90 protein-coding genes and 3 pseudogenes (1 of these 93 only partly in view) are annotated in these 115343 nt (G+C 73.3%); 50 read left to right on the forward strand and 43 right to left on the reverse strand.

The features are described from left to right. Window positions 1-291: 291 nt before the first annotated feature. Together AB0E02_RS14470 and treZ are read right to left on the reverse strand one after the other, a co-directional pair. The gene (locus tag AB0E02_RS14470; protein ID WP_362138847.1) at window positions 292-2100 is read right to left on the reverse strand and encodes a PucR family transcriptional regulator; all 1809 of its coding nucleotides are present in this window, start codon (window positions 2098-2100) and stop codon (window positions 292-294) included. A 103-nt stretch (window positions 2101-2203) separates the two neighbouring features. After that, on the reverse strand, window positions 2204-3988 hold the full coding sequence (gene treZ, locus AB0E02_RS14475) for a malto-oligosyltrehalose trehalohydrolase (RefSeq protein WP_362138849.1): 1785 nt from the start codon (window positions 3986-3988) through the stop codon (window positions 2204-2206). Window positions 3989-4222: 234 nt separating this feature from the next. Between treZ and AB0E02_RS14480 the strand changes: the two genes are divergently transcribed. Beyond that, window positions 4223-4768 carry a DUF1707 and FHA domain-containing protein gene (locus tag AB0E02_RS14480; RefSeq protein ID WP_030412518.1) on the forward strand — a complete coding sequence of 182 codons (546 nt, stop codon included), beginning with the start codon at window positions 4223-4225 and terminating at the stop codon, window positions 4766-4768. Here AB0E02_RS14480 and otr(A) read toward each other — a convergent pair. Further along, the gene (gene otr(A) / locus AB0E02_RS14485; RefSeq protein WP_362138852.1) at window positions 4747-6675 is read right to left on the reverse strand and encodes a tetracycline resistance ribosomal protection protein Otr(A); all 1929 of its coding nucleotides are present in this window, start codon (window positions 6673-6675) and stop codon (window positions 4747-4749) included. The two genes, AB0E02_RS14480 and otr(A), sit on opposite strands and share 22 nt — an antisense overlap. A 184-nt stretch (window positions 6676-6859) precedes the next feature. After that, complete coding sequence (gene lpdA / locus AB0E02_RS14490; RefSeq protein ID WP_362138854.1) at window positions 6860-8299, reverse strand: dihydrolipoyl dehydrogenase; 1440 nt, start codon at window positions 8297-8299, stop codon at window positions 6860-6862. A gap of 141 nt (window positions 8300-8440) precedes the next feature. On the opposite strand from lpdA, the gene AB0E02_RS14495 reads away from it, so the two are divergent. Next, window positions 8441-9337, forward strand: a complete 897-nt coding sequence (locus AB0E02_RS14495; protein WP_362138856.1) for a LysR family transcriptional regulator — start codon at window positions 8441-8443, stop codon at window positions 9335-9337. A 42-nt stretch (window positions 9338-9379) separates the two neighbouring features. Here the strand turns inward: AB0E02_RS14495 and treY are convergent, their stop codons facing one another. Next, complete coding sequence (treY, locus tag AB0E02_RS14500) at window positions 9380-11956, reverse strand: malto-oligosyltrehalose synthase (RefSeq protein WP_362138858.1); 2577 nt, start codon at window positions 11954-11956, stop codon at window positions 9380-9382. A gap of 150 nt (window positions 11957-12106) precedes the next feature. Between treY and AB0E02_RS14505 the strand changes: the two genes are divergently transcribed. Next, window positions 12107-13357 (forward strand): MFS transporter, encoded by a 1251-nt coding sequence (locus AB0E02_RS14505; protein WP_362138860.1) that lies wholly within the window; start codon window positions 12107-12109, stop codon window positions 13355-13357. Here AB0E02_RS14505 and glgX read toward each other — a convergent pair. Continuing rightward, a complete protein-coding gene (gene glgX, locus AB0E02_RS14510) occupies window positions 13317-15524 on the reverse strand; it encodes a glycogen debranching protein GlgX (RefSeq protein WP_362138862.1) in 2208 nt (735 codons plus the stop codon). The two genes, AB0E02_RS14505 and glgX, sit on opposite strands and share 41 nt — an antisense overlap. Before the next feature lie 239 nt (window positions 15525-15763). Between glgX and AB0E02_RS14515 the strand changes: the two genes are divergently transcribed. The 4 genes from AB0E02_RS14515 to AB0E02_RS14530 all read left to right on the forward strand — a co-directional run bounded on the left by AB0E02_RS14515 (window position 15764) and on the right by AB0E02_RS14530 (window position 22611). After that, window positions 15764-16573: a Tat pathway signal sequence domain protein gene (locus AB0E02_RS14515; RefSeq protein ID WP_362138864.1), complete on the forward strand. Its 810-nt coding sequence runs from the start codon at window positions 15764-15766 to the stop codon at window positions 16571-16573. 36 nt (window positions 16574-16609) lie between these two features. Continuing rightward, window positions 16610-17947, forward strand: coding sequence for a copper amine oxidase (locus tag AB0E02_RS14520; protein ID WP_362138866.1), 1338 nt, complete (start codon window positions 16610-16612; stop codon window positions 17945-17947). 100 nt (window positions 17948-18047) lie between these two features. Beyond that, a complete protein-coding gene (locus tag AB0E02_RS14525) occupies window positions 18048-19298 on the forward strand; it encodes an SAV2148 family HEPN domain-containing protein (RefSeq protein ID WP_201807310.1) in 1251 nt (416 codons plus the stop codon). A 22-nt stretch (window positions 19299-19320) separates the two neighbouring features. Beyond that, window positions 19321-22611: a BTAD domain-containing putative transcriptional regulator gene (locus tag AB0E02_RS14530; RefSeq protein ID WP_362138870.1), complete on the forward strand. Its 3291-nt coding sequence runs from the start codon at window positions 19321-19323 to the stop codon at window positions 22609-22611. On the opposite strand, the gene AB0E02_RS14535 is transcribed toward AB0E02_RS14530, so the two are convergent. Beyond that, window positions 22557-23378: an SDR family NAD(P)-dependent oxidoreductase gene (locus AB0E02_RS14535; RefSeq protein WP_362138872.1), complete on the reverse strand. Its 822-nt coding sequence runs from the start codon at window positions 23376-23378 to the stop codon at window positions 22557-22559. The two genes, AB0E02_RS14530 and AB0E02_RS14535, sit on opposite strands and share 55 nt — an antisense overlap. Before the next feature lie 233 nt (window positions 23379-23611). Here AB0E02_RS14535 and AB0E02_RS14540 point away from each other — a divergent pair, with 233 nt between their 5' ends. After that, entirely contained in the window at window positions 23612-24331 is a 720-nt protein-coding gene (locus AB0E02_RS14540) for an exonuclease domain-containing protein (RefSeq protein ID WP_362138874.1), read from the forward strand. Between the two features lie 64 nt (window positions 24332-24395). Here the strand turns inward: AB0E02_RS14540 and AB0E02_RS14545 are convergent, their stop codons facing one another. Further along, window positions 24396-25286: an aminoglycoside phosphotransferase family protein gene (locus AB0E02_RS14545; protein ID WP_362138876.1), complete on the reverse strand. Its 891-nt coding sequence runs from the start codon at window positions 25284-25286 to the stop codon at window positions 24396-24398. Window positions 25287-25468: 182 nt separating this feature from the next. Here AB0E02_RS14545 and AB0E02_RS14550 point away from each other — a divergent pair, with 182 nt between their 5' ends. The 8 genes from AB0E02_RS14550 to AB0E02_RS14585 all read left to right on the forward strand — a co-directional run bounded on the left by AB0E02_RS14550 (window position 25469) and on the right by AB0E02_RS14585 (window position 33744). Continuing rightward, window positions 25469-26413, forward strand: coding sequence for a sugar ABC transporter permease (locus AB0E02_RS14550; protein ID WP_362138878.1), 945 nt, complete (start codon window positions 25469-25471; stop codon window positions 26411-26413). Further along, window positions 26410-27249 carry a carbohydrate ABC transporter permease gene (locus AB0E02_RS14555; protein WP_362138880.1) on the forward strand — a complete coding sequence of 280 codons (840 nt, stop codon included), beginning with the start codon at window positions 26410-26412 and terminating at the stop codon, window positions 27247-27249. Before AB0E02_RS14550 ends, AB0E02_RS14555 begins: the two co-directional genes overlap by 4 nt. Further along, a complete protein-coding gene (locus AB0E02_RS14560; RefSeq protein ID WP_362138882.1) occupies window positions 27249-28577 on the forward strand; it encodes an extracellular solute-binding protein in 1329 nt (442 codons plus the stop codon). The genes AB0E02_RS14555 and AB0E02_RS14560 overlap by 1 nt, the downstream gene beginning before the upstream one ends. Before the next feature lie 321 nt (window positions 28578-28898). After that, a complete protein-coding gene (locus AB0E02_RS14565) occupies window positions 28899-30107 on the forward strand; it encodes a S8 family peptidase (protein WP_362138884.1) in 1209 nt (402 codons plus the stop codon). Window positions 30108-30260: 153 nt separating this feature from the next. Further along, entirely contained in the window at window positions 30261-30887 is a 627-nt protein-coding gene (locus AB0E02_RS14570) for a TetR/AcrR family transcriptional regulator (protein ID WP_362138887.1), read from the forward strand. Continuing rightward, window positions 30884-32470: an MFS transporter gene (locus AB0E02_RS14575; protein WP_362138889.1), complete on the forward strand. Its 1587-nt coding sequence runs from the start codon at window positions 30884-30886 to the stop codon at window positions 32468-32470. The genes AB0E02_RS14570 and AB0E02_RS14575 overlap by 4 nt, the downstream gene beginning before the upstream one ends. A gap of 67 nt (window positions 32471-32537) precedes the next feature. Next, window positions 32538-32678, forward strand: coding sequence for a hypothetical protein (locus tag AB0E02_RS14580; protein WP_158744977.1), 141 nt, complete (start codon window positions 32538-32540; stop codon window positions 32676-32678). Further along, the gene (locus AB0E02_RS14585) at window positions 32644-33744 is read left to right on the forward strand and encodes a glycosyltransferase family 2 protein (RefSeq protein WP_362138892.1); all 1101 of its coding nucleotides are present in this window, start codon (window positions 32644-32646) and stop codon (window positions 33742-33744) included. Before AB0E02_RS14580 ends, AB0E02_RS14585 begins: the two co-directional genes overlap by 35 nt. Before the next feature lie 170 nt (window positions 33745-33914). Here the strand turns inward: AB0E02_RS14585 and AB0E02_RS14590 are convergent, their stop codons facing one another. Then, a complete protein-coding gene (locus AB0E02_RS14590; protein ID WP_362138894.1) occupies window positions 33915-34946 on the reverse strand; it encodes a LacI family DNA-binding transcriptional regulator in 1032 nt (343 codons plus the stop codon). A gap of 326 nt (window positions 34947-35272) precedes the next feature. On the opposite strand from AB0E02_RS14590, the gene AB0E02_RS14595 reads away from it, so the two are divergent. Next, window positions 35273-35548 carry a hypothetical protein gene (locus AB0E02_RS14595; protein ID WP_362138896.1) on the forward strand — a complete coding sequence of 92 codons (276 nt, stop codon included), beginning with the start codon at window positions 35273-35275 and terminating at the stop codon, window positions 35546-35548. Window positions 35549-35680: 132 nt separating this feature from the next. Then, entirely contained in the window at window positions 35681-37363 is a 1683-nt protein-coding gene (locus tag AB0E02_RS14600; RefSeq protein ID WP_362138898.1) for an alpha-amylase family glycosyl hydrolase, read from the forward strand. A 31-nt stretch (window positions 37364-37394) separates the two neighbouring features. Here AB0E02_RS14600 and AB0E02_RS14605 read toward each other — a convergent pair whose 3' ends face one another. From AB0E02_RS14605 to AB0E02_RS14670, 14 genes are all read right to left on the reverse strand, one after another. Next, window positions 37395-38165, reverse strand: a complete 771-nt coding sequence (locus AB0E02_RS14605) for a sirohydrochlorin chelatase (protein ID WP_362138900.1) — start codon at window positions 38163-38165, stop codon at window positions 37395-37397. 4 nt (window positions 38166-38169) lie between these two features. Continuing rightward, window positions 38170-39117: an ABC transporter permease gene (locus AB0E02_RS14610; RefSeq protein ID WP_362138902.1), complete on the reverse strand. Its 948-nt coding sequence runs from the start codon at window positions 39115-39117 to the stop codon at window positions 38170-38172. After that, the gene (locus AB0E02_RS14615; RefSeq protein ID WP_362138904.1) at window positions 39104-39910 is read right to left on the reverse strand and encodes an ABC transporter ATP-binding protein; all 807 of its coding nucleotides are present in this window, start codon (window positions 39908-39910) and stop codon (window positions 39104-39106) included. The genes AB0E02_RS14610 and AB0E02_RS14615 overlap by 14 nt, the downstream gene beginning before the upstream one ends. Window positions 39911-39946: 36 nt before the next feature. Then, window positions 39947-41056, reverse strand: coding sequence for an aliphatic sulfonate ABC transporter substrate-binding protein (locus AB0E02_RS14620; RefSeq protein WP_362138907.1), 1110 nt, complete (start codon window positions 41054-41056; stop codon window positions 39947-39949). A gap of 213 nt (window positions 41057-41269) precedes the next feature. Continuing rightward, window positions 41270-42625 (reverse strand): GTP-binding protein, encoded by a 1356-nt coding sequence (locus AB0E02_RS14625; RefSeq protein WP_362138910.1) that lies wholly within the window; start codon window positions 42623-42625, stop codon window positions 41270-41272. A 2-nt stretch (window positions 42626-42627) separates the two neighbouring features. Further along, window positions 42628-43578: a sulfate adenylyltransferase subunit CysD gene (cysD, locus tag AB0E02_RS14630; protein ID WP_362138912.1), complete on the reverse strand. Its 951-nt coding sequence runs from the start codon at window positions 43576-43578 to the stop codon at window positions 42628-42630. Window positions 43579-43669: 91 nt separating this feature from the next. Then, the gene (gene cysC / locus AB0E02_RS14635) at window positions 43670-44203 is read right to left on the reverse strand and encodes an adenylyl-sulfate kinase (protein WP_362138914.1); all 534 of its coding nucleotides are present in this window, start codon (window positions 44201-44203) and stop codon (window positions 43670-43672) included. Between the two features lie 20 nt (window positions 44204-44223). Then, a complete protein-coding gene (locus tag AB0E02_RS14640; protein ID WP_362138916.1) occupies window positions 44224-44916 on the reverse strand; it encodes a phosphoadenylyl-sulfate reductase in 693 nt (230 codons plus the stop codon). Then, window positions 44913-45098: a hypothetical protein gene (locus tag AB0E02_RS14645; RefSeq protein ID WP_362138918.1), complete on the reverse strand. Its 186-nt coding sequence runs from the start codon at window positions 45096-45098 to the stop codon at window positions 44913-44915. Before AB0E02_RS14645 ends, AB0E02_RS14640 begins: the two co-directional genes overlap by 4 nt. Beyond that, window positions 45095-46792 carry a nitrite/sulfite reductase gene (locus tag AB0E02_RS14650; RefSeq protein WP_362138920.1) on the reverse strand — a complete coding sequence of 566 codons (1698 nt, stop codon included), beginning with the start codon at window positions 46790-46792 and terminating at the stop codon, window positions 45095-45097. The genes AB0E02_RS14645 and AB0E02_RS14650 overlap by 4 nt, the downstream gene beginning before the upstream one ends. A 215-nt stretch (window positions 46793-47007) precedes the next feature. Continuing rightward, window positions 47008-47091: a putative leader peptide gene (locus AB0E02_RS14655; protein ID WP_350257049.1), complete on the reverse strand. Its 84-nt coding sequence runs from the start codon at window positions 47089-47091 to the stop codon at window positions 47008-47010. Window positions 47092-47183: 92 nt separating this feature from the next. Next, window positions 47184-47789, reverse strand: a complete 606-nt coding sequence (locus tag AB0E02_RS14660) for a GNAT family N-acetyltransferase (RefSeq protein WP_362138922.1) — start codon at window positions 47787-47789, stop codon at window positions 47184-47186. Window positions 47790-48014: 225 nt separating this feature from the next. Next, window positions 48015-48680: a class F sortase gene (locus tag AB0E02_RS14665; protein ID WP_362138924.1), complete on the reverse strand. Its 666-nt coding sequence runs from the start codon at window positions 48678-48680 to the stop codon at window positions 48015-48017. A gap of 323 nt (window positions 48681-49003) precedes the next feature. Next, window positions 49004-50302: a GAF domain-containing protein gene (locus AB0E02_RS14670; RefSeq protein ID WP_362138926.1), complete on the reverse strand. Its 1299-nt coding sequence runs from the start codon at window positions 50300-50302 to the stop codon at window positions 49004-49006. Window positions 50303-50642: 340 nt separating this feature from the next. Here AB0E02_RS14670 and AB0E02_RS14675 point away from each other — a divergent pair, with 340 nt between their 5' ends. After that, window positions 50643-51068, forward strand: a complete 426-nt coding sequence (locus tag AB0E02_RS14675; protein WP_362138929.1) for a hypothetical protein — start codon at window positions 50643-50645, stop codon at window positions 51066-51068. A 584-nt stretch (window positions 51069-51652) separates the two neighbouring features. Here AB0E02_RS14675 and AB0E02_RS14680 read toward each other — a convergent pair. Then, window positions 51653-53296: an acyl-CoA dehydrogenase family protein gene (locus AB0E02_RS14680; RefSeq protein ID WP_362138931.1), complete on the reverse strand. Its 1644-nt coding sequence runs from the start codon at window positions 53294-53296 to the stop codon at window positions 51653-51655. A gap of 17 nt (window positions 53297-53313) precedes the next feature. Here AB0E02_RS14680 and AB0E02_RS14685 point away from each other — a divergent pair, with 17 nt between their 5' ends. Together AB0E02_RS14685 and AB0E02_RS14690 are read left to right on the forward strand one after the other, a co-directional pair. Next, window positions 53314-54372, forward strand: coding sequence for a YihY/virulence factor BrkB family protein (locus AB0E02_RS14685; RefSeq protein ID WP_362138933.1), 1059 nt, complete (start codon window positions 53314-53316; stop codon window positions 54370-54372). A 187-nt stretch (window positions 54373-54559) separates the two neighbouring features. Beyond that, window positions 54560-55906 carry an aromatic acid/H+ symport family MFS transporter gene (locus AB0E02_RS14690; RefSeq protein WP_362139056.1) on the forward strand — a complete coding sequence of 449 codons (1347 nt, stop codon included), beginning with the start codon at window positions 54560-54562 and terminating at the stop codon, window positions 55904-55906. 235 nt (window positions 55907-56141) lie between these two features. Here AB0E02_RS14690 and AB0E02_RS14695 read toward each other — a convergent pair whose 3' ends face one another. After that, entirely contained in the window at window positions 56142-57854 is a 1713-nt protein-coding gene (locus tag AB0E02_RS14695; protein ID WP_362138935.1) for an IclR family transcriptional regulator C-terminal domain-containing protein, read from the reverse strand. A 249-nt stretch (window positions 57855-58103) separates the two neighbouring features. Between AB0E02_RS14695 and AB0E02_RS14700 the strand changes: the two are divergent. From AB0E02_RS14700 to AB0E02_RS14735, 8 genes and pseudogenes are all read left to right on the forward strand, one after another. Continuing rightward, a pseudogene (locus AB0E02_RS14700) lies at window positions 58104-58892 on the forward strand (CoA-transferase); the annotation flags it as partial. A gap of 177 nt (window positions 58893-59069) precedes the next feature. Then, window positions 59070-59861: a CoA-transferase gene (locus tag AB0E02_RS14705; RefSeq protein ID WP_362139058.1), complete on the forward strand. Its 792-nt coding sequence runs from the start codon at window positions 59070-59072 to the stop codon at window positions 59859-59861. After that, on the forward strand, window positions 59858-61087 hold the full coding sequence (locus AB0E02_RS14710) for a thiolase family protein (RefSeq protein ID WP_362138937.1): 1230 nt from the start codon (window positions 59858-59860) through the stop codon (window positions 61085-61087). Before AB0E02_RS14705 ends, AB0E02_RS14710 begins: the two co-directional genes overlap by 4 nt. Window positions 61088-61527: 440 nt before the next feature. Next, entirely contained in the window at window positions 61528-62409 is an 882-nt protein-coding gene (pcaH, locus tag AB0E02_RS14715) for a protocatechuate 3,4-dioxygenase subunit beta (protein ID WP_362138940.1), read from the forward strand. Beyond that, window positions 62409-63122, forward strand: coding sequence for a protocatechuate 3,4-dioxygenase subunit alpha (pcaG, locus tag AB0E02_RS14720; RefSeq protein ID WP_362138942.1), 714 nt, complete (start codon window positions 62409-62411; stop codon window positions 63120-63122). Before pcaH ends, pcaG begins: the two co-directional genes overlap by 1 nt. A gap of 106 nt (window positions 63123-63228) precedes the next feature. Beyond that, on the forward strand, window positions 63229-64653 hold the full coding sequence (gene pcaB, locus AB0E02_RS14725; protein ID WP_362139060.1) for a 3-carboxy-cis,cis-muconate cycloisomerase: 1425 nt from the start codon (window positions 63229-63231) through the stop codon (window positions 64651-64653). After that, window positions 64650-65486, forward strand: a complete 837-nt coding sequence (gene pcaD / locus AB0E02_RS14730) for a 3-oxoadipate enol-lactonase (RefSeq protein ID WP_362138944.1) — start codon at window positions 64650-64652, stop codon at window positions 65484-65486. Before pcaB ends, pcaD begins: the two co-directional genes overlap by 4 nt. Beyond that, on the forward strand, window positions 65483-66721 hold the full coding sequence (locus AB0E02_RS14735; RefSeq protein WP_362138946.1) for a 4-hydroxybenzoate 3-monooxygenase: 1239 nt from the start codon (window positions 65483-65485) through the stop codon (window positions 66719-66721). Before pcaD ends, AB0E02_RS14735 begins: the two co-directional genes overlap by 4 nt. On the opposite strand, the gene AB0E02_RS14740 is transcribed toward AB0E02_RS14735, so the two are convergent. Then, entirely contained in the window at window positions 66670-67707 is a 1038-nt protein-coding gene (locus AB0E02_RS14740) for a PP2C family protein-serine/threonine phosphatase (RefSeq protein WP_362139062.1), read from the reverse strand. The two genes, AB0E02_RS14735 and AB0E02_RS14740, sit on opposite strands and share 52 nt — an antisense overlap. A gap of 346 nt (window positions 67708-68053) precedes the next feature. Between AB0E02_RS14740 and AB0E02_RS14745 the strand changes: the two are divergent. The 4 genes and pseudogenes from AB0E02_RS14745 to AB0E02_RS14760 form a co-directional block, all read left to right on the forward strand. Continuing rightward, window positions 68054-69082, forward strand: a pseudogene (locus AB0E02_RS14745) (NAD-dependent epimerase/dehydratase family protein); the annotation flags it as partial. Between the two features lie 9 nt (window positions 69083-69091). Further along, a complete protein-coding gene (locus AB0E02_RS14750; RefSeq protein WP_362139064.1) occupies window positions 69092-69835 on the forward strand; it encodes a glycosyltransferase family 2 protein in 744 nt (247 codons plus the stop codon). Beyond that, window positions 69832-70503 carry a TIGR04282 family arsenosugar biosynthesis glycosyltransferase gene (locus AB0E02_RS14755; RefSeq protein ID WP_362138948.1) on the forward strand — a complete coding sequence of 224 codons (672 nt, stop codon included), beginning with the start codon at window positions 69832-69834 and terminating at the stop codon, window positions 70501-70503. Before AB0E02_RS14750 ends, AB0E02_RS14755 begins: the two co-directional genes overlap by 4 nt. Beyond that, window positions 70500-71231, forward strand: a complete 732-nt coding sequence (locus tag AB0E02_RS14760) for a methyltransferase domain-containing protein (protein ID WP_362138950.1) — start codon at window positions 70500-70502, stop codon at window positions 71229-71231. The genes AB0E02_RS14755 and AB0E02_RS14760 overlap by 4 nt, the downstream gene beginning before the upstream one ends. Here the strand turns inward: AB0E02_RS14760 and AB0E02_RS14765 are convergent. Further along, window positions 71156-71713 (reverse strand): hypothetical protein, encoded by a 558-nt coding sequence (locus AB0E02_RS14765; RefSeq protein ID WP_362139066.1) that lies wholly within the window; start codon window positions 71711-71713, stop codon window positions 71156-71158. The two genes, AB0E02_RS14760 and AB0E02_RS14765, sit on opposite strands and share 76 nt — an antisense overlap. Window positions 71714-71733: 20 nt before the next feature. Further along, window positions 71734-72984 carry a molybdopterin-dependent oxidoreductase gene (locus AB0E02_RS14770; protein ID WP_362138952.1) on the reverse strand — a complete coding sequence of 417 codons (1251 nt, stop codon included), beginning with the start codon at window positions 72982-72984 and terminating at the stop codon, window positions 71734-71736. A gap of 114 nt (window positions 72985-73098) precedes the next feature. Between AB0E02_RS14770 and AB0E02_RS14775 the strand changes: the two genes are divergently transcribed. Further along, window positions 73099-74571 carry a hypothetical protein gene (locus AB0E02_RS14775; RefSeq protein WP_362138954.1) on the forward strand — a complete coding sequence of 491 codons (1473 nt, stop codon included), beginning with the start codon at window positions 73099-73101 and terminating at the stop codon, window positions 74569-74571. 545 nt (window positions 74572-75116) lie between these two features. Here the strand turns inward: AB0E02_RS14775 and AB0E02_RS14780 are convergent. Then, window positions 75117-75368, reverse strand: a complete 252-nt coding sequence (locus tag AB0E02_RS14780; protein ID WP_030413200.1) for a hypothetical protein — start codon at window positions 75366-75368, stop codon at window positions 75117-75119. Between the two features lie 222 nt (window positions 75369-75590). On the opposite strand from AB0E02_RS14780, the gene AB0E02_RS14785 reads away from it, so the two are divergent. After that, window positions 75591-76202, forward strand: coding sequence for a MarR family transcriptional regulator (locus AB0E02_RS14785; protein WP_362138956.1), 612 nt, complete (start codon window positions 75591-75593; stop codon window positions 76200-76202). Between the two features lie 558 nt (window positions 76203-76760). Here AB0E02_RS14785 and AB0E02_RS14790 read toward each other — a convergent pair. Further along, window positions 76761-77960 (reverse strand): serine hydrolase domain-containing protein, encoded by a 1200-nt coding sequence (locus AB0E02_RS14790; protein ID WP_362138958.1) that lies wholly within the window; start codon window positions 77958-77960, stop codon window positions 76761-76763. A 560-nt stretch (window positions 77961-78520) separates the two neighbouring features. Here AB0E02_RS14790 and AB0E02_RS14795 point away from each other — a divergent pair. Further along, a complete protein-coding gene (locus AB0E02_RS14795) occupies window positions 78521-79159 on the forward strand; it encodes an isochorismatase family protein (RefSeq protein WP_362139069.1) in 639 nt (212 codons plus the stop codon). 442 nt (window positions 79160-79601) lie between these two features. On the opposite strand, the gene AB0E02_RS14800 is transcribed toward AB0E02_RS14795, so the two are convergent. After that, on the reverse strand, window positions 79602-80420 hold the full coding sequence (locus AB0E02_RS14800) for a lipase family protein (RefSeq protein ID WP_362138960.1): 819 nt from the start codon (window positions 80418-80420) through the stop codon (window positions 79602-79604). A 386-nt stretch (window positions 80421-80806) separates the two neighbouring features. Between AB0E02_RS14800 and AB0E02_RS14805 the strand changes: the two genes are divergently transcribed. The 7 genes from AB0E02_RS14805 to AB0E02_RS14835 all read left to right on the forward strand — a co-directional run bounded on the left by AB0E02_RS14805 (window position 80807) and on the right by AB0E02_RS14835 (window position 90424). Continuing rightward, the gene (locus tag AB0E02_RS14805) at window positions 80807-81193 is read left to right on the forward strand and encodes a hypothetical protein (RefSeq protein ID WP_030413195.1); all 387 of its coding nucleotides are present in this window, start codon (window positions 80807-80809) and stop codon (window positions 81191-81193) included. A 562-nt stretch (window positions 81194-81755) separates the two neighbouring features. Next, a complete protein-coding gene (locus AB0E02_RS14810; RefSeq protein WP_362138964.1) occupies window positions 81756-82430 on the forward strand; it encodes a 2Fe-2S iron-sulfur cluster-binding protein in 675 nt (224 codons plus the stop codon). After that, a complete protein-coding gene (locus AB0E02_RS14815) occupies window positions 82427-83422 on the forward strand; it encodes a xanthine dehydrogenase family protein subunit M (RefSeq protein ID WP_362138967.1) in 996 nt (331 codons plus the stop codon). The genes AB0E02_RS14810 and AB0E02_RS14815 overlap by 4 nt, the downstream gene beginning before the upstream one ends. A 55-nt stretch (window positions 83423-83477) precedes the next feature. Next, window positions 83478-85595, forward strand: coding sequence for a xanthine dehydrogenase family protein molybdopterin-binding subunit (locus tag AB0E02_RS14820; RefSeq protein ID WP_362138969.1), 2118 nt, complete (start codon window positions 83478-83480; stop codon window positions 85593-85595). 177 nt (window positions 85596-85772) lie between these two features. Then, window positions 85773-86273 carry an ATP-binding protein gene (locus AB0E02_RS14825; protein WP_362138971.1) on the forward strand — a complete coding sequence of 167 codons (501 nt, stop codon included), beginning with the start codon at window positions 85773-85775 and terminating at the stop codon, window positions 86271-86273. An 862-nt stretch (window positions 86274-87135) separates the two neighbouring features. After that, entirely contained in the window at window positions 87136-89193 is a 2058-nt protein-coding gene (locus AB0E02_RS14830) for a phosphocholine-specific phospholipase C (protein WP_362138973.1), read from the forward strand. Between the two features lie 172 nt (window positions 89194-89365). After that, the gene (locus AB0E02_RS14835; protein ID WP_362138975.1) at window positions 89366-90424 is read left to right on the forward strand and encodes an aldo/keto reductase; all 1059 of its coding nucleotides are present in this window, start codon (window positions 89366-89368) and stop codon (window positions 90422-90424) included. 70 nt (window positions 90425-90494) lie between these two features. On the opposite strand, the gene AB0E02_RS14840 is transcribed toward AB0E02_RS14835, so the two are convergent. Then, complete coding sequence (locus AB0E02_RS14840; protein ID WP_362138977.1) at window positions 90495-91676, reverse strand: Ig-like domain-containing protein; 1182 nt, start codon at window positions 91674-91676, stop codon at window positions 90495-90497. A 181-nt stretch (window positions 91677-91857) separates the two neighbouring features. After that, window positions 91858-92928 (reverse strand): DUF6777 domain-containing protein, encoded by a 1071-nt coding sequence (locus tag AB0E02_RS14845; protein WP_362138979.1) that lies wholly within the window; start codon window positions 92926-92928, stop codon window positions 91858-91860. Window positions 92929-93422: 494 nt separating this feature from the next. Between AB0E02_RS14845 and AB0E02_RS14850 the strand changes: the two genes are divergently transcribed. Together AB0E02_RS14850 and AB0E02_RS14855 are read left to right on the forward strand one after the other, a co-directional pair. Beyond that, a complete protein-coding gene (locus tag AB0E02_RS14850) occupies window positions 93423-94775 on the forward strand; it encodes a streptophobe family protein (protein WP_362138981.1) in 1353 nt (450 codons plus the stop codon). Between the two features lie 68 nt (window positions 94776-94843). Next, window positions 94844-95554, forward strand: a pseudogene (locus AB0E02_RS14855) (transposase). Between the two features lie 115 nt (window positions 95555-95669). Here AB0E02_RS14855 and AB0E02_RS14860 read toward each other — a convergent pair. The 5 genes from AB0E02_RS14860 to AB0E02_RS14880 all read right to left on the reverse strand — a co-directional run bounded on the left by AB0E02_RS14860 (window position 95670) and on the right by AB0E02_RS14880 (window position 101966). Then, window positions 95670-97712 (reverse strand): PA14 domain-containing protein, encoded by a 2043-nt coding sequence (locus AB0E02_RS14860; protein WP_362138983.1) that lies wholly within the window; start codon window positions 97710-97712, stop codon window positions 95670-95672. 94 nt (window positions 97713-97806) lie between these two features. Continuing rightward, the gene (locus AB0E02_RS14865; protein WP_362138985.1) at window positions 97807-97947 is read right to left on the reverse strand and encodes a hypothetical protein; all 141 of its coding nucleotides are present in this window, start codon (window positions 97945-97947) and stop codon (window positions 97807-97809) included. A gap of 41 nt (window positions 97948-97988) precedes the next feature. Beyond that, window positions 97989-98984: a serine/threonine-protein kinase gene (locus tag AB0E02_RS14870; protein WP_362139071.1), complete on the reverse strand. Its 996-nt coding sequence runs from the start codon at window positions 98982-98984 to the stop codon at window positions 97989-97991. A 56-nt stretch (window positions 98985-99040) separates the two neighbouring features. After that, window positions 99041-99598: a hypothetical protein gene (locus tag AB0E02_RS14875; protein WP_362138987.1), complete on the reverse strand. Its 558-nt coding sequence runs from the start codon at window positions 99596-99598 to the stop codon at window positions 99041-99043. A 16-nt stretch (window positions 99599-99614) separates the two neighbouring features. Further along, window positions 99615-101966 (reverse strand): FHA domain-containing protein, encoded by a 2352-nt coding sequence (locus AB0E02_RS14880; protein ID WP_362138989.1) that lies wholly within the window; start codon window positions 101964-101966, stop codon window positions 99615-99617. Between the two features lie 452 nt (window positions 101967-102418). Here AB0E02_RS14880 and AB0E02_RS14885 point away from each other — a divergent pair, with 452 nt between their 5' ends. After that, window positions 102419-104077 carry a solute carrier family 23 protein gene (locus AB0E02_RS14885; protein ID WP_362138991.1) on the forward strand — a complete coding sequence of 553 codons (1659 nt, stop codon included), beginning with the start codon at window positions 102419-102421 and terminating at the stop codon, window positions 104075-104077. 72 nt (window positions 104078-104149) lie between these two features. Here AB0E02_RS14885 and AB0E02_RS14890 read toward each other — a convergent pair whose 3' ends face one another. Further along, window positions 104150-104875: a transcriptional regulator gene (locus tag AB0E02_RS14890; RefSeq protein ID WP_362138993.1), complete on the reverse strand. Its 726-nt coding sequence runs from the start codon at window positions 104873-104875 to the stop codon at window positions 104150-104152. Between the two features lie 655 nt (window positions 104876-105530). On the opposite strand from AB0E02_RS14890, the gene AB0E02_RS14895 reads away from it, so the two are divergent. Beyond that, window positions 105531-107900: a glycosyltransferase gene (locus AB0E02_RS14895; RefSeq protein ID WP_362138995.1), complete on the forward strand. Its 2370-nt coding sequence runs from the start codon at window positions 105531-105533 to the stop codon at window positions 107898-107900. After that, on the forward strand, window positions 107897-109090 hold the full coding sequence (locus tag AB0E02_RS14900) for an acyltransferase (protein ID WP_362138997.1): 1194 nt from the start codon (window positions 107897-107899) through the stop codon (window positions 109088-109090). Before AB0E02_RS14895 ends, AB0E02_RS14900 begins: the two co-directional genes overlap by 4 nt. Here the strand turns inward: AB0E02_RS14900 and AB0E02_RS14905 are convergent. Next, entirely contained in the window at window positions 109063-109872 is an 810-nt protein-coding gene (locus AB0E02_RS14905) for a TetR/AcrR family transcriptional regulator (protein ID WP_362138999.1), read from the reverse strand. The genes AB0E02_RS14900 and AB0E02_RS14905 overlap by 28 nt on opposite strands. Window positions 109873-110046: 174 nt before the next feature. Between AB0E02_RS14905 and AB0E02_RS14910 the strand changes: the two genes are divergently transcribed. Further along, window positions 110047-110268 carry a hypothetical protein gene (locus tag AB0E02_RS14910; RefSeq protein WP_362139001.1) on the forward strand — a complete coding sequence of 74 codons (222 nt, stop codon included), beginning with the start codon at window positions 110047-110049 and terminating at the stop codon, window positions 110266-110268. A 75-nt stretch (window positions 110269-110343) separates the two neighbouring features. Here AB0E02_RS14910 and AB0E02_RS14915 read toward each other — a convergent pair whose 3' ends face one another. Then, complete coding sequence (locus tag AB0E02_RS14915; protein WP_362139003.1) at window positions 110344-112326, reverse strand: amino acid transporter; 1983 nt, start codon at window positions 112324-112326, stop codon at window positions 110344-110346. A 244-nt stretch (window positions 112327-112570) separates the two neighbouring features. Between AB0E02_RS14915 and AB0E02_RS14920 the strand changes: the two genes are divergently transcribed. Continuing rightward, window positions 112571-113038, forward strand: a complete 468-nt coding sequence (locus AB0E02_RS14920) for a DUF4118 domain-containing protein (protein ID WP_362139005.1) — start codon at window positions 112571-112573, stop codon at window positions 113036-113038. 54 nt (window positions 113039-113092) lie between these two features. Here the strand turns inward: AB0E02_RS14920 and AB0E02_RS14925 are convergent, their stop codons facing one another. Both AB0E02_RS14925 and AB0E02_RS14930 read right to left on the reverse strand, forming a co-directional pair. Next, window positions 113093-113599, reverse strand: a complete 507-nt coding sequence (locus AB0E02_RS14925; protein ID WP_362139007.1) for a hypothetical protein — start codon at window positions 113597-113599, stop codon at window positions 113093-113095. 135 nt (window positions 113600-113734) lie between these two features. Beyond that, window positions 113735-115343: the 3' portion of a SpoIIE family protein phosphatase gene (locus tag AB0E02_RS14930; RefSeq protein ID WP_362139010.1), read on the reverse strand. Its footprint extends 1256 nt past the window's final position; 1609 of the gene's 2865 nt are visible here — the last part of the coding sequence; its start codon lies off the right edge, out of view — the gene reads right to left on this strand; the stop codon is at window positions 113735-113737.

Here is a 115343-nt window from a genome sequence, read left to right on the forward strand (position 1 = left end):
CCGGGCCCCAGGGTCGGGGGCTCGGGGTGCCGGGTGTCGGGTGCCGAGGGGCAGGCGGTGCGTCACCGGGCCGGGCGTGCCAGTGGTCCGGGTGCGGTGGTGGTCCGGCCGGTGGGCCCGGGGGCGGACGGTGTGTCACTGGTCCGGGCCCCAGGGTCGGGGGCTCGGGGTGCCGGGTGTCGGGTGCCGAGGGGCAGGCGGTGCGTCACCGGGCCGGGCGTGCCAGTGGTCCGGGTGCGGCGGTGGTCCGGCCGGTGGGCCCGGGGGAGGCACCGCCCCTTCTCCCTCGCGTTACGGCTCCGGCTGTGTCGGTGGAGGGGTGGCGGCCGTGGGTCGGCCGGCAGTCCCTGGGGTCGGCGTGCCGCCGCGGCGGATGCGGGTGGCCAGCCACAGGTCGAAGCGGTCGTCCGGGTCGTCCAGTCGGCGGCCCGTCAGATCCATGGCCTTGTCGAGGCGGTTGCGGACGGTGTGCCGGTGCACGCCGAGCCGGCGGCTGGTGGCGTCCCAGGCGCCGCCGGTCTCCAGCCAGGCCGCCAGGGTGGCGATCAGCTCCTCGCCGTGGTCGGCGAGGTCGAGCGGGCCGAGCACGGTGTCGGCGTAGCCCTGCAGTGTGTGGCGGTCGCCGAGGTCGAGCAGCAGTCGGCTGGCCTGGCTCTGCCGGGCCTCGGCCGGCTCGCCCGACGCCCGGCTGACGGCCAGTAGACCGGCCGCCTGCCGCAGCGACACCCGTACCGCCTCCGGTGCGGTGACCGGCCCGATGCCGGCCGGTCGGCCCGGCGCGAAGCGGGCCAGTACGTCCCGGATGTCCAGGTCTTCGCCGACCACCGCCTCGACCACCGGGCTGGACGGCCCGCCGGGTGTGCGGTCCGGTGCACCGGCCGGAGTGCCGCCGGTGGGGCCGCCCGCGGTGCCGTTGGTGGTGCCGCCCGGGGTACCGCCCACGACCCGGACCAGTCCGCCGGGCATCGCCAGGGCGAGGTCGGCGGCCATATCCTGCGCGGCGGACTCGGCGGAATCGGCGGAATCGGCGGTGAACCCGTCGGTGGGTTCGGGGGCGGACGGACCGGAACCGGCTCTCGTTGACCGCGTGCGCGCATCGTGCCCTGCCCGGGTGCGGGCAGCGTCCCCTGCCCGCGTGCGCGCGTCGTCCCCGCTCACCGCCTCCACCACCACGCCGCGCACCCGCTCGGTCGTCAGCCCCACCGAGTGCAGCATGTCCCGGGCCCGGCCGGGTGCCGGATGCTCCTCGGCCAGCAGCTCCGACAGCAGCGCCGACCGGCGGCGGCGCTCCGGCTCGTCGCGCAGGTGGCGGCGCTCCAGCTCCAGTGAGAGGAGCGAGACCAGACCGGGGACCACCGACCGGGCGGCGTCGTCCGGGCGGCCGGTGAGCAGCAACAGGCCGCGCAGCCGCCGCGCGCCCAACGGCTGCACCTCCAACTGCTGCCCGCCGGCCGTACTGGACGCGCTGCCGCGCAGCCCGCGCGCGGCGACCCGGTCGAGCAGATCGCGGGCCTGGGCCAGTGGGGTGCGCGGCTCCCGTTCACCCGCTGCCAGCAGCCGCCCGAGCGGGTCGAGCACCGCCGCGCCGACACCGGTCGCGGCCGTCCATTCCGCCAGCATCGGCCGCAGCCCGCTGCCGGCGGCCGCCGCGGTCAGCCGCCGCTGGGTGGCGAATGCCCGGTGCAGCGCCGCGCGCTGCTCGGTGGCCCGGGCGTCGAAGACCGCCTTGGTGACCGCGATGAACGGCACCTCGTCCGGCACCGTCAGCAGCGGCAGCCCGGCCTCCTCGGCCGCGGTCACCAGCGGCTCCGGCGCCTCCTGGTACGGCAGTCCCTGCCCCAGCCCGAGCGCCAGGCAGGCCGCCCCGCCCTCGGCGACATCCCGGACGTACGCCCGGCAGGCGGCCGGCTCCATGGGCAGCAGCAGGCCGATGGTCATCAGCAGTTCGCCGCCCTGGAGCCATTTGCCGGGCGACAGCAGGTCCGAGACGGTCGCGGCCTCGACCGTGCGGGCCAGCAGGTGCGGCGGCACCTCGTAGGTGACCGAGAGACGGAGGTCGGGCCGGGCCAGCAGGTCCGAGAGATGCAGCGGCACAGACATAGTGTCCACCACATCGTCATCGGATGGACGATCGGGCGAGCGAGGCTCGGCGGTGTGGCGCACCGGCGGGCCCGCGGACGCCCACCGCCCCGCCCGAACCGCCTCACGGCCCCAGTACCACCACCGACTCCGGAGGCAGCCGGAGGATGCCGTCCGCCCCCGAGAGCCGGGCCGTCGGCCAGCCCGCCAGGGCCGTAAGGGCCGGCCGGCGGTCGCCGGTCCCGGCCGGGAGCGGGACCGCGGCCGTCGTCTCCGGGGAGAGGTTGACCGCCACCCGTAGGGGGCCGCGGCACAGCAGTAGCCAGCGTGCCTTCTCGTCGAAGCGGACCGAGGTGTGCCGAGGGTCCGGGTCGGTCAGGGCGGGCAGTTCGCGACGGAGCGCCAGCAGCGTGCGGTACCAGGCCAGCAGGGCCGCGTGCGGGGCCACGGCCGGCTCGGACCAGTCCAGTACGCAGCGGTCACGGGTGGCCGGGTCCTGCGGGTCGGGCCACTCGGCGCGCTCGCCCGCCCAGGCGTGCTCGGCGAACTCCCGCCGCCGGCCGGCCCGTACCGCCTCCGCCAGCTCGGGATCGGTGTGGTCGGTGAAGTACTGCCAGGGTGTGCGCGCCCCCCACTCCTCGCCCATGAACAGCATCGGGGTGAACGGCGCGCACAGCACCAGCGCGCCGGCGCAGGCCAGCAGGCCGGGGGAGAGGCCGGCGGCGAGCCGGTCGCCGAGCGCCCGGTTGCCGATCTGGTCGTGCGTCTGGGCGTAGGCCAGCAGCCGGTACGCCGGGGTCTTCCGCAGGTCCAGCGGTGCGCCGTGCGGCCGGCCGCGGAAGCTGGAGTACGTACCGTCGTGGAAGAACCCGCCGGTCAGGGTCTTGGCGAGGGCGGCGAGCGGGGCCCGTGCGAAGTCCGCGTAGTAGCCCTGGGACTCACCGGTGAGCGCGGTGTGCAGGGCGTGGTGGAAGTCGTCGTTCCACTGGGCGTGCAGGCCCTGGCCGCCGCTGGTGCGCGGCGCGGTGGTGCGCGGATCGTTCAGATCGGACTCGGCGATCAGGAACAGCGGGCGGTGCAGCCGGCCGGCCAGCGCGTCCACCGCGGCGGACAGCTGGGCCAGGAAGTGCGGGCTCCGGTCGTCGTGCAGCGCGTGCACGGCGTCCAGCCGCAACCCGTCGAGCCGGTAGTCGCGCAGCCAGGACAGTGCGCTCCCGAGGAAGTAGGCGCGGACCTCGTCGGAACCGGGGGCGTCGAGGTTGACGGCCGCGCCCCACGGCGTGTGGTGGGTGTCGGTGAAGTACGGGCCGAATTCCGGGAGATGGTTGCCGGACGGGCCGAGGTGGTTGTGCACCACGTCGAGGACCACACCCAGGCCCAGGCCGTGCGCCGCGTCCACGAACCGCTTCAGCCCCTCGGGCCCGCCGTACGGCTCGTGCACCGCCCAGGGCGCGACCCCGTCGTAACCCCACCCGTGGGTGCCCGGGAACGGACAGACCGGCATCAGTTCGATGTGGGTGATGCCCAGGTCGGCCAGGTGCCGCAGGCGCGCGGCGGCGGCGTCGAAGGTGCCCTCCGGGGTGTACGTCCCGATGTGCAGCTCGTACAGGACCGCGCCGGGCAGCGGGCGGCCGGACCACGGATGGCGCCAGCCGAACCGGTCGTGCTCGACGACCGCGGCCGGGCCGCCGGGGCCCTCCGGCAGCCGGACGGCCCGGGGGTCGGGCAGCGCCGGCCCGTCGTCGAGCCGGAACGCGTAACGGTCGCCGTCGCGGGCCGGCGCCTCGGTGCGCCACCAGCCCGCGCGGACGTCGTCCGGCGCCATCGGAATCTCCGGTTCCGTGGCCCGCTCGCCCGCCCATCGGAGAGTCACCCGCCCGGCGCGCGGCGCCCACACCTCGAACAGCACGGCCGTCCTCCTTCGTTCGCACCCGGTCCGGACGACCCAAGCACGCCGGCGCGCCGCCCGACAGCCCGACGTGGCGGCACGGGCCGACATCGCGCCAATGCGCGCGTCCGTTCCGGCGAGGTGACGGGCCGTTGGCGGGCCGTTCGACGGGCCGTCCGGCACCGCCCGGGGCCGGCCGGTGCCGCGTACCCACCTCGCCTGGACAGCGGCTCGCGCGAGCCCGACAATCACGGCATGACTTCGCTGGAGTTCCCCGCGCGTCCGGCGCGGCCGTCGGACGCCGACCGGGAACGCGCCCTTGACCTGCTGCGGGACGGCGCGGCGCAGGGGCGGCTGTCCCAGGACACCTTCCTGCGGCGGCTGGAACTCGTGCTCACCGCCCAGGAGAACGCCGAACTCGACCTGCTCACCGCCGACTTGGCGAGCCGCGGCAAGGTCCAGGGCACCCTGCTGCGGGCGGTCGGCCGGGTCTCGGCGTTCCACCTCCGGGTGCGCCGGGCCTGGCGGATGGAGCGGCTGCCCAAGCTGCTGCTGCCCGAACCGAGCCCCCTCCCGCTGGTCATAGGGCGGGCACCGGGCGTCGGCCTGCGACTCAACCACGAGACGGTCTCCCGCGCGCACGCCGAGCTGCGCAGCGCCGGCAAGGGCTGGCTGCTGCGCGACCTCGGCTCCACCAACGGCACCTGCGTCAACGGCCGCCGGGTGGTCGGCGAGGTCCCGGTCGGCCCCGGCGACCACATCACCTTCGGCCACGTGGACTACGTCCTCACGGAGCGCTGAACCCCCGCCTCCGGGAGGTCGGAGCGCACCGGACGGTCCCCCGACGGGCTGGACGTCCACAGCCCCTCACCGTGCGTCAGTCCGGGCAACTCCCGCTGGGCCTGCGGCACATGACGCGCCGCGAGGGCCCCGCTGATCAGCCAGGACCGTCGGCCGCCGGTGGTCCGGTCGAGCTCCGCACCGAGCGCCGCGAGCCGGGCGGTCACCGGTGCCAGCGCGTCCACCGGAACCTCCGCCTCGAAGGCGTGGTACGGCTCGTAGACCCGGGTGCCGGCCCGGTCGAGCGCCCGCAGCAGGACGCCCGGGGTCACCGCCCGGAAGTCCCCGGCCGTGCTCAACGGCCCGATGAACCCGGACCGGGTCAGCACGACCCGGCAGTCCGTCACCGCCAGGCCGCGCGGACCGTTGCGCAGGGTGGCCAGCACGGTTTCCTCGACGGCCTGGTGGAAACCGTGCGGCAGGGCGCCCAGTTCGGTCTCGTAGGTGAAGACCGGACCGGAGCCGCGGGCGCCCGGCTCGACCCGCAGCCCGACCGTGGCCCACGGCCCGGTGTGCCCGCGCCGGGCGATCTCCACCAGCGCCTCGCCGACCCCGCAGGGCCGTTCCACGCACACCACCCGACTCGGTGCGAAGTCGGCCTCGATGTCGTACTCCTGACGCAGCGTCGCCGCCAGGACCTCCTTCTGCACCTCGCCGTGCAGCAGCACCGACGTCGCGCCGTCCGGCGCCGGGCGGACCGCCAGCAGTGGATCCTGGTCGGCCAGCGTCAGCAGCGCGGCGCGCAGGGCGGCGGCGCGCTCCGGGTCACGGGCGTGCACCACGGATTCGAGGGTGGGGGAGGGGAAGTGGGCGGGGCCGTCCGGGGTATCGCCGGACGGGCCCAGCCGGTCGCCGGTGCGGACGCCGGGCAGCCCGCGGACCACCGCGATGTTGCCGGCGGTCAGCGGCCCGTCGTCCCCGGGCGGCCGCCCGACGACGTCCAGCGCGGTGATCCGGCCGGTGAGCGGGTCGCCGCCGGCGCGGTGCAGCTCGACCCGCTGCCGGGCCCGCAGCTCGCCCGCGAACAACCTGAGGTACGCGGTCCGTTCGCCCTGCGGTGGCTGGTGCACGGCGAAGACCGTGCCGCGCGGCGGACCGCCCGGCGCCACCGGGGCCGGCGGGATCAGCCGGACCATGCCGTCGACCAGCGCCCGGACGCCCTGACCGACGAGGGCCGAGCCGAAGAACAGCGGATGCAGCGAACCGTCGGCCGTCCGGGCGGACAGCGCCGCCCGCAGCTGCTCCGCGTCCGGCGGCGTGCCCTCGACGAGCCGGGCCAGCACCGACTCGTCCACCTCCGCCACGGACTCCGCGATCCGCTCGCGCGCCTCCGGATCCGCCGGTGCGTACGGCACCGCGCGGGCCTGCGGGGTGCCGAGACCGGTCACGGACGTCAGGGGCACGACGGCCGGGGTCAGCAGCCGGCGGATGTCGGCCACCAGCTCCGCACCGCGGGCGCCGGGCCGGTCGATCTTGTTGACGAAGAGCAGGGTGGGCATGCGCAGCCGCCGCAGCGTCCGCATCAGCACCCGGGTCCTGGCCTGGACGCCCTCCACCGCGGACAGCAGCAGCACGGCGCCGTCGAGCACGCCGAGGGCCCGTTCGACCTCGGCGATGAAGTCCGAGTGGCCGGGGGTGTCGATCAGATTGACCTGGACGTCGCCGACGGTGAAGGAAGCGACGGCCGAGCGGATCGTGATGCCGCGCTGCCGCTCCAGCTCGCCGGTGTCGGTCCGGGTGTCACCGGCGTCCACACTGCCGAGCCGGTCGATGACGCCGGTGTCGAACAGCAGCCGCTCGGTGAGGCTGGTCTTACCCGCGTCGACGTGGGCGAGAATCCCGATGTTCAGGGTGTGCGAAAGGTGCATGGAAGGGGGCGTCCTCGAAGACAGTCGTCCGGATGGGGCGATGAGTCGTTCCGAGGAATCCGCGCATTCCGTTGCTCCTGTTCAGACATCCCTGTGTACCGGGCCATGGTGACAGCCGTGCGCCGGACCGCAACCGAATTAAACGGACGGCCCGGCGCACGGGGCCGGTGCTCGGTGCCGGTGCTCAGTGCTGGTGCAGCCCCCGTCCCGCCAGCGTCAGGAAGGTCTCACCGACCGCCTCCGACAGCGTTGGATGGGCGTGTACGAGCTGCGCCACATCGGACGGTTCGGCGTCCCAGGCCACGATCAGCTGGCTCTCCGCGATCATCTCCGAGACCTGCGGGCCCACCAGATGCACGCCCAGCACCGCCCCGGTGGCCGCACCCGCCGCCCCCTCGGCCGCCGCGATCACCTTCACCAGGCCGCCCTTGCCGTGCACCATGCCCTTCGCGGTCGCGGTCAACGGCAGGGTGTTGGCCTGGACCGCCAGTCCCCGGGCGCGCGCCTCCTCCTCCGTGAGGCCGACCGAGGCGGTCTGCGGCGAGGAGTACGTCACCCGCGGCACCGTCGCGTAGTCCACCGGACGGGACGGCACCCCCGCCAGCGTCTCGGCCACCAACAGCCCCTCGGCGAACGAGGCATGGGCCAGCCCCAGCGACGGCGGCGGCAGCAGGTCCCCCACCACATGGATGCCCGGCACCGCGGTCTCCAGCCGCGACCAGTCCGCCGGCACCACGTACCCCCGCTCGTCGGTGGCCAGTCCCGCCGCCTCCAGCCCCAGCCCGTCGGTCACCGGCACCCGCCCCACCGCCACCAGCAGCCGCTCCGCCTCGACCACCACCTCCTCGCCCTTGGAGGTCCGTACGGTCGCCCGGACCCCGTCCGGAAGGAGCTCGGTGCCGACGAGCATGGAGCCCGTCCGGACCGCGATACCGCGCTTCTTCAGGCCGCGCGCCAGATGGCGGCCCACATCGGCGTCCTCCAACGGCAGCAGCCGCTCGGCCGCCTCGACGAGTGTGACCTCGGCCCCCATGGACCGGTGGAACGAGGCGTACTCGACCCCGATCGCGCCCCCGCCCAGCACCAGCACCGACCCCGGAAGCTCCGCCGCGAACAGCGCATCATCGCTGGTCACGACGGTCCGCCCGTCCGCCGCCAGCCCCGGCAGCAGCCGCGGCCGGGACCCGGTGGCCAGCACGATGCCACGCCCGGCCGTGAACTCCCCGGCGCCCTCCACATGCGCCGTACGCGGCCCGGTCAGCCGCGCCGTCCCCCGCAGTACCCGCACCCCCGCGGTCCGCAGATGCCCCTCCACGCCCTGGTGGTTGCGCGTCACGATGCCGTCCCTGGTGGCCACCAGCGCCGGCCAGTCCAGCGCGTCCACACTGGCCTTGACGCCCCATCGCTCCCGGGCCTCCGCGATCCCGTCCACCAGCTCGGCGGCGTGCAGCATCGCCTTGCTGGGGATGCAACCGCGGTGCAGACAGGTGCCGCCGATCAGATCCCGCTCGGCCAGCACCACCCGCAGCCCCAGAGCGGCGGCCCGCAGCGCGGTGCTGTACCCGCCGGTGCCGCCGCCGATCACGATGACGTCGGGTGTGGTGAATCGATCCCTCTCACTCATGGGCCCAGCCTCCGCCCACCTGCACTCATGAGTCCAAGGCAATGTTTTTATGGAGCTGATGAGGAACCGTCATACCGGTGTGGCGGGAGCAACGGTGAGCAACCACCACGGCGCCGCAGACACCCACGTGGGAGGCCGGCCATGAGCCTGCGGCAGATGGAATACCTCGTGGCCGTGGTGGAAGAGGAGTCCTTCACCCGCGCCGCCGAGGCCCTGCACGTCACCCAGTCCGCCCTCTCCCACCAGATCAAGGCACTGGAACGGGAGGTCGGCGGCCCGCTGCTGGAGCGGATGCCGCGCGGCGTACGGCTGACCGCGATGGGCCGGGCCTACTTCCCGCACGCCGAACTCGCCGTGCGCAGCGCCCGGCAGGCCCGGCGCGCCGCACTGGCCGCGGGCGGCGCCCGGACCGGAGAACTCCACATCGCCACGGTGCATGCGCACGCCCTCGGAGTGCTGCCGGAGGTCTGCGCCCGCTGGGCCCGGTCCAGGCCCGGCGTACGCCTGGTGCTGCACGAATACGCCACCACCGGTGAGCTGGAGGAACAGATGGCGCGCGGGGTGGCCGACATGGCGCTGGGGCCCCGCCCCAAGGACTGGCCGGGGCCGGTCAGCGTGGTCGGAAGCGAGCGCATGGTGCTCGTGGTCCCGCACGGCGATCCGCTCGCCGCCCGGGCCTCGGTGCGGCTGGCGGACCTCGCGGACCGGCCCTGGGTGCGCTGCAGCCTGGAGCCGGTGGTCGACGGCCGGCGCTGGCTGGACGTGGAGTGCGAACGGGTCGGCTTCACCCCGCGCACCGCGGTCCGCACCCAGCACACCTCGACCGCCGTCCGGATGGCCTCGGCGGGCGTCGGGGTGCTGCTCACCGCGGCCCATGAACTGACCGGCCTGGACTGCGCGTCGGTGCCCACCGACCCACCGTGGCGCCGCGAGATCACGGTCTTCTCCCGCGTCCAACTGACCGGCGCAGCCGCGCAGTTCACCGACCTCCTGCGCACGACCGGCCCCGCGGCCGCCGACCTGGCGGACGCCCCCTGAACCGGACGACGGCCCGCCCCGAAGGAGGACGCCGCCGGCCCGTCACTCCCGTACGAACAACGCCACCGGCGACCGGGACAGCAGCTCGCTCAGCCCCACCACCTCGCCGCCCGGCAGTTCCCGCCCGGTTCCGCCGGTCAGCGCATCGCGCCAGGGGCCGCCCGGCGGCATCCGCAGCCCGGTGTCCCACCAGCCGCCGGTCTCCACCAGGCGCAGCGAGTGCCGGGTCACCACCGTCAGCACCCGCCCGGTACGGCAGAAGGCGACACAGTGCTCGGCCGCCGGCCCCTCCGCGTACACCGGGGTGTACGAGCCGGCCGCGCCGAACCACTCCGGATGCGCCCGCCGCAGCCGCAGCGCCGCGACGGTCAACCGCAGCTTCTCCCCGGCCAGATCGAGCGGCGCGCTCCCGCCCGGCCCACCGTCCCGTCTGCCCTCCGCCCCGCCGTCCAGTTCGGCGAGCAGCTCGGGGCGGAAGGCGGCGGGCCGCCGGTTGTCCGGGTCGACCAGTGCGGCGTAGGTGAGTTCGGTCCCCTGATAGAGGTCCGGGACGCCCGGCATCGTCAGATGCAGCAGCGCCGCCCCCAGGACGTTGGCGCGGATGTACGGCGCGAGCTGCGCCGCCAGCGCGGCCAGCGGCGCGGCCGTCACTCCGCACGGCCCGGTCCGTACGAACTCCGTCACCGCCTCCTCGTACGCCGCGTTCGGCTCCGTCCACGAGGTGCGCAGTCCGGCCTCCCGCACGGCCTTGAGGACCGCGGGCGCCACCCTTCCCCAGCTCTCGCCGGGTGAGGGCCCGGTGGCCGCGGGCCCGTCGGTGGTGGCGCCCAGGCCGAAGGCGGTCTGCCAGGCCAGCCAGGAGACCATCGGATCGGCCGGCCCGGCAGCGGGCAGCAACGCCGTCCCGGCGCCGCACACCGCGTCCTCTCCGATCCCGGCCAGCACGTCCCGCCACCGGTCCGGGCACTCCGACAGCACCGCGATCCGCGCCCGGACGTCGGCGCTGCGCTTGGTGTCGTGCGTGGAGAGCACCGTGCCGGTCGCCGGCCAGTCCCGCTGGATGCGGGCGCCGTACGCATGGAACGCCTCCGGGCCGAGCGCGGGCTCACCGGGGTCGCCGCCCACCTCACAGGCCGACAGCAGCACCGGATAGCGGTAGAAGGCGGTGTCCTCCACGGACTTGGCGTGCAGCGCGGACGCCGTCTGGGCGAAACGGGCGGCGAAGTCGGCCCGGTCGAGACGGTCGGTCCGGTCGGGACCGTCGGCAGGATCCGGAGTCTCGCTGAGCGCCGCTTCACCGTCCGCGCCGACCCCCAGCGCGAGATCGTGGATCAGGTCCACCGCCCGGGCCTCCTCGGGCACCCGGAACGCGGTGCGTGCCCCGGCCGCCGCCCGGCCCAGCATCGCCGCGTCCTGCGCCGCCCGCGTGGCGTCGCCGGCGTACGGCCGGTAGACCGGCAGCCGGACGAGCAGTTCGCGCAGCGCCTGCCGCAACGCCCACGGCGCATGGTCGCCCGGCCGCGGATCGCGCGCACTGATCCGGGCCGCGGTGCGCACCAGCCGCTCCACCTCGGCGGCCAGGTCATGGCTGACCACCTCGTAGGCGGCCCGGCGCACCGTCTCCTCCCAGTCGCCGCCCTCGTCGGCCAGCGGCGTGACGAAGTCCCGGTAGTGGGAGAAGAGCCGCCCGGCGCCCTGTGGGCAGACGAACAGCCCGTCGATGTGGCGCAGCGCGTCATAGCCGGTGGTGCCCGCGCAGGCCCAGCTGCCGGGCAGCCGCTCCTCGCCCGTGAGGATCTTCTCGACGACCGTCCAGCGCCCGCCGGTGGCCGCACGCAGCCGCGCCAGATAGCCAACGGGGTCGGCCAGCCCGTCCGGGTGGTCGATGCGCAGCCCGTCGATGACGCCCTCGCGGATCAGCCGCAGCACCGTCGCGTGCGTCGCCTCGAAGACCGCCGGCTCCTCGACGCGCACCGCGATGAGGTCCGAAATGGTGAAGAAACGGCGGTAGTTCAGCTCGCTGCGGGCCAGCCGCCACCAGGCGAGGCGGTACCACTGCGCCTCCAGCAGGTGCGCCAGCGGCAGTTCCTCGGTACCGGGGCGCAGCGGGAAGACCTTGTCGTGGTAGCACAGCACCCCGTCCTCCGGATCGACGCGGAGGTGCCGTGCCTCGTCGCCGATCCGCCCGCCCAGCACCGGCAGCAGCAGCCGGCCGTCGTGCCCGCCGTCCCAGTCGACGTCGAACCAGCGGGCGTACGGGGACGCCGGGCCGTCCCGCAGGACCTCCCACAGCGGCGTGTTCAGAACCGTCCGCCCCGGCACCGCCATGTGGTTCGGCACGATGTCGACGACCAGCCCGAGGCCGTGCGCCCGGGCCGTCGCCGCCAGGGACCGCAGGCCCGGCTCGCCGCCGAGTTCGGCCCGCACCTGCGTGTGGTCGACGACGTCGTACCCGTGCGTGGACCCCGGCACCGCCTCCAGCACCGGCGACAGGTGCAGATGGGAGACGCCCAGCGCGGCCAGATGGGGGACCACCCGCTCGGCGGCCGAGAACGGGAAGTCCGGCTGGAGCTGCAGCCGGTAGGTGGCGGTCGGCGACAAACTGGAAGGCTGCGTCATGGGAACACCCGTACCCCGCCGACGGCCCGTTCTGTCATCGCTGCGCGGCATTGGCGTCGTCGTTTCCTCCAACCCCGTGCGCCGGGACGGCAGGCCGCTTCGTACGTCCCGTGCGTACGGCGCGCAGCCCCCGGCGGATAGCGTCGGGCGATGACCGCCGTCACCGCCTACCGCCGGGTGATCGCCCTGAGCGGGCCGCTGCTGCCCCTGGTGTCCTTCCTCGGCCGGCTCCCGACCGCCATGTGCCAGCTCGGCAGCCTTCTGCTGGTGGCCGACACCAGCGGCTCACTGGCCACCGCGGGCCTCGTGGGCGGGGCCCTGGCGGCGGGTCAGACGGCCGGCGGGCCGCTGCTCGGCCGGCTCGCCGACCGGCACGGCCAGCGTCCGGTGGTGCTGGCCGCCTGCTGGTGCGACGCGCTCGCCGTGGCGGCCCTGGTTGCCGCCGCCCTGGCCCGGTCCGGGACCCTGCCGCTGGTGCTGCTCGCGCTGCTGGCCGGGGCCGCCGTGCCGCAGATCGGCCCGCTCGCCCGCACCCGGCTGGTCGCACTGGCCCGCCGGGCCCGGGCCGACGACCGCACGGTCACCACCGCGCTGTCCTTCGAGGGCACCCTGGACGAGGTGTCGTTCGTGCTCGGCCCGGCCCTGGTGGGACTGTCCGCCACCCTCGCCCGCCCGGCCGTCGCACTCGCCCTGGCCGCGGTGCTGCTGGCCGTCTGCGGTTCGGCGTTCGCGCTGCACCCGACGGCGGCCGTGGTCCGGCCCGCCGGACGGCAACCGGCCGCCGCCGCACCGGCCCGCGCCCGAACGCCCCGGGCGGTCCACGGGATGCGCGCTTCGATGGCGTTGCAAGGCGTCCTCTTCGGTGCCTGCCAGGCCGGCATCACCGCCCTCACCGACCGTCTGAACCAGCCCGGCCAGGCCGGGCTGGTCTATGCCGCGATGGGTGTGATGAGCGCCGCCGCCGGGCTGTCGCTGGCGCTGGTCCCCGCCCGGATCGGGCTGCCGGCGCGCTGGCGGACGGCCGCCGCGGCACTGATCGTGCTGTCCGTGCCGCTGTTGTGGGTACGGACGCTGGGGGCGCTCTATCTGGTCGTCGTGGTGCTCGGCGCGGCTATCGCCCCGCATCTGATCACCGTCTTCGGGCTGACCGAACGCCTGGTGCCGGCCACCCGGCTGGCCGAGGCGATGGCCTTCCTCACCAGCGCGGTGGTCGGCGGCCAGGCGCTCTCCCTGGCCGCCTCCGGCCGGCTCGCCGAGGCGTACGGCCCGGCCGCCGCCTTCGCGGTGGCCGTCTGCGCCGCCGTACTGATCCTCGGCATCGCCCTTGCCACCCGGGGCCCGGCCCCGGCGCCCGCGGCCGCTACGCGGGCCGCTGCAGCACCAGCATGCTCCGGTCGGTGAGCGTCAACCGGTCGCCCGCCTTGACCTTCGCACCCCCGCCGTCCGCCACCGACCGCGGCCGGTCGGTGTCCACCACGACCTGCCACTGCCGGCCGAGGTGCTCCGGAACCGTGAACTCCTTCTCCTGGTCGTGGGCGTTGAACATCAGCAGGAACGAGTCGTCGGTGACCGGCTCCCCGCGGGGCCCCGGCTCCGAGATCGAGCTGCCGTTGAGGAAGACCGTCAGGGACTTGGCGTGCGCCGACTGCCAGTCCCGCGGCCCCATCTCCCGGCCGCCCGCGGTGCACCAGGCGATGTCCGACAGCTCGTCGTGGGTGCCCTCGATCGGATGACCCTGGAAGAACCGCCGGCGCCGGAAGACCGGGTGGTCGCGCCGCAGCCACACCATCTGCCGGACGAACTCCAGCAGCTCCAGCTGTTCCTCGTCACCCCACTCCGCGGCCGCCGCCTCCGCCGTCTCGTCCTCGTCCTCCTCGTCCTCCTCGTCCGTCGCGTAGGTGTCCTCCTCCGGGCCCGCGGGCTCCGGCCAGTGCACCCACGACAGCTCGTTGTCCTGGCAGTACGCGTTGTTGTTGCCGCCCTGGCTGCGGCCGAACTCGTCCCCGTGGCTGAGCATCGGCACGCCCTGCGACAACATCAGCGTGGCGATGAAGTTCCGCATCTGCCGGGCCCGCAGCCGCCGCACCCCGGGGTCGTCGGACGGCCCCTCGGCACCGCAGTTCCAGGACCGGTTGTAGCGCTCACCGTCGCGGTTGTCCTCGCCGTTGGCCTGGTTGTGCTTGTCGTTGTACGAGACCAGATCGCGCAGGGTGAAGCCGTCGTGGCAGGTCACGAAGTTGACCGAGGCCAGCGGGCGGCGCCCGTCCTCCTGATAGAGGTCCGACGAGCCCGTCAGCCGGGACCCGAACTCCGCGAGGGTCCGGGGCTCGCCCCGCCACAGGTCCCGCACGGTGTCGCGGTACTTCCCGTTCCACTCGGTCCACAGCGGCGGGAAGTTCCCCACCTGATAGCCGCCCTCGCCGACGTCCCAGGGCTCGGCGATCAGCTTCACCTGGCTGACGACCGGGTCCTGGTGCACCAGGTCGAAGAACGACGACAGCCGGTCCACCTCGTGGAACTGGCGCGCCAGCGTCGCCGCCAGATCGAAGCGGAAGCCGTCCACCCGCATCTCCTGCACCCAGTAGCGCAGTGAGTCCATGACCAGCTGGAGCACGTGCGGACTGCGCATCAGCAGGGAATTCCCGGTGCCGGTGGTGTCCATGTAGTACTGCCGGTCGTCACAGAGCCGGTAGTACGAGGCGTTGTCCAGCCCCCGGAACGACAGCGTCGGCCCCAGATGGCTGCCCTCGGCCGTGTGGTTGTAGACCACGTCGAGGATCACCTCGATACCGGCCTGGTGCAGCGCCCGCACCGCCGTCTTGAACTCCAGCACCTGCTGCCCCCGGTCGCCCCAGGAGGCGTAGGCGTTGTGCGGTGCGAAGAAACCGATGGTGTTGTAGCCCCAGTAGTTCGTCAGCCCGGCGTCCACCAGCCGGTGGTCCTGGACGAACTGGTGCACCGGCATCAGCTCCAGGGCGGTCACCCCGAGCTTCGTCAGGTGCTCGATGATCGCCGGATGCGCCAGCGCGGCATAGGTGCCGCGCAGCTCCTCGGGGAGCTCCGGGTGGCACATCGTCAGGCCCTTCACATGGGCCTCGTAGAGCACGGTCTCGTGGTACGCGGTGCGCGGCGGACGGTCGTCGCCCCAGTCGAAGTACGGATTGACCACCACGGAGGCCATGGTGTGCGGCGCCGAGTCCAGGTCGTTGCGGACCTCGGGCCGCCCGAAGTGGTAGCCGTAGACCGCCTCGTCCCAGTCGATCACCCCGCTCATCGCCCGGGCGTACGGGTCGAGCAGCAGTTTCGCGGAGTTGCAGCGGTTCCCCCGCTGCGGTTCGTAGGGACCGTGCACCCGGAATCCGTAGCGCTGTCCCGGCATCACCCCCGGAAGATAGGCGTGCCGCACAAAGGCGTCACTCTCACGCAGCTCGACGGCGGTCTCCGAGCCGTCGTCGTGCAGCAGACACAGTTCGATGCGGTTCGCGGCTTCGGAGAACACCGCGAAGTTGGTGCCCGCCCCGTCATAGGTGGCACCCAGCGGATACATCTGTCCCGGCCAGACCTGCATGCGTAGACTCTTCCACTTTCTCGTCGGGCGCTGCGGCGACTCCACGACACACGTCCGCGGACCGAGGGGAATTCCTTCCCCAACTTGTCGCAACTTGTCCCTCACAGAGGGATTTTCGCGAGATTCCCGCTGAATGGTGGCAACCCGTCGGGATGTCGGATCGTCCTAATGGTCGTCCTACTGGAGGACCCACGGGGGACCGCGACCGCATGTCACGGATGTGACAGCAGGGGGGAACCGTGCACCGACTGCTGCACCGCCACCTCGGGAAGGCCCTCGCCGGCGCCGCCCTGGCGCTGACCGGCACCGCCGTCATGGCCGCCGTCACCCTGCCGGCCGGCGCCGGCGCCACCGGCACGACGGACGCCCGGCCGGCCGGGGCCGGCGCCCCGGCCCCGGGACGCGGTCCCGGCGCGCCGCCGCCGGGCGTCGTCGAGCCGGCCGGCACCCAGGGCGAACGCGGCCGGGGACGCGATCCGCTCACCGACGACGAGCTCCGGCGGGCCCGGGACCTGGCGCAGCCGCGCGCCCTGCGCAACGCCGCCAGGAACGTCACCGGCCGCCCGGGGCCCGAGCCGCTCCTCACCGATCTGGCCGAACGCCGTCCCGCTGAGGCCGGCCTGGCCGACCCGCCGCGCCGGGCCCTGGTCTCGTTCTACGACTACGCGACCGACGGCTACGTCACCACCACGGTCAATCTGACCACCGCCACGGTGGAGGCCACCGACACCCAGCACGGCGTCCAGCCGCCGCCCAGCCACGCCGAGGCGGTCGAGGCGGCCCGGCTGCTGATCGCCGACCCGCTCGGCGCCGGACTGCGACAGGACTACCGCCACGCCACCGGCCACGACCTCACCGGACCCGACCCGCTCGCGGTCACCGGCTTCGTCTACCGCGGCCGCGCCGAGGGCGACGCCCCGGGCGCCCTGGCCGCCTGCGGACCGCACCGCTGCGTCCGCCTCTTCACCAAGGTCGAGAACGGCCCGTGGATCGACACCCGCCGCCTCGTGATCGACCTCAGCGCCCGCACCGTCGCCCGCCTCGGCTGACCGCCGCCACTCCCTCCCCTCCCCGGAGCCGCCACCATGCCCGGAAGGCACCCCACCGGCGCCCGCATCCGCCGGCGCACCACCGCGCTCGCCGCCGCCCCTTTACTGCTCGCCGCGACCGCCCTGCTGACCGCCCCGGCCGTCCAGGCGGCCCCCGAAGCCCGCGAAGACCCCGGAACGCGCGCCGCCGCCCCACCCTGCTCCGCCGCGTTCCGTATCTCCCGGACGCTGGACGGCGGCACCACCTGGCGGATGTGCTGGCACTACGAGGGCAACGCCGGCCTGGTCCTGGACGACGTCTCGTACCGGCCCAAGGGCGAACCCCGCCCGGTCAAGGTGCTCACCAGCGCCCGCCTCGGCCAGATCCACGTCCCCTACGACGACGGCAGGAACGAGTACGACGACCTCACCGGCCAGGGCTTCGCCCAGGGCCTGCAGAAACTCACGCCCGCCGAGTGCCCCGGCGGCACCATCAAGACCGTCAAGGTGCCCGGCGCCTACGACCCCGCCCACCCGAATGTCAGCGGCCTGTGCACCACCACCCGCGCCCGCGGCCACGCCTACCGCATGGGCCCCTACCCCGGCGAGCAGGCCCCGACCTACCAGCTCCAGGGCCAGGACCTGCTGGTCTACACCGTCAACAAGGTCGGCTGGTACGAGTACCTCACCGAATGGCGGTTCGCCGGCGACGGCACCATGACGTTCCAGGTCGGCGCCACCGGCACCGTCTCACCCGGTGACTACGACGCCGGCGACGGCCGCGGCATGCCGCTCGGCAAGGGCGCCAAGGACTACGCCACCAGCCACAGCCACAACGTCTTCTGGCGCCTCGACTTCGGCCTGGACGGATCCTCCGCCAACAAGGTCGAGCAGTTCGATTCGGCCACCACCACTCGCCCCGGCGGCAACACGCCCACCATCCGCACCACCCGTACCCCCGTCACCCGGGAACTCGCCGGCGACGCCGGACCGCTGTGCTGGTGGCGGGTGGTCAGCCCCAACGGCCGCAACAAGGACGGCCATCCGCGCTCGTACGAGATCGTGCCGGGCCACACCAGCAAGTACACCGGCCGCGGTTACACCCGGCACGACGTCTATTTCACGGACTACAACACCTGCGAGCGGTTCGCCAGCAACAACCTTGCCAACTGCGGTACACGCGCCGGGCGGAGCGTGGACACCTGGGTCAACGGTCAGCCGCTGAAACACCCCATCGCGTGGGTCAACATCGGGTTCCACCACATCGCCAGGGACGAGGACCAGGAGCCGATGCCCGTCCACTGGCAGGGCTTCCAGCTGGTCCCGCGCGACGTCACGGCTATGAATCCGCTCACTCCGCCCGCCCTCGCCGGTCACAACGGGCACTATGGATAAGGGGAGTTGGTAGACGACTCGACCCATCCTGCTGCACCGCCTCCCGCACCGCAGTAGTCTGCCTTGATCGTTGGCACGGGGGTTCGGAAGGCGGTGGCAGGTGAGCGGCGGGCTGGAGTTGCCCCCTGGTGACGAGAGTCATGAGGGGCATGACGGCGGCTCCGTCGACGCACCGCCCGGCGCGGTGTCCCTGGCACGTCCGCTGGAGATCGGGGCGGAACTGGACTGGGGCGCCGAGGCGTGGAGCGAGGTGCGCACCCGTGCCCGCCGGGCCGGGCGTGCCTACATCTGGCTGAATCTCGTCGAGCAGCGGCTGCGGGCCGTGGTGGCGGCCGTGCTGCGGCCCATCTACGAGCCGGTGCACGGCGACGAATGGGTGATCGCCGCGGCCGGCCCCGCCGGTCAGGAATGGGTGCAGCGGGCGGTCGCGGTCCGCGAGGTCAGCCGCCGCAAGGGCTACCTCCTCGACCCCGCGGACGACAACATCGTCAGCTTCCTGACGCTGCCGCAACTCCGCGAACTGATGGTCCAGCACTGGCCCTGCTTCGAGCCGTACTTCGACGACCGCCGGGAGGTCGAACTGGCCCTCGACGAGCTGGAGGTCGCCCGCAACATCGTCTCCCGCAACCGCGCGCTGTCCGAGACCGTGCTCGCCCAGGCCGAACGCGCCTCCGCCCGGCTGCTCGACATACTCGGCTCCGGTGCCGGCACCCGTATTTCCGGGCGACTGCCCATCGACGCCGTCGAGGACCTCGTCGGGGACCGCTACGCCGACGTCATCGGCGTCCACCCCGACCGGGTCCGCCTCCAGCGCCAGCTGCCGGCCGAGGACCTCTTCGGCGGTGCCCGCCGGCTCGACGCGGTCGGCATCGGGCTCAACCTCCTCGTCCAGAACTACTCCGGCCGCCGCCTGGTCCGGCTCGCCGAATCCGGCTGCCGGGTCCGGCTGCTCTTCCTCAACCCGGCCAGCAGCGCGGTCCGCCGCCGGGAGCGGGAAATCGGCCTGAAGAAGGGCGAGATGAGCCGCTCCATCGAGATGAACATCCTGCACATGCGGCGGGTGCGCGCCCGGCTGCGCGACCCCGGCGCCTTCGAGATCCAGGTCTTCGACGAGACCCCGCGGTTCACCGCCTACCTCGTCGACGGCGACGGGGCCGACGGCCTGGCCGTCGTCCAGCCGTACCTGCGCAAGAGCCGCGGCATGGAATCCCCGGTCTTCGTCCTGCGCGGCGGCTCCCGGGACATCGTCCGGCAGGACGCCCGGGACGGACGCGACGGCGACCACGGGCTGTTCGAGACCTACCGGGAGGAGTTCGAGGGCATCTGGGCGGACTCGCGGCCGGTTTCCTGACGCACCTCGTACGGTTGTGCGTATGCAGTTCCGCGTACTGGCCCCCCTGGACGTGCGGTCCACCGACGGCCGCCCCGCCCCCGTCCCGGAGAAGAAGGTACGGGCCCTGCTCGCCGCCCTCCTGGCGCACCACGGCCGTCCGGTGTCCGCCGACCGGCTCATCGAGCACCTTTGGGGCCCGCGGCCGCCCGCCCACCCCACCGCGTCCCTCCAGAGCAAGGTCTCCCAGCTCCGCCGCGCCCTGGACACCGCCGAACCCGGCGCCCGCACCCTGGTGGCCACCGCCCCGCCCGGCTACCGCCTGGACATCACCGCCGACGCCCTCGACGCCGGCCGCTTCACCGCGCTCACCACCCGCGCCCGGACCGCCCGCTCCGCGGCGGAACGGGCCGGGCTGCTCGCCGAGGCGCTGGACCTGTGGCAGGGCCCGGCGTTCGCCGGCTTCGCGGACGACGACCTGATCCGCCCGGTGGCCGAGAGCCTGGAAGAGCAGCGGCTGACCGCCCTGGAGGAGCACGCCGCGGCCCGGCTGCACCTGGGCGAGCACACCGCACTCACCGGCGAACTGGCCCCCCTCGTGGCCCGGCACCCGCTGCGGGAACGGCTGCGCGCGCTCCAGCTGACCGCCCTGTACCGGTCCGGCCGGCAGAGCGAGGCGCTGGCCGCGTACGACGAGATCCGCACCCGGCTGGCCGAGGAACTGGGCGTCGATCCCGGCGCCGAACTGACCGCGGTGCACCAGACGATCCTGCGCCAAGAACCCTGGCAGCCCCGGCCCGTGGCCACCACAGCGCCGGCGCACACCCCGGGCGCGCAGCCGCCCCGGCACCCCCGCCCCCGCACCAATCTCCCCACCCCGCTCACCGAACTCCTCGGCCGCGAGGACGCGGTACGCCAGGTCGGGCAGGCCCTGGCGGCCCACCGGCTGGTGACGCTCACCGGCCCCGGCGGGGTGGGCAAGACCCGCCTCGCGCTGGAGACCGCCGGCCGGCCGGCCGACGACTTCCCCGACGGCAGCTGGCTGGTGGAGCTGGCCGCCCTCGGCCGCCCGGACGAACCGGACCGTGACCGCCGCGCCAAGTGCACCGCCGCCGAGGTGGCCGAGGCGGTGCTGGCCGTGCTCGGCGTCCAGGAGGGCGCGGCGGCCGGACCGGTGGCCGAACGCCTGGTCGCGGCCGTCCGCGGCAAACGCCTCCTGCTGGTCCTGGACAACTGCGAGCACCTGGTCGACGCGGCCGCCGAGGTCACCGCCGAACTGCTGGCCGCCGCCCCGTCGTTGCGCATCCTGGTCACCGGCCAGGAACCGCTGGGGCTGGCGGGCGAGCGGATCCACCCCGTACCGCCGCTGGCCCCGGACGGCGCGATCGCCCTGTTCGCGGCCCGTGCGGCCGCCGCCGACCCCGGCTTCGTCCTGGACGCCGACAGCGCCCCCGCGGTCGCCGAGATCTGCCGCCGGCTGGACGGCATCCCGCTCGCCCTGGAGCTCGCCGCCACCCGCGTCCGCGCCCTGGGCGTACGGGAGTTGAGCGCCCGGCTCGACGACCGGTTCCGGCTGCCGGCCGCCGCCCGGCGCGGCGCCCCGCGCCGCCAGCAGACCCTGCGCGCCATGATCGACTGGAGCTGGGAGCTGCTGCCCGGCCCCGAACGCACCGTGCTGCGCCGGCTGGCCGTCCACGCCGACGGCTGCACCCTGCAGGCCGCCGAAACGGTCTGCGCGGGCGACGGCATCGCCCGCGAGGACGTGCCGGAGCTGCTGGCCCGGCTCGTGGACCGCTCGCTGGTGACGGTCGCCCGGACGCCGTACGGGACCCGCTACCGGCTTCTGGAGACCGTCGCCGCGTACTGCCTGGAACGGCTCCGGGAGGCCGGCGAGCTGGCCGCGACACGCCGCCGGCACCAGCTCCACTACACCGAACTGGCCGAGCGCGCCGCCCCGTTGCTGTACGGGGCGGCCCAGCGGGAGTGGCTGGAGCGGCTCGACCAGGAGACCGCGAACCTGCGCGCCGCCCTGGACGGCGCGGTCGTGGACGACGCCGCGGACCGGGCGCTCCGGCTGGTGAACGCCCTGGCCTGGTACTGGTTCCTGCGCGGCCGGCTCGCGGAGGCGGGCCGCTCGCTGGACGCGGCGCTGACCGCGTCCGCAGGGGCGCACCCGGACGTCCCGGAGGGCCGGCGGCTGCGGGCGGCCGCCTGGCAGGTCGGCATGGCCTCACTGGCGGGCGGGGACGCCGACCCGGTGACCCGGGCGGCCGCCGTCCTGCGTCGCTACGAGTCCCACGACGACCCGGCCGAACGGGCCTGGGCCCAGTGGTTCCTCGGCTACGCCCAAGTGGGCCTCGGCGACCCCGGCGTGGCGGCGGACCGGATGGCGCGGGCGCTGACCGCGTTCCGGGCGCTCGGCGACCGCTGGGGCACCGCGGCGGCGCTGAGCAGCCGCGCCCAGGGCACCGGCGGCGAGGACCTGCCCGCCCGCCGCCGCGCCGCCGAGGAGAGCGCCGCGCTCTTCGCCGAACTGGGCGACCGCTGGGGCCAGTTGCACGCCACCGACGCCCTGGCCGCGATCGCCGAGATCGCCGGCGACTACGGCCGCGCGGCCCGGCTCCACCAGGAGGGACTGCGCAGCGCCGAGGAACTGGGCCTGCGGATCCAGGTCTCGTACAAGCTCTCCGGGCTCGGCCGGATCGCGCTGCTGACCGGCGACCTGGCGGCCGCCCGGGACCACCACGAGCGGGCGCTGCGGCTGGCCGCCGAACAGTCCCACCGGCGCGGCGAGATGTTCGCCGAGTGCGGACTCGCCCTCGGCGCCAGGAGGGAGGGCCGGCTCGACGAGGCCGAGGCGCATCTGCTGCCCTGGCTGGAGTGGTGCCGCGGCCGGGAGGGCGATCCGGGAACCGCGTTCGTCCTGGCCGAACTGGGCTTCATCGCCGAACTCCGCGGGGACGCCGCCACCGCCCGCGAGCGTCATCTCGACGGGTTCGCCGCGGCCCGCGCCACCGGCGACCCCCGGGCGGTCGCGCTGGCCCTGGAGGGCCTGGCCGGTGCCCGGACGCTGACCGGCCACCTCGCCTCCGCGGCCCGACTGCTCGGCGCGGCGGACGCCCTGCGCAGCGCCGCCGGCGCACCCCGGCCGGCCGCGGAACGCACGGACGTGACCCGCAGCACGACCACCGCGCGCCGCGGGTTGGGCGCGGTGGCCTTCGACACGGCGTACGCGCGCGGGGCGAAGACGACCCCGGAGGAACTGGTGGCGGAGGACCGCTACGAAGTCCCGGTGATCCCGCCGTCCACCCGCAGCTCGATCCCGTTGACGTAATCGGCGCGCGGGCTCGCCAGATAGGCGACCGCGGCGGCGATGTCCTCCGGGCGCCCCAGCCGCCCGGTCGGGTTCGCGGCGTACGCGGCGACGACGTCCGCCTCGTCGACGGCACCCACCGACTCCACGGCCGCCGCGGTGCCGTTCCCCTCGTCCGTCGTGTCCGCCGCCCGTTCCTCGAACATCCGGTACATCGACGGGCTGACGATCACCCCGGGACTCACACAGTTCGCGGTGACCCCCGTCCCGGCGAGGTGTCGGGCCAGGCTCGTGGTCATGTTCACCACGGCGGCCTTGGCGGCGGAGTACGTCACCATGTTGGGCAGCGGCGTCCGCACGGCCCGGCTGCCGATGGTGATGACCCGGCCCCAGCCGTGCGCGCGCAAGGACGGCAGCAGCGTCTGGCTGACCCGCACCGTGGGCAGCACGTTCCCCTCGAAGGCGGCCCGCCAGTCGGACGCCCGGGAGCTCTCCCAGTCGTGCTCGGCGAACGGCCCGGCGTTGTTGACGAGGATCTGGACGCCGAAGTCCCGGGCGGTCAGGGCGATCTGCTCCGCCACGCCCGGTTCCGTCAGATCCCCGAGCACCACTTCCGTCCGCACGCCGCGCGCCGCGACCCGTTCGGCGACGGCCGCGGCGGCCCCCGCGTTGCGGCCGTGGACGAGGACCTCGCACCCCTCGTCCGCCAGCGTCTCGGCGATCGTCGCCCCGATCCCCGAACTGCTGCCCGTCACCAGCGCCCCGTGTCCTGCCAGCCGTAGGTCCATGCGGCCAGCCTAGGGGGACGCCGCCCCGATCGTGCCGGGCTCGCGGTTCTGCGCGCGGGGCCCGGTCCGGTGCGTGACGACGGGCGGCCGGTCGATTGTCAGTGGTGCGTGGGAGAGTGGCGGAGCAACGGGGGAAGTACCACCGAAGGAGACCGCATGAGCGAGCGTGGCGAGCTCGGCACGGCAAGGAGCGTGCCGGGCGCGTGCCGGGCCGGGCGAAGTGAGGTACCGGCATGAGCTGGCATCAGGAGCTGCTGGTCGGCTTCGATCTGGAGACCACGGGCACGGACGTCGAGCAGGACCGCATCGTCACCGCAGCCCTGATCCGGCTGGAGGGGGACGGCCGGGCGGTCGGGAAGCAGACCTGGCTGCTCGATCCGGGCGTGCCGATACCCGAGGAAGCAGCGGCCATTCACGGCATTTCGACCGCATATGTCCAGCTGCACGGCCGACCGCCCGCGACCGCGATAGAGGAGATCACCGAGGCGCTGGCCGAGGCCCTGCGCGCGGACATCCCCCTGGTGGTGATGAACGCCCGCTACGACCTCTCCCTCCTGGACCGCGAGTGCCGGCGCCACGGCATACGGACCCTGACCGAGCGGCTCGGGCGCGCACCCGCGCCGGTCATCGACCCGCTGGTGCTCGACAAGCACGTGGACCGCTACCGCAAGGGACGCCGCGCGTTGCAGGCGCTGTGCGGTCACTACGGCGTCCGGCTGGAGGGGGCACACGAGGCGGGCGCCGACGCCGCCGCCGCGGCCGGGGTCGCCCGGCGCATCGGCGAGCGGTATCCGGCCGTCGCCCTGCCGTCGCCGCGTGCGCTGCACGCCCTGCAGGAACAGGCGGCCGCCGAGCAGGCCGCCTCCTTCCAGGCGTACTTGCGCCGCAGCGACCCGGAGGCGACGGTCGAGCCGGCCTGGCCGCTGATCCCGTATCAGGCGACGAGGGTCTGATCCGCCGGCCGCCGGGCCGGGGCAGCGGCAGGCGCAGGAGCCGGCCGGTCGCCGCGACGCCGGGTCAGAAGGGGTACCACCGCACCGTCGCGTCCTTCTCGCGCAAGGAGGCGATCCGGCGCCGGAATTCCTTCAGCGCCGCCGGGTTTCCGGGCGCGTGCTGGGACACCCAGGCGCAGCTCGCGGTCTCCCGCGATCCGCGCAGCACGGCGCAGCCCTCCCAGTCCCGTACGTCCCAGCCGTAGACGGACACGAAGGTGTCGTAGGCGTCCGCGGCCAGGCCGTAACGGTCCCGGCTGAGCGCCATCACGACCAGGTCGTGCTCCCGCAGGTCGAAGGAGAAGGTCTCCAGATCGACGAGCACCGGCCCGTCGGGCCCGACATGCACATTGCGGGTCAGCGCGTCACCGTGGATCGGCCCGCGCGGCAGATGCGGCTCCAGCGCCGTGGCGGCCGCCGCGAAGGCGTCCCGGCGCCCGCGCAGATACTCCGCGTCCGGCGCCGATACGGCGTCACCCGCCAGCCGCAGCCAGCGCTCGACACCGCCGAGCAGTTCGCGGCGGGGGAGCGCGAAGGGCGGCTCCGGCAGCGCGTGGACGAGCTTGAGCAGCGCGGCGAGGTCCTCGGGACCGGCCGGCCGGACGGCCTCCGGCAGCCGCCGCCAGTACGTCACGGGATGCCCGTCGACGAGCGTGGCCACCGGCTCCGCGGCCCGCACGGCCGGCACGCCCTCGGCGGCCAGCCACTGCGCCACGGCCAGTTCCCGCTCGGCGCGTGCCAGGAGGTCGGCGCTGCGGCCCACCCGTACGACCGGACCGCGCCCGCCGAGCGCGAAGACGGCGTTCTCACCGAGCGCGAGCAGTCGGGCGTCGGCCGCCGCCTCCGGTCGTCCGGCCGCGGCGAGTACGTCCCGGGCACGCGCCTCGGTGAAGGCGGCCGGGCTCGGTTCGGTCATGGTGCTGCCTCCTGCGATACGTACCGGCCCTCAGTGTCGCAGGTGCACCCGGGGCCCCGGGATGGGGAGAGCCTGCACGGAATCCGGCCGGGACCTTGACGACGGCAGCCGGTCTCACGACGATGACGGCGGCCGGTGGGGAGCGGCCACCGGGGGACGGGACGGGGACGGGGGGCCGAACGATGGCAGCAGCGCCGACCGCGGTGGCGCGGCGGTCCACCACGGCGGGCCCCGGCCGCGCCGGCCGGCCCCGGCGCGACCACGGCGTCTGGTTCCTCGTACTGCCCGCGCTGCTCCCGATCCTGGGCCTGAGCGTCGGACCGCTGCTGTACGGCATCGGCCTGTCGTTCACCGACGCCCAGTCCGGCCGGACCCGGGCCACCGGCTTCGTCGGACTGCTGAACTTCTCCGACCTGCTGCACGACTCGCTGTTCTGGGACTCCTTCCGGATCGGCCTGATCTGGGCGTTCGGCGTCACCGTCCCGCAGTTCCTGCTCGCCCTCGGCCTCGCCCTGCTGCTCAACCTCGACCTCCGGCTACGCTGGCTGGCCCGGGCGCTGGCGATCATTCCGTGGGCGATGCCCGAGGTCGTCGTCGGCATCATGTGGCGGCTGGTCTACCACCCCGACGCCGGTGTGCTGAACGAGACCCTGCGCGGTCTCGGCCTGTCCGGTGCCGAGGGACGGGACTGGCTCAGCGGCCTGGCCACCGCGCTGCCCGCGGTGCTGGTCGTCGGGGTCTGGGCCGGGATGCCCCAGACCACCGTCACGCTGCTGGCCGGTCTGCAGAACGTGCCGCCCGAACTGCACGAGGCCGCGGCCCTCGACGGCGCGGGCGCCTGGCGCCGCTTCCGCACCGTCACCTGGCCCGCCCTCAAACCGGTCGCCCTCGCCGTCACCGCCCTCAACTTCATCTGGAACTTCAACTCCTTCGCCCTGGTCTTCGTGCTGACCGACGGCGGCCCCGGTGGCCGCACAAGACTGCCGATGCTCTTCGCGTACGAAGAGGCCTTCCGCTACGGGCAGTTCGGGTACGCCGCCGCGATGGGCCTGGCGATGGTCGCGGTGATCTCCGTCCTGCTGGCCTTCTATCTGGCCGGCCGGCTGAAGGGGGACGAGGACCGATGACCGCATTTGGCCGCGCCGCCACCCGCACCGGCCAGTACGCCGCGCTCCTCGGCTACCTCGCCTTCCTCGCGTTCCCCTTCCTCTGGCTGGTCTCCACCGCCGTCAAGCCGCCCCGCGAGCTGGCCGCCGCCCACCCCACCTGGATCCCCGCGGCACCCACGCTGGAGAACTTCCGGCACGCCTTCGACCAGCAGCCACTGCTGGCCGCCGCGGGCAACAGCCTGCTGGCCGCGGCGGCCTCCGCAGTGCTCGCCGTCGTGCTGGCGACCCCGATGGCGTACGTCCTGGCCCGTCACCGCACCCGCCTCGCCCGGGCGGCCACCGGCTGGGTCGTCGTCAGCCAGGCGTTCCCCCTGGTGCTGATGATCATCCCGCTGTTCCTGATCCTCAAGGGACTCCAGCTGGTCGACTCCCGGACCGGGCTGATCCTGGTCTACGTGGTCTGGGCGTTGCCGTTCGCGCTGTGGATGCTCACCGGTTACGTCCGGGCCGTCCCCCGCGAACTGGAGGAGGCGGCGGCCGTCGACGGCGCCGGCCGGCTCCGTACGCTGCTGTCCGTCACCGGGCCCCTGCTGGCCCCGGGCATCGTCGCCACCGCACTGTTCGCCTTCCTCACCGCCTGGAACGAGTTCTTCTTCGCCCTGGTCCTGCTCAAGTCGCCGGAAAAACAGACGCTTCCGGTGGTGCTGACCCACTTCCTCGGGGCGGAGGGCGTCGCCGACCTCGGGCCACTGGCCGCCGCCGCACTGCTCGCCACCCTCCCCGGCCTGCTGCTCTTCGCCGCCATCCAGCGCCGGATCACCGGTGGCATGCTCGCCGGGGCGGTGAAGAGCTGATGCCCGCCACCCGCACGCCGGCGCGGCCGGCCCGATGGAGCCGCCGGGGCCTGCTGACGGCTGCCGCCGCACTGCCCGCCGCGGCCCTGCTCCCGGGCTGCTCAGCCGAGCGCCCGCGGCGCGGCTCCGGGGGCCGGATCACCCTGCGCTTCCAGTCGCTGGCCTGGCAGCAGGACTCCGTCAAGGCCAACAGGCAGCTGGTCGCCGAGTGGAACAGCCGGCACCCCACCGTCCAGGTGAGTTACGTCCAGGGCGCCTGGCCGACCGTCCACGACCAGCTGCTGACCTCTTTCGAGGGCGGCGAGGCACCGGACATCATCCATGACGCCTCCGACGACCTCGCTGACTTCGCCTACGGTGGCGACCTGGCCGACCTCACCTCCCTCCTGCCGGCCCGCCTCAAGGCGGACATCCCCGGCCACAGCTGGGAGACCGCCACCTTCGACGGCCGTATCCACGGCGTCCCGTTCCTCCAGGAACCACGGGTGCTGGTGGCCAACCGCGCGAAACTGCACCGCTCCGGTGTCCGCGTCCCCACCCCGGAGGAGCCCTGGACCTGGGAGGAGTTCGCGGAGGTGGCCCGGCGACTGACCCGTGGCACCGACCACGGGGTGGCCTGGCCGCTGAAGGAACCGGTCTCGGCCACCCTCAACCTCTCGCTGTCCACCGGCGGCCGGGTCTTCCACCGCCGCCCGGACGGCCGGGTCCAGGTCCGCTTCGACGCCGTCGACCAGGTGGTCCCGCGGCTCATCCACGACCAGGTGAACGTCGACCGCACCGCCGCCCGTACGACGCTGGGCATGGGCGGGTCCGACACCCTCCCCGGCTTCTTCGCCGGGCGCTACGCGATGGTGCCGCTCGGCTTCTCCTACCGCCAGCAGATCGCCCAGCAGGCGCCCAAGGGCTTCGACTGGACGGTGCTGCCGGCCCCCGCGGGAGCGACACCGGAGCAGGGCGTGAGTCCGCAGACCCTGTCGATCGCCGCGGACTGCCCGTACAAGGAGGAGGCGATGGCGTTCATCGACTTCTTCCTCCGGCCGCCGAACATGGTCCGGCTGGCCCTGGGGGACTGGCTGTTGCCGACGGGCCAGGAAGCGCTACGGAACCCGGCGCTCCGGGTGCGGCGGTACGACTGGGCGACCGGCACCGCGCTCGCCGGAACCCTGCGTTCCGCCCCGGCCCAGTCCGTCCGCGGCTACCCGGAGTGGAAGGACAAGATCGCCACTCCGGGCCTGCAGGAGTACTACAGCGGCGCGATCGACCTCGATACCCTCCGCAAACGGCTGATCAGGGACGGCAATCTGGTCCTGGCGCGGTACCAGCGCTGAAGAACGACCCCGAAGTCGCCTTCTCATCAACGGAGTTGTGGCGACGGTCGGGCACACAGCAATCGCGGCCTGTTTCCCTCCATTACACGAACGTAAACGGAGTTGAGTCGCCTTGCTTCAAGTCGGCCGCTTGCTTTGAGCAGTTCTGGGCGCTTTTGCATTTTTTCAAGGTTGTTGCCTATCTCACACGACGGGGTCTCCCTTGAATTGGACCCATCAATCAGACAGGGTTTCGAGTCAGCCCGACGCAGATCTTCCTGCGTCCAGGGGCTGTTGGCGCAACGCTTTCCCCCCACACCACGAACGAGGAGAACCCTCGCAATGGCTCACAAGCGTTCCAGCAAGAAGCGGCTCGTCACGGCGATAGCCGCCGCGGTGGCCGCGACTGGTATCGCCACCGTTACCGCGGTGACCGCGGGCGCCTCGCCCGCCCCCGCCGAAGGCAAGATCTACGGCGCCCAGGCCAAGGGCGCTGTCAACGGCAGCTACATCGTCATGCTGAAGAAGTCGGTCCGTACGGCCGAGAGCGGCGATCTCGCTTCCAAGTACGGCGGCAAGGTGAAGCGCACCTTCTCCTCCGCCATCGACGGCTTCTCGGCCAACGGTCTGAGCGCCGAGGAGGCCAAGCGCCTCGCCGCCGACCCGGCCGTCGACAAGGTCGTCCAGAACAAGAAGTTCCACATCGACGCCACCCAGGACAACCCGCCGTCGTGGGGCCTGGACCGCATCGACCAGGCGGACACCCAGGGCGACAAGAAGTACAACTACCCCGACAGCGCCGGTGAGGGCGTCACCGCGTATGTCATCGACACCGGCGTCCACATCAGCCACAAGGACTTCGGCGGCCGCGCGTCGTACGGCTTCAACGCCATCGACGGCAGCGTCAAGGCCGAGGACGACAACGGCCACGGCACCCACGTCTCCGGCACCATCGCCGGTGAGGCGCACGGTGTCGCCAAGAAGGCCAAGATCGTGGCCGTCAAGGTGCTGGACGGCCAGGGCTCCGGCACCACCGAGCAGGTCGTCGCCGGCATCGACTGGGTCACCAAGAACCACAAGGGTCCGTCGGTCGCCAACATGTCCCTGGGCGGCGGCGTGGACGAGGCGCTCGACGCGGCCGTGAAGAAGTCCATCGACTCCGGTGTCACCTTCGGTGTCGCGGCGGGCAACGAGTCCAGCGACGCGGGCCAGAGCTCCCCGGCGCGCGTCAAGGAAGCCATCACGGTGGCCTCCAGCACCAACAAGGACGAGCAGTCCGACTTCTCCAACTTCGGCAGCGTGGTGGACATTTACGCGCCCGGTTCCGACATCACGTCGGACTGGAACAGCGGCGATGACGCCACCAAGACCATCTCGGGTACGTCGATGGCGACCCCGCACGTGGTCGGTGCCGCCGCGGTCTACCTGGCGGGCCACAAGGACGCCAAGCCCGCCGACGTCGAGAAGGCGCTGACCGACGGCGCCACCGCCGACAAGATCACCAACCCGGGTCAGGGAACGCCCAACAAGCTGCTGAAGGTCGTCGAGTAGGACCTCGACTCCCGTTCTCCACGCCGGCCGTCGCGCTCGCCCCCACGGGGCGCGGCGGCCGGCGTCGTCGTGTCTGCCGTTCCCTCGGAGTGTGTGGTCTCCCTTCACCCCGGCATGTAGACACTGTCTACCCACGCCTGGTAGACAGTGTCTATGTCTACGTCTACGTCCAGACCTGCGAACTCCGCGAACGAGGAACCCGCCCAGGACGCGGGTCTGCGCGCCCGTCTGGTCGAGGTCGGTGTCGAGCTGGTGGCCAGGGAGGGCGTGCAAGCGCTGTCACTGCGGGAAATCGCCCGCCGGGCAGGGGTTTCGCACGGCGCCCCGCGCCGCTACTTCCCCACGCACCTCGATCTGCTCTCCGCGATCGCCCGCCGGGGCTTCGCCGACCTGGCCGCCCGGACCGCCGAGGTGCTCGACGGCAACGACGCGTCTCCCCGCGCCCGGCTCACCTCGCTCGCCCGGACCTACCTCGACTTCGCCCTGGCCGAACGCGGCATGTATGAGCTGATGTTCCGTCACGACCTGCTGGAGAGCAACCGGCTCGGCCTACGGGACACCAGCCTCCCGCTCTTCCAGGTGCTCGTGGACCTGATCGCCCGGATACGGCCGTCCACGGACCCGCCGCCCTCGGTGGTCGCGGGCGCCCTGTGGGGAAACCTGCACGGCGTCGCCCAGTTGTGGGGATGGGGCAGCCTCCCGCTCGCCACCGGCTCCGACGACATCGAACCGCTGCTGCGCGCCACCCTCGACGCGCACCTCGGACCGGAGGCCCGATGACCACCGCCCCGCGCTCCTCACGGGGCCCCGCTGCCGATGACCACTCCTCGATGGAGCGCGGCGACGCTGACCGCTCCTCACGGGGCCGCCGTGAGGCCGACCCCGGAAGCCATCCGCCCGCCGCCTCATCTCGCCACCGCCCGCCCCGCGGCTCCTCGCTCTCCGGCCGCCACCGCCGTCTGATCCTCACCGGGAGCATCACCGGAGCGGTGATCGTCGCACTGGACGGCACCGTACTGACCATCGTCCAGCCGGCCCTCCAACGGGACCTGCGTGCCTCGTTCGTACAGGTCCAGTGGACCAGCACCGGTTACCTCATCGCCGTGGCCGCCCTGCTCGTCCTCGCCGGCCGGCTCGGCGACCGCTACGGCCACCAACGCATCTTCGCCCTCGGCATTCTGGGCTTCGGCGCCGCGTCCGCGGGGATCGGACTGGCACCCGGCATCGGCTGGGTGATCGCGCTGCGGATCGCGCAAGGTGTCTGCGGCGCGCTGCTGCAACCGGCCACCCTGGGCATGCTGCGCGCCACGTATCCACCGGACCGGCTCGCCATGCCCCTGGCCCTCCGTACCAGCGCCATCGGTCTCGCCGCCGCGGCCGGCCCGGTGCTCGGCGGGGCACTCTCCGCCCAGTTCGGCTGGCGCGCCGTCTTCTTCCTCAACGTGCCGCCCGCGCTGGCCGTCGGCGTACTGGCCCTCGCCACCCGCATGCCGACGCGACCGCACCCCCACGAGACCCCCGACGCCACGCGCCCACCCGCATCACCCCCGCCGGCCCGCTCCCCGCTCGACCTCCCCGGAGCCGCCCTCCTCTCCCTCGCCCTCCTTTGCCTGGTCCACACCCTCGTGGTGCTCCCGGAATCCGGCTGGACCGTGGTCACCCTGTTCACCACCGGGGCGGGAGCGGTCGCCTGCGGCGCCTTCGTCCGCCACGAACGCCGCACCGCGAGCCCCCTCATCCCGCCCACGGTCCTCACCTCACGCGCCGTGGCCTCCGCGCTCTCCGTCCTGCTGTGCGCTTCCGCCGGGCTGTTCGGCACGCTCTTCGTCGGCTCGTACTTCCTGCAGAACGTCCTCGCACTCGACCCGCTCCAGAGCGGTCTGCGCGTACTGCCCCTGGCCGTCATGATGGTGCTGAGCGCGCCTGCCTCGGCCGTACTCCAGCGCCGCTACGGCCCCCGCCGGACAACCCTCACGGCCATGACCCTCCTCTCCGCCGGCGTCCTGCTCCTCTCCCAACTCACGCCCGGATCCGGTGCGTTGACGATCAGCGGCGGTTTCGCCCTGCTGGGCGCGGGATTCGGCACGGTGATGGTCACCGCGACGGCGGTCATCGTGCGCCATGTCCCCGTGGCTCACGCAGGAGTGGCCGGCGGACTCCAGCAGACCGCGATGAACATCGGCCCGACGCTGGGGGTCGCCTTCGCGACCATGCTGACCGCCCTCACCTCCGCGATGAGCACCACGCTCCTCGCCCTGGCCGCCGTTGCCGCCACCGGCGCCCTGGCGGCCTGCGGACTACCCCTCCGCAACGGCACGAACGAAGCCGAGCAGGAGGCGGCATCCCCAATCCGCCCGAGCTGAAAGCAAGTTATCCACAGGAGGAACCCTCCGGAACCGGAACTCGCTCCCTCCGACTACCGTCGGTGACATGCACGGAGGACTGCCGTTCATCGGCATCAGCACCATCGTCTACGGCGTCATCGGTCTGACCGGCGTCGTCATCACCGCGATCCGCACCAAGGGGGGAGCCCGTCATGCGCACCATCACCGCCATCGTTCCTGCTCATAACGAGGAGGAGGGCCTGCCGGCCACACTGGAGTCACTCGCCCGGCAAACGGTCCCGCCCGACCGCGTCCTGGTCGTGGACGACGCCTCCACGGACCGCACGGGCGAGGTGGCGGCATCACACGGCGTCACGGTCTTACGCCCGCCCCGCAACCTCGGCAGCAAGGCCAAAGCCCAGAACTACGCCCTTCCGCACTGCACCACCGACCTCGTCCTGGCCGTTGACGCGGACACCGTCCTCGCCAAGGACTACATCGAAACCGTTCTGCCCGCCTTCGACGACCCCACCGTCTCGGTCGCGGCCGGCACGGTCCGCACCCGCCACACCCGCACACTCTGGGAACGCGGACGGTCCACGGAATACCTCTTCGGCTTCCACTGGCACCGCCCCATCCAGGCCCGCGCCAACAGCCCCATGGTCTGCTCGGGTTGCTGCTCGGTCTTCCGCCGCGACGACCTCATGACCTTCGGCGGCTTCCCCGAACGCACCATCGTCGAGGACATGGATTACACCTGGTCCCAGCAGATCGCCGGCAGACGCGCGGTCTATGTCTCCGACGCCGTCGCCCTCGCCGCCGACCCCGAGAACCTCACCTACCTCCGCAAACAGGTCTGGCGCTGGATGGCGGGCTTCTGTCAGAACGTCCGTCTCCACCTGGGGAGTCTGATCCGCCACAAACCCCTGCTGGCCCTCTGGGTGCTCCTCGCGCTCCTGGAGATCGTCACCGCACCGTTCTGGTGGGCGACCCCCTTCGTGGCCGCCGCGACCACCGGCCGGCCGCTCGCCGTCACCTTCGCCTGGTGGGCCGGAGCCGAGCTGCTCCTGACCGCGCCACCCCTGATCTACGCCGCCCACCGCCGCAAACTCCCGCTCGCCGGCGTCCTGTTGAACCTCCCCTGCGTCTACGCCACCAAGACCGTCAACCTCGTCTACGCCTGGAAGGCCCTCCTCGTCGAGCTCGTCCTGGTACCCCTCCACCTGGCCCGCGGCCTCACGGTGTACGAAAAGGGCCGAGCCGACACCCCGACGGGCCGAACGGTACGAACGGCCCCCGCCGGGGCGGCGTAGCGACGGCAGACGGAGGCGTCGGAGATCTGCGCTGGGCGGAGGCGTCGGACATCTGCATCGGCGGAGGTGCTGGCGTCTGCGCCGGCGGCGGCGCTGTTGCCTCTGCACCGGCGGCGGCGCCTCGCCCTGCTTCACACTTTCTGCTGCTCTCTAGCTCCCGCTGTTGACTTCTACGCTCCCGCCGGCGGCGGCGCCGTGGTACGGCGGGGGACGAGTTCGGTGGGGAGGACGATGTGGCGTGGGGCGTCGCCGTCGGTGTCGTCGATGACCGAGCGGGTGAGGCGGACGGCGGTGCGACCGAGTTCGGCGGCGGACTGGGCGAGGGTGGTCAGGCCCATGAGGGCGGACATGACGTGGTCGTCGAAGCCCATGACGGAAACCCGGCCGGGGACCGGGATGTTGGCCTCCCGGAGGGCGGCCAGGAGCCGGAAGGCCAGGTCGTCGGTTTCGGCGAAGAGTGCGGTCGGCGGGACCTGCAGACTCAGCAGCCGGCCCACCGCGGCGGCCATACCACTGCCCTTCCAGTCGGACACGCTCATGACGAGGTCGTCGTCGTGCTCGATGCCCGCCTCGGCGAGGGCGCGCAGATGCCCGGCGAGTCGGTTCTTGCTGCTCCAGGCGAAGCCCGTCCGGTCGGCGGTCTGGAGGAAGGCGATCCGCCGGTGCCCGAGGTTGAGCAGATGGCGGGTGCCGCGCAGCGCGGCCTCCTCGTCGTCCACATAGACGCTGGGCCGGCCGGGGGCGTGCTGGCTGACGAAGACCAGCGGCATGCCCAGGTCGTCGAGGCGGGCGCGTTCGGCGGGGGAGAGCGCGAAGCTCACCACGAGGAGGGCGTCGGCGTTGCGGCGGGCGGGCAACCGGTCGAAGAAATCGGCGCGTTCCTGGACGTCGGTCACGCTGTAGACCAACAGGTCGAGGCCGGCGTCGCGCAGGGCGGGGGCCATACCGGACAGCGTGGCGCTCAGGAACCACGACTCCAGGTGGGGCATCAGGACGGCCACCCGGCCGGTGCGGCCGGTGACGAGGCTGGAGGCGCTGCGGGTGATGGCGAAGGAGAGCTCGCGGGCGGCCGCCTCCACCCGGGCCCGGGTGGTCTCCGACACGGTCGGCAGGCCGCGCAGGGTGCGCGAGACGGTCGACACCGAAACCCCCGCCCGATGGGCCACATCGGCCATCGTGGCCTCGCTGCGAGCTGAGGACATGCCGGGACGCTAGCACAGACGGGTGATGACAGCGTTGGCAGGGGAGACCGCTTGCGGAATCTCTGGACCACTGCCCGTTGACCTGACCACGAGCCCACTTCTAGCCTGCAAGCGCTGTCATGAAGCATGCAGGCAGCCGAGACGTGAGGAGCACTCATGACCTTGCGCCGCAGAAGCCTGCGCGCCGACGGCCTTGCCGGGGCCGGGCTCACCAGCGGCTGCGCGGGCAAGCCCTTGGACACATTGCTGACCCAGGCCGCCCACGTCCCGCGTACCCCGGTCATTCGCGCCTCAAGGTCTCCGAACTCCCCGCCCGGAACGGGACGGTGGTGGCCGACCTGAACCTCCGGCCCCTCCAGCGCCGCTGTCCGAATCTCCGCATCTCCGCATCTCCGGGCGGGATCTTCACCTTCACCGCGACCTGGTCGGAGTTCCTGCCGGCGCTGATGGAGTTCCTGCTGGCGTTGACGTTCCACAGTGAGGACGGATACCGCACGGTTCCGGTCGGAATCGCGCTTTTCGCCGGACGGTGCACCGTCCCCTACGGGACGCTGTCCGCGGGGCCGTGGCGGCCGCCCTGCCCATCTCCGTCCTGGTCGTGATCGATCTTCCGCCGCTCGATCGCCTCGGGCATGACCTCAGCGGCGGTCGGGGGATGACAGCGCCGCCAGGGGCGCCGCCCCTTCCCGCCCGCCGACCACCCGGTGACACACCCGCTACCGAAAGGCAGCCACGTGACCGCACAGCACCTCGGCCCGGACCCCACAACGGCCGGCCGCAGCAGCCGCGACTGGTGGCGGCAGGCCGTCGTCTACCAGGTGTACCCGCGAAGCTTCGCCGACTCCGACGGCGACGGCATCGGCGACCTCCCCGGTGTGACCTCCCGGCTCGGCCACCTCGCCGACCTCGGGGTGGACGCCGTCTGGCTGAGCCCCTTCTACCCCTCCGAACTGGCAGACGGCGGCTATGACGTGGCCGACTACCGCGACGTCGATCCGCGGCTGGGCACCCTCGACGACTTCGACGCGTTGGTCACCGAGGCGCACCGTCTCGGCCTCAAGGTGATGGTCGACATCGTGCCCAACCACTCCTCCGACCAGCACGTCTGGTTCCAGGAGGCGCTGCGGGCCGGCCCGGGGTCCGCCGCGCGGGAGCGCTACGTCTTCCGCGAGGGCAAGGGCGCACACGGCGCGGAGCCGCCCACCGACTGGCTCTCCTGCTTCGGCGGCCCCGCCTGGACCCGGCTCCCCGACGGCTGGTGGTACCTCCACCTCTTCGCCCCGCAGCAGCCCGACTTCAACTGGGACAACCCCGAGGTCCGCGCGGAGTTCCGGAAGACCCTGCGCTTCTGGTCGGACCGCGGCGTGGACGGCTTCCGGGTCGACGTGGCGCACGGCCTCGCCAAGGACCTGGCGGCGCCGCTCCGCGACATCGGCACCGTCGAGAGCTACCAACCGGACGACCTGCCCGAGGACGGCAGCCACCCCTTCTGGGACCGCGACGAGGTGCACGAGATCTTCCGCGACTGGCGCACGGTCTTCGACGAGTACGACCCGCCGCGGATCGCGGTCGCCGAGGCCTGGGTGCGCAACTCCCGGCGCACCGCCTACGCCACCCCGCAGGAGCTGGGCCAGGCGTTCAACTTCGACTTCCTCAGGGCGTCGCTGCACGCCGGGGAGCTCCGTTCCTCCATCGACACCGCGCTCGCCGACGCCCGGGCGGCCGGCGCCACCGCGACCTGGGTGCTCTCCAATCACGACGTGATCCGGCACGCCTCCCGGCACGGCCTGCCGGACGGCTGCGACGAGGAGGCCTGGCTGCTCTCCGACGGCCAACGGCCGGTGGTGGACCGGGAGTTCGGTCTGCGCCGGGCGCTCGCCGCGACCCTGCTGATGCTGGCGCTGCCCGGCGGCGGCTACGTCTACCAGGGCGAGGAACTGGGCCTGCCCGAGGTCGCCGACCTCCCCCGCGAGGCCCTGCGGGACCCGGTGTGGACCCGCAGCCGCGGCCGGTCGAAGGGCAGGGACGGCTGCCGGGTGCCGCTGCCCTGGCGGCGCGGGGGAAGCTCGTACGGCTTCGGCAGCGGCGGGTCCTGGCTGCCGCAGCCGCCGGGCTGGGGCGAGCTGTCCGTCGAGGCCCAGCAGGGCGATCCGGCCGCGCCCCTGGAGCTCTACCGCGCCGCGCTGCGGATCCGCCGCGGACTGCTCGCCGACGAGGCACTGGAGTGGATCGGCGGCCCGGAAGCGATGGCCGGCGGACTGCTGCACTTCCGCCGCTCCGGCGGCTGGGAGTGCGTGGCCAACCTCTCGGACGCCGTCCGACCGCTGCCCGAGGGGCAACTGCTGCTGTCCTCCGCGCCGCTGAGTGGCGACCGGCTGCCGCCGTGGACGACGGCCTGGGTACGGACGGCCGGCTGAGCCCCGGTGCCGGACCGGTGGCCCGCGCCCCTCAGGCGATCAGGGACGACAGGTCGCCGCGGGCCCGGGCCACCAGCGACTGGTCGTAGCGCCGCAGCAGCAGCCGGGCCAGCTCGGGGGCGTCGCCGAGGACCGGCGCGAGGACGTCGGCCCGGGCCTCCCGGGCGCCGGCCGCGATCCGGTCCGGGAGGAAGCCGGGGGCGATGACGTAGGGGGCGACGGCCACCCGCGCCACGCCCTCGGCCCGCAGGGCCCGTACGGCCTCGGCCGTACGGGGCAGAGATGCGGAGGCGAACGCAGGTCGCACGGCACACCAACCAGTGGTGCGCCGCCACTCCCGCGCGATTTCAGCGATCACTGCGATCGCCTCCGGGTCTGAGGAGCCCGCCGAGGCCAGCACGACCCCGGTCGAGCGACGGTCCCCGGGCCGCAGCCCGGCCTCCGCCAGCCGGCGCTCCAGCGCGGCGGTCAGGAGGGTGGACGGGCCGAGCACCTCGGCCTGGCGGATCGTCAGCCGCGGCAGCCGGGCCGCCGCCTCGCGCAGCACCGCCGGGATGTCGGACTTCGCGTGGAACGCCCGGGTCAGCAGCAGCGGCAGCGCCAGGACCTCCCGCTCTCCCTCGGCCGCCAGCCGCTCCAGCACCCGGGGGACCCGGGGTGCGTTGAAGTCCAGATGGCCGACCTCGACACGCAGCCCGGGCCGCAGCGACCGGACGCGCGCGCAGAGCGCGGCGACGGTCGCCGCGTGCCGTGGGTCGCGGCTGCCGTGGGCGACGACGAGGAGAGTGGGACGTGCGCTCATGGGATCAGTTCTTGACCAGGAGACCGCGGCTGCGCAGCACCCGCCGCTCGATCGGCGCGAAGATCAGCAGCTCGATGCCGATGCCGACGACGAGGATGAGGAAGATCGCCGCGAGCACCCAGGACATGTCCTGCAGCTCCCGGCCCTGCTCCAGCAACTGGCCCAGACCGGTGCCCAGATCGGGCGCGTTGACGATCAGCTCGGCGGCCATCAGGGAACGCCAGGAGAACGCCCAGCCCTGCTTCAGGCCCGCCAGGTAGCCCGGCAGCGCGGCCGGCAGCAGCACATGCCGCACCCCGGCCAGACCCGTCGCGCCGATGGTGCGGCCCGCGCGCAGGTAGAGCGGTGAGATCTGGTCGACGCCGGACACCAGGCCGTTGGCGATGGACGGGACGGCGCCGAGCAGCACCACCGCGTAGATCGTGGCGTCGCTCAGCCCGAACCAGATGATCGCGGCCGGCACCCAGGCCACCGACGGCAGCGACTGCAGACCGCTCAGGATCGGCCCGATCGCGGCCCGTACGGCCTTGACCTGGGCGACGATCAGCCCGAGCACCGTACCGATGGCGACCGAGGCCACGAAGCCCAGCGCACCGCGCGAGACGCTGGTCCACACGAAGCCCAGCAGGGTGCCCTCCAGCCACTTCTGCCGGAGCGAGCGGGCGACGTCGACGGGACTGGGCAGCAGGTAGTGCGGCTTGAGCTGGAAGTGGTAGGCGAGCTGCCACAGCCCCAGCACGACGACGATCGCGACGATCGGCGGGACCGCCTTCGACACGGCGGTCCGCAGCCAGGGCTGCCGGTGCACGACGGTGGATTCCAGGGCGTCGAGCCCGGCCTCCAGACCGGCGAGGTCCGCGGCGTCACCGCCCTTCGCGGCGTTGCCGGAGGCGGCCGGGTCGTCGTCGGTCCGGGTGGTCGTGGCCCCGGCCCGGGTCTCAGTGCTGGCCATGGCGGCGGATCTCCCCACGCAGCTGTTCGGTGATCTCGATGGACAGGTCGGCGACCGCGGCGTCCTCGATGCGCCGCGGCTGCGGGATGTCCACCTGCCACTCGCGGGCCACCCGGCCCGGACGGGAGGACAACAGGACCACCCGCTCGGCCAGCCGCACCGCCTCGCGGACGTTGTGTGTGACGAACAGGACCGACAGCTGCGTCTCCTGCCAGATGCGGGTCAGCTCGTCGTGCAGCACGTCCCGGGTGATCGCGTCCAGCGCGGCGAACGGCTCGTCCATCAGCAGCAGTTGGCTGTCCTGGGCGAGCGCCCGGGCCATCGCCACCCGCTGGCGCATGCCGCCGGACAGCTCGTGCACCCGCTTGCCGTAGGCGCCCTTGAGGCGGACGAGTTCGAGCAGCCGCTCGGCCTCGTCCCGGCGCTCGGCCCGCGGCACCCCGCGCAGCCGCAGCGCCAGTTCGATGTTGCGGCCCGCGGTCAGCCACGGGAACAGCGCGTGTTCCTGGAACATCAGGGCCGGCCGGCCGCCCGGCGTCTCGATGCGGCCGGCGGACGGCGCGTCCAGACCGGCCACGAGGTTGAGCAGGGTGGACTTGCCGCAGCCGGACGCCCCCAGGAGGCAGACGAACTCGCCGGGTGCCACCTCGATGTCGATGTCGTCCAGCACGTGCTGCTGGGCGCCCGGGCGGCCGAACGACTTCGAAACGTGATCGATGCGAGCCGCGTACGGCACGGTGGTGCCCGTGTCCGCCGTGGCGGGCTGCTGCTTGGTGAGCGTGGTGGTCGTCATCGGTGTCACCTCCTGGGGGAGTGCGGAGCTACGGGCTTACTTGGTGCCGAGACCGGCGTCGTCGACCGGCTGCTTGCCCTCGGACTTGAGGACCTTGTTCAGCAGCGTGAGGTCGTAGATGCCCGTCAGGTCCGGCTTCTTCAGCAGGCCCGCCTTCACGGCGTGGTCGGCCTCCTCCTGGAGGGTGGCGGCCAGCGGGTCGTCGGTGATGTCGATGTTCTTGAAGGCCGGGTCGAGGACGTCGGCCGGCAGCGCCTTACCGGCCACGTCCGGCTCGGCGAGCTTGGCGTTGAGGGCCTTCTTCGCCTCGTCCGGGTGCGACCGGATCCAGGCGTTGGTCTTCACCGAGGCGCGCAGTACCGCCTCCACGGCCTTCGGGTGCTCCTTGAGGAACTTCTGCGTGACGATCATGTTCGTGATGACGAACTTGCCGTCCTTCCACAGCTTCTTCTCGTCCAGGATGGTCTTGCCGCCCGCCGCGACGAGCTTGGAGGCGGTGGGCTCGGGCACCCAGGCACCGTCGATGGAACCCTGCTCGAAGACGGTCGGCGTCACCTTGTTGTCGGTGCGCTGGACGGTGACATCGCCCTTGCCCGTGGTGGCGTCGACCTTGTAGCCCTTGTCCGAGAGGAAGTTGAGCAGCGCCACGTCCTGGGTGTTGCCCAGCTGCGGGGTGGCGATCTTCTTGCCCTTGAGGTCGTCCAGCCCCTTGACCTTCTTGGGGTTGACGACGAGCGAGACACCGCCGGACGCCGAACCGGAGATGATCTTCAGGCTCTTGCCGTGCGACTTGGCGTAGCCGTTGATGGCGGGGGAGGGGCCGATCCAGCCGATGTCGATCGCGCCCGAGTTGAGCGCCTCGATCTCGGCGGGGCCCGCGTTGAAGAGGGAGGTCTTCACCTCGGTGCCGCCCAGTTCCTTCTGGAACCGGCCGTTCTGGAGGCCGATCAGCGGGGTGGCGTGGGTGGTGTTGCCGAAGAAGCCGAGCTTGATCTGGTCGAGCCCGTCGGTCTTGGGCCCCTTGGGGGCGACCTGGGCGGAGGTGTCCTTCTTGGCCTCGGAGCCGTAGCCGCAGGCGCCCAGCGCGCCGATCAGCACGGGGACGGAGACGGCGGCCGCCAGCAGGCGGTGTCGAACGGCAGACACGGAGGTGGTTCCTCTCGGAGGGCCGGGAGACTACGCGCCCTCTAGGGCGCGCCCGGCGGAGCAGTGGATCTTCGGAAGGGGGGCGTGGGGGGTACGGAGTCGAGCATCGTCAGCACACACATCGGCCGACTCCGCCCTGTCCGCTGCCCATGGCGCCGCTGCCGATGCGGCCGCCCTCCTTGGCGAAGGTCGAGAACACGTCGTTCAGCATGCTCAGACGTCCCATCCGTCGTCGTCCGTCCCCTCGGCCGGCGCCGCCTCGGCGGCCGCCTCCGCGAACGCGGTGCCCGCCATGCCCGCGGTCAGCGTCGTGCCGTCCGCCGGGTCGATCAGCAGGAACGAGCCGGTGCGCCGGGAGTCCGCGTACGCGTCCAGGGCCAGCGGCTCGGCCGTCCGGACCACCACCCGGCCGATGTCGTTGGCGGCCAGCTCTCCGGGCGCCGGGTGCTGCGAGAGGTCGTCCAGGGTCAGCCGGGACGGGATGTCCTTGACGATCGCCTTGACGGTGCGGGTGGTGTGCTTGAGCAGCACCCGCTGTCCGACGGTCAGCGGACGGTCCGCCACATGGCACACGGTCGCCTCGATGTCCTGCGTGACGGCCGGCGCGGCCGCCGTCGGGGCGATCAGATCACCGCGCGAGACGTCGATGTCGTCGGCGAGCCGGACGGTCACCGACTGCGGCGCCCAGGCGACGTCCACGGCCTCCCCGAGCGCGTCGATCCCCTCGATGGTGCTGGTACGGCCCGAGGGCAGCACCGTCACCGCATCGCCGACGCGCAGCACACCGGCGGCGATCTGGCCCGCGTAGCCGCGGTAGTCGGGGTGCTCGGCGGTCTGCGGCCGGATCACGTACTGGACCGGGAAGCGGGCCGGGTCGTCCGACGGATCGGCGACCACCGGCACGGTCTCCAGGTGCTCCAGCACCGTCGGGCCGCCGTACCAGTCCATGTTGGCCGACGGGGACACGACGTTGTCACCGGCCAGCGCGGAGATCGGGATCGCGGTGATCTCCGGGACGCCCAGCGAGCCCGCGTAGGTCGTGAACTCCGCGGCGATCGCGGCGAAGACGGACTCCTCGTAGCCGACCAGGTCCATCTTGTTGACGGCCAGGACGACGTGCGGGACGCGCAGCAGGGCGGCGACCGCGGCGTGCCGGCGGGTCTGCTCGACCACGCCGTTGCGGGCGTCGACCAGCACCACGGCCAGCTCGGCGGTCGAGGCGCCGGTGACCATGTTGCGGGTGTACTGCACGTGCCCCGGGGTGTCCGCCAGGATGAACCGGCGGCGCGGCGTGGCGAAGTAGCGGTAGGCGACGTCGATGGTGATGCCCTGCTCGCGCTCGGCACGCAGCCCGTCGGTCAGCAGCGCCAGGTCCGGCGTCTCCTGCCCGCGGCCCAGCGAGGCCCGCTCGACGGCCTCCAGCTGGTCGGCCAGCACCGACTTGGAGTCGTGCAGCAGCCGGCCCACCAGCGTGGACTTGCCGTCGTCGACGGAACCGGCGGTGGCGAAGCGCAGCAACGAGGTGGCGCCGGCGTCCACGACGCCGTCAACGGCATTGGTGGTGCTCATGGTTAGAAGTACCCCTCGCGCTTGCGGTCCTCCATGGCGGCCTCGGACATCTTGTCGTCGGCCCTCGTCGCGCCCCGCTCGGTCAGCCGGGAGGCGGCGATCTCGGCGATCACCTTCTCGATGGTGTCGGCGTCGGAATCGACCGCGCCGGTGCAGGACATGTCGCCGACGGTGCGGTAGCGCACCAGACGGGTCTCGACCGTCTCGCCGTCCTTCGGGCCGCCCCACTCGCCCGGCGCCAGCCACATGCCGCTGCGGGCGAAGACCTCGCGCTCGTGGGCGTAGTAGATGGCGGGCAGTTCGATCTTCTCGCGGGCGATGTACTGCCAGACGTCCAGCTCGGTCCAGTTGGACAGCGGGAAGACCCGGACGTGCTCACCGGGCGAGTGCCGGCCGTTGTACAGCTGCCACAGCTCCGGGCGCTGCCGGCGCGGGTCCCAGCCGCCGAACTCGTCGCGCAGCGAGAACACCCGCTCCTTGGCGCGCGCCTTCTCCTCGTCCCGGCGGCCGCCGCCGAAGACCGCGTCGAAGCGGTTCTTCTCGATGGCGTCCAGCAGCGGCACGGTCTGCAGCGGGTTACGGGTGCCGTCCGGGCGCTCGCGCAGCTCACCGCGGTCGATGAAGTCCTGCACGGAGGCGACGTGCAGCCGCAGCCCGTGCTGCTCGACCGTGCGGTCGCGGTAGTCGAGGACCTCGGGGAAGTTGTGCCCGGTGTCGACGTGCAGCAGCGAGAACGGCACCGCGGCCGGCGCGAACGCCTTCAGCGCCAGGTGCAGCATGACGATGGAGTCCTTGCCGCCGGAGAACAGGATCACCGGCCGCTCGAACTCGCCCGCCACCTCGCGGAAGATGTGCACCGCCTCGGACTCCAGCGCGTCCAGGTGCGACAGCGCGTACGGGGAGTCGCCCTCGTGCCCCGGGCCGGTCTCGGTGATGGAAGCAGCCGTGGTCACGCTGCACCTCTTTCGTTCGCTTCTCCGCCCGCGCGGCGCAGCGGTGCGGCCATCGTTGTTGTCTGCGGGCCGGCGGCCGCGCGCGCGTCGCTCACAGGAGTCCCCTTTCGGTGAGCAGCTCGTACAGCGCCGCGGCGGACTCCTGCACGGTCTGGGTGTGCGACTCGATGCGCAGATCGGGCGATCCGGGAGCCTCGTACGGGTCGTCCACGCCGGTCAGCCCGGAGATCTCGCCGGCCGCCTGCTTGGCGTACAGGCCCTTCACATCGCGCTCGGAGCACACCTCGACCGGGGTCGCCACGTGCACCTCCAGATACGCGGTGCCCTCGGTCTGGTGGCGCTTGCGCACCGCCTCGCGGCTGTCCGCGTAGGGCGCGATCACCGGCACCAGCGCCTTGACGCCGTTGCTGGCCAGCAGTTCGGCGACGAAGCCGATCCGCTGGACGTTGGTGTGCCGGTCCTCGCGGGTGAAGCCGAGGCCCGCGGAGAGGAACTCGCGGATCTCGTCGCCGTCGAGCACCTCGACGCGGTGGCCCTCGCCGCGCAGCTTCCCGGCCAGCTCGCGCGCAATGGTCGTCTTGCCCGCGCTCGGCAGACCGGTCAGCCAGATCGTGGCGCCCGTCATGGATATCTCCTGATGCGTCGTCATCCGTGCAGCCCGCACTCGGTCTTGTTGCTCCCGGCCCAGCGGCCGGCCCTGGCGTCCTCGCCCGCCAGCACCCGCCGGGTGCAGGGCGCGCAGCCGACGGAGGCGTAGCCGTCCATCAGCAGCGGGTTGGTGAGCACCCCGTGCTCGGCCACGTACGCGTCCACGTCGGCCTGCGTCCAGCGGGCGATGGGCGAGACCTTCACCTTCTGCCGCTTGGCGTCCCAGCCGACGACGGGGGTGTTCGCCCGGGTCGGCGACTCGTCCCGGCGCAGCCCGGTCGCCCAGGCGTCGTACCCGGTCAGGCCCTCTTCGAGCGGCTTGACCTTGCGCAGGGCGCAGCACAGGTCGGGGTCGCGGTCGTGCAGCTTCGGCCCGTACTCGGCGTCCTGCTCGGCCACCGTCTGACGGGGCGTCAGGGTGATGAGGTTGACGTCCATCACCTCGGCGACCGCGTCGCGGGTCCCGATCGTCTCGGGGAAGTGGTAGCCGGTGTCCAGGAAGACCACGTCCACGCCCGGAAAGGCCCGCGAGGCCAGGTGCGCGACGACCGCGTCCTCCATCGAGGAGGTGACGCAGAAGCGCGGACCGAAGGTCTCGGCGGCCCAGGTGAGGATCTCCAGGGCGGACGCGTCCTCCAGGTCGCGGCCCGCCTGCTCGGCGAGCTGCTGGAGATCGGTAGCGGTGGTCACGACGTACCTCCGTCAGTGGCAGGGGAGTTGGCGGACGTCCCGGGGGCCAGCAGCCCCAGGAACGACAGCCGGAACGCACGGCTGCAGGACCGGCATTCCCACGTGCCGTGGCCCTCTTCCGAAGGCCGCAGGTCCTCGTCCCCGCAGTAGGGGCAGTAGAAGGGCGCGGCTCGCTCGCTCACTTCAGCGCACCCTCTTCCGCCCGGGCGGCCCAGGTGGCGAAGCGCTCGCCGTCCTCGCGCTGCTCCTGGAAGTTGCGCAGCACCCGCTCGACGTAGTCGGGGAGTTCGTCGGCGGTGACCTTCAGGCCGCGGACCTTGCGGCCGAAGCCGGCCTCCAGGCCCAGTGCGCCGCCCAGGTGCACCTGGTAGCCCTCGACCTGGTTGCCGTCGTCGTCCAGGACCAGCTGGCCCTTGAGGCCGATGTCCGCGGTCTGGATGCGGGCGCAGGCGTTGGGGCAGCCGTTGAGGTTGATGGTCAGCGGCTCGTCGAAGTCCGGGAGGCGGCGCTCCAGTTCGTCGATCAGGGACGCGCCGCGGCCCTTGGTCTCCACGATCGCCAGCTTGCAGAACTCGATGCCGGTGCAGGCCATCGTGCCGCGGCGGAACGGCGAGGGCGTGACCTGGAAGTCCAGCGCCTCCAGGCCCGCGACCAGCGCGTCGACCTGGTCCTCCGCGACGTCGAGGATGATCATCTTCTGCTCGACGGTGGTGCGCAGGCGGTCCGAGCCGTGCGCGGCGGCGAGTTCGGCGATCTTGGTGAGGGTGGTGCCGTCGACCCGGCCGACGCGCGGGGCGAAGCCCACGTAGAAGCGGCCGTCCTGCTGCCGGTGCACGCCGACGTGGTCGCGCCACCTCTGGACGGGCTCCTCGGGCGCCGGGCCGTCGACCAGCTTCCGGTTCAGGTACTCGTCCTCCAGCACCTGGCGGAACTTCTCGATGCCCCAGTCGGCGACCAGGAACTTCAGCCGGGCGCGGTTGCGCAGCCGGCGGTAGCCGTAGTCGCGGAAGATCCCGACGACGCCGGCCCAGACGTCCGCGACCTCGTCCAGCGGGACCCAGGTGCCCAGCCGCTGGGCGAGCTTGGGGTTGGTGGACAGCCCGCCGCCGACCCACAGGTCGAAGCCCGGACCGTGCTCGGGGTGGACGACGCCGACGAACGCCACGTCGTTGATCTCGTGGACCACGTCCTGGACCGGCGAGCCGGAGATCGCGGTCTTGAACTTGCGCGGCAGGTTGGAGAACTCCTTGCTGCCGATGTAGCGCTCGTGGATCTCCTCCACGGCCGGGGTGCCGTCGATGATCTCGTCCTCGGCGATACCGGCCACCGGGGAGCCGATGATCACGCGCGGGCAGTCGCCGCACGCCTCGGTCGTGGACAGCCCGACGCCCTCCAGCTTCTCCCAGATGGCCGGAACGTCCTCGATCCGGATCCAGTGCAGCTGGATGTTCTGCCGGTCGGTGATGTCCGCGGTGCCGCGGGCGTACTGCTCGGAGACCTCGCCGATGGCCCGGAGCTGGGCCACCGTCAGCCGGCCGCCGTCGACCCGGACCCGCAGCATGAAGTACCTGTCGTCCAGCTCCTCCGGCTCCAGGATCGCGGTCTTGCCGCCGTCGATCCCGGGCTTGCGCTGGGTGTAGAGGCCCCACCAACGCATGCGCCCGCGCAGGTCGTTGGGGTCGATCGAGTCGAAACCGGCCTTGGAGTAGATCGTCTCAATGCGTGTCCGCACATTGAGACCGTCGTCGTCCTTCTTGAACTGCTCGTTTCCGTTGAGCGGCGTGAAATGACCTACGGCCCACTGGCCCTCGCCGCGGTGGCGTCCGGCCTTGCGGCGGGTCGAAGCGGCTGCGGGTCGGTCGGGGGAGGCGGCCATGGGTGTACGTCCTTCTGGGCGGGCTCAGGGGATCGGGACCGGCGCCGGAGGCCCGTGCCGACCTGCGCAGACACACCGAAGCGCGGCGCGTGGACAACGCGTCGGCGACAGCTGCGGGTCAAAGGGGGTTCCGGCGCGTCCGCGACGATGGGGACGGCGGGTGATCGGTGGTGCCGGGTGCTGTCCAGGGCCATGGGCCCTGGCTGGAAACAGCCTCAGCCCGCCCGACAAATGGCGCTGGACATGCGGCCGAGGTCGACGTGCCGCCGACTCACCAAGGCAATTCCAGCTCTGGACATGACGGAAGCGTGGCACGCCGCTCTCCGGCCAGTCCACCGCTATCCATGATGTGGACAACCCTGTCCCGCTTGATGAGACAGGGTGACGTCGATCACTTCCCGGCGGTCGATTGCGGCGGCGAGGTGAGCGGTCCGGCGCCCGGCCAGGGGCCCGGTGTCGGCACGTCGGGCTCCTCGGTCACCGTGGTGTCGTAGACCCGGAAGCCGCGGCGTTCGTAGTTGGCCATCGCGTGCTCACCGTCCTTGCTGCAGGTGTGCACCCAGACCCGGCGCGTCGACGGCCGGCCCGGCCACCGTTCGGCCAGGTCCCAGGCCCGCTCGATGCCGTACGTCAGCAGATGGCCGCCGATCCGGCGGCCCCGGAAGGCCGGTATCAGCCCGAAGTAGGCGATCTCCACGGAGGCGTCCGGCCCCGCGGCCAGCTCGATGAATCCCGCGGGCGTCCCGCGCTCGTACGCCACCCAGGTCTCGGTCCCCGGCCGCCCCAGGTACTCCGCCCACTGCGCGTACGACCACGGCAGCCGGTCGGTCCAGGTGACGTCCCCGCCCACCGCCGTGTAGAGGAAGCGACTGAACTCGGGCGAAGGCACCTCGGCCCGGGCGATCCGGACACCCTGCCCGGCCGGCGGCTCCTGCCCGCGGGACAGGTCGGCGCGCGAGGTCTGTTCGAGGTACCAGGTGGTGACCGAGATGCTCATGCGGCCAATACATCACATCGGGACGCGGGGGAGCGGGGCCGGGCGGGGCAGGGTGAGGCCGGGCGAGCTGGGCGGGGCCGGGCGTGCGGCGGAAGGAAGGCTTCCGGCGTTCCGCATGATGAGACGGTGGTTCGCATCGTGGGGCATCCCGGCCCGCGCGGCCCGGGCAGCCGGTGCGGCTCGTACGGCTTCCCGCGGGCACCTCGCGCCCGGCCCCGTACGTCCTCACACGCTCCCGGTCATCCTGGCGAAGACCACCACATTGCCCGTGTACCCGGACCCCGCCGCGTACGGACCCCCGCAGGTCAGCACGCGCAGCTCGGGGCGACCGGTGCCGCCGTAGACCTTACGGGCGGGGAAGTCGCGCTTGTCGAAGACCTGGACGCCGTAGACCTCGAAGACCGCGGTCCGCCCGTCCTCGCGGATCACCCGGATCGTGCTGCCCTTCGCCAGGCGGCCCAGCCCGTAGAAGACCGCGGGGCCACTGTGGGTGTCGACGTGCCCGACGAGGACGGCGGTGCCCCGCTCCCCCGGAGAGGGCGCGTCCGCGTACCAGCCCGCCAGATTGGGGTTCCCTCCCGGCGGGGCCTCGATCCAGCCGTCCTTGTCCAGGCCCAGCGGCAGCACCGGCGCGGACACCGCGAGCGACGGGATGTCGACCTCGGCCGGGGCCGAACGGGGCAGTGGCGCGGCCGCGGGGCCGGCCGCGCCACCGGGCACCACCGAGGTGGCGGTCCCCGGCTGCGGCGGCCCGTCCGGATCGTTCGACAGCCCCTGCCGCAGCATCCCGAACCCCACCAGACCGGCCAGCGCGAGCATGCCCCACCGCGGCCGGCGCGCGACCGCGACGGCCTCCGCGGGCGCCGCCTCCGGCGGATCCGTCGGGCTCATCGCTCACCTCCCGCACACCGCGGCCACCACCTTCATGGCCCGGTCGGCACGCTAGGCCGTGCCCGCCCCGGCGGCGACACCGGACGTCCGAACGGGTGCCGACCCGGGGCCGGACCCGGTCACGCACCGGGCCGGTCCCCGCCCGGTCACGTACCGGCCCGGCCCCGCGCGGGCATGCCGAGTCCTGGCTCTGGACAGGACGCGCCGAGCTCCGCCCCGGCCCGGTCGCGCCGAGTCCCGGGTCGTTCGGTCGCAACGGACTCGCCGTTCCGCATCCCTAAGCGGCGGAATCTGCCTCCGGTGCTTCCCGCCGCGCCGCCGGCTCAGGACGGGGGCCGCCCGCGCCGGGCCGCCGCTACCGCCGGAGCCAGCGAGTGCGGCAGCAGCCGCCCGGGCCGTGCCGGGAGCCGCAGTTCCACCTCCACCCCGTCGGCGAAGCGGTACGGCCGGTGCGCCAGCACGCTCCCCAGATGGCGGCGCAGCCGGGACAGCTCGGCGCGCACCGTCACCGTACGCCCGGCGTCGCCGAAGAGGTCCTGGGCGAGTTCGGCAGCGGTGCGCCCCTGCGGCTGCGCGGCCAGCACGAAGAGCAGCTCGGCATGGCGCGGCGACAGCTCGTGCGACCAGCTGCCGGCCGGCCCGCTGACCGTGACCGTCGAGCCGTCCCGCCGGCTGACGTCCAGGACGACCCGGCTCGGCACCGGCTCCCGCTCCGCCCGCCCCACCCGGATCAACCAGCCGCCCGGAAGCGGTTCCAGGGCACACATGCCGTAGCGCGGCAACCACAACGGCCCGGCCGCGGGCGCCTTCGGCAGCGCCAACCGGTCCGGCGGTGTCAGCCCCGTGACGGCCACGACCCAGCCGTTCGGATCGACCACCAGTGCCTGCCCGCCGAGCCGCGCCAGCACCGGCGCCGCGCTCGACCGCAGCCGTTCCAGGGACCGGTGGTGACGGGTGCGCAGCTCACCCTCGGCGAGCCGGGCGACCGCGGACACCAGCGAGAGCGTGGTGGGGTGGAACGACTGCGCCGGTCCGCTGACGTCCACGGTGCCCAGCAGCCGCCCGTCCCGCGGGTCGTGCAGCGGCGCCGCGGCACAGGTCCACTGGTGGTGGCTGCGCACGAAGTGCTCGGCGGAGTGCACCAGCACCGGGCGGCGGGCCACCAGGGCGGTGCCGATGGCGTTGGTGCCGACGACCTGCTCCGTCCAGTCGGCGCCCTTGTCGAAGCCGAGCCGGTCGGCCATCCGCCGTACCGGAGCGCTGCCCTCCCGCCACAGGACCCGGCCCTCGGCGTCGGTGACGACCATGATCTGCTGTGCCGCGTCGGCGGCCGCCAGCAGCCCCTCGTTCAGCACCGGCAGCACCGCCGCCAGCTGCGACTTCTGCCGCCGGTACTCCAACTCGGCGACCGGTAGCGGCTGTTGGGCCGGATCGGCGTCCGGGTCGACACCGGAGTCCAGCGCCCGGCGCCACGAAGCGCCGATCACCGCACGGGGGGCGTCGGCCGGGCCGCCGGGCGCCCCGCCGGCGAGCGCGGCCTCGCGGACGGTGGCGATCCGGCGGGCGGTGGCACGGACTTCCTGGGCCGACCAGATGGCGCTGTCGATCGTGCTGTCGCTCACGCTGCTCTCCGTTGTGCACTGTCCCTGGGGGCGTCCCTCGATCATGCCGGGCTCACGGGTTCACGGTCGGCCCGACCGGGAGGTCCCCCCGGTCCGTGCGCCCATGGTGCCGTCATCGGCCCGCCATGGAGGCGCCATTGCCCACATCGGCTCCCGGGAAGTGCAACGCCCTGCAACCGTTGTGGCGTATGACGGGGAAACGGGACTCTGGCCCGAGCGGCCGATGGCATCTCGCCACCGCGGATTCGCCGGTCACCCGTCGGAGAACCCGCCGGTTGTCGCCGGGAAGTCCATCGGCCGCTGCGCGACGTCGGGACGGTACGGGGGAGGGGGCTCCACGGTGGCCGCTGCTCCGCGCGTCGTGGTGATCGGAGCGGGTGAGGGGGTACGAAGGGCACGGGCCGCCCGGCTGGCCGGCCACTACGCGATCCCCCTGCTGCCCGCGGTCGACATCTTGATAAAGCGTCAGTTGCTGCCTGAAGACGGCTATGTGATCGACAGCCCGCCGCAACTGCTCGACCGGGTGGCCGGCGTCGGCGGTCTGCTGCCCGTACTGGCCTTCGTCGACCTGGTGGTGCTGCTGCCCGGGGCGGGATCGAGCGGTACGGAGGAGACTTCCCGCGTGCTGCGCTTCTACGACGCGCGCGGGGTGCTGCTGACCGTGGGGGCGGACACCCCCGACGACGAGATCATCCTGGTCATCGACGCGGCACTGCGTGGGCGCGGCGACCCGGAAGGCCCGCCCGGGACACCCTGGCGGCCCTGAGACGGGGGAGCGGTGCCGAGTCGGCGCGGCACCGCTCCCCGACCGGCGCGGCGGCGGCTACCCCCTGTCCCCGTCCCTTCGCGAGGCCACGGCCCGAAGCGACGGGGAGCCGCCGCCGCGTCGAGCCTCCGCGAGCGGGGCCGGCGCGGCGTCAAATTCCCTGGCCGGGAATCTTCCGCGCGGGGAATCTTCCGCGCGGGGAATCTTCCGCGCGGGGAACCTCCCACGCGGGAACCTCCCACGCGGGAATCTTCCTGGCCGGGAACCTCCCACACGGGGAACATCCCTCCCCGGGAACCTCCCACGCTGGGAATCTTCCTGGCCGGGAATCTCCCACGCCGGGAACCTCCCTCCTCGGGACATCCCTCCCCGGGAATATCCCTCGCCGCCGCCTCGTTGTGGCCCCGCAGGGGGCCTTCGTGTCCCCTACGGGATCCGTTCGACCGTCCCCTACGGGATCCGTTCGACCGCCCCCTACGGGATCCGTTCGACCGCCCCCTTAAGGGCAGCGGGCCGGGTCCTCGGCAACTCGGCGCCGTCGGCCGTTGTTGCCCTCGGCAACGGGGCACCGACCGCCGTCGTCCTCAGCAGTCCAGCACCGGCCGGGACCGGTTCACCACCGTTGCCAGGTCCAGGGTGTGGGGCAGGGTGCCGAAGGCCGCGCCGGCGTCGCCGCCCAGGCGGGAGGCGCAGAAGGCGTCCGCGACCGCGGGGGGCGCGTGGCGTACCAGCAGTGAGCCCTGCAGCACCAGCGCCATCCGCTCCACCAGGCGCCGGGCGCGGGCCTCGATGCCCTCCAGGTCGGCGAGTTCGGTGAGCATCCCCTTGATGGCCCGGTCCAGCCGGTGGTCCGCGCCGCGCGCCGTACCGATCTCGGTCAAGTAGGCGTCCAGCGTGCCGGGTTCGCGGCGCAGGGCGCGCAGCACGTCGAGTGCCTGGATGTTCCCCGAACCCTCCCAGATCGAGTTCAGCGGCGCCTCGCGCAGCAGCCGCGGCAGTCCCGACTCCTCGACGTAGCCGTTGCCGCCCAGGCACTCCAGCGCCTCGGCCACCACCGGCGTGCAGCGCTTGGTCACCCAGTACTTCGCCGCCGGGACCGCCAGCCGCAGCAGCTGCCGGTCCTGTTCGGTGCCGCCGTCGTACGCCGCCGCCAGCCGCAGCGCGAGGGTGGTCGCCGCCTCCGACTCCAGCGCCAGATCGGCCAGGACGTTGCGCATCAGCGGCTGGTCGGTCAGCCGGCGGCCGAACGCCTCGCGGTACGCGGTGTGGTGCAGCGCCTGGGCCACCGCCTGCCGCATCACCGCCGCCGACGCGCTGACGCAGTCCAGCCGGGTCGCCGCGACCATCTCGATGATCGTCGCCACCCCGCGGCCCTCCTCGCCGACCCGGCGCGCCCACGTCCGCCCGTCGAACTCGACCTCCGCGGAGGCGTTCGACCGGTTGCCGAGCTTGTCCTTGAGCCGCTGGATGCGGAAGGAGTTGCGGGTGCCGTCCGGCAGCACCCGCGGCAGCAGGAAGCAGGTCAAACCCCCCGGTGCCTGGGCCAGCACCAGGAACGCGTCGGACATCGGGGCCGAGCAGAACCACTTGTGTCCGGTCAGCACGTACTCGCCGGGGCCCGACAGCGGTTCGGCGCGGGTGGTGTTGGCGCGTACGTCGCTGCCGCCCTGCTTCTCCGTCATGGCCATGCCCGCCAGCGCGCCGGCCTTCTCGGCGGCCGGCCCCAGCTCCTGCTCGTAGATCCACGAGGTCAGCAGCGGCTCCCATTCGGCGGCCAGCTCCGGCTCGTGGCGCAGGGCGGGCACCGCCGCATGGGTCATCGACAGCGGGCAGCCGTGGCCCGCCTCGGCCTGGGTCCACACGATGAAGCCCGCGGTGCGGCGCAGATGGCCGTCCGGCCGTGACCAGGCGTCGTTCAGCCCGGCGGAGACGGCGTGGCCGAGCAGCCGGTGCCAGGCCGGGTGGAACTCCACCTCGTCGATCCGGTGGCCGTAGCGGTCGTGGGTGTGCAGCACCGGGGGGTGGGTGTTGGCCTGCTCGCCCCACTGCTGGGCGTGCGCGGAGCCGGCGGCTTCCCCCAGCCGGCCCAGTTCCTGGCGGACCTCGTCCAGGCGGTCGGCGGCGATGTGCCGGGTGATGCCCTCGGTGAGGGCCGGGTCGCTCGCGAACACGTCGTATCCGACCAGCGGCGGGGGCTGGTTTGTGACCGTGTGAGTGGTGGCTGCCATGCAGCTACGGTAAGGAGGTGCAGCCGGAGAACGAACCAACCGAGCGGCACGCGGGCCGTCTGACCAGGGCCCGTGTGCTCTACCGCAACGTCTCCACACGCCGGCTGGCCTGGTTGCTGCTCAAGGACATCGTCCACTCCTGCATGACCTACCGCGTCACCGGACTGGCCGCCGAGGCGGCGTTCTGGTGCCTGCTGTCGCTGCCGCCGCTGATCCTCGGTCTCCTCGGCGTGCTCGGCTACACCCAGACCTGGATCGGGCACGACACCCTCGACAGCGTCCGGCAGCACATCCTGGGCGTGGCGGGCACGGTGCTCTCCGACAAGGGCGTGGACGAGGTCGCCCGGCCGCTGCTGAACGACGTCTTCACCGGCCGCCGGCCCGACGTCATCTCGCTCGGCTTCGCCATCGCCCTGTGGTCCGGCTCCCGCGCCCTGAACGTCTTCGTCGACACCATCACGATCATGTACGGGCTCGACGGCCGCCGCGGCATCGTCCGGACCCGGCTGCTGTCGTTCGCGCTGTACGTCGCCGGGCTGCTGGTCGGCGCGGTCGCGCTGCCGCTGATGGTGGCCGGGCCGGACGCCGTGGTGAGCCTGCTGCCGGCCAGTGAGCATGTCGTCCGGGCGCTGTACTGGCCGGTCGTCCTGCTGCTGTCGGTCGCCTTCCTCACCACCCTCTACCACCTCTCGGTGCCGGTCCGGTCGCCCTGGCCGGAGGACATTCCCGGGGCGGTGGTGGCGCTCGGCATCTGGGTGCTGGGCAGTTTCCTGCTGCGGCTGTACCTGGTCTCGACGGTCGAGGGGCCCACGATCTACGGCTCGTTGGCGGCGCCGGTCGCGGTGCTGCTGTGGATCGGCGTCTCGGCGTTCGCGGTGCTGGTCGGCGCCGCGATGAACGCCTCGCTGGACCGGGTCTGGCCGTCGGCCGCCACCGCCGAGGCGCGCGAGGAGATGGCCCGGCGGCTGGCGGCGAAGCGGGCCGCCGCCGAGGCGAAGAAGCGGGACGAGGACGGGCCGGAGGGCCGGGAGGGCCGGGAGGGGCCTGCGGGTCCGGCGGGTCCGGCGAATGGGTAACGCGTAACGGCCTTACCCGTTCGCACCATTGACACCTCCCTGGATGGGCGCAGATGATCCTGGCCCACGAGCGAACGAAAGTTCACCAGGCGAACGAGGGTCGCCGGAGAGATCGGTAGCCGTAGCCGTAGTCCGGTAGCCGGTAGTCCGCTCGCCGTATCCCGAAGACGAGGTGCCCGAGGTGCCCATGCCACCCACCGCTCCGCGCCATACCTTCCGTTCCGTCGCGCCCGTCCTGGCGCTGTGCTGGCTCGCCGTCTTCTTCGAGGGGATGGACGTCAATGTCTACGGCGCCGTCATGCCGCGGATGCTCGACGACCCCGGGCTCGGCCTCGGCCCCGCCACGGCCGGCACCATCGGCAGCTGGACCACGCTCGGCATGCTGGTCGCCGCCCTCGTCATCGGACCCGTCACCGACCGCCTCGGCCGCCGCCCGGTCCTCGCCGTCAGCGTCGCCCTCTTCTCCCTCGGTTCGGCGATCTGCGCGCTCTCCGGCACCCCCGCGCCCTTCGGCGCCGGACGGTTCCTGGCCGGCCTCGGCTTCGGCTCCCTGCTGCCCATCTGCCTGTCCATGGTGCTGGAGTTCGCCCCGCCGCGCCGGGCCGCGCTGGCCACCGGACTGCTGATGACCTCGTACCACGTGGGCGGCATGTTCGCGACGGGCCTCGGCATGACGCTCGCCCCCGCGCTCGGGTGGCGTTCGATCTTCTGGGCCGGTGTGCTGCCCGCGCTGATCGCGATCCCGCTGCTGCTGCGCCTGCTGCCGGAGTCCCCCGGTGTGCTGCTCGCCAAGGGCCGTACCGCCGAGGCGCATGCGATCGCCGACCGCTACGGCATGGCCCGCCCCGGCCCCGCCGACGCCCCGGCCCCCGGGACCGGCGGCCGGCCGTCCTCCGTCCTGGCCCTCTTCCGCCCCGGCGCCCGCTGGGCCACGCCGCTCCTCTGGCTCGCCTCGTTCTGCGGACTGCTCCTGGTCTACGGCGTCGGCACCTGGCTGCCCCAGATGATGCGCGCCTCCGGTTACGGCCTCATCTCCTCGGTCAGCTTCCTGCTCGTCATCAACATCGGCGCGGTCGTCGGCATGTTCATCGCCGGCCGCACCGCCGACCGCTACGGCCCGGTGCGGGTCTCCGCCCTCTGGTTCCTGCTCACCGCCGCCGGCGCCCTGCTCCTGAGGGCGCACCTGCCGCTCGCCCTCACCTACGCCGTGGTCGCGGTCACCGGCATCTGGCTCTTCAGCGCCCAGGTGATGGTCTATGCCGCCGCCGACCGCGTCTACCCGGCCGCCGACCGTGCCACCGGCATGGGCTGGGTCACCGGCGTCGGCCGCACCGGCGCCGTGGTCGGCCCCTGGCTGGGCGGCATCCTCGCCGCCGGCGGCAACGCCCAACTGGGCTTCGTGGCCTTCGCGTTGGCGGGCCTGGTGGGCGCCCTCGCGATCGGCCTGGTGCCGGTGGCCCGCCGCGTCGGCAACGGAGCGGCGTCGCCGGCAGCGTTGGGGGCGCAGGCCGAGGCACAGGCGGGGGCGGAGTAAGGGGGGAGGCGCGGGTAACGGGGAGGGGCCGGGTAGCGGGGAGGGGCGGCGCGCACGGCTCTCCCCGGAGGCGTGCGGCGAGTGCCTCCAGGGGGACCCGCAGCCCGGCCACCGGCCGGAAGTTCGCGGCGGCGTAGTCCCATGCGCTCGCCTGGAAGGCCGGATTGCGCTTTCCGTCCTGATAGGACGGGGTCGCCTCCCAGTAACGGCTCCGGTGGGGGGACGGAAAGCGCCGTCACAGGACGGGGATCCGTACGTACCGGCCGGCCACCGCGAGGTCCGCCTCGATGGCGGTGGCCGTCTCGCGCAGGGCCGGGAGGAGTGCGTCGCGGGTGGCGGCGGGGGAGGTGCGGCCCGCGTGGGTGGAGACGTTGACGGCTGCCACGACCTCTCCGGTGCGGTCGCGCACGGGGACGGCGAGCGAGCGCAGTCCCTCCTCCAGTTCCTCGTCGACCAGGGCGTATCCGTCGGCGCGGACCTGCCGGAGGAGGCCCAGGAGGGTCTCCTCGTCGGTGACGGTGTGCCGGGTGAACGGCCGGAGGTCGGTGAGGGACAGCCGGGCGGACACCTCCGCGGGCGGCAGGCCGGAGAGCAGGGCCCGGCCCATGGACGTCGCGTAGGCGGGGAAGCGGGTGCCCAGGGTGATGTTGACGCTCATGATGCGCACGGTGGGGACCCGGGCGACGTACTGGATGTCGTCGCCGGAGAGGACCGCCATGGAGGCGGAGTCGTGCACCCGCTCGACCAGCGCGGCCAGGTGGGGCTGCGCGATGGCCGGCAGCGTCAGGCCCGAGAGGTGCGCGAAGCCCAGCTCCAGCACCTTCGGCGTGAGCCGGAAGAGCTTGCCGTCCGAGGCGAGGTAGCCGAGGTGCTCCAGGGTGATCAGGGCCCGCCGGGCGGTGGCCCGGGCCAGGCCGGTGGCCTCCGCGACGGCGGTGAGCGGGAGTGCCGCGCGGCCGGCGCCGAAGGCGGTGAGGGTGATCAGTCCGCGGGCCATGGACTCGACGAACTCGGGGCCCAGCTCCTGTTTGGAGGCCCGCATCCAGGAGGCGTGGGAGGAGTCGGACGCGCCCCCGGCGGCCCCCGGCTCCGGTGCGGAGGGGGCCGCATGCGGGGCGGTCAGGGCGAGTTCCATGGCCGTCACCGTGTCGCGCAGCCGGGGGAGGACCGCACCGGGCAGCTCGGCGGCGGACAGCCGGCTGGTGTGGCTGACGACGCTCACCGCGCAGACGATCCGGCCGGACGGGTCCCGTACGGGCATCGCGACCGCGACCAGGCCCGGTTCGATGAGCTGGTCGTCCAGGGACCAGCCGGCCGTGCGGGCGGAGTCAACTCGGCTCTCGAATACGGAAGTTGGGGAAGTGGTGGACTCCGCCTCGGCGTCGGGGCGTGGGGGGACGGCCGGGAAGCCGGCGTCCGTCGGGTCGGCCGCGCGGCGGCGGCGCCAGCGCTCCCAGTCCGCCGCGTCCCAGGCGTCCGCGAACAGCGCCCCGGGCGCGCCGCGTTCGGCGGGCAGCAGATCGCCGATGCGGAAGGCGAGGGACATCGCGCGGCGGCGGGTGGCCTGGTGGACGAAGCGCACACCGTCGCCGTCCGGGACCGCGAGCGAGACCGACTCGTCCAGCTCGTCGGCCAGCCGGTCGGCGAGCGGGCCCAGCCGGTCCGGGAGCCCGGACGCCGCGAGATAGGCGTTGCCGAGCTCCAGCAAGCGCGGCGCGAGCACCGCGTCCCGGCCGTCGACGCGGACGTAACCGAGCCGGGCGAGGGTGCTCAGCACCCGGTCGACGGTGGACCGGGCCAGACCGGTGCCCCGTACCAGATCGCCCACCGCCTGGCGGCCGCCGCCGGCCGACAGCTCCCGCAGCACCGTCAGGCAGCGGATCAGCGGACCCACCGCTTCCGGCGGGGTGGCCGGGGAGGGCGGTGCGGCGGGGGCGGGGTGGGTCATGGCCTCTCCCTCGTGCGGTGATCTCGTGCGAACCGTACCCGGCGGACCGTTGACAGGGTCGGGGGCGGGGTCCAGACTCGGAGCGGCATTATGAACTTAAGTTCACTGGGCGAACGACTGGCTGGAGGGCCCCCGTTCTTCCTGTCTGGACGAAATGCCCCATATTCCCCACTCTTCCCATCCTTCCCACACCTAGCGCCTAGCGCTGAGCGCCCGGATCATCGACAGAGGCTGGAGGACATGGCCGATATGGCCGACATCCGTTCGTTGCACGAGGCCGTCGCCGAGCTGATCCACGACGGGGACACCGTGGCGCTGGAGGGGTTCACCCACCTCATCCCGTTCGCCGCGGCGCACGAGATCATCCGCCAGGGCCGCACCGGCCTCACGCTCGCCCGGATGACCCCCGACGTGGTCTACGACCAGCTGATCGGCGCGGGCGTGGCCGAGAAGCTGGTCTTTTCCTGGGGCGGCAACCCGGGCGTCGGCTCGCTGCACCGCTTCCGGGACGCGGTCGAGAACGGCTGGCCCGGCCCGCTGCGGACCGACGAGCACAGCCACGCCGGGATGGCCAACCGCTATGCCGCGGGCGCGGCCGGGCTCCCGTTCGCCGTGCTGCGCGGCTACCGCGGCAGCGACCTCCCCTCCCGGACGCGCACGGTCGCCACCGTCACCTGCCCGTTCACCGGTGAGGAACTGGCCGCCGTGGCCGCCCTCAACCCGGACGTCACGGTCATCCACGCTCAGCAGGCCGACGGGGCCGGCAACGTCCAGCTGTGGGGCCTGACCGGGGTGCAGAAGGAGGCGGCGCTGGCCGCCCGGCGCGTCCTGGTGACCGTCGAGGAACTCGTCGACACCCTGGAGCCGTGCCCCGGCGGCGTCGTCCTGCCCACCTGGGTCGTCGACGCGGTCGCGGTCGTCCCCGGCGGCGCCCACCCGTCCTACGCGGCCGGGTACTCGGTCCGCGACAACGCCTTCTACCGCCGCTGGGACGGGATTTCGCGGGACCGCGCGGCGTTCGGGCGGTGGCTCGAAGGGATCAGGGGCGGCGCCACCCCCTCTCCCGCGGCAACCGTCCCCACCACCGCGCCCGGTGCCGCACCCGCGCCCGGTGCCGCACCCGCGCCCGCACCCGCCTCGGCGCCCGAGCCTGCCGCCCCGCCCGTGCACGCCCCCGCGCCCGCCTCCGCCCCGCCCTGCACCCCCGACGAGCTCATGGAGGTCAACGCGGCCCGGGCGCTGGCCGGTGCGCGGACCTGTTTCGTCGGGATCGGGCTGCCCAGTACGGCCGCCAACCTCGCCCGCCGCACGGTCAATCCGGACCTGGTGCTGATCTACGAGTCCGGCACCCTCGGCTCCAAACCGACCCGGCTGCCGCTGTCCATCGGGGACGGCGAACTGGCCGACACCGCCGATGCCGTGGTGTCCGTGCCCGAGATGTTCAACTACTGGCTGCAGGGCGGCCGGATCGACGTCGGCTTCCTCGGCGCCGCGCAGGTCGACCGGTTCGCCAACATCAACACCACCGTCGTCGACCGCGGCCCCGGCAAACCGGAGGGCCGGCTGCCGGGGGCCGGCGGCGCGCCCGAGATCGCCGCCAACTGCGGGCAGGTGCTGATGGTTCTGCGACACAGCCGCCGCAACTTCGTCGGCTCGCTGGACTTCGTGACCACCCTCGGCCACGGCAGCGGCCCCCGGGACCGGGCCGCGCTCGGACTGCCCGGCGCCGGCCCGACCGCCGTCATCACCGACCTCGGCGTCCTCCGCCCCGACCCCGGTACCGCCGAGCTCGTCCTGACCGACCTGCACCCGGGAGTGACGGTCGAGCAGGTACGGGCGGCCACCGGCTGGGACCTCAAGGAGGCGGCCCGGATCGGCGTCACCGACCCGCCCACCGCCGCCGAACTCGCCGCCCTGCGCGCCCTGAAGGCCGCCACCCCCCAGGGCACCCCCGCATCCGGTACGCCCGAGGCGGCCGGCGCACGGAAGGACACCGCCACCCGATGATCACCGACCGGCCCCGGGACGTGTACGTCGTCGACGCCGTCCGCACCCCCTTCGGCAAATACGGCGGCGCGCTGTCCGGCGCCCGCCCCGACGACCTCGCCGCACATGTCCTCAAGGCCTTGGTGGACCGTGCGCCGGGACTGGATCCGGCCACCATCGACGACGTCTGGTTCGGCAACGCCAACGGCGCGGGCGAGGAGAACCGCGATGTGGCCCGGATGGCGGTGCTGCTCGCCGGGCTGCCGGTGTCCGTACCCGGCGTCACCGTCAACCGCCTCTGCGGCTCCGGCATGGAGGCCGTCATCCAGGCCGCCCGGGCCGTCGCGCTGGGCGACGCCTCGGTGGCCGTCGCCGGCGGCGTGGAGTCGATGAGCCGGGCGCCCTGGGTCCTGCCCAAGCCGGACCGCGCCTTCCCCGCGGGACCGCAGACCCTGCACTCCACCACCCTGGGCTGGCGGCTGACCAACCCCGCGATGCCCGGCGAGTGGACCGTGGCCCTGGGCGAGGGCGCGGAACTGATCGCCGACCGCGACCGGATCAGCCGCGACCGGCAGGACGCCTTCGCGCTGGCCAGCCACGAGAAGGCGGCCCGGGCCCGGAAGGACGGCGCGTTCGCCGCGGAGATCGTGCCGTACGGGGACGTGGCCGAGGACGAGGGCATCCGTGCGGACACCTCGTTGGCGGCGCTGGGCGCGTTGCGGCCGGCCTTCCGTACGGGGAGCGACGCGGTGCCCGGGGCCACCGGAGCGTCGGCCGGCGCGGGCACCGTCACGGCCGGCAACTCCTCACCGCTCAGCGACGGTGCGGCCGCGCTGCTGCTGATGGACGAGCGGGGGCTCGGCGCCTCCGGCTGCACCCCGCTCGCCCGGATCCGCAGCAGCGCGGTCACCGGTATCGAGCCGCAGTACTTCGGGCTCGGCCCGGTGGAGGCGGCCACCCGGGCCCTGGAGAAGGCCGGCCGCGGTTTCGACGCCCTGCACACCGTCGAGCTCAACGAGGCGTTCGCCGCCCAGGCGCTCGGCTGTCTGGCCCGCTGGCCGGAGCTCGACCCGGGCCTCGTCAATCCGCGCGGCGGTGCGATCGCTCTCGGCCACCCGCTCGGCGCCTCCGGGGCACGGCTGGTCGGCGCGGTGGCCCACCAACTGGCGGCCGCCGGCGCCGGAACGGGCCTCGCGACGCTGTGTATCGGCGTCGGGCAGGGGCTGGCGATGGTGCTCGAAAGGTAGTTACCCGCCCGGCGTCGGGAGCCGCATCCTGCAGGGGCACCGCGCCACGGCCGGGCCGGCGCGCGGCCTCGTCCCCGCTCGACGCGCCCGCCCCCGGCCTCCCGCCCGCCCCGGCCCAACCACCCGCACGAACCCGATCACCGTCCCGACCACCAGCACCGACCACCGGCACCGCCCCGGCCCCGACCGCCCGCACGGACCCGATCGCCGGTCTCCGACCACCGGCACCGCCTCGGTCCCGACCGCCCGCACCGCCCCGATCACCGGTCCCCACCACCGTCACCGCCCCGGCCCCGCCCGACCGCCCGCACGGCCCCGACCACCGGCACCGCCCCGGCCCCGACCGCCCGCACGGAACCGATCACCGGTCCCGACCACCGACACCGCCCCACCCCCCGACCACCCGCACCGCCCCGACCACCCGCACGGAGAGGGCACCCATGACCCTGACCCCGTTCACCCCCGCCACTCCCGCCACTCCCGCGACTCCCACCTTCCTGCCCGGCGCCCCGCTTCGCGGCCCGCGGCCGCTCGTCGCGCCCGTACCGCCCCTGCCCACCCAGGCCGACATCAGCCGCGAGATCGCCGCGCGGTCCGCCGCCGCCGAACGGGACCGGGCCGACGGCAGCCCCGCCCCGGCGCACCCCGCGCGGGACTACACCCCGTACCGCAGCAGCACCCCCCGCCACCCCCGGCGGCCACCGGTCGAGATCGACCACCTGGCCGACCCGGAGGCCGTCGAGCTGACCGGCCCCGCGTTCGGGGTCACGGACGTCACCGACCTGGACGCCGACCTCACCCGGCAGCACCCGGGCGAGCCGCTCGGTGAGCGGATCACCGTCACCGGGCGCATCCTCGACCGCACCGGCCGCCCGGTGCGCGGTCAGCTCGTCGAGATCTGGCAGGCCAACGCCTCCGGCCGGTACGCCCACCAGCGCGACCAGCATCCCGCCCCGCTCGACCCGAACTTCACCGGCGCGGGCCGCTGCCTGACCGACGATCAGGGCCGCTACACCTTCACCACCATCAGGCCCGGCGCCTACCCCTGGCGCAACCACGACAACGCCTGGCGCCCGGCCCACATCCACTTCTCGTTCTTCGGCACGGCCTTCACCCAGCGCCTGATCACCCAGATGTACTTCCCCGGCGACCCGCTCTTCCCCTACGACCCGATCCTCCAGTCGGTCACCGACCCGGCCGCCCGCGCCCGTCTGGTCGCCGCCTACGACCATGAACTCTCCTGCCCCGGGCGGACGTTGGGCTACCGCTGGGACATCGTCCTGGACGGCCCGTCCGCCACCTGGACCGAGGAGGGCCGCTGATGCCCCGCGCCACCACCGACCCGGCCACCACCACCGACCCGGCCACCACCACCGATCCGGCCGCGACCACCGATCCGGCCGCCACCACCGACCCGGCCGGCGCCCCCGCCGCGCCGCTGCCCCCGACGCCCTCGCAGACCATCGGCCCGTTCTACGGCTACGCCCTCCCGTTCCGCGGCGGCGAGCAGATCGCCCCGGCCGGCCGGCCCGGCACGATCACCCTCCACGGCCTCGTGCGGGACGGGGACGGCGCCCCGGTGCCGGACGCCCTGCTGGAGTTCTGGCAGGCGGGCCCGGACGGCAGCCTCACCGGCGCGCCCGGCTCGCTGCGCCGCGACCCGGTCACCGGTGCGGTCATCGGCCGGCACGGCCTGGACTTCACGGGATTCGGCCGGGTCCCGACCGACGCGGATGGCCGTTACGCCCTGCACACCCTGCCCGCCACCGCCCCGGCCGGCCACCCCGACGCCGCGCCCTACCTCGCCGTCTGCGTCTTCGCCCGCGGGCTGCTGCACCACCTCTTCACCCGCGTCTACTTCCCCGAACACGCCGAGGCCCACGCCGCCGACCCGCTGCTGTCCCGGCTGCCCGACCACCGGGCCCGCACCCTGCTCGCCCACCCGGACGGCCCGGACCGCTATCGCTTCGACGTCCAGTTGCAGCAGACCGCCGACGGCACCCACGAGGAGACGGTCTTCCTTGCGTTCCGATGACCGCGCCTGCTCCGACGCCCCTCGCCACCAGGACCACCGTTCCGCTCCCCATCCCGCCCCCGCTCCCGCCGCCGCACCGCATCCACCTCCCCACGACGACGCCGACCTGGGGCTGCTCGCGCCGTCCCGGGCCGGCTCCGCCGTGGCCGACGCCACCGGGGACGCCGCCTATCTGCGCGCCCTGCTCGACGCCGAGGTCGCTTTGACCCGCGCCCAGGCCGCCACCGGGCTCGCGCCCGAGGAAGCGGCTGCCGCGGTCACCGCCGCGGCCGCCGAGCCCGGCCTCTACGACCCCGGCACGCTCGCCCGCCGCGCCCGCGCCGCGGGCAACCCCGTCGTCCCGCTCGTCGCCGACCTGACCGCCGCGGTCGCCGCCCGCGCCCCCGACGCCGCCGGCTACGTGCACCGCGGCGCCACCAGCCAGGACATCCTCGACACCGCCACCATGCTGGTCTGCACCCGGGCGCTGGAGCCCGTACTGGCGGACCTGGCCCGGACCGCCGAGGCACTGCGCCGGACCGCGGCCGCGCACCGCGACACCCCGATGGCCGGCCGGACCCTCACCCAGCACGCGGTGCCGACCACCTTCGGTCTCAAGGCCGCGGGCTGGCGCAGCCTGGTGCTCGACGCCCACGCCCGGCTCACGGCCGTCCGTGCCGCGCTGCCCGTCCAACTGGGCGGCGCGGCCGGCACCCTGGCCGCCTTCCACGCGTACGCCGAGGCCGAGGGCACACCGGCCGTCCTCCCTGCGTACGGGGCCGACGCCGATCGCGCACCGGCCACCGCGGGCCAGGACCCCGGCACCCGGCTGCTCACCGCGTACGCCGCCGCGACCGGGCTCGCCGAACCCGCCCTGCCCTGGCACACCCTGCGCACCCCGGTCGCCGATCTCGCCGGGGCGCTCGCCTTCACCGCCGGTGCCCTCGGCAAGCTCGCCGCCGATGTCCTGACCCTCTCCCGCACGGAGATCGGCGAGCTGTCGGAGGGCAGCGGCGGCGGCTCGTCCGCCATGCCGCACAAGGCCAACCCGGTGCGCGCCACGCTGATCACGGCCGCCGCCCGCCAGGTCCCGGCGCTCGCCGCGGTGCTGTACGGCGCGCTGGCCGCGGAGGACGAGCGTCCGGCCGGCGCCTGGCACGCCGAATGGCAGCCGCTGCGGGACGCCCTGCGGCTGGTGGGCGGCGCCGCCCGGGACGCCGCCGAACTGACCGCCGACCTCCGGGTGCATCCGGACCGCATGCGCCACCACCTCGACGCCACCGGCGGCCTGGTCGTCACCGAACGTCTGGTCGCGGCCCTCACTCCCCGGACCGGCCGCGCCGAGGCCCGCCGCCTCCTGGACGCCGCGGCCCGCCGCACCGCCGAACAGGGCGTCCCCCTGGCCACGGCACTGCGCCACGCCCTGGACGAGGAGCGGCTGCCGGCACACCTCGACCAACTGCTGGACCCGACCGGCTACTTGGGATCGTCCGGCGCCCTCGTGGACCGGGCGCTGGAACGTACCGTGCACACCCCGCAGGAGCCCGTATGACCCGCCCGCCCGCCGGCCCGCCGCCGCACCACGCCCTCGACGGTCCGGACGGCGCCCCACCGCTCGTCCTGGGCCCCTCCCTCGGCACCGAACTCTCCGTCTGGGAGCCTCAACTCGCCGCGCTGGCACAGCAGTTCCGCGTCGTGCGCTGGGACCTTCCGGGCCACGGCGGCACCCCCTCCGTCGCCACCACCACCGTCCCGACGCTCGCCCGCGGGGTCCTCGCGCTCGCCGACGGCCTCGGCATCGACCGTTTCTCGTACGCCGGGATCTCGCTCGGCGGCGCGGTCGGCGCCTGGCTCGCCGCCCACCACCCCGAGCGGATCGCCTCGCTCGTCCTGATCTGCTCCTCCGCCCGGTTCGGCGAACCGGAGGCCTGGCACGAACGGGCCGCCCTGGTACGCGAGTCGGGGCTCGGACCGGTCGCCGACACCGCCGCCGGCCGCTGGTTCACCCCGGACTTCGCCGCCTCCCCGCAGGCCACCACGCTGCTCGCCACCCTGCGGCAGCGCATCGCCCCGGCCGGCTACGCGGCCTGCTGCGACGCCCTCGCAGGCTACGACCTGCGCGGCGACCTCGCCCGCGTCACCGCGCCCACCCTCGTCGTCGCCGGCCGCACCGATCCGGCCACCCCGCCCCCGCACGCCCGCGAACTGGTCGACGGCATCCCCGGCGCCGGCCTCCTCGAACTGCCCGGCGCCGCCCACCTCGCGGGCGTCGAACGCCCCGCCGCCGTCCTGGCCGCCCTCCTCGGCCACCTCACCGCACCGCCGGACGCCCCCGCGGCGGCCCGCGTCCCCGTCCCGTACCCCTCGGAAGGAACCGCGCCGTGACACCCCCTCCGCCCGTCCGCCGCACCACCGTCGGCATCATCGGCGGCGGCCCCGCCGGACTGCTGCTGGCCCGTCTGCTGCACCGGTCCGGCATCGACTGCGCCGTCCTGGAGAGCCGCGACCGCGGTTACGTGGAGCGGCGGCAGCGCGCCGGCCTCCTCGAACAGGGCACCGTCGACGTGCTGCGCGGCTGCGGAGCCGGGGCCCGGCTGGACCGCGAGGGCCTGGTGCACGACGGCATCGAGCTGCGCTTCGCCGGACGGTCCCACCGCCTCGACCTCCCGGAGCTCACCGACGGCCGCCGGGTGACGGTCTACGCCCAGACGGAGGTCGTCAAGGACCTCGTCGCCCTCCAACTCGCCGACGGGCCACCGCTGTTGTTCGGGGCCGAGGCGCTCACCGTCGAAGGGGCGGACGGGGACCGCCCCGCCGTCCACTACCGGTACCAGGGCCGCGTACACACCCTCCACTGCGACTACGTCGTCGGCTGCGACGGCTTCCACGGTGTGACCCGCCGGGCCGTACCGGAGGACCGGCGCCGCACCTACGAGCGCGGCTACCCGTACTCCTGGCTCGGTGTGCTCGCCGACGTCCCGCCCTCCGCGGACGAGCTGGTCTACGCCCACTCCGCGCGCGGCTTCGCCCTGTTCAGCATGCGCAGCCCGACCGTCAGCCGGCTCTACCTCCAGGTCCCCAACGGAACCGACCCGGCGGACTGGCCCGACGACCGGATCTGGGACGAACTGGAGACCCGCGCGGCCGTCGACCCGGCCACCGGCGCCGCCCCCTGGAAGCTGGCGCGCGGGCCGATCACCGCGAAGTCGGTGCTGCCCATGCGCAGTTCCGTCACCGAACCGATGCGTTACGGCCGGGTGCTGCTGGCCGGCGACGCGGCGCACATCGTGCCGCCCACCGGGGCCAAGGGCCTCAACCTCGCCGTCGCCGACGTCACCGTCCTCGCCCGCGCCCTGGACCGTCTGCACACGACCGGCGCGACGGAACTGCTGGACGCCTACTCCGCCACCTGCCTGCGCCGGGTCTGGCGCGCCGAGCACTTCTCGGCCTTCATGACGACGACTCTGCACACCGCCCCGGACCAGTCGCCGTTCGACACCCGGCTGCAGCTCGCCCAGCTCGACCGGATCGCCACCGCCCCGCACGCCGCGGCCGAACTCGCCGAGAACTACGCCGGGCTGCCGCTCCCCGCGGTGCCGGCGGAGTGCTCGTCGCGGTAGCGGACCAGCAGCATCGCGGCGTCGTCGTGCAGCGGGCCCTCGGCATGCTCGACCAGGTCCTCGCGCACCGCGCGCAGGGCGGCCTCCGGGTCGGCTTCCTTGAGCAGCGCCGCCCGGTCGTCGAGCGGATAGAACCGGCCGGCCGCGTCGCGTGCCTCGCTGACCCCGTCGGTGTAGAAGAGCAGCTGGTCGCCGGGGCTGAACGGCACCTCGTAGGGCAGCGGGGTGTTGGCGGTGTGCCAGGTGAGGCCGAGCGGAAGGGACCGTTCCGGCGGCGCGGGGAAACCGACCGTGCCGGCGGGGCGGACGACCAGCGGCGCCGGATGGCCGTAGTTGAGCAGGGTGGCGTGCGGACCGTCACCGATCTCGGCGAGCACGGCCGTGACGAAGCGTTCGCCGGACAGATGGCGGTTCAGGGCCCGTTCGACCCGCTCGCCGACGGCCGGCAGATCGGGTTCGTCGTACGCCGCCTCGCGGAACGCGCCGAGCACCACCGCCGCGCTCTCCACGGCCTCCAGCCCCTTGCCCTGGACGTCCCCGACGATGATCCGGACACCGGCGGGCGAGGTCACGACCTCGTACAGGTCCCCGCCGATCCGGGCCTCGGCCAGCGCCGACGTGTAGGAGACCGCGATCCGCAGGGGTCCGGCGCTGCGCGGCACCGGGCGCAGCAGCACCCGCTGGGCCACCTCGGCGATCGAGCGGACGCTGGCCAGCTCGGCCTCCCGGCGCTGCCGCATCACCGCGGCGACCACCCCGGCCGCGGTCACCCCGGCCACCGACAAGAGCGCGGTCAGCCCCCGCCGGCTCTCGTACACCCCGTTGTAGACGCCCAGACCGAGGCAGAGGACGAACGCGGTCAACCCGGCCAGTGCGGTCCGCCGCCAGCCGCCGACCAGTCCGGCGAACGCTGGCCCCAGGGACACCAGCGGCAGGAAGCCCACACCGGGCCCCGCGGTCAGGTCGACGGCGGTGACCACGGCCATGACCGTGTAGGGGAGCACGGACAGCACACGGGAGCCGGTGCGGCGCTCCCCGTTCTCCACGGCCAAGGCGGTCTCCGACGGTGTGGTGTGAGGTGATCGGGTGGAGGGGTCCCGGCCGTCGGACTGTCCGAAAACGGCCCCCAGACCCCCGACCTGAGCATATGCAACATATGCCGTATCGAAATACCTCACCGACGCCCGTTACCGAATCGCAGTGGCGGGAACATCCGCCGGTCACGCACGCCCGGGGGAACACCGCCGGTCACGGACGTCCGGATCTTACGGACCGGTGACACCGTCGCCGTGGCGCGGGGCTTCCGGCCCGGCCGCGCTTAGCGTGACCGGCATGCGCGTACTGGTCACCGGCGGCGCCGGATTCATCGGATCACAGGTCGTCGACGCCCTCCTGGCCGGCGGCCACGAGCCCGTCGTACTCGACGCCCTGCTGCCCACGGCACACCGCGAACCCCCGCCGGCGCGGCCCGGCACCCAGCGGATCGTCGCCGACGTACGGGACCGGGCGGCCGTCGAGGCCGCCCTGCGCGGTATCGACGCGGTCTGCCACCAGGCCGCCATGGTCGGCCTGGGCAAGGACTTCGCCGACGCCCCCGACTACGTCGGCTGCAACGACCTGGGGACCGCCGTCCTGCTGTCGGCGATGGCCACGGCCGGGGTCCGGCACCTGGTGCTCGCCGGCTCCATGGTGGTCTACGGGGAGGGCCACTACACCTGCCCCGCCCACGGGGCGGTGCGGCCCGGCCCGCGCGCGGTGGCGGACCTGGACGCCGGCCGGTTCGAACCCCGCTGCCCGCACTGCCGCTCCGAGCTGCGGCCGGGCCTGGTCGACGAGGCCGCGCCCACCGATCCCCGCAACGTCTACGCGGCCACCAAGCTCGCCCAGGAACACCTCGCCGCCTCCTGGGCCCGGGCGACCGGCGGCCGGGCCGTCGCACTGCGCTACCACAACGTCTACGGCCCCGGCATGCCGCGGGACACCCCCTACGCCGGGGTGGCCTCGTTCTTCCGCTCCGCCCTCGCCCGCGGCGCGCCCCCGACCGTGTACGAGGACGGCGGCCAGCGGCGGGACTTCGTGCACGTCCGGGACGTCGCGGCCGCCAACGTACTGGCGCTGACCGCCCTGCCGGACCGGGCGGCCGCCACCCTGACCGCGTACAACACCGGCAGCGGCGTCCCGCACACCGTGGGCGAGATGGCGCAGGAGCTGGCCGCCGCGTACGGCGGCCCTGCGCCGGTGGTGACGGGGGAGTACCGGCTCGGCGACGTGCGCCACATCACCGCCTCGTCGCGGCGGATCGCCGAGGACCTCGGCTGGCGGGCGGCGATTCGATTCGAGGAGGGCATGGCCGAGTTCGCCCGGGAGGAGATGCGGACCGCCGCACCCACCGGCACCGGCCCGCCCTTCCCCGCCGCCCCCCGGCCCGCCCCGGTGGACGTCGTCCTGCCCTGCCTGGACGAGGCCGCCGCGCTCCCGTGGGTGCTGGCACGCATCCCGGCCGGCTGGCGCGCGATCGTGGTGGACAACGGCTCCACCGACGGCTCCGCCGAGATCGCCCGCGAGCTGGGCGCCACCGTCGTCCGCGAACCCCGCCGCGGCTTCGGCGCCGCCTGCCACGCCGGACTGCTGGCCGCCGAGGCGGACATCGTCTGTTTCTGCGACTGCGACGCCTCCCTGGACCCCTCGCTGCTCGTCCCGTTCGTCCGTGCGATCCGCGACGGCGACCGCGATCTGGTGCTGGGCCGCCGGCGCCCCCAGGGCCGGGGCGCCTGGCCGCCGCACGCCCGGGCCGGCAACCTCGCCCTGGCCCACCTGCTGCGCCGCCGCACCGGACTGCGGCTGCACGACCTCGGCCCGCTGCGCGCCGCCCGGCGCACCGAGCTCCTCGGGCTCGGCCTCACCGACCGCCGCAGCGGCTACCCCCTGCAGATGGTCGTGCGGGCCGCCGACGCCGGCTGGCGGATCGAGGAGCGCCCGGTGCCCTACCGGCCGCGCACCGGCCGTTCGAAGGTCACCGGCACCTGGCGGGGCACCTGGCAGGCGGTCCGCGACATGCGGGCCGTCCTCCACCAGCCCCCGCAGCCCGCCCCGGCGCAGGAGGCGGCCAGATGACCCGCCCCGCGCCCCGTACGCCGCCCCCGCACGGGCCGACCGCACTCCTGGTCATCGCCAAGGAACCGGTGCCCGGCCGGGTCAAGACCCGGCTGACCCCGCCCTACACCCCCGACGAGGCCGCCCAGTTGGCCGCCGCGGCCCTGCACGACACCCTCCTCGCGGTCCGCGCGATGCCCGCCCGGCGGCGGACCGTGGTGCTCGACGGACGGCCCGGGGACTGGCTGCCGGACGGCTTCGAGGTCCGGCCGCAGTGCGCCGGCGGCCTCGACGAACGGCTCGCCGCGGCCTTCGCCGCCAGCCCCGGCCCCACCCTGCTCCTCGGCATGGACACCCCACAGGTGACCGCCGAACTCCTCGCGCCCGCACTGGAGTCGGTCGCCTGGCAACACCATGACGCCTGGTTCGGCCCGGCCGAGGACGGCGGGTTCTGGGCGCTCGGCCTCGCCGACCCCGACCCCCGGTTGCTGCGCGGCGTCCCGATGTCCACCGCGGGCACCGGCGCCGCCCAGCGCGCCCGCCTGACCGCGGCCGGACTCCGGATCGGCGACCTGCCGGTGCTCCGCGACGTCGACACCGCCGCCGACGCCCACCGGGTCGCCGCCCAGGCCCCCACCGGCCGCTTCGCCACCACCCTTGCTCGGCTGACAGCGGTGAGGGGCCGATGAGCACCACCGTTCCCGCCGCCCCGCCGCACCCGCCGGTCTGGGGAGCGGACGCCTACGCCGAGGCGCTGCGCAACGGCCGCGGCCCGCTCTATCTGCGCCGTACCGACGGCTGGTTGTTGCCGCTGGACGTCGAGCGCTGGTGCGCCGCGGCGGACGAGGCCGACCTCGCGGCGCTGGGCCGCTGCGAGGGCACCGTCCTGGACATCGGCTGCGGCCCCGGACGGCTGGTCGCCGCGCTCACCGCACAGGGCAGGCGGGTGCTCGGCATCGACGTCAGCCCGGCCGCGGTCGCCCGCACCGCCGCGGCGGGGGGCGCCGCACTGTGCCGCTCGGTCTTCGATTCCCTTCCGGACGAGGGGAGTTGGGGTACCGCGCTGCTCCTCGACGGCAACATCGGCATCGGCGGCGACCCCCGCACCCTGCTCGCCCGCACCGCCGCCCTGGTCCACCCGGCCGGGCTGCTCATCGTGGAAACCGCCCCCGCGGACGTCGACGAACGGGCCCGGGTCAGCGTCGCCGGCGACCCGTACGCGGGCCACCACACCGCCGACCCGTTCCCCTGGGCCCGGGTCGGCACGCCCGCGCTGCTGCGGTACGCCGACGCCGCCGGCTGGACACCCGTCGAGCGGTGGACCGCCGGCGGCCGGCGGAGTCAGTCACCGTCCGCCGCCCGCTGCTTCGTCGCCCTGCGGCGGCGCCGCAGCCTGCCCACCGCCCGCCGGGGCTGAACCGTACGGCACAGCAACCACAGCGCGGAGCCCGCGAACAGCACCGCGGTGATCAGCAGCCAGCGGCCCAGGAACACCCCGGCCGGCAGCCCGGTCGCGGCCTCGTAGTGCACCGCCCAACGGCCGCCCGCCGAATAGGCGATGAGCGGGAACCACACCAGCAACAGCAGCCCCGACAGCGCGGCGGGCACCCGCACGAACGCCGTCCAGGGCCGATGGTGAGCGGTCCCCGCCGTGCACCGGACCACCGCACGGTCGGCGCACGCGTACAGCGGCAGCAGCACGAGATCGTGCAGCAGCGCCGCCCCCACGAACCACACCACCACCAGCGGCCACCGCCCGCCGGCCAGCAGCCGCACCCCCGCATAACCGGTGAGCGCGAACGACCCGAGCATCAGCACCAGGTGCAACGGCCCCTCGCCGTACCAGCGGCGCCGGCGCAGTCGCCGCCACCCGCGGACCACGGCGGCCCGCCCCGGCATCCGTACGCGTCGCACGCCGCTCACCCCTCCCCGAACGAAAGCCGCGCCACCCACTTGGTGTTGAGCACGCCCGGCGCCGCCGGCACGATGATTCGCGCCGGGTAGCCGTGGTCCCGCGACAGCTCCGCGCCGCCCACCCGCAGCGCGAGCAACGACCGCGGATCGCGCACCTGGCTGCCGCTCAGCGCGGCCCGGCGGAACGCGCCGTGCAACTGGAGCGACTCCACCAGCACCCCCGGCGGCCGGTCGCCGAGGCCCACCAGCGCGGCGAGCTCCCGCAACCGCACCCCGCTCCACCACTGGTCGTCCGTCGACCAGCCCTCCACACAGGCGATCGGCAGCGCCGCCTGGTGCTGCGGCAGCCGCAGCAGGTCGGCACGGGTCAGCCGCACCCGGCGCCCGCCGCCCTCCACCGTCAGCCGCCAGTCGGCACCGGTGTCCTGCGCCCGGATCCCGACGGCCGCCGCGGACTTGTTGATCTGGAACCCGTTCGGCCCGCCGCCCGGATCCGCGCCCCCGTGCGGCGCCAGCAGCGCGGTACGCCGCCACCACCCGCCCACGCTCTGCCCCGCCGTCGTCACCAGCAACAGCAGCGACCCGGCGCCGACCAGCCCCAGCGCGCCCCGCCGGCTCACCGTCGGCCGGTCCGGACGGATCGCCACCAGCCCGGTCTCGTCGTCCTGCGCCGCCGGATCGGTCCGCTCCCGCAGCGCCCGTACGGTCCGCGGCAGCCGCAGCACCACATGGGCCACGAACGCGCCGATGAACACCCACGCGCCGTAGAAGTGCAGCCGGTAGAACGACCCGGGGAAGAGGTACGCCAGCTGGACGTTGAGCAGCCCGGTGACGAACTCGAACAGCGCCCCGCCGACCAGCAACAGCAGCGACAGCCGCTCCAGCGCATCGCCCGCCGACCGCGCCGGCGGCATCCGGAACAGCTTCGGGATCACCGACCACAGCTTCGCCAGCAGCACGGGCACGAGGACCACGCCGAGGGTGACGTGCACCCCCTGGGTCAGGCGGTAGAGCCAGCGCGGGCCGGTCGGCCAGCCGAAGAGATAGAACCCCAGCAGGCCCTTTTCGGGCGTCTGGTCGTTGACGCCGCCGGCCAGGTCGGGGTTGTAGGCGGCGTACGACAGCAGCCCGGTGACGAACAGCAGGGTGATCCCGGCCAGCAGGACCACACCGAGCAGCGCGGTCAGCCGCGGGCCGCGCAGCGGACTGCGCCAGAACGACGGGGAGGTGGGCGGAACCGGGCGGGAAGCGGCCATGCGCCGACGGTATGCCGGGACCGGCGTCCCGAGCGGGCCGCAACGCATGACGAAAGTCTGACGTCGGCGGAACGGCGCCACCCCGGCCCGGCCCTGGCGGCCTAGCGTGCCGGTGTGACCCACCGTGAGATCCGGCCGGGCCGGGCGAGCGTCCGACCCGAGCCCGACGAGCGCGCCCTGCGCCGCGCCGATCTGCTGGCCGCCGCGGCCGGCGCCCTCCTCGTCGCGCTCGCCGCCGTCATCGGCACCGTCATCGAGCACGCCAACGGCAGCCTGCACGTGAACTGGCCGCCGCTGTACGCCTCGTGGTTCCCGCACCTGGGCCCCGGCACCCCCGCCGCGGTCACCGTCGCCGTCCTCGTGATCGCCTACGGACCGCCGCTCGCCGCCCGGCTGCCCTGGCGGGCCCTGCTCCCCACCTGCTGGGCCGCCGCCCTCGCCTGGACGACCGCACTGGCCCTGATCGACGGCTGGCGGACCGGTGTCGCCGGCCGGCTCACCACCGCCTACGAGTACCTGACGGTCATCCACCGCTTCGACGACCTCGGCCCGGCGCTGCGCGGCTTCACCGGGCACATCCTCAACAACGCCCCGGACCACTGGCCCGCCCACGTCGCCGGACACCCGCCGGCCGCGATCCTCACCTTCGTCGGGCTGGACCGCCTCGGCCTGGGCGGCGGCGCCTGGGCCGGCGTCTGGTGCCTGGTCACCGGCGCCTCCACCGCGGCCGCGGTCCTCATCGCCCTGCGCGCGCTCACCGACGAGCCCACCGCACGCCGGGCCGCGCCCTACCTCGTCCTGGCCCCGGCCGCCGTATGGGTGGGCACCTCCGCCGACGGCTACTTCGCCGCGGTCGCCGCCTGGTCGCTCGCCCTGCTCGCGCTCGCCGCCACCGGACGCACCCTCCCCGGGCCACCGCGGGGTGGGGGCGTCCCCGGCGGCAGCCGGCGGAGTGCCCCCCTCCGCGCGGCCGCCGCCCTCGGCTCCGGGCTCCTCCTCGGCCTGACCTGTTACCTGTCCTACGGACTCACCCTCATCGTGCTGATCGCCGCCGCGGTCCTGCTGCTCGCCCGGAGCGCCCGCCCGCTGCCGCTCGTGGCGGCCGGGGCGGCGGCCGTCGCGGTGGCCTTCACGCTCGCCGGTTTCGACTGGTGGGAGGGGTACCGGCTGCTGGTCCAGCGCTACTACCAGGGCGCCGCGGCGGTCCGTCCGTACGCGTACTGGGTGTGGGGCAACCTGGCCTGCGCCGTACTGATCACCGGTCTCGCCACCTGCGCAGCGCTACGGCGCACCCTCGCGGCCGCCCCGGCCGCCGTACGGCGCCTCCGCCCGCGCACCGACGCGCGCACCGCGCCGCCCACGCCCGCCGACCGCCTGACCGTGCTCGTGCTGGCCGCGCTGCTCGCCCTCCTGGTGGCCGACCTCTCCGGCATGAGCAAGGCGGAAACCGAGCGCATCTGGCTGCCCTTCGCACCCTGGCTGCTGGCTGCCTGCGCCCTGCTGCCCCCATCCCACCGGCGCCACTGGCTGACCGCCCAGGCCGTTCTGCCGCTGCTGGTCAACCACCTGCTGTACACGGGTTGGTGACGGCTGCTGGGCACCGATTGGTGACTGCTGGTGTGCACCCGTTGGTGACGGCTGGTGTGCACCGGGTGGTGACGGCTCCTGTACGCCGGTTGGTTACGGCTGCTGTGCACCCGTTGGTGAGGGCTGCTGTACGCGGGTTGGTGGCTGCGCGGGCAGGCGCTCCGAAGGGCACGGCCGCCGTCGCTGCGGTACGCCGGGGCCGCGGTCGGGGCCGGAAGGCCGGGGACGCGACGCGGGGCGGCGGTCGGGGTCGGTAGGCCGGGGTCGCCGTCAGGCCAAGCCTCATGCCGGATAGGCCGGGGTCGCCGTCAGGCCAGCCCTCACGCCCGACAGGTCGGGGGCGCCGTCAGGCCAGCCCTTCTCCACGCCCGCTAGGCAGGGGGCGCCGTCATGCAGCCCTCCACGCCCGACAGGTCGGGGTCGCGGTCAGGCCAGCCCTCCTCCACGCCCGATTAGGCCGGGGGCGCCGTCAGACCAGCCCTCCACGCCCGATAGGCCGGGGGCGCCGTCAGGCCAGCCCTCACGCCGATACGCCGAGGCCGCCGTCAGGCCAGATACGTCCGGGTCGAGTTCACCCGGCCGGGGCGCAGGATGCGGATCGGGCCGAGGTTGCAGGAGGGGCAGTCATTGCGGGTCAGCGGGGACGGAACCCGGATGCCGCGCGCGAAATAGTCGGCCCGTCGGTGGCCCGCCAGATCCGTGGTGTGCCGGATCTCGTACTCCTCCTCCCAGCCGTGCCCGCAGTGCAGACAGACGAACGCGTACGCCTCGTGAACCGTCTCGGTGTCCCGTTCCATGATCACCACGCCCTCTCCCCGGCCCCGCCGCACGAGCGGCGCTGCCGGATGCATGCCGGATGCATGCCGGACCCGGCCATGCCGTACCTCCCATTATTGCGCCGTGCAAGGAGGAGCGCGGGGCCGGATTTCCGGGCCGCCCCGGGCCGCGGCACCGGCCCGTTCGCGCCCGTCGGCACCGCCCGCGACCAGGCACGATGCCGGGGCGGGTATAAAGGCGCCATGGGGAACGAGGAAGATCGCGCAAGACGGCCGGGCGGCCCGGCCGCGCCCGGGGACGAGCCCGCGCAGCACGGCGGCGAGGACCTCGACCGGGACGTCGACCGGGACGTCGACCGGGACGTTGACCAGGACCTCGACCAGGACGTCGAGGAGGTCATCGCCGCGGTGCTGACCGCCTCCCGGCTGCTGGTCGCGATCTCGGCCCGGGCGCTGGCCCGGATCGAGCCCTCGCTCACCCTGCCCCAGCTGCGCACCCTGGTCGTGCTCGACAGCCAGGGCCCGGTCAAGCTCGCCGCCCTGGCCGCCGCGCTGGGGGTCAATCCGTCCACCGCGATGCGGATGGTCGACCGGCTCGCGGCGGCCGGCAGCGTCACCCGCAAGGCCAACCCCGGCAACCGCCGGGAGGTCGTACTGGAACTGACCGCCGAGGGCAGGGAACTCGTCGCGCAGGTACTCGCCGACCGGCACGCCGAGATCGCCGCGATCGTGGCCCGGCTGCCGGCCGGCCAGCGCGCCGGCCTGGTCCACTCACTGCACGCCCTCGCCGCCGCCGCAGACGCCCCACCGGTGCCACCCCGCCCCGCCCCACCCCCGGAACCGGCGGCTCCCTAGCAGTCCGCCGACCGGGGCCGCGGGCCGTCGCCCGAGGGCCGCCGACCGCCTGCCGTCCTGCCGCCGACCGCCTGCCGTCGACCGCCTGCCGCCGCCCGAGGGCCGCCGACTGCCTGCCGCCGACCGCCTGCCGCAGGACGTCGACCGCCTGTTGCCGACCATCGGCCGCTGACCGCTCCCTAGCGGTCCGCCGACCGCCGACCGCGGACCGCGGACCGCGAGCCGTCGACTGCCGGTCGCCGACTACCTGCCGCCGACCTCCGACCGCCTAACGCCGACCGCGGGCCGTCGACCACCTGCTGCCGGCCGCGGGCCGTCTGCCGCGGGCCGCCGACCACGGGCCGTCGAACCCTCTGCCGTCGACCGCCTGTCGCCTGCCGCGGACCGTCGACCCCCTGCCGCCGACCGCCTGTCGCCTGCCGCGGGCCGTCGACCGCCTGCTGCCGACCACCGACCACCGACCGCCGGCCGCTCCCTGGCGGGCCGGGGGCCGGGGGCAGCGGGCCGGGGGCGGCTTGCCCCGCGCCACCGGCCCGCCCCCGCCCGCCCCGTCCGCGCTCAGCCGCGCTGCCCGTCCAGCGCCTGGTACACCGCCCTGACCAGGCCGCCGTTGCGCGGGTCGTCGCCCGCCGTCCCGCCGCCGTACTTGTTCATGGTGTACGCGTACGACAGCCGGTTCTCGGGGTCCGCGAAGGCGTACGAACCGCCGGCCCCACCGTGCCCGAACGCCGCCGGGTTGGGGCCCAGTCGGCACTGGTGGTTGAGCATGTAGCCGAGCCCCCAGCGCAGCTCGAAACCGGGCGGGGCGAGCGGCCCTATGGCCAGATCCGGCTCCCCGGGCCGGCTCTGCGACCGGCGCATCGCCTCCAGCGTCCCGGCACCGACCAGCTTCCCGCCCACCAGCGCGCCGTACACCGTCGCGAGCCCGTGCGCGGAGGCGTGCGCATTGCCGCCCGGGAGCTCCGCCGAGCGATAGGCCGCGCTGTTGACGTCGCCGGTCGGAATGGACATCAGGGAAAGCATCACGACGGCCATCGGATGGTCGTCCAGGGACCGGAACGGCGGCCTCGGCGCACCCGGAAGCCGCTCGGCGAGCAGCGCCTCGTCCAGCTGCCCGACCATGTCCGCGCAGGAGGCGTGCTCCTCGTCCGGGGTGCCGATGAACACCCGGGCCCCCAGCGGTTCCGCGATCTCGCTGCGCAGGAACGCCCCCAGGGACTGCCCGGTGACCCGCCGGACCACCTCGCCGACGAGATAGCCGAAGGTCACCGCGTGGTAGCCCTGGGCGGTCCCCGGCTCCCACCACGGCTCGGTCGCCGCCAGCACCGTGCAGACCGCGTCCCAGTCGTAGGCGCGCCCCGGCGGCAGCGGGGTGCGCGGAGCGATCAGGCCGGAGCGGTGGCTGAGCAGCCAGCGGACGGGTAAGTCCTTTTTGCCGGCCTGGCCGAACTCCGGCCAGTAGTGGGCGACCGGCGCATCGAGGTCCAACTCCCCGCGGTCGACGAGCAGATGGGCACAGAGTGCCGTCATACCCTTGGACGTCGAGTAGACGTTGACCAGGGTGTCGCGTTCCCAGTCCTGCGTCCGGTCGGCATCCTTGTGGCCGCCCCACAGGTCGACCACCGGCTCCCCGTCCAGGGTCACCGTGACGGCGGCCCCGACTTCTCCGTGCCGCCGGAAATTTCGCTCGAAGGCCTCCTGCACGCCCGCGAACTCCGGTGCGCAGTGGCCGTTGACGTTGACGGTGGCTGGTCCCACGACTGCCTCTTCTCGCGTCGCCCGGTGCGCTCATCCCGTACGCAGGGGTGTGCGTACGTACGCCTGTACCTGCGAAACGGCGTCCCTACGGGATGATCTGCCCAGTTCGATGCCCGTGGCAACCATGTGGACCCGGACGGCCGAGAACGGCGTGTCAGGGAGCGAGTGAGGGAGGAGGGGGAGATCGGGCCCTGGCCGGATCACGCCCCCGCCGGCGCGAACGGGTACGCCCCACCCGCACCATGGCCATCATGACCACCACCACCGACGCGGCCGACGACGCCGACGTGGCCGCCGCGGCTCGTACGGGCACCAGCACCATCCGCGCCGCCGCCGCCGACGACGACGCCGCCGACGACGCCGCCGCCGACGACGACGCGGGCGCGGGGACCATGGGCGATGCCGACGCGGGCAACGACACCACGCGCGGCGCCGAGGCGAGTGCGGGCGCGGGCTCGGGCGCCATGGGCGCTGCCGACAGGGGCACCAGCACCATGCGCGGTGCCGAGGCGGGCGCGGGCGCGGGGACCATGGGTGACGCCGACGCGGGCAACAACGCCATGCGCGGCGCCGAGGCCGTGGAGGACGGTGGGGGCGGGGACGGGGGTGCCGGCGCGCTGGTCCGTCCCGTCGGGGCGCTGGTCCTCGTCGACATCCAATCGGCCTTCGTCGCGGGCGAGGACGCGGTGCCGGACGCGGCGCGGGTGCTCGACCGGAGCCGTGGTCTGCTGGCCCGGGCCCGCGCCGCCGGGGCCCTCGTCGTCCACCTCCAGAACGACGGCGAACCCGGGGCCGTCGACGCCCCGCACACCCCCGGCTGGGAACTCCACCTGCCCGTCGCGCCGGGGCCGCGCGAGATCGTGGTCCGCAAGACGCAGGACGACGGCTTCGAGGGCACGGTACTGGGCGACCTGCTGGAGGCGGCGGACGTCGGAGAGCTGGCGATCTGCGGGGTGCTCTCCGAGATGTGCGTCAGCGCGACCGCCCGTACGGCCCTGGCCCGCGACTACCGCGTGGTCCTGCCGCACGACGCACACGCCACCTACGACATCCCCGCGGCCCCGGGCATCAGCGGGGTCGTCCCGGCCGCGATGTCCTCCCGTGCGGCCGAGTGGGCACTGGGCGACGAAGTCGAGATCGTCGCCCAGGCCGCCGACATCACCTTCACCGCACCGGTCCACGCTCGCCGGGACGGGTGAGCCGCCGGACACCCTGACCCTCCGCTCGCGCTGCCCTGCCTGGAGTGCTGCCCTGCCCGGAGCGGTGACCCGCCCGGAGCGCTGCCCCGGCGGGAGCGCTGACCCGCCGCGAGCGGTGACCAGAAAGGGGCGCTGAGCCGCCGGGAGCGATGGCCCGTCGAGGCCCGGTGGCGCACCGGTAACGCTGCCCCGGCGGGAGCGCTGACCCGCCGCGAGCGGTGACCGGATAGGAGCGGTGAGTCGCCGGGAGCGATGGCCCGTCGGGGCCCGGTGGCCCACCGGTAAGGGTGACCCGGTGGGAGTGCTGACCCGCCGGGAGCGCTGATCAGCGGGAGTGCTGACCTGCCGCGCCCGGCGGAGACCCCCCGCGCCCGCCGGAGACCTGCCAGGCGCGGCTCCCCGCCGGGGCGTGCCTCCGTGCCGCGGCTCTCCGGCTTCCCGGTCAGTTCTGGTTCTTCTCCAAGGCGTTGATGTACGCCCCCATGAAGTGGTCCCGGACGCCGTCGGACGTGGGGGCGAGCAGGTCGGCGGTGTAGCCCTTGGCGTGGTCGAAGAGGCCGGTGATCACCGGCATCGTGGTGTGGATCTTGCCCGTGGAGTCGATGTAGCGCAGCGCGGAGACGTGGTGGAAGGCGGGCTCCGGGGGGAGCTGGGGCACGACGTCGTTGTTGTTGACGAAGCGGTACATGCGGTCGGTGAAGGCCGCGTCGAACTCCCGCGTCAGCAGCCGGTCGCAGGTCCGCGGCTGCCCGAAGGTGTAGACGCCGGCGGCCGTCAGATACGGCTCTTCGAAGTGCAACCGGGCGCCGGCCAGCATCGCCAGTGCACCGCCCAGGCTGTGGCCGGTGAACCAGACCGTCTGGCCGTTGTCCCGGAACTCGTGGACGGCGGCGTGGACCTGCGGCCAGACGGACTCCAGCGCCTCGCCGAAGCCGTAGTGGATGTACCCCTTGCCGCCGGGGCCCGGCCAGGGCGGGGTCGTCGTGTCGGACAGCCAGTCGCGCATGTTCGACGGCTCGGTGCCCCGGAAGGCGGTGATGATCATGTCGCGGCCGCCGAGGGTGTACGCCTGGGTGTCCTCCAGCGGGAACGGCGGCCGGAACGTGGTGTGGTGGTGGCGCACCTGCTGGAAGCCCCATTCGCGGGCGGCTTTGTCGATGGCCGGCTCGTCCTTGTAGGCGAGCTCGGCGGCGCGCGCCATGCAGAGCGCATGGCGGACGCTGTAGCTGGTGACCTTCTGGTCGATGACGGTGCTGGTCAAGGTGGGCTCCTGGAGATCGGATCAAGGGGCTGACGGTGGGCGGACTCGTTTACGGACTCGTGGACTGCTCGTGTACGGGCTCGTGGATTGCTCGTGGGCGTACTGCGGTGGATTGCCGGCGGTGCCGCGGGAGCGAGAGGTGGTCGGGAGCGGAGGCAGTGGGAACGAGAGGCGGTCGGGAGCAAGAGGCAGTGGGAACGAGGGGGCGCGGCGCCGGCGGCTGCTGCGGGCGGTTACAGAATGCTTGCTGTGATTACTGAGCGTAACGCTTCTGGGTCGCGCCGCGCCGTTGCGCCCGTTTAAACCACTCGTTCGAGCCTCGGGTCGCACAGAGCGGGCCGGGGGGCGAGCCTGGAAGCGTTCGGCTCCCAGAGGAAGGCCCCACAGTGAACAGCGCGGAACAGGCGTCACACGCGGAACATGTATCGGCCGAGGTGGTGGTGGAGCTGGAGAGCTGTGCGACGCAGGACGCGCACGCCGTCTTCAGCGCCCTGCGGACCGCCTTCGCCTCCGACCGGGCCGCCGACGACGTGCCCGAGGAAATGGCGGGGGCGGGGCCGACGGTGTGGACCTCGACCATCGACGTGAGCGAGCACAAGGCCGAGGCCGAGCCCCGGCGGCTGACAGCGCCGGTGCTGGTCAGCCTCCAGGGCGGCTACTGGGCCGTTGACCAGCTGTGCAAGGGCCTGGAGCCGGCGTTCACGGTGCACATCCTCGGCATGGCCGCCGGCGACCAGGAGAAGGAGGTCGAACTCCGCCTGGAATCCCGCTAGCCCGCCCAACGGACCAGGGCGGCGCCCGGAAGCCCGGGGAGGCGACCGGCCCCTTCGAGGGGCGAACCGGCCGTCCTCACCCGCCCACCCCCCGAAGGGGGGTGGGCGGCGGGGAAAACAAACGCCACGGGAGAACGCCACAGCAGAACGTCACAGCAGAACCTCAAAGGAGAACTCCAAGGGAGAACCTCAAGGGAGAACCCCAAGGGCGAACGCAACGGAGCACGCCACGAGGACACCACAACGCACCCCACCACAACGCACCCCACCACAACGCACCCCACCACAACGCACCCCACAACAACGCACCCCACGAGAACGCACCCCCGCCGACGCACCCCACGAGCACACAAGCCCCGGGCGTACGCCACCGGGCAATCGCAAGGCGGAATCGGAGCCAAGGGGAAAGCGGAGCCAGGGGGAACGGGAGCAAAGCCAAAGCCGGATCAGGGGAAGGCGGCGCAAGCCGGAACCGGCGCAACCCGGAACCGAAGCAAGGGAAAACCGGAGCAAGGGGAAAAGCGGAACCAGGGGGACCCGGAGCAAGGAAAGGCAGAAGCGAGTGCAGCCCACCAATCAACCGGCGGACGCCGGAGGGGCGCGGGCGGCGGGCGCCGCGCGTGCCGGGACCGGTGCCGGAACGCGTGCAGGGACGGCCACCGCCCGCCCCGTCCGGTCCGACCGGCCCGCCGAGGCGGCGGCCGAGCAGAGTTCCGCGCTGGTTCTGCACGTCAACGGAACGGCGTACGAGCTGACCCTGGATCATCGGACCACGGTCCTGGACGTGCTCCGAGAGCACCTCGGTCTCACCGGGGCCAAGAAGGGCTGCGACCACGGACAGTGCGGCGCCTGCACGGTGCTCGTCGAGGGCCGGCGCGCCAACAGCTGTCTGATGCTGGCCGTGGCCCAGGACGGACGGCACATCACCACCATCGAGGGGCTGGCGGACGGGGAGCGGCTGCATCCGCTCCAGGAGGCGTTCGTGGAACGGGACGCGCTGCAGTGCGGCTACTGCACCCCGGGCCAGATCTGCTCGGCCGTGGGAGTGCTCCAGGAGGCGGCGGACGGCTTCCCGTCCCACGTCACCCCCGCCGACGCGCCCCAGGGCGGGCCGGTGCAGCTGACCGTCGACGAGATCCGCGAGCGGATGAGCGGCAACCTCTGCCGCTGCGGGGCGTACCCGCGGATCGTCGAGGCGGTCCATGACGTGTCCACCGACCAGGGGGTGGCGTCATGAAACCGTTCGGATACGTGCGGGCGATGAGCGTCGAGGAGGCCGTGCGGGCCGCCGAGGGGCAGCCGGGAGCCCGCTTCCTCGGTGGGGGCACCAACCTCGTCGACCTGATGAAACTGGGCGTGGAGCGGCCCGGTCTGCTCATCGACGTCACCCGGCTGCCGCTGGACCACATCGAGGAACTGCCGGACGGCGGGCTCCGCATCGGGGCGATGGTCAGCAACAGCGCCCTGGCCGCGGCGGCCCCCGTGCGCGAGCGCTACCCGGTGCTGTCGCAGGCGGTGCTGTCCGGTGCGTCGGGGCAGCTGCGCAACACCGCGACCACCGGGGGCAATCTGCTGCAGCGCACCCGCTGCCTGTATTTCCAGGACGTCTCCAAGCCCTGCAACAAACGCGAGCCGGGAACCGGCTGCCCGGCCCGTGAGGGCGTGCACCGCGACCTCGCCGTACTGGGCCACTCCCCGCACTGCGTCGCCACCCAGCCGTCCGACATGGGGGTGGCGCTGGCCGCACTCGACGCGACCGTCCACCTGCACGGCCCGGACGGCGACCGGAGCGTGCCGGCGACCGAGTTCCACCGGCTGCCCGGCGACCACCCCGAGCAGGACACCGTGATCCGGCCCGGCGAACTGATCACCGCCGTGCAGCTGCCGCCCGCGGACAGCGGGGCGCGGTCCCGCTACCGCAAGGCCCGCGACCGCGCGTCGTTCGCCTTCGCGCTCGCCTCCGTCGCCGCCGTGCTGGACGTCCGGGACGGTGTCGTACGGCGTGCCGCGCTGGCGTTCGGCGGGCTCGCGCACCGGCCGTGGCGGGCCCGTGCGGCCGAAGAGGTGCTGCGGGACGCGCCCGCCACCGAGGACACCTTCGCCCGCGCCGCCGAGGCCGAACTCGCGGCCGCCGAGCCGTTGCGCGACAACGGCTTCAAGGTCCCGCTGGCCCGCAACCTCGCCGTCGCCGTCCTGACCGAACTGGCGGCCCCACCCGCCCACGGCTGACCTCCACCCATCCCCGGACCCACCAGGGTCTCCAGGAGCACCCAAGGACCCGCCCATGAGCCCCCGCACCTTCCCGCTCGGCCCACCCCCGTACCCCCTGGGCGAACCCCTCGTCCGGCGGGAGGGCCGGGAGAAAGTCACCGGTGCCGCCCGTTACGCGGCCGAACACACCCCGCCGAACTGCGCCTACGGCTGTCCGGTCGCCGCGGGCATCCCACGCGGCCGGGTCGCCGCCGTGGACACCACCGAGGCGCTCGCGCTGCCGGGTGTGATCACGGTGCTGACGCACGAGAACGCCCCCCGGCTGGCCGCCGCCGAGGACCCCACGCTGTCGCTGCTCCAGGAGGACCGGGTGCCGCACCGCGGCTGGTACGTGGCGCTCGCGGTCGCCGACACGATCGAAACGGCGCGGGCGGCCGCCGAGGCCGTCCGGGTGACGTACGAGACCGACGACGACGTCGACGTCCTGCTGCGGGCCGACCACCCGCGGATGTACGAGCCGGACAAGGTCAACGGCGGGTACCCGGGGACGCGGGAACGCGGCGACTTCGAGGGGGCGTTCGCCGCCGCGCCGGTCACCGTGGACGCGACCTACCACGTGCCCCCGCTGCACAACCACCCGATGGAACCGCACGCCTCGACCGCCCAGTGGAGCGAGGGGCATCTGACGGTCCACGACTCCAGCCAGGGGGCCACCAAGGTGTGTGAGGACCTGGCCGCCCTCTTCAAGCTCGACACGAGCGAGATCACCGTCGTCTCCGAACACGTCGGCGGCGGCTTCGGCTCCAAGGGGACACCGCGCCCGCAGGTCGTCCTGGCCGTGATGGCCGCGCGGCACACCGGGCGGCCGGTCAAGGTCTCGGTGCCGCGCCGGGAGATGCCCGCGGTCGTCGGCCACCGCACCCCGACGATCCAGCGGGTCCGCCTGGGCGCCGGCCGCGACGGCGTGATCACCGCGCTGTCCCACGAGAGCGCCACCCACACCTCCACCGTCACGGAGTTCGTCGAGCAGGCCGCGGTGCCCGCCCGCGTCATGTACGCCTCGCCGAACAGCCGCACCGTGCACCGCGTCGTCCCGCTCGACGTACCGACGCCCTCGTGGATGCGCGCCCCGGGCGAGTGCCCCGGCATGTACGCCCTGGAGTCCGCCATGGACGAACTCGCCGTCCAGCTGGGCATGGACCCGATCGAACTGCGGATGCGCAACGAACCGGACACCGAGCCGGACAGCGACCGGGCCTTCAGCAGCCGGCACCTGGTGGGCGCGCTGCGCGACGGTGCCGAGCGGTTCGGCTGGCTGCCGCGCGATCCGCGGCCCGGCGTGCGCCGCGAGGGCGATCTGCTGCTCGGCACCGGTGTCGCCGCGTCCACCTACCCCGTTCTGATCGCCGCTTCCGACGCCGAGGCGCACGCCGACCGCGACGGCACCTTCCGGATCCGGGTGAACGCCACCGACATCGGCACCGGCGCCCGCACCGTGCTCGCGCAGATCGCCGCCGGTGCGCTGATGGCCCCGGAGGACCGGGTCCGGATCGAGATCGGCAACAGCGATCTGCCGCCCGCGATGCTGGCCGGCGGCTCGGCCGGCATCGGCTCGTGGGGCTGGGTGGTCCACAAGGCGTGCACGGCGCTGCGGGCGCGGCTGCGGGACCATGTCGGGCCGCTCCCCGCCGACGGACTCACGGTCGCCGCCGACACCCGCCAGGAGACCTCCGAGCGGTCCCCGTACGCCCGGCACTCGTTCGGCGCCACCTTCGCCGAGGTGCAGGTCGACACGGTCACCGGGGAGATCCGGGTGCGCCGCCTGATGGGCGTGTTCGCGACCGGCCGGATCCTCAACCCCCGCACCGCACGCTCCCAGTTCATCGGCGGGATGACCATGGGCCTGGGCATGGCGCTCACCGAGGGCAGCGAGGTGGACCCCGAGTTCGGCGGCTTCGCCGGGTGCGATCTGGCCGGCTACCACGTACCGGCCTGCGCCGACGCGCCGCGGATCGAGGCGTACTGGGTCGAGGAGGAGGATCCGCACCTCAACCCCATGGGCAGCAAGGGCATCGGCGAGATCGGCATCGTGGGCACCGCGGCGGCCGTCACCAACGCCGTGTGGCACGCGACTGGAGTAAGGCTGCGCGACATTCCGCTCACCCCCGACAAGGTGCTGCCCCACTTGTGAGAGGGCCGTATCAGGTGAGCGCCGGGGGTCGCGGTGACCATGAGCTGTTGCGGGCCCCCGGTGGCCGGGTCAGCATGACAGATGACCCATACGTACCAGATGCTCACTCTTCGTGTTCGGGGTTCGTTGGTCCAACGAGGTGAAGGACGTGAGCCTCTCGCGGTGAGGAGCCACGACATGAGACTTCCCAGCGACCGGCACTACACGGTCGAACTGCATGCTTCGGCGGAGCGCGTGCCGCAGATCCAGCGGATTCTTGCCGCGCACCTGAGGTATTGGGACCTCGAGCTCCATATCCCGCCCGTATGCCGGGGAGTCGCGGAACTCCTGACCAACGTCCATCGCCACATCGGCCCGGAGGCCCGCTGCGTCGTCGAACTCCGCTGGTCCGGCCGCAATCTGACGACCTCCGTCGCCGACGAGGGCCCGCGGCTGCCGAAGCTGCTGAGCGCCGCCGGCGGCGGGCTCTCCCGGGTCGCCTCGCTCAGCGACAGCTGGGGCACCTGCGGCACCCCCGAGGGCAAGGTCATCTGGTTCACCCGGCGCGTCGAGGCGACCCGCAGGACGCGGCTGGCCGGCCGCGCCCCGCTGCGCAGCGTGCCCGACGAGAAAGGGCAGCCGGTGGTTCCGCCGGCCGTACCGGTCGAGCCGCTCGCCGAGCCCGCCCGCCTCGCCTGATACGTCCGCGACAGGGCGGGGCCACGGTCACCGAACCCGGCGGGGCGTCCGCCACGGCGCGCCCCGGCACCGCCTCGCCCACCGGCCGATAGCCGCCCCCGTCAAGGCAGTTGAGTCGGAGGCCGGCCGTCCGCCGCGGTGACGACCGCGGCACGGCAACGGCCCGGAGCCTCAACGGCGCGCCACGGCACCGCTTTTCGGCGGTCCCCTTCTTCTTCCTCCTCTGCTTCTCCGGCCGGCCCCAGCACGGCGACCCGTCGGCGTGCCCGTGCCCGTGCGCCCGCCCGTCGGCCGGCCAGACCCGGACCGGCCCGGTACCGGTCCGCGTCGGCCGCCTTCCCGGCACCTCCGCCGTCCTTCCGCCGCCGAGCGGCGCCCCCGCCTCCGTCGTGCAGCAGGTCCGGATTCCGGCCACTTCCGGAACCGGCCCTGTCGTTCCCGCCTGCCCGCGGTCCTTAGCCCCCGCTCCGACCGCGCCGCCGCGGCAGCCCTACGGAGCCCCCGCGCCCGGCCGCGCCCTCGTCCCGTCCCGCACCCTGCACCGCACCGGGCGGCTGACCTGCCGGCGCCCGCGGATGGTGCCGGGCCGACCCGTCCGGTGGCCGCCCGGATTCCGGTACGAACCGGGCGGCCATCGGCCCCGGTCACCGAGCGGGTTCGGCGCCCGTTGCTCCCTACCGCTCCGACCAGGGAGTTCGCTGCCCGTACGGCGATCCGACACACATCTGACACCCCCCCTTCCCTGACGCTCGTTCCTCTTGGAACACTCTGCTGACGCTGTCATCGCACAGCACCTCACACAACCGAACAGCTACGCCTCAACTCACCAGCATTCCCCCCATATCGCGAGGTCCCCAGACTCATGCCTGAACTCAATCGGCGGCGATTCCTCCAGATCGCCGGTGCCACCGCGGGCGTTTCGGCGCTGTCCAGCAGCATCGCCCGCGCCGCCGCCATCCCCGCCACCCGTAGCTCCGGTTCCATCAAGGACATCGAGCACGTCGTGGTGCTCATGCAGGAGAACCGTTCCTTCGACCACTACTTCGGTTCGCTGAAGGGCGTACGCGGCTTCGGTGACCCGCGTCCGGTCATCCTGGAGAGCGGCAAGTCCGTGTGGCACCAGCCGGACGGCGGCAAGGACGTCCTGCCGTACCACCCCGACGCCGACGACCTCGGCATGCAGTTCATCGAGGGCCTCAACCACGACTGGGCCGGCGGCCACAAGGCCTGGAACAACGGTAACTACGACAGCTGGATCCCCGCCAAGGGCACCGGCACGATGGCCTATCTGACGCGCAAGGACATCCCGTTCCACTACGCGCTGGCGGACGCGTTCACCATCTGCGACGCGTACCACTGCTCGATCATCGGGGCCACCGACCCCAACCGCTACTACATGTTCTCCGGCCACGTCGGCAACGACGGCTCGGGCGGCGGCCCGGTCCTGGGCAACGAGGAGGCCGGCTACAGCTGGACGACGTACCCGGAGCGGCTGGAGAAGGCCGGGGTCTCCTGGAAGGTCTACCAGGACATCGGTGACGGCCTGGACGCCAACGGCAAGTGGGGCTGGATCGACGACGCCTACCGCGGCAACTACGGCGACAACTCGCTGCTCTTCTTCAACCAGTACCGCAACGCCAAGCCCGGCGACCCGCTCTACGACAAGGCCCGCACCGGCACCAACGCCAAGCAGGGCGACGGCTACTTCGACCGGCTCAAGGCCGACGTCAAGGCCGGCAAGCTGCCCCAGGTCTCCTGGATCGCCGCGCCCGAGGCGTTCTCCGAGCACCCCAACTGGCCCGCCAACTACGGCGCCTGGTACGTCTCCCAGGTCCTGGACGCGCTCACCTCCAACCCCGAGGTGTGGAGCAAGACCGCCCTGTTCATCACGTACGACGAGAACGACGGGTACTTCGACCACATCGTCCCGCCCTACCCGCCGGCCTCCGCCGACCAGGGCCTGTCCACCGTGGACACCAAGCTCGACTACTTCGGCGGCAACGCCACCTACTCCGCGGGCCCCTACGGCCTCGGCCAGCGCGTGCCGATGCTCGTCGTCTCCCCCTGGAGCACCGGTGGTTACGTCTGCTCCGAGACGTTCGACCACACCTCCATCATCCGGTTCCTGGAGCGCCGCTTCGGGGTGCACGAGCCCAACATCTCGCCCTGGCGGCGGGCCATCTGCGGCGACCTGACCTCGGCCTTCGACTTCTCCCTGGAGAACACCAAGCCGGCCGCGCTGCCGGACACCGACGGCTACCAGCCGCCGGACAAGGACCGGCACGACAGCTACGTCCCCAAGCCGCCGGCCAACCCCGTGCTGCCCAAGCAGGAGCCCGGCTCCCGGCCGTCCCGCCCGCTGCCGTACGCGCCGCTGGTCGACGGTGCCGGGACCGCGTCCACCGGGCGCTTCACGCTCACCTTCAGCGCCGGCGCCCGGGCCGGTGCCTGCTTCACCGTCACCGCGGGCAACCGCACCGACGGCCCCTGGACGTACACCACGGAGGCCGGCAAGAAGATCTCCGACACCTGGAACACCGCCTACTCCAAGGGCGTCTACGACCTGTCCGTCTTCGGGCCGAACGGCTTCCTGCGCACCTTCAAGGGCGACGGCAAGAAGAAGGGCCCCGAGGCGACCGCCCGTCATGACGCGACCACCGGGCGCCTGGTCCTCACGCTGACCAACCCCGGCAGCACCGACGCCCACCTCACGGTCACCAACGCCTACGGCGGTGCCGCCCAGACCTACCCGGTCCGCGCCGGCGCCACCGTCAAGCACGAGATCGACCTGCGGGCGAGCAAGCGCTGGTACGACCTGTCGGTCACCTCCGACACCGACAAGACCTTCCTGCGCCGGTTCGCCGGCCACGTCGAGAACGGTCAGGTCGGCGTCAGCGACCCGGCGATCATCACCGGCTGACCGGAACCGGACGGGGCGCCCGCCGCACACGCGGGCGCCCCGGCACGGCACCGCCCACCGGGGCGACGCCCGGTGACACGCACCCTCCCACACGCCGATGACGTGCCCTCAAGTGCGCTCCAGCTCCTAGCGTGGCGACCACGACCGGCCAGAGCGGACCGAAGGGAACCACGTGCGCTACACATTGTTCGGCAGGACCGGCCTGCGGGTGAGCGAGCTGAGCCTGGGCACGATGACGTTCGGCGAGGAATGGGGCTGGGGCACCCCCAAGGAGACCAGCGCCCGGATCCTGGACGCCTACGCCGACGCGGGCGGCAACTTCCTCGACACCGCCAACAATTACACCGAGGGCTCCTCCGAGCGGATGCTGGGGGAGCTCCTGGAGGGCCGCCGGGACGCCTTCGTCCTGGCGAGCAAATACACCTGCGTCACGCGCAAGGGCGACGTGAACGCGGCGGGCAACCACCGCAAGAACCTGATCCGTTCGGTCGAGGCCAGCCTCGCGCGGCTGCGGACCGACCACCTCGACGTGCTGTGGGTGCACGCCCGGGACAACTTCACCCCGGTCGAGGAGGTCATGCGGGCGCTCGACGATGTGGTGCGGGCGGGCAAGGTGCTCTACATCGGCGTCTCCGACTGGGCGGCCTGGGAGATCGCCCAGGCCAACACCCTCGCCGAACTGCGCGGCTGGACCGCCTTCGCCGGCTCGCAGCTGCGCTACAACCTGCTGGAGCGGACCCCGGAGCGGGAACTCCTGCCGCAGGCCCGCGCCTTCGACCTGGCGGTCCTCGCCTGGGCGCCGCTGGCGGCCGGCAAGCTCACCGGCAAGTACCGCCGCGGCGAACAAGGCCGGCTCACCACCGTCGATTCCGAGGTCGCCCGCGACCACAACGCGGACGAGACCGTCGGCACGGTGCTGGAGATCGCCGAAGAAGGCGGCTGGAGCCCGGCGCAGGTGGCGCTGGCCTGGCTGCGCGGCCGGCCCGGCAACATCGTCCCGATCATCGGCGCCACCAAGGAGAGCCAGCTCGCCGACAACCTGGCCAGCGTCGACGTCGAGCTGGACGCGGACGCCAGGCTCCGGCTCGACCGGGTGAGCGCGGTGCCGCTGGGCTTCCCGCACGACTTCCTCCGGGAGCCGGGCATCCTGGACACCGTCTACGGCGACCGCTGGCCCGACATCGAGGACCGGCGCTCGACCTACCGCCGTACGGCCGACGGGATCCGCTGACCGGTGCGCCTTCCGGCCCGGGCGGTGCCGGTGCCCGTACCGGGGCCGGAAGGCGCGGTTTTCCCGGGGGCTACTTCAGGGCGCTCCGCTGCTGCCACTGCTGCCAGCTCTCCTGCCAGACCTCCAGGCCGTTGCCCACGTCGGTCCTGTTGGGGTTGGAGGTGCCCTTCACCTCGACCGTGGAGCCGATGCTCAGGAAGTCGTAGACCTTCTTGGCGTCCGAGGTGGTCATGCCGAAGCAGCCGTGGCTGTTGTTGACCACGCCGAGGGACTTGTTCCACGGGGCGGAGTGCAGGAAGGTGCCGGACGCGGTGAGGTGGGTGACCCACTGCGAGTCCAGCATCCACTCGGTGCCGTGGCCGATGGTGGCGGAGTCCATGGTCTCGGCGGCGTTCTTGCTGCGGACGGTGTGCACGCCGCCGCGGGTCGGGTCCTGCGGGGAGCCCGCGGAGCCGGTGATGGTGCCGACGCTCTTGCCGTTCTCGTACATCGTCAGGCGGTGCGCCGGTACGTCGATGACGGCCTTGTGGTCGGCGCCGATGCTGAAGCCGAAGTTGTAGTCGCGGGCGAACCAGCCGCCGGCGTCGCCCGAGTTGATGCCGGACAGCGCGCCCTTCACCGAGACCTTGGTGCCGCTCGGCCAGTAGTCCTTGGGGCGCCAGTCGATCCGGTCCTTGCCGGAGTAGTCCTTGACCCAGCCCCAGGCGCCGGTGACCTGCGGCCGGGTGGTGACCTTCAGCGCCTTCTCGATCTCGGCGCGCCGGTCCTTGGCTATCGGCTGGTCGAAGAGGATCGATATCGGCATTCCGGTGCCGACGGTCTGGCCGCCGCCCGGGGTGTTGGTGAGCTTGTTGATCCTGTCGGCCTTCTCGGTGGTGAAGGTCGAGCTGGCCGCGGCCTTCCGGCCCTGGTCGGAGGTCGTCCGGGTCCGTACGGTGTAGGTGGTCGCCGGCTTGACCTTGCCGTCGGAGCTCCATGACGTGCCGTCACCGGACAGCCGCCCCTCGACCGTGCCGCCCTTGTCGTCCTTGACGTCGACCGAGGTCAGCTTGCCGCCGGCGGCCCGCACGGATATCGCCGAGCCGAGCTTGGCCGCCTTGCTGCCCGCGGCCGGCGTGACGGTCACCTTGGCCGGCGGCTCGTCGGCCTTCGTCGAGCCGGCGCCGCCACCGCCGCACGCGGTCAGCAGACCGGTCGCCGCGGCGAGGACGGGTATCAACCGGGCGGGGTGGCGGCGGAGTGCGGGATGCACGGGGGTCCCTCCAAAGCAGAACGCTGACAGTGGCGGGGCCCGGCCCTGGTAAGGGGGGAACCGTCAAGGCTGCCCATGCACCCGCCGCCTATGCAGAGGGTGTGTCCGCTGTGGAGGTTGTCCGCCGCGCCGGAATTTCAGGACACGGTTCGATATCGAGGGGTGTGCGGTGGTGGCCGCGTCAGGTGGCCGGGGCCGGGGTCTCCTGCCCGCCGCTCGGGTGGGACTCGTTGCCTGACGACCCGCCACCGGGCGTGGAACCGCCCGGTGTGGAGCCACCCGGTGTGGACCCGCCGGGCGTCTCACCGCCCGTGGACGATTCGCCGCCGGTCGTGCCCTCACTGGGGGCGCTCGGTGTCTCGGGCGTCGTGCCGCCCTCGGAGCTGGAGCCGCCGGGACTGGTCTCCGGCGGGGACGAGCCGCCGGAGGGCGGCGTGCCGGGTTCCGTCGTCGGGGAGCCCGGTACGGTCTCGCCCGGTGCGGGCGGTCCGGACGGGCGCATCGAGGCCGGCGGGCCGCTGGGCGTCTCCTTCGGCGGGGCCGACGGGTGGTCCGCGGCCGCGCCGGTCTCACCCTTGGGGCGCTTGAACCACTGGCCGGTCTTCGGGTTGCGCAGGGTGAATTCCTTGATCTCGGAGTTGGCGGGCGTGACCACGACCGCGTTGGTGGGCTGGTAGCCGGGCCAGGTCTCACCGGTCGTCCTGGCGCCCTTCGCCAGGGCCTCCGGCCCGGTCAGCGGGTTGCCGCACTTGCAGCGCACCCGCGGTACCCCGTAGCTGTCGACGAGGACGGCGGTGCCGGCCTGCAGGACCGACTGGAAGGGGTAGGCCTTGCCGTCCTTGTAGCCGTGGTTGGTGACCCGGGTGTCGTAGCCCAGCTGTACCGGCGTCATCGACCGCAGGTACGCCGGGATGTCACCGGGTGCCTTGTCCAGCGCCCCGGCGAACGCCTGCCGCTTCGCCGGCTGGCTCTCCAGGTACTTGATCTGCTTCTCGACGTCGCAGCTCGCGGTGTGCTCGGTGCCGCCGTAGAGGCCCGGCATCGAGCCGGGGATCTGGCTGTTGGTGCCCTGGGAGGGCTTCACGGGGCGGACCGAGGGGGCCGCGGTGGACTCGTTCGCGGTGGAGGCGGTGACCGGGTTCTGGCCGGTCGCGCCGGCCGGTTCGGCGAACAGCTCGGCCGAGGCGGAGCCGCCGCCCGGCCGGGTGAGGACGATGGTCAGGATCACCGCGGCGACGACGGCCGCGGCCACGATGGCGACCCGGGGCGCGGAGCGCCACCAGGGACTGCCGCCGCCGGTTCCGCCGCCCCAGCCGCCGCCCCCGCCGCCGCGGCCCCGGCCGCCCGGGGGCCTCGGCCCTTCCGGCCTGCCGGGCTGCGGCTGGGGGCGCCCGGGGCCGGAGCCCACCTGCGTCGGCTCGCGCGAGGGACCGGAGGGCCGGCCCGAGAGGGGACCGGTGGGCGGCCCCGTGGGGTGGCTGTCGGGCGGCGGTGGAGATGTCACGGGTCCCTCTTCCGGCACAGGGCCATCCGGCCACGCGGATGTGGTGCTGTTTATTCCCTTTATAGGCAATTGTCTGCCTCAGATCGGCGCCGTCCGCAAGCGGGGCGACGGGGACGCGTACACGACGAGGAGGCGCACGCACGGAAGGGGGTGTGCCTTCGGTGGCGGGCGCGTTCGACTGATGAGGTAATTGCGGCAGTTGTCGCAATTACTGAATGTCGGGGAAGGTGAGGAGGCAGCGCGTGAGCCAGATCCGAGGCCCCGCCCCGGCCGGTCCCGGACCGGTCCGCCCCGGCGGCGTACCGGCCGCCCTCCGGGCCTGGGGGCAGGCCCTCGGGGCGGCCGCGGCCGGCCTCCTGACCATGATCGTGGTCGCCGCGCTCGGCCTGTGGGCGGCCGGCGCCACCGACCTGCCGGACGGGGCGTTCCCCTCCGTCGTCGCGGCCGCCGTGGTGGTCGCCGCCGGCGGCTCGATCGGCCTGACCGGTGACGCCGGGATCATCGTCCAGGCGGACGCCGCGCTGGACGTCGTACCGCTCTCGGTCACGCTGGCCGGTGCGCTGGTGACCGCCGCCGTCTTCCTGCTGCCGCTGCGCCACCGGGCGGTGGCCGGCACGGCGGAACTGCTCGCCCGCATCGCCCGTACGGCCGTGTGCTGGCTGGTCCTGCTGCTGCTGATCGCGCTCGCCGCCCGGCGCAGCTTCCGGATCTCGGTGGGCAACGACCTCGCCGACGAAATCGGCGCCGAACTCGGCACCACCCCCACCGTCGGCTTCCGCCCCGACCTGGGCGCGACGCTGGGCTTCGGGCTGCTGTGGGTGCTGGCGGTGCTCGCGCTGACCTTCCTGGTCTCCCGCCGCGCCCCGCTCTCCTCCCGGCTGCTGCACCACCAGGACTCGCTCCGGCCGCCGGCCTTCGCCATGGTGCTGACCCTGCTGGTCTACGTGGCGATCGCGCTGGTCATCGCCGTCATCGAGCTGATCACCGGCGACCACCCCACCGACACCCTCGCGGTGATCTTCCTCGGGCTGCCCAACCTCGCCTGGATGGCGCTGGGCATCGGGACCGGCGGCGGCTGGACGGGCCATGTCGACAAAGCCATCGGACTGCCCCTGCCGCAGGTCCTGGACCAGGTGCTGCGCACCCACGAGCAGGGCACCCTCGACCTCGGGTCGCTCGCCGAACAGGACGGCCGCGCCTGGTGGCTGCCGGTGATCGCCGCGGTGGTCCTGCTGACCGCCGCGTTCCTCGCCGCGGTCCGCTCCCCGGCCCGGAGGCCGGCCTGGCGGCACGCCGTGGACCTGGCGGTGGCCCTCGCGCTGACCCTGTTCGTCGTCGGCATGCTCACCCGGGTGTACGCCCACTACGGGCTCTCCCTGATCGGCATCGGCGACCTCGGCGGCAATCTGGGCGGCCGGGTCACCCTGCAGCCCCAGCTCCTCCGGCTGGTGGGCGTGGGCGCCGCCTGGGGACTGGTCACCGGCTTCCTCGGCAGCCTCCTGGCCCGCGGCGTACGGCACCGCGGCGAGGTACGGGACAACGGCCCGGGCCGCCGCCCTCCGGGCGGCCGACGGGAGTTCGGCGACCGGGCATAGGTCCAGGGCGCTAGCTCTCCCGATCTTGCCTGGTCAACGGCATGGTGGTGGGTATGTAGCTCGGGGAGGTGGAACGGCTCCGGGGTGAGTTGTCGGAGTTCGTTGCTGATGTGTTGGGGTCGCTGCCGTGGCGGGATCAGCGGCGGTGGGGTGATTGTTATCTGCGTGGTCCGATGCTGGACGGTCGGCGCAAGTCGATCCAGCCGATGGCCGAGCGGCTGCCGGACGGGAACATGCAGGCCCTGCAGCAGTTCGTGAACCAGTCGCCATGGGATCCGCTGCCGGTGCGGCAGCGGATTGCGCACAAGCTGTGCGAAGCGATCCAGCCCGAGGTGTGGGTGGTCGATGATGTGTCGTTTCCCAAGTGCGGCACGGCTTCCGTCGGGGTGGCCCGCCAGTGCTGCGGAGCCTTGGCAAGCGGGCGAACTGCCAGGTCGCGGTCAGCGTGCACGCGGCGACCGACACCGCGTCCTGCCCGCTGGAGTGGGAGCTGTTCCTGCCCCAGGAGTGGGCGGCCGATTCCATCCGGCGCCAGGCAGCCAAGGTGCCGGGCGATGTCGGGCCTGCCCGCCACCACACCGATCACCGACCTCGTGCGAGGGGCCACGATGCGCTGGCGCATCGAGCACGACTACCGCGAGCTCAAGCACGGTCCGGGCCTGGACCACTTCGAAGGCCGCACCTGGCGCGGCCGGCACCACCACGTCACCCTCGTCACCGCCGCCCAGGCCTTCCTCACCCTGCGGCGGCTCGACCCCAAAGCACACATGCCGGTCTGACCCTCTACCAAGTCCTCGACGTCCTTCAGGACTTGCTGAGGTGCCGGACCGGCACCTGCACCACCTGCGGCCGCCCCCTCACCACAAACAGAAGCAGAACCAGAACCTGACGAAGCTAGACGCGGTCCTGGAAGACTGTGTACCAGGGGTACGTGCCCACCACGGCGCCGTCGGCCGTCACGGCCTCCAGCGTGTAGAAGTAGGTGTTCCCCTTCGTCGCCGTGGTGTCCGCCCACGTCCGGGCGTCCGCCGGGAGTAGTCCGTCGTGCTGGGGCTCGTACGCCTTGGTCGCCGGGTTCCACCGGCTCACGCGGTAGCCGGTGACCGTGGCGCAGCGGGCCGTGTCGGTGCACTGCCAGTCGACGGACGGACGGGTGGCCGTCGCGTTGTGGCTCAGCGTGCCGAGGTTCCAGTCCCGGGTGACGGTCACGGACGGCCGGACGTCGAGCTCGGTCGCCTCGACCACGGTGACCTTCGGGTCGCTCGGGTGCAGCGTGTTGCCCCAGCGGTCCTTGGCCATCACCGCGTACACGTGCGTCTCGCCGTCCGGCAGGTCGCCGCAGAGGATCGCGAGCGGGTTGCTCGTGCCCTCCGCGCAGGTGTCGGGGCCGAGCCACTTGACCGTGCCGTCGGCCTGCCGGACGCCCGTCCACACCACGTACTCGTCGATGTCGTCCTCGGGTGAGGCGGCCCAGCTCACCAGCATGCCGTCGGCGCGCGGGGTGACCTTCACGCCGGCGACCGGGCCGGGCGCCACGGTGTCGCCGGTTCGGACGACGAGCGGCGCGGAGTACGCCGACTCGTTGCCGTCCGGGTCCACCGCCGTGACGGCGTACGTCACGTACGTGTTCATGGGCATGTCCAGGTCGACGCACCGGCCCCCGTTGCCCGCCTCGTTGCTCCCCTCTTCGGCGCAGGCCACCTCGGTACGCGCGGCCGGGTCGAAGGTCTTGCCGGACGAGCGGTACACGCGGTAGTGCCCGCCGTTGTCCCAGTCCTCGACCCAGCGGCCGCCGGGCGCCGTCCAGTTCACCGAGGTGGAGGCGGGAACGGTGTAGGAGTTCAGGCCGGTCGGGGACTCCGGCGGCGTACGGTCGACGCCGTCGCCGGTGACCGTGGCGTACGCCCCCGGGTTGCCGAGCGCGTCGACGCCACGGACGCGGTAGTAGCGCGGGGCATTCGGGGGCGCGTCGGTCCGGTACGACGCCGTGGTCGTCGTGCCCAGCAGCGTGAAGGGGCCGGTGGCCTCGGACGAGGCGTACACCTCGTACTTCGCCGCGTCGGCGACGGCCTGCCAGTTCAGGGCGGCCCACCACGCGTCGCTGACGACCGTGAGACCGGTCGGGGGCACCGGGCCGGTGCGGTCCACGGTCGTCGCCGTCACGTCCGGGCTGCCGGTGGACTCGCGGCCGGCCTTGTCGACGGCGCGGACCTCGTACAGGAAGGTCTGGCCGGTCGCGGGCGACGCGTCGACGAAGGACGGGGTGGTGAGCAGCGACGTGCCGCTGACCTTCGCCCAGCTCGTGGCGCTCAGTCGGCGGTACACGCGGTACCCGGCGAGGTCCATCTCCTTGTTGGCGGCCCAGCGCAGGGTCGTCTTGGCGGTGTCGCGGTTGTACGCGGCGGTGAGGCCGGTCGGGGCGAGCGGCTTGACCGTGTCGACGGCGGCCTCGGTGCGCGGGGTGTACGTGAAGGCGGCGTTGGCGACGCCGGTCCAGGCAACGTAGTCCACGCGGATCGTGTGCTTGCCGGCCGGGATGGTCAGGTCGACGGTCTTGCGGGCGGTGGTGGAGACGTTCTTCCACAGGTCGATCTTCCGCACGCCGTCGACGTAGACGCGCATGCCGTCCTGCGTGGCGGCGGAGAGCCGGAAGGGGCCGCCGGAGCCGAAGTCACGGGTGAGGGACCAGCGGACGGAGAAGTTGTCCTTGGGCAGCGTGACGCCGGCCGGGTCGCCGTACCCGTAGTTCTCGCTGATGGCGGAGTCGCAGGCGGTCAGCTTCGGCGTGCCGCTGAAGGTGGAGTTGCCGAAGTACTGCGCCCTCCAGACGGGAGAGGTGCAGGTGACCGCCGCGGAGGCGGGGGCGGCGGTGATCAGGCCGCCGGTGGTGGCGAGCGCCGCCGTCGCGGCCAGCGTGGACAGCCGGGTACGAGTCATCAGGAGAGTGGGCCCCTTCTGGACCAAGGGAAAGCATGTGAAACGGGTGACGCCTCTGTGACTCATGGGGCGGGGGCAGGGTTGCCCCGCCCGCTCACCACTTTTCACGGACGTTCGCCACGCGTCGGCCGTACCGGTGGACGTCAGCCGTGGCGGCGGCCGCGCGCATGTTCCCGTCCGGCAGCCGCTCGGCCATCAGCTGGATCGACTCGCGCCGGCCACATGCCTCCGCCATGCCCCCAACCAGCCAGGATCAGCAGACCTCACGAAGCACTACTAGTGCGTCCGGCCCCGGAACACCGGGGCCGCCCAGCGCGGCGGGGGCGGCGGTGTGCGCCGGTCGCTCCCCGCCGCCTGGCTGCCGGCCACGACCGCCCCGGTGTCCACCTGGGTCGCCTGATGACCCTCCGGCGGCGACGTTTTCTTGGGGGGCGGCACGGTCCGCCCGGCCGCGCGCAGCGCCGCCACGAAGCCCCGGCAGGTCTCGTACCGGTCGTCCGGCGTCTTGGCCAGTGAGCGGGTGAAGACCGGGTCGACGGCCGGCGGCAGATCCTGCCGCAGGGTGGTGAGGAGCGGCGGCGCGGCGTTCATGTGGGCCCACAGCAGCGCCATGTCGTCCTCCCGCCGGAACGGCGGCGCCCCGGTCAGCATCTCGAAGACCACACAGGCCAGGCTGTAGACGTCGCACCGGCCGTCCACCGGGCGGCCCGAGATCTGCTCGGGCGCCACGTAGTCCAGCGTGCCGACGAACTGGCCGACCCGGGTGAGCCCGGTCAGCGACAGCGACTTCTTCGTCAGCCCGAAGTCCGTCAGATAGGCGTGCTCGGGACGGTCGCTGTCGGTCCCCTCGGCGATCAGGATGTTGCCCGGTTTGACGTCCCGGTGCACCAGGTCGTGCGCATGCGCCGCGTCCAGCGCGGAGGCCACCTGCAGCGCGATCCGGCAGGTGGTCTCCAGCGAGAGCGGACCCTCCCGGGCCAGCAGCGCCGCCAGGTCCTTGCCCTGGACGTACCGCATGGCGATGTAGAGCATGCCCTCGGTCTCACCGGCCTCGAAGACCGGCACGATGTGCGGATGGTCGATCGCCGCGGCCACCCGCGACTCGTGCGCGAACCGCTGCCGGAAGCTGTCGTTGCGGGCGAGCTCGGGCGCCAGCAGCTTCACCGCCACGGTCCGGCCGAGCCGCAGGTCCTCCGCCCGGTAGACCACCGCCATCCCGCCCCGGCCGATCTCGTCCTGCAGCAGGTACTCGGCGATCCGGCGCCCGCGCAGCCCCGACGAGTCGGGCGCCGTGGTGCGCGACCGGTCCCGCTCGTCCGGTGCGCCGTTCACAGGTACTCACCCGGCGGGGGAGTGGCCGAATGGGAGGTGGCCGGTGCGTCGTCCTCGCCGCTCCGCGACGACGGCCGGGACCCCACCGCGTACGTCTGCAACGACACCCCGTCGCAGTAGCACCACCGCTCGTGCCGGGCGTCGTACAGCCAGAGCGCGTCGCCGTCCACGACCACCCCGATCCGCTGGCCCCGGGTCCGCTCGGCGAACGACTCCCCGTCCAGCTGACCGGCCGCCAGCTCCTCGACCAGCCGCCGGTAGCGGACCAGCGCCTCCTCCGCCGCGCCCAGCAGCGGCCGCGGGTCGGCGGTCCGGGCGGCGGGCTGCGCGGCGGACGGCGGATCGCGCGGGATCGACAGCAGCAGCCGCCCGTCCACCCAGGCCGACCAGCCGTTGGAACACAGCGCCAGGGCCCAGTCGCCGCGCCGCTCCAGGACCTGGACCGGCAGCAGCGGATCGAGCGGTGCGCTCGGCATGGTCGCGTCCGGTGCCGACCACGTCGCCATACCCTCCGGCGGGACGACATGGCTGGGGAGGAAAGCGGGGGCGGTCACAGGCGGCTCCTCGCTGCTATTGGCGCATGATCTCGGGTTCGTGCCGCCGCAGCAGCCGGGTGACCACGAAGCCCGCGACCAGCGAGAGCACGACCATCATGCCCATGTCGAGCAGCCAGACCCCGGCGGTGTGCCGGAACAGCGGGTCCGCGGTGCTGGGGTCCGGCAGCAGCCGGTGCAGGTCGATGGTGCCCGCCATGGCGCCCAGCGCCCACCGCGAGGGCACCAGCCACGCCAGCTGCTCCAGCCCCGGTACGCCGTTCAGCTTGAGCAGCGCACCGCAGAACACGACCTGGACGATGGCGAGGAGGACCAGCAGCGGCATGGTGACCTCCTCCTTGCGCACCAGCGCGGACACCACCAGGCCGAGCATCATGGCGGTGAACGCCAACAGCGCGACGGCGAGGATGATTTCGATCAGGGCGGGCAGCAACACCCCTTTGCCGCCGGGTGCGTTCAGCTTCACTCCGGTCAGCGCGACCAGCGTCAGCACCACCGCCTGGACGACCGTGATCAGCCCGAGCACCAGCACCTTGGACATCAGGTACGCCGAGCGGGACAGGCCGACGGCTCTCTCCCGTTGGTAGATCGTCCGTTCCTTGACCAGTTCGCGCACCGCGTTGGCGGCGCCGGTCAGCACCGCCCCGACGCACAGGATCAGCAGGGCGTTGAGCGCGGTGTCCGGCGTGAGCGAGGACCCGGCCAGGGCGTGCGCCATCGCACCCATCACGAACGGCAGCGCGACCATGATGATCAGGAAGGTGCGGTCCGCGGTCAGCGCCGACGTGTACCGGCGCACCAGCGTGTGCAGCTGGGCGCCCCAGCTCTGCGGCTTGTGCGCGGCCACCGATCCGGCCGGCGCCTCCGGGGCGTGCGGCGGCTGGTGGGTGTCCATCGCGATGTAGCGCCGGTGCTGCGGCGAGGCCCGGTAGGTGCCCGCCCAGTCCCGGTCGACTTCGTTCTCGAAGGCCTCGAACGCCTCCGGCCACTGGGTGAACCCGAAGTACGGCAGCGCCTCCTCCGGCGGTCCGTAGTACGCGATGGTCCCGCCCGGCGCCAGGACCAGCAGCCGGTCGCAGACGTCCAGGCTGAGCACGCTGTGGGTGACGACGATGACCGTGCGGCCGTCGTCCGCCAGACCGCGCAGCATGTGCATCACCGACCGGTCCATCCCGGGGTCGAGCCCGGAGGTCGGCTCGTCGAGGAAGAGCAGCGACGGCTTGGTGAGCAGCTCCAGCGCCACGCTGACCCGCTTGCGCTGCCCGCCCGAGAGGCTGTGGATCGGCTGGTTCACCCGGGCGTCCAGGCCCAGTTCGTGGATCACCTCGTCCACCCGGGCCTGCCGTTCGGCCTTCGCGGTGTCCTCGGGGAAGCGCAGCTGCGCCGCGTAACCGAGCGCCCGGCGGACGGTCAGCTGCAGGTGCAGGATGTCGTCCTGCGGCACCAGGCCGATGCGCTGGCGAAGTTCGGCGTAGTCGCGGTAGAGGTCGCGGCCGTCGTAGAGCACCGTGCCGTCGTCCGCGGGGCGCAGCCCGGTCAGCGCGTTGAGCAGCGTCGACTTGCCCGCGCCGCTCGGGCCGACCACGGCGAGCAGCGTCCGCTCACCGACCGGGAACGACACCCGGTCCAGCAGCGTTTTCTCCGTCCGGTGGCCGCCGTCGACCCGGACGGTCAGGTCCTGGACGTCCAGCGAGACCTCGCCGGTGTCGATGAACTCCTGCAGTTCGTCGCCGACCAGCGCGAACGCGGAGTGGCCGATGCCGATGATGTCGCCGGGGATCAGCGGGGCCCGGTCGACCGGCTGGCCGTTGAGGTAGGTGCCGTTGTGGCTGCCCAGGTCGACGATCTCGAAGCCCTCCGGGCCGGCCCGCAGCTCGGCGTGCCGGCGGGAGACCGACAGGTCGTCGACGACCAGGTCGTTGTCGGCTGCGCGGCCGATCCGGGTGGTCCGGGCAGCCGGGATCGGCCGCACGGAACTGGGGGCGCGGAAGGTGTGGGTGCCGGCGGGGTGCGAGACGGCGGACGGCCGCCGGACCGGCTCCGGGCGGGGCACCCGGGAGAGCACCGCGCACGGCCCGTCGGCGGGGTTGCCGAACCGGATCACGCTGCCCGGCCCGACCCCGGTCTCCTCGACCCGCCGCCCGTCGGCGAAGGTCCCGTTCGTACTGTCCTCGTCCCGCACCGTCCAGTGGCCGCCCTCCGCCTGCAGCACCGCGTGGTGCCAGGAGACCCGGGCGTCGCTCAGCACGACCTCGCTCTGCGGGTCCCGCCCCACGTGGTAGGTCCGGGCGGGATTCATGACCTGGGTGCCGCCGTCGGACTCGACGACGAGCTCGGGCGCGGTGGGCGTCTCCGGCCGCTCAGCCATACCAGGATTTTACGGCGGCGGCCCGGGCCCCGCCCGTCCGCGCCCGGCCGCGGCCGTGGTCCATATCGCCGCCATCGCGACAAAGGCCCTGGCAAGGCTGCCGCCCAAAACGGAAATTCAAGCGGCGATCCCGCTTTATATATGCGAAGGCAGGCTTTATGGGGGCTTTATGCGAGCGAACGCCACCGGTTACTCGCGAGGAAGGCCGAAGGTCAACTAGGGTGAGCGATCCGATTGGCCGCCACCCGCAAATTCCAAGGAAATGCCGGACATTGCTGCGCTGATCGAAGGAAGTCCTGCCGAACCAGGACGCAATGTGCAGCGCAGGGCTATGTGGTGTCGGCAACACCGGTTCACCGTCGGCTTTGTAAGACCCAGCCGGCCCGTCCGTTCACCGGGACGCGACGGCGCCGGTCCTTCTTATTCACCTACCTCCTGAAGGCAAGGCAGAGATGGCACGAGTCTCCCGACCGCATCACCCACAGTTCCCGAACGAGAGAACGCATCCGGTCGACGAGGTGCTCCCCGTCGGCAAACTCACCCTCTACGGTTTCCAGCACGTCCTCGCCTTCTACGCGGCCGCGGTCATCGTCCCGATCCTGCTCGGGAACGCCCTGGAACTCTCCCACGAACAACTCGTCTACCTGATCAACGCGGACCTGTTCACCTGTGGCATCGCCTCGATCATCCAGGCCCTGGGCGTCTGGAAGATCGGCGCCAGGATGCCGCTGGTCCAGGGCGTCACCTTCACCGCCGTCTCCCCGATGATCGCCATCGGCCAGGGGGCGGGCGGCGGCACCGCCGGACTGCTCGTCGTTTATGGCGCGGTGATCACCGCGGGCATAGCGACCTTCCTCTTCGCGCCGTTCTTCAGCAAGCTGGTGAAGTACTTCCCGCCGGTCGTCATCGGCACCATCCTCACCATCATCGGCATGACGCTGATACCGCAGGCCCTGCAGGACGCGGCCGGCGGTGCGCAGTTGATCGGGAAGCCGGAATACGGCGACCTGAAGAACCTCGGATACGCCCTGGGAACCCTGCTGTTCATCCTCGCCGTGGTCCGGATCGGCAAGCCCTATCTGAGCAGCCTCGCCGTGCTGCTCGGCCTCCTCGGCGGTACCGCGGTCGCCTGGGCCTTCGGCGACGTGGATTTCAGCGCGGTGCAGAACGCCGACTGGTTCGGCGTCAGCACGCCCTTCCACTACGGAATGCCGAAGTTCGAGCCGTTCCCCATCATCGCGATGGTCGTCGTCATGCTGATCACGATGGTGGAGACCACCGGTGACGTCTATGCCATCGGGGAGATCACGCGGAAGCGGGTGGACAACGACACGGTCGCCCGGGCGCTGCGCGCGGACGGTGTCGCGACCCTTCTCGGCGGTCTTTTCAATTCCTTCCCCTACGTGGCATTCGCCGAGAACATCGGTCTGGTGCGGATGTCCCGGGTCATGAGCCGGTTCGTCGTGGTCGCGGCCGGTGTCTTCATGATCGCCCTGGGCCTGCTGCCGAAGGTCGGCAGCCTGGTCGCCGCCATCCCGCATCCGGTGCTCGGCGGTGCGGCGATCTCCATGTTCGGCATGGTCGCCACCGTCGGCATCCAGATCCTCGGCAAGGTGGACCTGCGCGAGGAGCGCAACGCACTGATCCTGGCGGTCAGCCTCGGCGCCGCGATGCTGCCGACCGCCGTCGCCCCGTTCTTCGAGCGGATGCCGGAGGGCGTCCGGGCCGTCCTCAACAGCGGCATCACGCTGGGCGGTCTGACCGCGATCCTGCTGAACCTGCTCTTCAACGTCTTCACCCGCCGCAACTCGGTGGAGATCGACTGGGACGAGATGGAGGACGACGGGGAGCCGGCGGACGCGGCGTACCCCTCGCCGGCCGACCAGGACCCGGTGGGCGCCGCCGACCCCCTGGGCGTCCCCGGCCCGGCGGCCGCCCCGTACGACCCGCAGGGCCCGGTCGCGCATTTCCCGCCCGACCCGGCCCAGCACTTCCCGCCGCCCGGCCCGGCCCGGCACTTCCCGCCGCCCGGCCCGGCCCGGCACTTCCCGCCCGGCCCCCAGCACCCGCAGGGACCCGAGGGACCCCACTGGGGCACGCCGGCCCACTGAGCGCGGCCCCGGACGCGCGGCGGGCGGGGAAGGGCCCGCACCCTTCCCCGCCCGCCGCGCTCCCGGAGTCGTCTAGTAGGCGGTCACCGTGTTGAACGGCGGCGCCTCGCCGGCCTCGCCGATCAGCTCCCAGAAGTGGTCGGCCAGCCGGCGCAGGTACGCCGACCGTTCGGCCGCGACCTCCTTGAGGCGGGAGTCGTCGTTGCGTGCCACCAGGTGTCCCATGTAGCGCTCGGAGAACTCCGCGAACTCCGCGTGCATGGTGCGCAGCGCGTCGCTCACCCGGGTCTTGTTCAGCGTGGTGATCTCGATGACCGGTCCGACGTGTGCCTTCCAGCGGCCCTCGATGGCCGACCGCAGGTGCCCGGCGAGTTCCTCGTCCCGTCCCATCACGCCGATCAGCTTCCGCAGCGACAGGCCCAGCGCCTCCACCAGGGCCTTGGTCTGGCGGTAGTCACCGTTCCACCGGTTCGCGGCCTCCGCCGCCCGGTAGGCCGCCGGGTCCATGCCGATCAGCTGGGCCAGCCGGTCCACCCCGACCTGACGGGACATCCGGTGTTCGGCCAGGGTCCGCGGCTCGACGCCCATCAGCACGGTCGGCGGGCACCACAGGACGTCCGCCAGGGCGAACAGCTGGGATTCGGTCGGGACCTGGGAGCCGTACTCCCAGGCCTCGATGAGCTCCGGCCGGACCGGCGCGCCGCAGGCCGTCATGGACTGGGCGACCTGAGCCGTGGTCAGGCCCACGCGGGCCCGCGCGGATCTGGCCTCTGCGGGGGAAAACGGAGTGCTGTACACGTGCGGGACACCTCGCTGCACCCGGCGCTGGAGGGTGCTTTGGGGGGAGAAGAGATGGAGGAACATCCAGGAGCGGGCAGATTAACAGATCGTCCATAGGTACGAACCTCCATTTCCCCTTCGACTCGAAGGCGCCGGGACCGTGCGAGGCGCCGGTGCGTCAGAAGTGCACGATCTGTCCCATTTCCCTCATCAACCCGCTTACTGGGTATAGCTGATAGGCCGGTGCTTACCGGGCGGTAGCGCACAACGAATCGGCTCGGACGACACGGCGTAATAAGAGCGTTACGCAGATGAAGGTGGGGTGTCACAGTGAACCCCGAGGCTGGCGTTGCCGACCGGAACGCGTGGCGGACCGGCCGGCTGCACCACCCGACATCCGGTCCTCCCCCCACAATCCGATCAGGATGGGACCCTTATATGCGAGCAATGCAGGAACGCCGCGATGCGTTCCGAGGCTTGGAGGCTGCGTCAGCAGCCGTGCGTCCGCGCGTCGTCGTCCGTCCCGCCGAGAGACGGGCATCCCGAACGACCGCGGCGATGCGCATGTCATGCATCTGACAGCCGACTGAACCGGCTGACGGTCCGGGACCGCCGTACGTCCGGCGCCCGGGCCCGCTTTCGCATGTCTCCTTGCACGAAAGGACATTCCCAGGTGCTCACTTCGCACCACGACAACCACCAGGGCTCACCCACGGCCCTGCTCGACGAGGCCACCGACCCGACGACGCACGTCCTCGTCGTCGGCGCACCGGGACCGCGCCTGGAGCGCCTCACCCGGACCCTGCGCGCCACCGGCCACGACGTCACCCACGCCCCGCCCGGCGAGGTCGACCGGCGGATGGGCCAGGCGCACCCGGACGCCGTCGTCGCCCTCGACGACCCTTACGGGTACGCCGCTCCCGGCACGGCCGCGGACCACGAAACCGGCCTGGAGGTGATCCGCGAGGTCCGCACCGCCCCCGCCGGGCGGGCGCTGCCGCTGCTCATGGTCACCGCCACCCCGGAGCCCGCCGACGTTGTCGACATGCTCCGCCAGGGCGCCGACGACTGCATACCCGAGGCCTCCGACCCGGTCGAACTCTCCGCCCGGATCGAGGCCAAGCTCCGCCGCGTCCCGGTCCCCGTCGAGAGCCTGCTGCGCGACCCGCGCACCGGCCTCTACTCCCAGCCGCACTTCCTGGACGAGCTCGACCGCGAACTCCAGCGCCCGGAGGCCGCCCGGCACGGCGGGGTGCTCGCCGTCGTCGGAATCGCCGAGATGGCCGCCCTGGAGGCCCGGCTCGGACCCCGGGTCCGCCGGGAGGTCGCCGAGCGGCTGGCCGGAGTGGCCGAGCAACTCGGCAGCTTCTGCGACCGGCTCGGCCGTGACGACGACGGCCATCTGCTGATGCTGCTGCCCGGCGTCGACGAGGAGACCGCCCGCCGGGGCCTTGCGAAGTTCGCCGCCGCCGTCGCCGGCACCCGCTTCATCGTCGCCGACGAGAACGTCCGGCTCACCCCGGCCATCGGCTGGCTGCCGCTCACCGGCTGCGCGGACGGTGCCCAGGCCACCGCGCAGGCCCTGGACGCCGTTCAGGAAGCGCTCCGCCACCGGGACCTGCGGCCGGTACGGTACGCGCCCTGGATGCGCGGCACCCCACATCGGCACCGCCGGCCGCAGCTCGGCGCGCTGATCCGGCCCGCCCTCTCGGCGCTCTCCCCGGTCCTGGCGCTGCTGCTCGGCGTCGCGGTGCCGTTCGTGCTCTACCAGCAGGCGTACACGCTCGGCTGGGACCTGGGCTCGGCCATGTACTGGGTGGTGGTGGGCGGCCTGGTGCTCTCCGCGCTGCTGATCGTCCTGGAGTGCCTGTTCTCGCTCGACGCGACGGCCCGGCCGGCCGAACCCGGCGCGCCCTATCCACCGGCCAGCGCGGTCATCGCGGCGTACCTGCCCAACGAGGCCGCCACCATCGTCGACACCGTGGAGTCGTTCCTCCGCCTCGACTACCCCAACGAGCTGGAGATCGTGCTGGCGTACAACACGCCGCACCCGCTGCCGGTCGAGGACACCCTGCGCGAGATCGCCGTCCGCGACCCGCGGCTGGTGCTGCTGCCGGTCGCCGGCTCGACCTCCAAGGCGCAGAACATCAACGCCGCGGTCACCCGGGTCCGCGGCGAGTTCGTCGGCATCTTCGACGCCGACCACCACCCCGCCCCGACCGCCTTCAAGGACGCCTGGCACTGGCTGTCCAACGGCCACGACGTGGTCCAGGGCCACTGCGTGATCCGCAACGGCGAGAGCTCGCGGGTGGCCGAACTGGTGGCGGTGGAGTTCGAGGCGATCTACGCGGTCAGCCACCCGGGCCGCACCCGGCTCTACGGCTTCGGCGTCTTCGGCGGCTCGAACGGCTTCTGGCGCACCGACCTGCTCGCCCGCACCCGGATGCACGGCTCGATGCTCACCGAGGACATCGACTCGACGCTGCGCGCCCTGGGCGAGGGCGCCCGGTTCGCGGTCGACCGCACCCTGATCTCCCGCGAGTTGGCGCCCACCACCCTCAAGGCGCTGTGGAACCAGCGCTCCCGCTGGGCCCAGGGCTGGCTCCAGGTCTCCCTCAAGCACCTGCGGCGGGGCCTTGTGTCACCGGTGTTCACGGCCCGTCAGAAGCTGGGCCTGTTCGTGCTGCTGGGCTGGCGGGAGGTGCAGCCCTGGCTGACCCTGCAGATCCTGCCCATCCTGCTGTACTCGGCATGGAAGGCCGGCGGCTTCACGCACCTCGACTGGGCGGTGCCGGTGTGCGTGCTGGCCGTGCTCTTCACCCTGGCGGCCGGCCCTGTGCAGGCGCTCTTCGCCTGGCGGCTGGCGGTGCCCGAACTCCGCTCGCGCCGCCGGTGGTTCTGGTCGTACTTCCTCGTCTCGACCGTCTTCTACAGCCACTTCAAGAACATGGTGGCCCGGCAGGCGCACCTCAAGGAGGCGCTGGGGGACCGGCAGTGGCGGGTCACCCCGCGCGCCGCCGCGAAGGCGGTGGCCCCCCGATGAGCACCTCGGCCGCCGCCCCGCCCGGCAACCGGGCCGGCGCCATCGACGGCTTCCGCGGACTGGCCGCACTGAGCACCGTCGCCTTCCACGTCTGGCAGCAGTACTTCCGCTACGACGCCGGCGGCAGCCATCCACCGGTCGACAATCCGCTGGTGGGCGCGGCCCTCTCGCTCGAAGTCATCGACCTCTTCTTCGTGCTGTCCGCGTACCTGCTGACGCTGTCGTACGCGCGGGCCGCGATCGACGGGCGCTCGCTCCGCCCGGCCCGGCTGTTCCTCTTCCGGCGCGCGATCCGGATCCTGCCGTTGTACGTGCTGGCGGTCCTGGTCGTCTGGGCGAGCCGTAACCCGTCCCTGCCGGGCAACTGGCGGGACCTGGTGGAACACCTCACCTTCACCCATGTCTTCGACCAGCAGCGGATCTTCTACACGCTCGGCCCCACCTGGTCGCTGTCGCTGGAGGTGCTGTTCTACGCCGTGCTGGTGGCGCTGGGGCCACTGGCCGTACGGGCCTGCCGGCCGCTGCGGCGGCGCGGCAGCCGGGTGGCGCTGTGCGCGGCGGGCTGCGCGGTGCTGTACGCCGTGCCGCTCGCCTGGATCGCCGTCGCCCACTACGGGTGGGGGGTGCCGCACACCGACTGGGTGGTGTACTTCGGTCCGCAGGCCCGCTTCGGCGGGTTCGCGGCCGGGATGGGGCTGGCCGTCGCGACGGCCGCGCTCGGTGACCGGGGCCGGCTCGGTCCGCGCGCCGCGCTGCTGCCGGCCGGGCTCGCGCTGGCCGGGCTGTTCGCGCTCTCCCTGGACTCCGGCCCGGAGAACTTCACCTTCACCTTCTACCACCCGATCGCCTCGATGCTGTGGGTGGTACTGCTCTACAGCACCCTCCACGTACGTCAACCCACGTTCTGGCACCGGCTGTTGACCGCCCGCTGGCTGACCGCCGTCGGACTGGTCAGCTACAGCATGTTCATCTGGCACGAACCGGTGATGCTCCAACTGCACAACGCCGGGCTGCTGCCCGGTGGCCAGGCGGGCTTCTGGCCCGCTCTGCTGATCGTGTTCCTGGCGGCGCTGCCGGTGGCCGCCGCGAGCTACTGGCTCGTCGAGTACCCGGCGAGCCTGCTGGGCCGGCTCAAGGACAGCCGCGGGCGGCCGCGGGAGTTCTACCCCGAGCCCGCCGCCTCACGCTGACCGCCCTCGCCCGTGTCTTCGCCGGGGACCCGCGCCGGATGCGCCCGGTCCCCGGCGAAGATCCGTTCCAGGTGGTAGTCCAGGGTGCGCCGGACGTCCTCCAGCGAGCGGCGGTGGTGCAGTACGTCGCCGCCCAACCCGATCGCCCCGGAGACCAGCAGATCGGCCTCCCGCCACGGGTCGAGACCGGGGGCGGTCCGCCCCGCGTCACGGGCCGCCCCGATCAGGTCCGCCACCAGCCGCTCCAGGGGCTGCTCGGCGGCCAGGAAGACCGCGGCGAGCGCCGGATCGGTCAGGCTCCGGGCGTAATAGGCCGCGAACACCCGTAGCGCGGTGGCCCGTTGGGCGTCCAGCGGCAGGAACTCCTCCAGGACGGCACGGAGTACGGCGTGCGGATCGGCCGGGTCCTGGCGGAACCGGGACCGGGCGATCCGCTCGTTCTCCTCGTGCAGCAGGTGCAGCGCGTCGACCAGCAGCCGGTGCTTGCTGTGGAAGTGGTACTGGACGGCGCGCAGCGACACCCCGGCCTCCGTGGCCACCTCCCGCAGGCTGGCCGCGTGCAGCCCCCGCTCGGCGGCGATCCGCCAGAGCGCCTCGGCGATCTGCCGGCGGCGCCGGGCGTGCGCGGCGGAACCGGCCGGCGGCGCGGCCGGGGGAGCGGGCGGCTGCTTGCGCCGCCGGTACGCCTTGGCCTGGCAACTGCGCGAGCAGTACAACGCCGGCCGCCCGCGCCCGGCCGGCGCCATCCCCGTACCGCACATACGGCACGCACGACCGGTCACCCGACCCTTTTCCTCACGCACAATTCCCCTCCACGGCACCTGAAAATGTGTGACGGAATGCGAATTCGACTGCAATTCCAAGGCTGTTCGCCAATTTCCCAATGGTACGTTCGTAACGTCCCACTGCGGGACGGAAATTGCTGGACCACGCATGCGAGGGGGACCCGCGCACCCATGAAGTACGACATCCTGCAGATCATCGGGGCGGCCACGATGGTGGTGTTCACGCAGGGGGCGATCCGGCTGCTCGTCGACCACGGGAACACCGGACTGCTCAGCCGGCTCGGTGCCGGTTTCGGCGGCACGCTGGCCGCGCACGGACTGCTCGTCGCGGTGGGCCTGCTGCTGACCGGCTGGTCCCACACCCGCGCGAAGGCCCTCGGCCGGCGCGGCTGACGGTGCCGCCACGGGAGACGCCCGGCCCCACGGTGCGTGCGGGCCGGGCGTCGGAGGTCTTCTGCCGGTGGGCCGCTAGCCCACGTGGACGCGCGGACGGCGGCGCGGGTCCGGCTCGGCGCGGCGCAGGACCTCGCGGGTCACCGGCGCGACCTCACCGTCGCCGAAGACCAGGAACCGCAGCAGATGGCTCAGCGGATGGCCCTCGGTCCAGTTGAAGTAGGCGTGCGGCACCTGGCCGGTGCGCTCGCGCAGCTGCATCAGCACGGCGGCGATGGTGTTGGCCACGCCGGCGCCCTCCACCCGCAGGATCTGCGCGCCGTACTCCTCCGCGCCCCGCACGTGCAGGTTCGTGGTGAAGTCCGAGGAGTCGGTGACCGTCACCTCCAGGAACAGCACCGGCCGCCCGTCGGGTATGTGGGTCTCCTCGCGCTGGCTGTACTCCTTCTGCCGGTACTCCTGCGCGTCCCGCTCCTGCGGCTCGTTCGCGATGACCCGCAGCGGCCCGGCCGCGATCGCCGTGTCGATCAGCCGGCCCGCGGTCTCGTCGAAGTCGACCTGCACGGCGCGGAGTTCGAAGGCGCGGTGCACCCGGGACGCGAACGAGGTCAGCAGCATCCCGAGGATGAACAGCAACGCGATCTTCAGACCGTCCGGCCGCTCGATCACATTGGTGACCAGGGTGTAGCCGAAGACCAGGGTGATCGCGCCGAAGCCGACGGCGGCCGCCCGGTGCCGCCGGTGCCGGGCCGCGACCGTGGAGGCGAACGACGCCGACAGCATCAGCACCAGCACACCCGTCGCGTACGCCCCGCTCTGCTCGTCGACGCTGGCGTTGAAGACGACGGTGATGCCGAAGGCGATGGCCAGGAAGATCAGCACCAGCGGGCGCACCGCCCGGGCCCACTCCGGGGCCATGCCGTAGCGCGGCAGATAGCGCGGTACGAGATTGAGCAGCCCGGCCATCGCCGAGGCACCGGCGAACCAGAGGATGGCGATGGTGGAGACGTCGTAGACCGTGCCGAACGCCTCGCCCAGGTACTCGTGCGCCAGATAGGCCAGCGCGCGGCCGTTCGCCGAACCGCCGGCCTCGAACTCCTTCTGCGGGATCAGCAGGGTGGTCGCCAGGCTCGACAGCAGCAGGAAGCCGCTCATGATCAGCGCCGCGGTGGTCAGCAGCCGGCGGGTGCCGCGGATCCGGCCGGCCGGCTTGGCCGCGGTGTCGGTGGCCTCGCCGCGGATCTGCGGCATCACCGCCACACCGGTCTCGAAGCCGGACATGCCCAGCGCCAGCTTCGGGAAGACCAGCAACGCCACTCCGACGATCGCCAGCGGTGAGGAGTGCTCGGCGGTCATCGCGCCCCACCAGTCACCGACCACCACCGGGTGCGCCAGCACATGCCAGGCCGCGGTGCCCAGCACGACGACGTTCAGCGTCAGGTACAGGCCGACGAGCCCGACGGCGATGCCGATCGCCTCGCGGAAGCCCTTGAGGAACACCGCGCCCAGCGCGGCCAGCAGCAGCAAGGTGATCCACAGGTTGGCACCGTGCAGCGCCGGCGGCGCGAACGGGTTCTCCACCACGTGCGCCGAGGCGTCGGCGGCCGACAGCGTCATGGTGATGACGAAGTCCGTGGCGGCGAACCCCAGCAGCACCAGCACCAGCAGCTTCCCTGCCCACCAGGGCAGCAGCCGCTCCAGCATGGCGATCGAACCCTCGCCGTTCGGGCTTTCCTTGGCCACCCTGCGGTACACCGGCAGGGCACCGAGCAGGGTCAGCGCGATCAGCACGAGGGTGGCGAACGGCGAGAGCAGCCCGGCCGCCAGCGCGGCGATGCCCGGCTGATAGCCCAGCGTCGAGAAGTAGTCGACACCCGTGAGGCACATGACGCGCCACCAGTGATGCCCCTTGTGCTCGGCCGGCGGCGTGCCGTGCGGCCCGGGGTGACGGGCGGCATGGCTGCTCAGTCCGTCCAGCAGCCAGCCGCGCCACCGTTGTCCGGGAACGGCCGGGGCGGCAGGCGGGGGCTCGGCCTCGGCCTCGGTACGCGTGCTCATGCGGGTTCGTCCTGCCGTTCATCGGTCGTCGGTTCGGGCAACGAGCAGCGAGTATGCATCACCGGCCACCGCCCGTTTCTGCCACCCTGGCCACTTCTGCCCGCTCCGTGCGCCAACCCGGCGTCAGGATCGCGTCAAGATGCCGCTGCCCCCGTACACACGGTGTCAAGGCGCCCCACACGGCGGCCGCAGGCATGCTCCGACGCGCACGCTGACAGGAGATCCGACGGCAGGAGGTCTTCCCGTGGTCACCCTGCATCCCCCGACGCCCCGGGGCCGCCCGCACACCCCGCGGTTCACCCGCGCCCCCACCCGCCCCCGCCCGCGCACCGCGGCGCCGCCCCGCCCGGCGTGCCTGCACCGCGCCCCGCCGGACCGCACCCTCGGGGCCGAACTCGCCCTGCCGCTCGGCGCCGTCGGCGCGGTGCTCCTGGTCACCGTTCTGCTGCCGGCCGGCGGCGGCGCCCACCCGGCGTTCGCACTCGCCGTCCTCGCGCTGCTGACACTGCTCGCCGCCGTGCCGGCTCGGCCGCTGCTGCGGCCGGCCGTGGCCCTGGTGTCCTGGCTGTGCTACGACGGTTTCGTGCTGAACGGCCACTCCGAGCTGGCCTTCCGGTCACCGGACCGGACCGGCCTGCTGGTCCTCCTGCTCGCCGCGCTCGCGGGCGCGGGCTGCGCCGCCGCGCTGCGGCTCGTCCGACGGCACCCGTAGGCCGCGCCGCGGGCCCGCAGTCACCCGCGTCCCCTCACCGACAGCGGCTTTCCCTCACCAGCAGCGGCACCGGACGTGCCGGCGCGCCGCCTTGTGGCCGTAGCGGTGGTGGCCGGGCCGGCACCGGTGGCCCCGCGCCGCGCGCCGCCGCTTGCCCGGCGCGGTCAGCAACCCCAGCCCGGTCCCCAGCATCCAGACGTCCTTGGCCAGCGGGAGCCCTTCCTGGGTCGGCCGCGGGCTGCCCGGCTCGTGCATCCCCGGCGTCCGCAGGTACATCCCGACCAGCCCGCCGGAGAACCCGGTCAGCGCCAGTCCGGCCAGCCGGGTGGGCACGAACGGCGCCAGCAGCGCCCCGCCGACCGCGACCTCCGCACACGCCAACAGCCGGGTGAACCGCTCGGCGGGGATCCGCTGCAGGAAGGGATACGCGGTGCAGGCCATCCCGTGCACGCCCTCGGCCGTCCCCTGGTCGGCCTTCAGCATCGTCAGCCCGGCATTGAGGATGAATGCGCCGGTGGCCAGCCGCGGGGCCACATCACGCACGTCGGGCAGCAGCACCATCGGAGCCTCCGTGATCGGATCGTCGGCCCCCCGACCGAGCTTAGCCACGGGCCCACGGACGGGCATCCGGGCACGGACACGACGACGGGCGTGCCGGTGCGGACGAGAGGCCGGGCGCGCGGCCCCCGGGCCGGGTCACAGTGCCGGTACGTCGTCCCACTGGTCGAGGATGTCCTCGGCCGAGTCCGGTCCGCCCTCCCGAGGCCCGTCGTCGAGCGACTGCTCGGTCCAGATGACCTTGCCGCCCGGGGTGTAGCGGGTGCCCCAGCGCTGGGCGAACTGGGCGACGAGGAACAGCCCGCGGCCGCCCTCGTCGGTGGTGGCGGCCCGCCGCAGGTGCGGCGAGGCGCTGGTCCCGTCGGAGACCTCGCAGATCAGCGTGCGGTCGTGCAGCAGCCGCACCCGGATGGGCTGGGCGCCGTACCGGATGGCGTTGGTGATCAGCTCACTGAGGATCAGCTCGGTGGTGAACTCCAGCGCTTCCAGCCCCCACGACTCCAGCTGCCGCATGCAGGCGGCCCGGATCGGTGCCACGGCGGCCGGGTCGGAGGGCACGTCCCATTCGGCCACCCGGGACGGGCCCAGCAGCTGCGTACGGGCCACCAGCAGGGCGATGTCGTCGCTGGGGTGCTCGGGCAGCATCGCGTCGAGGACCGCCGCACAGATCCCGTCCGGGTCGCGCCGCCCACCGGACTCCAGGGCGCTGTGCAGCATCGCCAGCCCCGTGTCGATGTCGCGGTCGCGGTCCTCCACCAGCCCGTCGGTGTACAGCACCAGGCGCGAACCCTCGGCCAGCGTCAGCTCCGCGGTCTCCACCGGCACGCTCGCGCCCAGCCCCAGCGGCGGGGAGACCGGAACCTCGGGGAACGTGACGGACCCGTCCGGGTGAACCAGCGCCGGACCAGGATGCCCGGCCCGGGCCACCGTCGCCCGGCCGGCCACCGGGTCGTAGATGGCGTACAGACAGGTGGCGCCGGTGATCCCGGTCCCGCCGCCGTCCGGCCGTCCCCCTTCGGTATCGCTGCCGATGCCCGGCCAAGCCACCGCGTCGCCGTCCGTGGCCCCGGGCCGCCGGCCCGCCGCCCGGGCCTCGTCCGTGTCGATATGGCTGACCAGCTCGTCCAGATGGTTGAGCAGCTCGTCGGGCGGCAGGTCGAGGGCGGAGAAGTTGTGCACGGCGGTGCGCAGCCGCCCCATGGTCGCGGCCGCGTGCAGCCCGTGCCCGACGACATCGCCGACGACCAGCGCGACCCGGCTGCCCGGCAGCGGGATCACGTCGAACCAGTCACCGCCGACCCCCGCCTGCGCGGGCAGGTAGCGGTGCGCCACCTCCAGCGCGGACTGCTCGGGGAGGGCCTGCGGGAGCAGGCTGCGCTGAAGGGTGACGGCCGTGGTGTGCTCGCGGGTGTAGCGGCGGGCGTTGTCGATGGAGACCGCGGCCCGCGCGGTCAGCTCCTCGGCGAACGTCAGGTCATCGTCCTCGAAGTCGTCGGACCGGTCCGAGCGCCAGAAACTGGCCACCCCCAGCACCACGCCCCGCGCCTGCAGCGGCACGCTGATCAGCGAGCGGATCCGGGCGTCCAGCACCCGCTGGGTGGCCTCCAGGTCCTGCCGCCGCCACTCCTCCGACCGGCGCAGATCGGGCACGAGCACGGTCCGGCGGCTCTCCAGGCTCGTCGCCATCGGCGTACCGGGCACGAACCGCAGCACGTCCCCGACCCGGTAGATCGCCGAGCCCTCCGGC

This window comes from Streptomyces sp. NPDC048196, assembly GCF_040652715.1.
Classification (GTDB): domain Bacteria; phylum Actinomycetota; class Actinomycetes; order Streptomycetales; family Streptomycetaceae; genus Streptomyces; species Streptomyces siderophoricus.

Coding starts and splice junctions, on each gene's coding strand:
- AB0E02_RS14470 (WP_362138847.1), bottom strand. CDS start 2,100: ATGTCTGTGCCGCTGCATCTCTCGGACCTGCTGGCCCGGCCCGACCTC.
- AB0E02_RS14480 (WP_030412518.1), top strand. CDS start 4,223: ATGACTTCGCTGGAGTTCCCCGCGCGTCCGGCGCGGCCGTCGGACGCC.
- lpdA (WP_362138854.1), bottom strand. CDS start 8,299: ATGAGTGAGAGGGATCGATTCACCACACCCGACGTCATCGTGATCGGC.
- AB0E02_RS14495 (WP_362138856.1), top strand. CDS start 8,441: ATGAGCCTGCGGCAGATGGAATACCTCGTGGCCGTGGTGGAAGAGGAG.
- treY (WP_362138858.1), bottom strand. CDS start 11,956: ATGACGCAGCCTTCCAGTTTGTCGCCGACCGCCACCTACCGGCTGCAG.
- AB0E02_RS14505 (WP_362138860.1), top strand. CDS start 12,107: ATGACCGCCGTCACCGCCTACCGCCGGGTGATCGCCCTGAGCGGGCCG.
- glgX (WP_362138862.1), bottom strand. CDS start 15,524: ATGCAGGTCTGGCCGGGACAGATGTATCCGCTGGGTGCCACCTATGAC.
- AB0E02_RS14520 (WP_362138866.1), top strand. CDS start 16,610: ATGCCCGGAAGGCACCCCACCGGCGCCCGCATCCGCCGGCGCACCACC.
- AB0E02_RS14530 (WP_362138870.1), top strand. CDS start 19,321: ATGCAGTTCCGCGTACTGGCCCCCCTGGACGTGCGGTCCACCGACGGC.
- AB0E02_RS14535 (WP_362138872.1), bottom strand. CDS start 23,378: ATGGACCTACGGCTGGCAGGACACGGGGCGCTGGTGACGGGCAGCAGT.
- AB0E02_RS14540 (WP_362138874.1), top strand. CDS start 23,612: ATGAGCTGGCATCAGGAGCTGCTGGTCGGCTTCGATCTGGAGACCACG.
- AB0E02_RS14545 (WP_362138876.1), bottom strand. CDS start 25,286: ATGACCGAACCGAGCCCGGCCGCCTTCACCGAGGCGCGTGCCCGGGAC.
- AB0E02_RS14550 (WP_362138878.1), top strand. CDS start 25,469: ATGGCAGCAGCGCCGACCGCGGTGGCGCGGCGGTCCACCACGGCGGGC.
- AB0E02_RS14555 (WP_362138880.1), top strand. CDS start 26,410: ATGACCGCATTTGGCCGCGCCGCCACCCGCACCGGCCAGTACGCCGCG.
- AB0E02_RS14560 (WP_362138882.1), top strand. CDS start 27,249: ATGCCCGCCACCCGCACGCCGGCGCGGCCGGCCCGATGGAGCCGCCGG.
- AB0E02_RS14565 (WP_362138884.1), top strand. CDS start 28,899: ATGGCTCACAAGCGTTCCAGCAAGAAGCGGCTCGTCACGGCGATAGCC.
- AB0E02_RS14570 (WP_362138887.1), top strand. CDS start 30,261: ATGTCTACGTCTACGTCCAGACCTGCGAACTCCGCGAACGAGGAACCC.
- AB0E02_RS14575 (WP_362138889.1), top strand. CDS start 30,884: ATGACCACCGCCCCGCGCTCCTCACGGGGCCCCGCTGCCGATGACCAC.
- AB0E02_RS14580 (WP_158744977.1), top strand. CDS start 32,538: ATGCACGGAGGACTGCCGTTCATCGGCATCAGCACCATCGTCTACGGC.
- AB0E02_RS14585 (WP_362138892.1), top strand. CDS start 32,644: ATGCGCACCATCACCGCCATCGTTCCTGCTCATAACGAGGAGGAGGGC.
- AB0E02_RS14590 (WP_362138894.1), bottom strand. CDS start 34,946: ATGTCCTCAGCTCGCAGCGAGGCCACGATGGCCGATGTGGCCCATCGG.
- AB0E02_RS14605 (WP_362138900.1), bottom strand. CDS start 38,165: ATGAGCGCACGTCCCACTCTCCTCGTCGTCGCCCACGGCAGCCGCGAC.
- AB0E02_RS14610 (WP_362138902.1), bottom strand. CDS start 39,117: ATGGCCAGCACTGAGACCCGGGCCGGGGCCACGACCACCCGGACCGAC.
- AB0E02_RS14615 (WP_362138904.1), bottom strand. CDS start 39,910: ATGACGACCACCACGCTCACCAAGCAGCAGCCCGCCACGGCGGACACG.
- AB0E02_RS14625 (WP_362138910.1), bottom strand. CDS start 42,625: ATGAGCACCACCAATGCCGTTGACGGCGTCGTGGACGCCGGCGCCACC.
- cysC (WP_362138914.1), bottom strand. CDS start 44,203: ATGACGGGCGCCACGATCTGGCTGACCGGTCTGCCGAGCGCGGGCAAG.
- AB0E02_RS14650 (WP_362138920.1), bottom strand. CDS start 46,792: ATGGCCGCCTCCCCCGACCGACCCGCAGCCGCTTCGACCCGCCGCAAG.
- AB0E02_RS14655 (WP_350257049.1), bottom strand. CDS start 47,091: ATGTCCAGAGCTGGAATTGCCTTGGTGAGTCGGCGGCACGTCGACCTC.
- AB0E02_RS14660 (WP_362138922.1), bottom strand. CDS start 47,789: ATGAGCATCTCGGTCACCACCTGGTACCTCGAACAGACCTCGCGCGCC.
- AB0E02_RS14665 (WP_362138924.1), bottom strand. CDS start 48,680: ATGAGCCCGACGGATCCGCCGGAGGCGGCGCCCGCGGAGGCCGTCGCG.
- AB0E02_RS14680 (WP_362138931.1), bottom strand. CDS start 53,296: ATGGCAGCCACCACTCACACGGTCACAAACCAGCCCCCGCCGCTGGTC.
- AB0E02_RS14690 (WP_362139056.1), top strand. CDS start 54,560: ATGCCACCCACCGCTCCGCGCCATACCTTCCGTTCCGTCGCGCCCGTC.
- AB0E02_RS14695 (WP_362138935.1), bottom strand. CDS start 57,854: ATGACCCACCCCGCCCCCGCCGCACCGCCCTCCCCGGCCACCCCGCCG.
- AB0E02_RS14705 (WP_362139058.1), top strand. CDS start 59,070: ATGGAGGTCAACGCGGCCCGGGCGCTGGCCGGTGCGCGGACCTGTTTC.
- AB0E02_RS14710 (WP_362138937.1), top strand. CDS start 59,858: ATGATCACCGACCGGCCCCGGGACGTGTACGTCGTCGACGCCGTCCGC.
- pcaH (WP_362138940.1), top strand. CDS start 61,528: ATGACCCTGACCCCGTTCACCCCCGCCACTCCCGCCACTCCCGCGACT.
- pcaG (WP_362138942.1), top strand. CDS start 62,409: ATGCCCCGCGCCACCACCGACCCGGCCACCACCACCGACCCGGCCACC.
- pcaD (WP_362138944.1), top strand. CDS start 64,650: ATGACCCGCCCGCCCGCCGGCCCGCCGCCGCACCACGCCCTCGACGGT.
- AB0E02_RS14740 (WP_362139062.1), bottom strand. CDS start 67,707: ATGGCCGTGGTCACCGCCGTCGACCTGACCGCGGGGCCCGGTGTGGGC.
- AB0E02_RS14750 (WP_362139064.1), top strand. CDS start 69,092: ATGCGGACCGCCGCACCCACCGGCACCGGCCCGCCCTTCCCCGCCGCC.
- AB0E02_RS14755 (WP_362138948.1), top strand. CDS start 69,832: ATGACCCGCCCCGCGCCCCGTACGCCGCCCCCGCACGGGCCGACCGCA.
- AB0E02_RS14760 (WP_362138950.1), top strand. CDS start 70,500: ATGAGCACCACCGTTCCCGCCGCCCCGCCGCACCCGCCGGTCTGGGGA.
- AB0E02_RS14765 (WP_362139066.1), bottom strand. CDS start 71,713: ATGCCGGGGCGGGCCGCCGTGGTCCGCGGGTGGCGGCGACTGCGCCGG.
- AB0E02_RS14770 (WP_362138952.1), bottom strand. CDS start 72,984: ATGGCCGCTTCCCGCCCGGTTCCGCCCACCTCCCCGTCGTTCTGGCGC.
- AB0E02_RS14780 (WP_030413200.1), bottom strand. CDS start 75,368: ATGGAACGGGACACCGAGACGGTTCACGAGGCGTACGCGTTCGTCTGT.
- AB0E02_RS14785 (WP_362138956.1), top strand. CDS start 75,591: ATGGGGAACGAGGAAGATCGCGCAAGACGGCCGGGCGGCCCGGCCGCG.
- AB0E02_RS14795 (WP_362139069.1), top strand. CDS start 78,521: ATGCGCGGCGCCGAGGCCGTGGAGGACGGTGGGGGCGGGGACGGGGGT.
- AB0E02_RS14815 (WP_362138967.1), top strand. CDS start 82,427: ATGAAACCGTTCGGATACGTGCGGGCGATGAGCGTCGAGGAGGCCGTG.
- AB0E02_RS14820 (WP_362138969.1), top strand. CDS start 83,478: ATGAGCCCCCGCACCTTCCCGCTCGGCCCACCCCCGTACCCCCTGGGC.
- AB0E02_RS14825 (WP_362138971.1), top strand. CDS start 85,773: ATGAGACTTCCCAGCGACCGGCACTACACGGTCGAACTGCATGCTTCG.
- AB0E02_RS14830 (WP_362138973.1), top strand. CDS start 87,136: ATGCCTGAACTCAATCGGCGGCGATTCCTCCAGATCGCCGGTGCCACC.
- AB0E02_RS14860 (WP_362138983.1), bottom strand. CDS start 97,712: ATGACTCGTACCCGGCTGTCCACGCTGGCCGCGACGGCGGCGCTCGCC.
- AB0E02_RS14865 (WP_362138985.1), bottom strand. CDS start 97,947: ATGGCGGAGGCATGTGGCCGGCGCGAGTCGATCCAGCTGATGGCCGAG.
- AB0E02_RS14880 (WP_362138989.1), bottom strand. CDS start 101,966: ATGGCTGAGCGGCCGGAGACGCCCACCGCGCCCGAGCTCGTCGTCGAG.
- AB0E02_RS14885 (WP_362138991.1), top strand. CDS start 102,419: ATGGCACGAGTCTCCCGACCGCATCACCCACAGTTCCCGAACGAGAGA.
- AB0E02_RS14900 (WP_362138997.1), top strand. CDS start 107,897: ATGAGCACCTCGGCCGCCGCCCCGCCCGGCAACCGGGCCGGCGCCATC.
- AB0E02_RS14910 (WP_362139001.1), top strand. CDS start 110,047: ATGAAGTACGACATCCTGCAGATCATCGGGGCGGCCACGATGGTGGTG.
- AB0E02_RS14915 (WP_362139003.1), bottom strand. CDS start 112,326: ATGAGCACGCGTACCGAGGCCGAGGCCGAGCCCCCGCCTGCCGCCCCG.
- AB0E02_RS14925 (WP_362139007.1), bottom strand. CDS start 113,599: ATGGTGCTGCTGCCCGACGTGCGTGATGTGGCCCCGCGGCTGGCCACC.